Annotated in this window: 76 protein-coding genes and 1 tRNA gene (1 of these 77 running past the window's edge); 36 read left to right on the top strand and 41 right to left on the bottom strand. The window is 48.6% G+C overall.

The window, feature by feature from the left end; genetic code table 11:
- Nucleotides 1–58: 58 nt before the first annotated feature.
- From FHW36_RS16950 to FHW36_RS16935, 4 genes are all read right to left on the bottom strand, one after another.
- Nucleotides 59–2,128 (bottom strand): hypothetical protein, encoded by a 2,070-nt coding sequence (locus FHW36_RS16950; protein WP_145670752.1) that lies wholly within the window; start codon nt 2,126–2,128, stop codon nt 59–61.
- Between the two features lie 632 nt (nt 2,129–2,760).
- Nucleotides 2,761–2,833: transfer RNA gene (locus FHW36_RS16945), tRNA-Lys, on the bottom strand.
- A gap of 70 nt (nt 2,834–2,903) precedes the next feature.
- Nucleotides 2,904–5,366 (bottom strand): glutaminase family protein, encoded by a 2,463-nt coding sequence (locus FHW36_RS16940; RefSeq protein WP_145670751.1) that lies wholly within the window; start codon nt 5,364–5,366, stop codon nt 2,904–2,906.
- 291 nt (nt 5,367–5,657) lie between these two features.
- Nucleotides 5,658–6,968 (bottom strand): hypothetical protein, encoded by a 1,311-nt coding sequence (locus FHW36_RS16935; RefSeq protein ID WP_145670750.1) that lies wholly within the window; start codon nt 6,966–6,968, stop codon nt 5,658–5,660.
- A 208-nt stretch (nt 6,969–7,176) separates the two neighbouring features.
- Between FHW36_RS16935 and FHW36_RS16930 the strand changes: the two genes are divergently transcribed.
- Nucleotides 7,177–8,796, top strand: a complete 1,620-nt coding sequence (locus FHW36_RS16930) for a sulfatase family protein (protein ID WP_145670749.1) — start codon at nt 7,177–7,179, stop codon at nt 8,794–8,796.
- Nucleotides 8,797–8,859: 63 nt separating this feature from the next.
- Here FHW36_RS16930 and FHW36_RS16925 read toward each other — a convergent pair whose 3' ends face one another.
- The 3 genes from FHW36_RS16925 to FHW36_RS16915 all read right to left on the bottom strand — a co-directional run bounded on the left by FHW36_RS16925 (nt 8,860) and on the right by FHW36_RS16915 (nt 13,025).
- Nucleotides 8,860–11,160, bottom strand: a complete 2,301-nt coding sequence (locus tag FHW36_RS16925; RefSeq protein WP_145670748.1) for a family 20 glycosylhydrolase — start codon at nt 11,158–11,160, stop codon at nt 8,860–8,862.
- A gap of 109 nt (nt 11,161–11,269) precedes the next feature.
- The gene (locus tag FHW36_RS16920) at nt 11,270–11,869 is read right to left on the bottom strand and encodes a pseudouridine synthase (RefSeq protein ID WP_145670747.1); all 600 of its coding nucleotides are present in this window, start codon (nt 11,867–11,869) and stop codon (nt 11,270–11,272) included.
- Nucleotides 11,870–11,876: 7 nt separating this feature from the next.
- Nucleotides 11,877–13,025, bottom strand: a complete 1,149-nt coding sequence (locus FHW36_RS16915) for a putative sensor domain DACNV-containing protein (protein WP_145670746.1) — start codon at nt 13,023–13,025, stop codon at nt 11,877–11,879.
- A 162-nt stretch (nt 13,026–13,187) separates the two neighbouring features.
- On the opposite strand from FHW36_RS16915, the gene FHW36_RS16910 reads away from it, so the two are divergent.
- The 10 genes from FHW36_RS16910 (at nt 13,188) to FHW36_RS16865 (ending at nt 26,221) form a co-directional block, all read left to right on the top strand.
- The gene (locus tag FHW36_RS16910; protein ID WP_145670745.1) at nt 13,188–13,772 is read left to right on the top strand and encodes an RNA polymerase sigma factor; all 585 of its coding nucleotides are present in this window, start codon (nt 13,188–13,190) and stop codon (nt 13,770–13,772) included.
- Between the two features lie 81 nt (nt 13,773–13,853).
- The gene (locus FHW36_RS16905) at nt 13,854–15,014 is read left to right on the top strand and encodes a FecR family protein (protein WP_145670744.1); all 1,161 of its coding nucleotides are present in this window, start codon (nt 13,854–13,856) and stop codon (nt 15,012–15,014) included.
- A 238-nt stretch (nt 15,015–15,252) separates the two neighbouring features.
- Entirely contained in the window at nt 15,253–18,636 is a 3,384-nt protein-coding gene (locus FHW36_RS16900; protein WP_145670743.1) for a TonB-dependent receptor, read from the top strand.
- 23 nt (nt 18,637–18,659) lie between these two features.
- Complete coding sequence (locus FHW36_RS16895; protein WP_145670742.1) at nt 18,660–20,558, top strand: RagB/SusD family nutrient uptake outer membrane protein; 1,899 nt, start codon at nt 18,660–18,662, stop codon at nt 20,556–20,558.
- A gap of 31 nt (nt 20,559–20,589) precedes the next feature.
- The gene (locus tag FHW36_RS16890; protein WP_145670741.1) at nt 20,590–21,756 is read left to right on the top strand and encodes a DUF5000 domain-containing lipoprotein; all 1,167 of its coding nucleotides are present in this window, start codon (nt 20,590–20,592) and stop codon (nt 21,754–21,756) included.
- A gap of 25 nt (nt 21,757–21,781) precedes the next feature.
- Nucleotides 21,782–22,966 (top strand): DUF4998 domain-containing protein, encoded by a 1,185-nt coding sequence (locus FHW36_RS16885; RefSeq protein ID WP_145670740.1) that lies wholly within the window; start codon nt 21,782–21,784, stop codon nt 22,964–22,966.
- Between the two features lie 9 nt (nt 22,967–22,975).
- On the top strand, nt 22,976–24,331 hold the full coding sequence (locus tag FHW36_RS16880; protein WP_145670739.1) for an alpha-L-fucosidase: 1,356 nt from the start codon (nt 22,976–22,978) through the stop codon (nt 24,329–24,331).
- Nucleotides 24,332–24,449: 118 nt separating this feature from the next.
- Nucleotides 24,450–25,151 (top strand): CDGSH iron-sulfur domain-containing protein, encoded by a 702-nt coding sequence (locus FHW36_RS30855; protein ID WP_145670738.1) that lies wholly within the window; start codon nt 24,450–24,452, stop codon nt 25,149–25,151.
- 70 nt (nt 25,152–25,221) lie between these two features.
- Nucleotides 25,222–25,926 carry a 3-keto-disaccharide hydrolase gene (locus FHW36_RS16870; protein WP_145670737.1) on the top strand — a complete coding sequence of 235 codons (705 nt, stop codon included), beginning with the start codon at nt 25,222–25,224 and terminating at the stop codon, nt 25,924–25,926.
- A 1-nt stretch (nt 25,927) separates the two neighbouring features.
- Entirely contained in the window at nt 25,928–26,221 is a 294-nt protein-coding gene (locus FHW36_RS16865) for an isochorismate lyase (protein ID WP_145670736.1), read from the top strand.
- A gap of 10 nt (nt 26,222–26,231) precedes the next feature.
- On the opposite strand, the gene FHW36_RS16860 is transcribed toward FHW36_RS16865, so the two are convergent.
- From FHW36_RS16860 to FHW36_RS16845, 4 genes are all read right to left on the bottom strand, one after another.
- Complete coding sequence (locus tag FHW36_RS16860; RefSeq protein ID WP_145670735.1) at nt 26,232–27,251, bottom strand: MlaD family protein; 1,020 nt, start codon at nt 27,249–27,251, stop codon at nt 26,232–26,234.
- 3 nt (nt 27,252–27,254) lie between these two features.
- Nucleotides 27,255–28,028 carry an ABC transporter ATP-binding protein gene (locus FHW36_RS16855; protein ID WP_145670734.1) on the bottom strand — a complete coding sequence of 258 codons (774 nt, stop codon included), beginning with the start codon at nt 28,026–28,028 and terminating at the stop codon, nt 27,255–27,257.
- Nucleotides 28,029–28,031: 3 nt separating this feature from the next.
- Nucleotides 28,032–28,826: an MlaE family ABC transporter permease gene (locus tag FHW36_RS16850; protein WP_145670733.1), complete on the bottom strand. Its 795-nt coding sequence runs from the start codon at nt 28,824–28,826 to the stop codon at nt 28,032–28,034.
- 183 nt (nt 28,827–29,009) lie between these two features.
- Nucleotides 29,010–31,061, bottom strand: coding sequence for a TonB-dependent receptor (locus FHW36_RS16845; protein WP_145670732.1), 2,052 nt, complete (start codon nt 31,059–31,061; stop codon nt 29,010–29,012).
- A gap of 190 nt (nt 31,062–31,251) precedes the next feature.
- Between FHW36_RS16845 and bla the strand changes: the two genes are divergently transcribed.
- The 4 genes from bla to FHW36_RS16825 all read left to right on the top strand — a co-directional run bounded on the left by bla (nt 31,252) and on the right by FHW36_RS16825 (nt 37,547).
- Nucleotides 31,252–31,974 (top strand): BlaB/IND/MUS family subclass B1 metallo-beta-lactamase, encoded by a 723-nt coding sequence (bla, locus tag FHW36_RS16840; RefSeq protein ID WP_186452492.1) that lies wholly within the window; start codon nt 31,252–31,254, stop codon nt 31,972–31,974.
- Nucleotides 31,975–32,133: 159 nt separating this feature from the next.
- Nucleotides 32,134–34,620 carry a YfhO family protein gene (locus FHW36_RS16835; protein ID WP_145670730.1) on the top strand — a complete coding sequence of 829 codons (2,487 nt, stop codon included), beginning with the start codon at nt 32,134–32,136 and terminating at the stop codon, nt 34,618–34,620.
- Between the two features lie 151 nt (nt 34,621–34,771).
- Nucleotides 34,772–35,179: a hypothetical protein gene (locus tag FHW36_RS16830; protein WP_145670729.1), complete on the top strand. Its 408-nt coding sequence runs from the start codon at nt 34,772–34,774 to the stop codon at nt 35,177–35,179.
- A gap of 19 nt (nt 35,180–35,198) precedes the next feature.
- Entirely contained in the window at nt 35,199–37,547 is a 2,349-nt protein-coding gene (locus tag FHW36_RS16825) for an ABC transporter permease (RefSeq protein ID WP_145670728.1), read from the top strand.
- A 5-nt stretch (nt 37,548–37,552) separates the two neighbouring features.
- On the opposite strand, the gene FHW36_RS16820 is transcribed toward FHW36_RS16825, so the two are convergent.
- The 3 genes from FHW36_RS16820 to FHW36_RS16810 all read right to left on the bottom strand — a co-directional run bounded on the left by FHW36_RS16820 (nt 37,553) and on the right by FHW36_RS16810 (nt 41,708).
- Complete coding sequence (locus tag FHW36_RS16820) at nt 37,553–38,062, bottom strand: response regulator (RefSeq protein WP_145670727.1); 510 nt, start codon at nt 38,060–38,062, stop codon at nt 37,553–37,555.
- Nucleotides 38,063–38,243: 181 nt separating this feature from the next.
- Complete coding sequence (locus FHW36_RS16815) at nt 38,244–40,868, bottom strand: PAS domain S-box protein (RefSeq protein WP_186452491.1); 2,625 nt, start codon at nt 40,866–40,868, stop codon at nt 38,244–38,246.
- Nucleotides 40,869–41,228: 360 nt separating this feature from the next.
- Entirely contained in the window at nt 41,229–41,708 is a 480-nt protein-coding gene (locus FHW36_RS16810) for an inorganic diphosphatase (protein ID WP_145670725.1), read from the bottom strand.
- A gap of 130 nt (nt 41,709–41,838) precedes the next feature.
- Between FHW36_RS16810 and FHW36_RS16805 the strand changes: the two genes are divergently transcribed.
- Both FHW36_RS16805 and FHW36_RS16800 read left to right on the top strand, forming a co-directional pair.
- On the top strand, nt 41,839–42,066 hold the full coding sequence (locus FHW36_RS16805) for a hypothetical protein (protein WP_145670724.1): 228 nt from the start codon (nt 41,839–41,841) through the stop codon (nt 42,064–42,066).
- A 69-nt stretch (nt 42,067–42,135) separates the two neighbouring features.
- Complete coding sequence (locus FHW36_RS16800) at nt 42,136–43,428, top strand: OmpA family protein (protein WP_186452490.1); 1,293 nt, start codon at nt 42,136–42,138, stop codon at nt 43,426–43,428.
- Here FHW36_RS16800 and FHW36_RS16795 read toward each other — a convergent pair.
- The 3 genes from FHW36_RS16795 to FHW36_RS16785 form a co-directional block, all read right to left on the bottom strand.
- On the bottom strand, nt 43,415–44,524 hold the full coding sequence (locus FHW36_RS16795; RefSeq protein ID WP_145670722.1) for an FG-GAP repeat domain-containing protein: 1,110 nt from the start codon (nt 44,522–44,524) through the stop codon (nt 43,415–43,417). The two genes, FHW36_RS16800 and FHW36_RS16795, sit on opposite strands and share 14 nt — an antisense overlap.
- Nucleotides 44,525–44,634: 110 nt before the next feature.
- Nucleotides 44,635–45,345, bottom strand: coding sequence for an SDR family oxidoreductase (locus FHW36_RS16790; RefSeq protein WP_145670721.1), 711 nt, complete (start codon nt 45,343–45,345; stop codon nt 44,635–44,637).
- Between the two features lie 138 nt (nt 45,346–45,483).
- Nucleotides 45,484–46,701, bottom strand: a complete 1,218-nt coding sequence (locus FHW36_RS16785) for a sensor histidine kinase (protein ID WP_246121171.1) — start codon at nt 46,699–46,701, stop codon at nt 45,484–45,486.
- A 236-nt stretch (nt 46,702–46,937) separates the two neighbouring features.
- On the opposite strand from FHW36_RS16785, the gene FHW36_RS16780 reads away from it, so the two are divergent.
- Nucleotides 46,938–47,486 carry an AAA family ATPase gene (locus tag FHW36_RS16780; protein WP_145670719.1) on the top strand — a complete coding sequence of 183 codons (549 nt, stop codon included), beginning with the start codon at nt 46,938–46,940 and terminating at the stop codon, nt 47,484–47,486.
- Here the strand turns inward: FHW36_RS16780 and FHW36_RS16775 are convergent.
- Nucleotides 47,483–49,573 carry a beta-N-acetylhexosaminidase gene (locus FHW36_RS16775; protein ID WP_145670718.1) on the bottom strand — a complete coding sequence of 697 codons (2,091 nt, stop codon included), beginning with the start codon at nt 49,571–49,573 and terminating at the stop codon, nt 47,483–47,485. The genes FHW36_RS16780 and FHW36_RS16775 overlap by 4 nt on opposite strands.
- A 139-nt stretch (nt 49,574–49,712) precedes the next feature.
- On the opposite strand from FHW36_RS16775, the gene FHW36_RS16770 reads away from it, so the two are divergent.
- Nucleotides 49,713–51,263, top strand: coding sequence for a sulfatase family protein (locus tag FHW36_RS16770; RefSeq protein WP_145670717.1), 1,551 nt, complete (start codon nt 49,713–49,715; stop codon nt 51,261–51,263).
- A gap of 63 nt (nt 51,264–51,326) precedes the next feature.
- Here FHW36_RS16770 and FHW36_RS16765 read toward each other — a convergent pair whose 3' ends face one another.
- Nucleotides 51,327–52,343 (bottom strand): DUF3500 domain-containing protein, encoded by a 1,017-nt coding sequence (locus tag FHW36_RS16765; protein ID WP_186452489.1) that lies wholly within the window; start codon nt 52,341–52,343, stop codon nt 51,327–51,329.
- A 127-nt stretch (nt 52,344–52,470) separates the two neighbouring features.
- On the opposite strand from FHW36_RS16765, the gene FHW36_RS16760 reads away from it, so the two are divergent.
- Nucleotides 52,471–53,976, top strand: a complete 1,506-nt coding sequence (locus FHW36_RS16760; protein WP_145670715.1) for a patatin-like phospholipase family protein — start codon at nt 52,471–52,473, stop codon at nt 53,974–53,976.
- Nucleotides 53,957–54,619: a hypothetical protein gene (locus FHW36_RS16755; RefSeq protein ID WP_145670714.1), complete on the top strand. Its 663-nt coding sequence runs from the start codon at nt 53,957–53,959 to the stop codon at nt 54,617–54,619. The genes FHW36_RS16760 and FHW36_RS16755 overlap by 20 nt, the downstream gene beginning before the upstream one ends.
- Here FHW36_RS16755 and FHW36_RS16750 read toward each other — a convergent pair.
- Complete coding sequence (locus FHW36_RS16750) at nt 54,612–55,454, bottom strand: universal stress protein (RefSeq protein WP_145670713.1); 843 nt, start codon at nt 55,452–55,454, stop codon at nt 54,612–54,614. The two genes, FHW36_RS16755 and FHW36_RS16750, sit on opposite strands and share 8 nt — an antisense overlap.
- 239 nt (nt 55,455–55,693) lie before the next feature.
- Between FHW36_RS16750 and FHW36_RS16745 the strand changes: the two genes are divergently transcribed.
- The 3 genes from FHW36_RS16745 (at nt 55,694) to FHW36_RS16735 (ending at nt 57,775) form a co-directional block, all read left to right on the top strand.
- Complete coding sequence (locus FHW36_RS16745) at nt 55,694–56,509, top strand: helix-turn-helix transcriptional regulator (RefSeq protein WP_145670712.1); 816 nt, start codon at nt 55,694–55,696, stop codon at nt 56,507–56,509.
- 71 nt (nt 56,510–56,580) lie between these two features.
- Complete coding sequence (locus FHW36_RS16740) at nt 56,581–57,357, top strand: isocitrate lyase/PEP mutase family protein (protein WP_145670711.1); 777 nt, start codon at nt 56,581–56,583, stop codon at nt 57,355–57,357.
- 31 nt (nt 57,358–57,388) lie between these two features.
- Nucleotides 57,389–57,775, top strand: a complete 387-nt coding sequence (locus tag FHW36_RS16735) for a YybH family protein (RefSeq protein ID WP_145670710.1) — start codon at nt 57,389–57,391, stop codon at nt 57,773–57,775.
- A gap of 59 nt (nt 57,776–57,834) precedes the next feature.
- Here the strand turns inward: FHW36_RS16735 and FHW36_RS16730 are convergent, their stop codons facing one another.
- From FHW36_RS16730 to FHW36_RS16690, 9 genes are all read right to left on the bottom strand, one after another.
- Entirely contained in the window at nt 57,835–58,950 is a 1,116-nt protein-coding gene (locus FHW36_RS16730; RefSeq protein WP_186452488.1) for a TlpA disulfide reductase family protein, read from the bottom strand.
- Nucleotides 58,951–58,988: 38 nt separating this feature from the next.
- Entirely contained in the window at nt 58,989–61,550 is a 2,562-nt protein-coding gene (locus tag FHW36_RS16725) for a M1 family aminopeptidase (RefSeq protein ID WP_145670708.1), read from the bottom strand.
- A gap of 38 nt (nt 61,551–61,588) precedes the next feature.
- Nucleotides 61,589–63,016, bottom strand: a complete 1,428-nt coding sequence (locus FHW36_RS16720; protein ID WP_145670707.1) for a TlpA family protein disulfide reductase — start codon at nt 63,014–63,016, stop codon at nt 61,589–61,591.
- Nucleotides 63,017–63,246: 230 nt separating this feature from the next.
- Nucleotides 63,247–64,125, bottom strand: coding sequence for a hypothetical protein (locus FHW36_RS16715; RefSeq protein WP_145670706.1), 879 nt, complete (start codon nt 64,123–64,125; stop codon nt 63,247–63,249).
- Nucleotides 64,126–64,137: 12 nt separating this feature from the next.
- Nucleotides 64,138–65,646, bottom strand: a complete 1,509-nt coding sequence (locus FHW36_RS16710; protein ID WP_145670705.1) for a RagB/SusD family nutrient uptake outer membrane protein — start codon at nt 65,644–65,646, stop codon at nt 64,138–64,140.
- 9 nt (nt 65,647–65,655) lie between these two features.
- A complete protein-coding gene (locus FHW36_RS16705; protein ID WP_145670704.1) occupies nt 65,656–69,246 on the bottom strand; it encodes a SusC/RagA family TonB-linked outer membrane protein in 3,591 nt (1,196 codons plus the stop codon).
- 84 nt (nt 69,247–69,330) lie between these two features.
- Entirely contained in the window at nt 69,331–70,467 is a 1,137-nt protein-coding gene (locus FHW36_RS16700; RefSeq protein ID WP_145670703.1) for a FecR family protein, read from the bottom strand.
- A 49-nt stretch (nt 70,468–70,516) separates the two neighbouring features.
- Entirely contained in the window at nt 70,517–71,050 is a 534-nt protein-coding gene (locus FHW36_RS16695; RefSeq protein ID WP_186452487.1) for an RNA polymerase sigma-70 factor, read from the bottom strand.
- Nucleotides 71,051–71,133: 83 nt separating this feature from the next.
- Entirely contained in the window at nt 71,134–73,203 is a 2,070-nt protein-coding gene (locus FHW36_RS16690) for a carboxy terminal-processing peptidase (RefSeq protein ID WP_145670701.1), read from the bottom strand.
- A 195-nt stretch (nt 73,204–73,398) separates the two neighbouring features.
- Between FHW36_RS16690 and FHW36_RS16685 the strand changes: the two genes are divergently transcribed.
- Nucleotides 73,399–73,689, top strand: a complete 291-nt coding sequence (locus FHW36_RS16685) for a DUF1905 domain-containing protein (protein ID WP_145670700.1) — start codon at nt 73,399–73,401, stop codon at nt 73,687–73,689.
- Nucleotides 73,690–73,715: 26 nt separating this feature from the next.
- Here FHW36_RS16685 and FHW36_RS16680 read toward each other — a convergent pair whose 3' ends face one another.
- Nucleotides 73,716–74,126: a winged helix-turn-helix transcriptional regulator gene (locus FHW36_RS16680; RefSeq protein WP_145670699.1), complete on the bottom strand. Its 411-nt coding sequence runs from the start codon at nt 74,124–74,126 to the stop codon at nt 73,716–73,718.
- A 77-nt stretch (nt 74,127–74,203) separates the two neighbouring features.
- Here FHW36_RS16680 and FHW36_RS16675 point away from each other — a divergent pair, with 77 nt between their 5' ends.
- From FHW36_RS16675 to FHW36_RS16665, 3 genes are all read left to right on the top strand, one after another.
- Nucleotides 74,204–75,097, top strand: a complete 894-nt coding sequence (locus tag FHW36_RS16675; RefSeq protein WP_145670698.1) for an SDR family oxidoreductase — start codon at nt 74,204–74,206, stop codon at nt 75,095–75,097.
- 106 nt (nt 75,098–75,203) lie between these two features.
- The gene (locus tag FHW36_RS16670) at nt 75,204–75,545 is read left to right on the top strand and encodes a YciI family protein (RefSeq protein ID WP_145670697.1); all 342 of its coding nucleotides are present in this window, start codon (nt 75,204–75,206) and stop codon (nt 75,543–75,545) included.
- A gap of 121 nt (nt 75,546–75,666) precedes the next feature.
- On the top strand, nt 75,667–76,899 hold the full coding sequence (locus FHW36_RS16665; RefSeq protein WP_145670696.1) for an RNA polymerase sigma factor: 1,233 nt from the start codon (nt 75,667–75,669) through the stop codon (nt 76,897–76,899).
- A gap of 8 nt (nt 76,900–76,907) precedes the next feature.
- Here the strand turns inward: FHW36_RS16665 and FHW36_RS16660 are convergent, their stop codons facing one another.
- From FHW36_RS16660 to FHW36_RS16635, 6 genes are all read right to left on the bottom strand, one after another.
- Complete coding sequence (locus FHW36_RS16660) at nt 76,908–78,080, bottom strand: acyltransferase family protein (protein WP_145670695.1); 1,173 nt, start codon at nt 78,078–78,080, stop codon at nt 76,908–76,910.
- Between the two features lie 17 nt (nt 78,081–78,097).
- On the bottom strand, nt 78,098–78,973 hold the full coding sequence (locus tag FHW36_RS16655; RefSeq protein ID WP_145670694.1) for an ATP-grasp domain-containing protein: 876 nt from the start codon (nt 78,971–78,973) through the stop codon (nt 78,098–78,100).
- Nucleotides 78,974–79,058: 85 nt separating this feature from the next.
- Nucleotides 79,059–79,751, bottom strand: a complete 693-nt coding sequence (locus tag FHW36_RS16650; RefSeq protein ID WP_145670693.1) for a basic secretory protein-like protein — start codon at nt 79,749–79,751, stop codon at nt 79,059–79,061.
- A 123-nt stretch (nt 79,752–79,874) separates the two neighbouring features.
- Entirely contained in the window at nt 79,875–81,440 is a 1,566-nt protein-coding gene (locus tag FHW36_RS16645; RefSeq protein ID WP_145670692.1) for a DUF6770 family protein, read from the bottom strand.
- A 33-nt stretch (nt 81,441–81,473) separates the two neighbouring features.
- Nucleotides 81,474–82,925, bottom strand: a complete 1,452-nt coding sequence (locus tag FHW36_RS16640) for a M48 family metalloprotease (protein WP_145670691.1) — start codon at nt 82,923–82,925, stop codon at nt 81,474–81,476.
- Between the two features lie 221 nt (nt 82,926–83,146).
- On the bottom strand, nt 83,147–84,223 hold the full coding sequence (locus FHW36_RS16635) for an alkene reductase (protein ID WP_145670690.1): 1,077 nt from the start codon (nt 84,221–84,223) through the stop codon (nt 83,147–83,149).
- A gap of 91 nt (nt 84,224–84,314) precedes the next feature.
- Between FHW36_RS16635 and FHW36_RS16630 the strand changes: the two genes are divergently transcribed.
- From FHW36_RS16630 to FHW36_RS16620, 3 genes are all read left to right on the top strand, one after another.
- Nucleotides 84,315–84,863, top strand: a complete 549-nt coding sequence (locus FHW36_RS16630; RefSeq protein ID WP_145670689.1) for a GNAT family N-acetyltransferase — start codon at nt 84,315–84,317, stop codon at nt 84,861–84,863.
- Between the two features lie 11 nt (nt 84,864–84,874).
- On the top strand, nt 84,875–85,345 hold the full coding sequence (locus FHW36_RS16625; protein WP_145670688.1) for an SRPBCC family protein: 471 nt from the start codon (nt 84,875–84,877) through the stop codon (nt 85,343–85,345).
- A 141-nt stretch (nt 85,346–85,486) separates the two neighbouring features.
- Nucleotides 85,487–87,868, top strand: a complete 2,382-nt coding sequence (locus tag FHW36_RS16620) for an ABC transporter permease (RefSeq protein ID WP_145670687.1) — start codon at nt 85,487–85,489, stop codon at nt 87,866–87,868.
- Nucleotides 87,869–87,940: 72 nt separating this feature from the next.
- Here the strand turns inward: FHW36_RS16620 and FHW36_RS16615 are convergent, their stop codons facing one another.
- Nucleotides 87,941–88,738 carry a DUF4382 domain-containing protein gene (locus FHW36_RS16615; protein ID WP_145670686.1) on the bottom strand — a complete coding sequence of 266 codons (798 nt, stop codon included), beginning with the start codon at nt 88,736–88,738 and terminating at the stop codon, nt 87,941–87,943.
- Nucleotides 88,739–88,874: 136 nt separating this feature from the next.
- On the opposite strand from FHW36_RS16615, the gene FHW36_RS16610 reads away from it, so the two are divergent.
- Nucleotides 88,875–89,318 (top strand): SRPBCC family protein, encoded by a 444-nt coding sequence (locus FHW36_RS16610; protein ID WP_186452486.1) that lies wholly within the window; start codon nt 88,875–88,877, stop codon nt 89,316–89,318.
- A 54-nt stretch (nt 89,319–89,372) separates the two neighbouring features.
- Here FHW36_RS16610 and FHW36_RS16605 read toward each other — a convergent pair whose 3' ends face one another.
- The 4 genes from FHW36_RS16605 to uxuA all read right to left on the bottom strand — a co-directional run bounded on the left by FHW36_RS16605 (nt 89,373) and on the right by uxuA (nt 96,672).
- A complete protein-coding gene (locus FHW36_RS16605) occupies nt 89,373–91,061 on the bottom strand; it encodes a SusD/RagB family nutrient-binding outer membrane lipoprotein (protein ID WP_222429100.1) in 1,689 nt (562 codons plus the stop codon).
- 22 nt (nt 91,062–91,083) lie between these two features.
- A complete protein-coding gene (locus tag FHW36_RS16600) occupies nt 91,084–94,521 on the bottom strand; it encodes a SusC/RagA family TonB-linked outer membrane protein (RefSeq protein ID WP_145670684.1) in 3,438 nt (1,145 codons plus the stop codon).
- 421 nt (nt 94,522–94,942) lie between these two features.
- Nucleotides 94,943–95,350 carry an AlbA family DNA-binding domain-containing protein gene (locus FHW36_RS16595; protein ID WP_145670683.1) on the bottom strand — a complete coding sequence of 136 codons (408 nt, stop codon included), beginning with the start codon at nt 95,348–95,350 and terminating at the stop codon, nt 94,943–94,945.
- Nucleotides 95,351–95,484: 134 nt separating this feature from the next.
- Nucleotides 95,485–96,672 (bottom strand): mannonate dehydratase, encoded by a 1,188-nt coding sequence (gene uxuA / locus FHW36_RS16590; protein ID WP_317131889.1) that lies wholly within the window; start codon nt 96,670–96,672, stop codon nt 95,485–95,487.
- A gap of 227 nt (nt 96,673–96,899) precedes the next feature.
- Here uxuA and FHW36_RS16585 point away from each other — a divergent pair, with 227 nt between their 5' ends.
- The 4 genes from FHW36_RS16585 to FHW36_RS16570 all read left to right on the top strand — a co-directional run.
- Nucleotides 96,900–97,943 carry a LacI family DNA-binding transcriptional regulator gene (locus FHW36_RS16585; protein ID WP_145670682.1) on the top strand — a complete coding sequence of 348 codons (1,044 nt, stop codon included), beginning with the start codon at nt 96,900–96,902 and terminating at the stop codon, nt 97,941–97,943.
- 85 nt (nt 97,944–98,028) lie between these two features.
- Entirely contained in the window at nt 98,029–100,179 is a 2,151-nt protein-coding gene (locus FHW36_RS16580) for an alpha-glucuronidase family glycosyl hydrolase (protein WP_145670681.1), read from the top strand.
- 28 nt (nt 100,180–100,207) lie between these two features.
- On the top strand, nt 100,208–100,957 hold the full coding sequence (locus FHW36_RS16575; RefSeq protein WP_145670680.1) for an SDR family NAD(P)-dependent oxidoreductase: 750 nt from the start codon (nt 100,208–100,210) through the stop codon (nt 100,955–100,957).
- Between the two features lie 20 nt (nt 100,958–100,977).
- Nucleotides 100,978–102,334: the 5' portion of a sialate O-acetylesterase gene (locus tag FHW36_RS16570; protein ID WP_145670679.1), read on the top strand. 548 nt of this gene lie beyond the right edge of the window; the window shows 1,357 of its 1,905 coding nt (coding positions 1–1,357); it begins with the start codon at nt 100,978–100,980; its stop codon lies off the right edge, out of view.

Genomic DNA, 102,334 nt, shown 5'->3' with positions numbered 1-102,334 from the left:
TTTGTTTTTTTCATGAGCAATTTTTCATGTTTAAATTATGAATTATTGCCCGATTTCTCTACTTTTCAATGGCCCGATTTATTGGGGGGAGGTCATTATCTTGTTGACGAAATTCTAGGCGCCATTTTTCTTGTGCCAAGAATAGTTCTTTTTCTGCTTGGAACTTAAACCATAGAAACAAAGCGGCCCTACCTCTCTTTATTTTCTCTTTATCATGAATATATGACCTTCTAAATCCCTCAATCAAGCCCAACCACACTAAAAAAATTATGATTATTACGCCCCAACCACCAAGCTGATCTAGCTTTTCAGAAAAGGGTTTTACCTTAATAAGTCCTATAGGAAGAGCCGCTGCAAAAAGCAAACAAGCTGCTTTCAGGTAATAGAAAATATCGCTTTTCCTATCTTTCTGATAGTCAGTAGTTTTTGAGCTAATAAACTGTTCTAATTTCTTATGCTGTTCTTGCTCCAAAGCAATTTCGTCTCTTCTTCTCTTCTCTTGTTCGTATTCCTTAACCTGATTCTTTAAATCGGAATTTTCCTTTGCCAGAAGTTCTTGATTTTTATAGAATGTTTCAATGTATTCCTCATTCAAAATAAAGTCAATTGAATCATCAACTGTACTTTCATCAATCTCCTCGGGTAATTTAGAATGCTCTCTGAGATCATAGACAAGTAACTGGAAATCATGTGCATTATGTTTTCCTTCGTAAAGTTCTTGTTTGAGTTGATCATAACGTTTACTGACCGATGAATTTACCTGAGAGGCCAGAATTATTTGAGCCTTTGTAACAATTCCTAGTGACTTTGGCAAGGACACAAATTCACCGAATCCCTTACACAGTTTAAACCAAAATCTACAAGTAATAGACTCAATAGATACAGCGAAGGGAAGATCATTTTCATGAAACTTTATTTTCGGATGTGAAGATAGCCATAAGGCAAAACTATTTGCTGTAAGAAATATGAACCCAACTTTCTCAAATGTCGTATCGTTACGCCCTTTTCTAAAATAATTGATTTGTGAGAAAATTTTTCCAAAACGTTCGAAATCCCCTTCGCTAAATAACTTTCCTCGCTCCTTTGATTCTCTTTTAAATGTATCAATATCTTTCTTTCCTTCTACAACGTACTGATGGAAATTGTAAACTGAAGAGTCGGTCTCTCGAAAAAAAATGCCCTTTGAATTAATTTCCGTAATAAAGTTTTTATACTTCTGTCTTATATCAAATGGAGTTCTGCAATCCTTTATAATTGCCCTCATTGCGGGACGGGAAGGATCTAACTTTCGCTCACCTCGTTTTATCTGCTCCGCTTTCTCAAAATATTCATTTATCTCATTATTGGTTTCAGGAAGATACGCCAGTTCTATCAACCGTTTGTTGTTCTTATTCCTGCTTTTCTGATTAATTTTGGTAACTAGATCATAGAAATCATTAAAAATCTGTCTATAAACTTCTCCATTAAAACCAACTGCATTAAATAGGTGTTCCGTATTGAGAAAGATTGTTAACTCTGAATTCCAGTTTCCTAAATCATTGACATCTGAAGTATAGCGGATTCCTTGATATAATATAAGCCCTTCTCTAATGGTATTTAAGGACTTTACAAAGTCATCATTAAGTTGATTTTTGACAATGTAGGTGCTTATTTGCTCAGTATATGTCTCGGAATAGCCGTTATCCAATAAATATTTTACAAAATCATCAAAAATCGTCGCCTTTACCTCTTCATCTAAAAGCACTCCCGCATCAGTTTCAATGTAGTTGTATAATCCATCTAATATTTTACTTTGAAACGCATTTATTTTATTGTACTCATCGTCAAAATGGCTAAAATTCTTCTTCAAAAAAGCGGAATCGAAATTATACACCCCATCTTTGTAAATGCAATATTTCTTTAGCTTAGTTTTCAACGTGTTTTTAAGGACAGCTTCAGGAATTGTAAATTCAAAAATATTTATTAGCGAATTGCGCAATTCCGTTGAGTTTACTGACCACTTCTGCTCTTCTAATATAGCACCCTTTATAAACTCTGCAATAATATCTGAAACACTTTTGTATTTATTGTTATTATACAATTCGCCAAAAAGTGCGACTGAAGCAATTAAGCTATGCTCTTTTATCATATTCTAGTAACCAAAAGGATTGTAAAGGGAAATCAACTTAAACAGAATTTGTGCACTCTCGCCAATAACGTGTTCGTAAATACTTGTTATGACCAAAGCTAATCTAAATAAATACTACAGGTCTAGTAAATCTTACAAAATCTTTATCAAAAGACGTATAACGATATTCTATAAACGAAAATGGGAATCAAATATATATAAAAAAAATTTACGAAATAAGCATTAACTGGTGAATAACATTCGCAGCTGCAATTTATTTCACAATAATAGAGGGATTTAATGGTAGATTCTCAAATAACAAAGTATGATTTTTCGTATCTTAGTAAAAGCCGATTAACCTGTATAAAGTACGGGAAAGAAATCGGGGTTATACAAAAGGAACTCGACTAAACGCTCAACTAAAAAACAAAACCCCGCGACTTAGCGCGAGGTTTAAAACTTGTTTGTGATCCCGCTGGAATTGCGACTAGAAACTAATATATACTTAAAATCAAAATATCGTAAACTAGTATAGACAAGTCAACCCAAATAAAACTAAGTAAGCCGAAACAGCGCAATCACACTTTGATAGACTAACAAATAGACCAAAAACAAAAAACCCGCGCTACGCGCAGGTTTTAAAGTTTCTCCAGTGATCCCCTTGGGACTCGAACCCAAGACCCATACATTAAAAGTGTATTGCTCTACCAACTGAGCTAGGGAATCATACACCCCGTTTTTGTTTAACGGAGTGCAAAGATAGTAATTTCTACTTTACTTCCAAATTCATTTTGAATTATTTATCTGCATCCGGGTTAAATTTTGCTTGAAGCATTTTCATGAAGTACCCTCCTACTACACTCCTCGCCTGGAAGCCCACCATTTTACCGTTGGTGGTTTCGTGCCAGTCGCACAGCGGTACGCGTGTAGTCGTTTCCGTAGCGTATTTATAAACGGGTGCTACGAGGGCGCGGAAATCGTCGGCGTTGTCGGTGAGCACGGCGGTCCAGAGTATCCAGTCTGATTTGGTGTAGGTTTTACGGCTGTCGAGTGGAAGGCCGTAGGGCTGCTGGTGTGCGAGGTAGAAGGCCGTTTCTTTTTTGTATACGCTGGCGGGGAACAGGTGGAAGTTGAGCACTTTGTCCCACACCATGTTGTATTTCTGGCTCCAGGTGTTTTTGCTTTCGAAAGCGAGACTGAAATGATCGCCATCGTCGGCGAGTTGTATCCAGTGGGCGGCCATGTCGTGGGCGGCGCTTTCGTATTTGTCGGCGGTGGCGGCATCGCCGAGCATGCGGGCCAGCATGGCGTAAGAGCGGATGCCGGCGATGGCTTTCAGGGAAAGGTTGGTGTTGCGGGCCAGGTGACCGGCAAAATCGTCGGTGCACAGCTGGTTAGCGGGGTCGAAGCCTTCTTTCATGAGGTATTCTGCCCAGGTGGTGAGGGTGGCCCAATGTTTTTTGGCGTAGTTGGCATTGCCTTCTGCGCGGGCGATGGCGCCGGCTAATACGAGCATGTTGCCGGATTCTTCTACGGGCATGCCTTCACCATATACCTGTCCGTTGGCGATGGGATAGGTGCCCAGGTCGTGGGCGGCGTAGGGCTTGGTGTATTTACCGCTTTCTGAGAAGTAGAAGATGCCGTTCATCATGCCTTTCAGCAGGTCAGGGTTGTAGAGCAGGAACAGCGGCGCCGATGGATAGGTAACATCCACGGTGTTGATGCAGCCGTTGCTGAAGTTTTCTTTAGAGAGAAAAAGAATGTCGCCTTGCGGGCTTTTAGCAAGTTTGTGTGCGGCAATGGACTGGCGGTAGGCCAGTTCGCAGAGGGCGGCATATGCTTCGCCACCGGCTTTTACGGCGTCGTTGTGCAGTTGTTCGTTGAACTGTTTACACTTTGCCAGTATGGTGGCGTAGTCGCTGTAGGCGGCGTTGAGTTGTTTGTCGATGGTTTGCGTAGCGTCGTTTTTCCACCAGGCTTTGAGGTTGGTATGGAAGTATTGCAGGGCGTACAGGTCGTCGTAGCCGAGCAGGAACAGTTGTTCTTTAGGTGTGCTGGTGACGGCGCCCAGGTCAACGGCGGTACTAAGCAGGAGCGATTTATCGGAAGTGGTGCTGGCCGTGCTACCGTTGGCAAAGGCGGCAGCCGCATCGGCGGCGGTGCTGATATACTGCTGCGGGCGGGCGGCGCTGGGGGCGGCTACGTACATATAGCCCCAGTCGATGCGCAGGTCGTCGCCTTGCTTTTTCAGGATGGGCTGTTCTTTGGTGCCGGCTTTTAAGATCGACAAGCCGCCGTTGGTGTATTTTGAAGCGGTAACGGGCTGTGAGGGCACGTTTACGCAGATATCGGAAGAAGCGCCAAAGTACACCTGTACGGGGTGGGCGGCGTTGTCATTGGCGGCTACCTGGTACGCAATATACGATACCGGACAGGATAGCAGCTGCAGGTCATCCATCAGCAATGGCGACGTGAAGGTAAGCGTTACATCTGTTTTGCCGCAGGTGAAGGTATATATGGTTTGCGTGGCGTTAATGTTAACGCTGGTCTGTACGGCCTTTTCAATATTTTGCCCGGCAGGTGGCGGCATGAGGCGGGCAATACCGGCATCCAGGAAAGCGCCACCGGCGGTATTTTCTATATGAATGGCCAGCACGTTGCCTTTGGCTTTCAGCTTTTGTTTGGCGGCTTCGGGAATAGGAATGTATACATATTTATTCAGCCAGCCTTTTAAGTTATAGATCTGTTCACCGTTGAGGTATACGGTAATATTATCATCGTGGGAGATTTTCAGGAACAGGTCTGCGTTGGCCACATTCCCTGCATCGAAGGTTCTGCGGGTCCACAGATCATGGCTCTTCCAGGGTGTACCTCCTTTGGCCGGCTCATCGCCAAAGGGTGCTGCGGCGGTTTTCCAACCTTTATCGTCATAGGCTGCCTGCATCCAGTCGCCGGTGGGCGCCTGTTCAGTGTACTTTACGGAGTAAGGCCGTTCGTCGCTGGTGGGTACGAGCGACTGGTAACTGGGTTCATCTTTACCGAGAATGCGGTAGGTAACGCCGTCTACCTTTACCAGGCCGGTAAGCGCCTGGGTAGTACCGGTCCAATGCCTGGTGGCGCTGCCGTTCAGCTCATCGGTGGCCGACCAGATACTGAAATAAGGATCATGTGTAATTAACGGGTAGGCCGGCGCCTTTTGCTGCGCGGCCACACTGCTGCCTAAGCCCAGCAATGTCAGGAGTGCGAGTGCTTTCACCATAACGTGATTTAAAATCGATTAAGCGTACAAAATACAATTAATGAATTTATTACATTTTTCCGGCGATTCATAACCGCTCATAAAAAATGTAGTTAGTCGCCTGTATATCTGGTGTAAAGGGGTTTGGTACTAGTCTGGCAGGAAAAAAATAAAAAAGCGCAGACCCTGCAAACGCCTTGGAGGCCCTGAGAAGCCTTGTCAGTACGTTATTCAGATCTACGCGTATCTTAAAATAAGTTAAATACGATGCAGAAAGGTGCGCAAAAATACGCTTTTACATCAAATTTTGCATTAAATTTTTGCCGGGAATATCGCAAACCATTCCGGCCGCGAACGTATCAGCAACGCGATTCCCCATATCAGCACCGCCATGCCCAACGCGCCCCAGGCCTTCTTATTCTTCCAGCTCCAACCCAGTACCATGGGCAGTTCCCAGTACTTGATCAGCACATACAGCAATAAGCCTCCCAGGCCTGCCCACGTGAGTAACAACGCCTCCAGCTGCGCACCTGCCAGCACTACGGCGCACAAAAATACCAGCGTTACCAGCTGTAACCATATATAGTTGGGAATACCGCAATTCGTTACCTCTTCGATCGACAAGCCCAGCAACGCACATCCCAGGAAGATAGTGAGCACCAACAGCGATTCTTTGTATACCACCGGCAACAATAACATTCCAGCCCACACGACTAACGATACCACGATATAGGTAGCCATACGCTCATCTTTGGCCCTCCATCGCCGGCTGTTGCCAAAGGGAAACAATACACGGCTCAGCCACCCTTCCATCATCCGCACCGGCGGCAAGGTAAATGCGGCAATCATGAGCGGCACTATCAGCTCGTAAGCATACCAGCTGTCGGCACAACGCTGCATCACCCACCATACCGCCACCGTGGTGATCAGCGCCGGCACGCCCACATAGCGGAAAGCCTGGAAGGGGGTATATTGGTCGTCATCAAAAATATTTTTAATCACCTTACTGTAGTGCTTCACAAACGGGATTCGTATACAGATGGCCGTTAGTTGCGACCATAGCAGCACCAACCCTGTATGGATAACAACGGTTCGAATCTCCAGGTTCCCCAGCAGCGAGCCTCCGTAGATGGCGGCTACTCCCAGGATCAATAGTTCCCAGGTAAGCATCTTCGGAGAAAATAACCAGCGGAATAAGGGAGAGAGATACCGCAGCAAGGTTCGCCATACATCCGGCAAATACCGTCCCAGTAGCTGTATAACGGCAAAAGCGCCCACCAGCGCCGCCAGCCCGATTAACAGCCGGGAAGCGGTAAATACACCCCTCAACGCCTGTAAACGCGAAGGATGCTTGATGGCATACACCAGCTCCGTATTATTCAATAACTCAGTGGCCAGCAGGCCAGCTTCTTCCCGCGTTACCTTGCCCAGCTCCGGCTGGTGCACCCGCCAGAAACTATCCGTCTGCACAGGCGAAGCCCAGGCACTCAATGTACCATATTGATAAAGGATCGTCTTTTGACGGGAAGTAAGTGATTCCAATGTTCGGGCCAGCGCCGCATCCGTAGCAAACGCACTGACGCCCATGGTTAACAGCAACAACAAAATGGTGATAATACGCATACGGTACCAAAAATAAGGAAATATCTGCCGCCGGTAAAAAACGACCCCACAAAAAGATCCCCACAAAAGTTGCGAATACTGGATTTCTATGTTACTTTTAGCCCACTTTCCAATCCTCTCCCATTCCGCCCGAACAACGGAACGGCATTCATGCTCCACCAACATGAATGGAAAAAGGATCCATCAACAACGACCAAACCGACGATATATGAAAAGGATTCTCCTGGCATTAGCATTCCTGTTGCCTGGCATGGCGATAGCACAGTCAAAACCCAACATCATTTTTATTCTTTCCGATGATCATGCCTACCAGGCTATCAGCGCCTACGGCAACCGCCTCGTGCAAACACCCAACATCGACCGGATCGCCCACGGTGGCGCCCTGCTCACCAACAACCTGGTGGCTAACTCTATCTGCGGCCCCAGCAGGGCTACCCTGCTCACGGGTAAATATAGCCACAAGAACGGCTATACGCTAAATGAAAAAACCTTCGATGTACACCAGGAAACATTCCCGGTACTGCTGCAGCAAAACGGCTACCAAACCGCCTGGATAGGGAAACTGCACCTGGGCAGCCTCCCTATCGGGTTTAACTATTTCAATATCCTCCCCGGCCAGGGACATTATTACAACCCCGATTTCATCAATAATAACAACGATACCATTCGCTACAAAGGCTATGTCACCAACCTGATCTCCGACTTCTTCTTCAACTGGCTCCAGGGCAGGGATACGTCTAAGCCTTTCTTTGCCGTGATCGGCGAAAAAGCAACGCACCGGGAGTGGCTGCCGGATATACAAGACCTCGGCGCCTACGACGGGATCAACTTCCCCCTCCCGTCCACTTTCTTCGATACCTACGATACCCGCGAAGCTGCCAAAGACCAGGACATGACCATCGACAAAACCATGCGCCTGGCGGAAGACCTGAAAGTACACCAGCCCTTCGGCCTGCAGCACTATGAGCAGGATAAACCCCGCCTGCAACAATGGCTGCAGAAAAATTACCCCGGCAGGAACTTCAGCGAAACCGAACTGAAAGAATTTTATGTTCGCCAGGGCGAATACCACCGCCTGGATGAAACACAACAACAAGCCTTCAACCATTATTACAGAGATAAGGTCTCGAAAGATTTTGATGAGAAAAAGCTCAGCGGGAAAGAGCTGGTGAAATGGAAATTCCAGCGCTACCTGAAAGACTACTATGCTACCGCCAAATCGCTCGACAGGAACATCGGTAAAATACTGGATTACCTCGACAGTACCGGGTTGAGCAAAAATACCATCGTCATCTATGCATCCGACCAGGGTTTCTACCTGGGCGAACATGGCTGGTTCGATAAACGCTTTATCTATAACGAATCGCTGAAAACGGCCTTCGCCATACGCTATCCAGGCGTGATAAAACCCGGCACTAAACTCGATGCCCTGGTATCCAATACTGACTGGGCCCCCACCATCCTGGATATTGCCGGCGCAAAAATACCATCCGAAATACAGGGACGCTCGTTTCTTCCCCTGCTAAAACACCAACCCATAAAGGATTGGCGCAAAGCGGCGTACTATCACTATTACGAATACCCGGAACCACATCATGTGTCGCCACACTTCGGGCTGCGCACCAAAGATTACATGCTGGTCCGCTTCTATAAAGGCGTCAATAGCTGGGAACTATTCGACCTGAAGAAAGACCCGAACCAGCTGAAAAATGTATATAACAACCCATCGTATGTAGCGGTCAAACAGCAGCTTTTACAGCAACTAAAAGCGTTAATCCTTGAGTATGATGACCAGGAGGCGCTGGAAATTTATAACCACCATCTCTAAAATATAAAAGCAGAAAGGAGCAAGATACTTGCTCCTTTCTGCTTTTATCGAAAATAACTACACTTATCTCCCTGCTCCAAACCAGCTGTCTGGCACCGGTTGCGGCTTACCACCATCTACACTGTATTCCAGCTTCAGCGTGTATCCGCCACCACCTTCTACAAAGGCAATTTTAAATGGATGCCAGCCTTTCTCCAGCGCTACCTGTCCGCTCTTCTGGAAAGGCGCATGCCAGCCATCGTTGTTCACCACTTCCTGGTCATCGATATAAAGGATACCGCCATCATCCACGGTGAGATAAAAGCTGTAAATACCAGTGGTGGGTACGTTGATGTACCCGTTGATCCGCGCACCAAATGGACCGCCGCCTTTACCCATTCCTTCGGGGATAACGGCATTGGCTACACGCAATGAGCTATCGGCCGTCTCTTTTATTTTGGCGGCACGCTTAAACGTACCGTTATAATAGGTGAGCTTTAATCCAGGTCTGGCATCTTTCACCACGGTAGCCGGGCGGTAGGCTTCTTTGCGGTAACGCAGGGTGTAAATGTCGCCGCGGTTGCCACTCGGGCTAAAGGCTGCCAGGCGGATCTGCTGTGGCTCACTGATCACGTAGTTATCCGGCAATATGGTAGCATGTTCATCCGGAATGCTACCGTCGGTGGTGTAGCGGATAGTCATATCCGTTAATGGCTTTTTGATATGCAGGTTTACCTTATCTACAAACACGTTGTCTTCCGTAAAACCATCCAGGTCAGGCAGGCGGTAATGAACACCGAGCAGATCCAGTCGTTTATACTGTTCGTTTAGCCGTCGGAGATAGCCTTCATAGTCGGCACGCTGTGTCCACAATACTTCTGCCAGGGCGGTCATGCGGGGCATGAACATATAATCGGCCCGTTTTTCTGAAGGAATATATTCTGTCCAGATGTTGGCCTGCGCACCCATGATATGGGTGGCTTCCTGCGCGGTTAACCCTTTGGGCACCGGCTGAAAATGATATACATTGTAAATAGCGTTGCGGTCTGGCGTACCATCGAAATACAGCGGATTGCCCGGCGTCATGATCACCTGGTTGCCGTGACGGGCCGCTTTTATGGGTGCATCGGGCACCCAGGCGCGCCAGTACATCAGCACAGCGGTAGGACTGATTCCTCCTTCCAAAATTTCGTCCCAGCCAATGAGGGTTTTACCTTTGGAATGAAAGAATTGCTCCATGCGCTTTACGAAGTAGCTTTGCAGCTCTTCTACTGTCTTCAGGTTATTGGCCTTCATCACTTCTGCGCAGAGAGGCGAATTAGCCCAGCTGGTTTTCTCTACCTCATCTGCCCCCAGGTGTATGTATTTGGAGGGAAACAGGTCGGCTATTTCACTGAAGATATCTTCGGCAAAGCCGAAGGTCGATTCCTTACACGGACAAATAGGCGTGGAAAAGGTTTTGCCCCAGCCGGTTTCACTGCTACAGGCCAGGAAAGGATAAGACCGGATGGCCGCCATCATATGTCCGGGCATGTCTATTTCAGGAATGATTTCAATATGACGGGCCGCTGCATAGCGGATCAGGTCTTTCAGCTGCTCCTGCGTATAAAAGCCACCGTAAAGGGTTTTACCATCCTGATGAATGATATGGGAAGTATCTATGGCCATGTCGGGATTGTTGACCGCCTTCTCCATACAAACAGAGTCCTGGTTATTAAACTCCCTCCAGGCTCCCTGGGAAGTGAGCAAAGGATACTTTTTAATTTCAATCCGCCAGCCCTGGTCATCCGTCAGATGCAGATGCAGCTTATTCATCTTATATAAGGCCAGCAGGTCGATGAATTTCTTCAGGTAATCTATAGAGAAGAAATGACGGGCCACATCCAGGTGCATGCCACGCCAACCATAGGCAGGATGGTCTTTCAACGACATTGCGGGGATGGCAACACGCTCCAGATCAGGCGCTTTGGGATCTTCTATTTCCGCGGGCATCAGCTGCCGCAAGGTTTGGATGGCCCGGAAAAATCCGGCTGGCGCTTTGGCGGTGATCAGCAGCTCCTGGCTACTTACCTCCAGCGTATAGTCCTCCTCTCCTGCCAGTGCTGGGTTCTGGCGCATTACAATGGCGCCCTTCACGGCTTTCTTCACCGTGGGCAATGGTTTTCCCAATGCCTGGGTCAACAACAATTCCAGCTGCGCGGTTTCTATCATATAGGGAGATGGGTTAGCCGGCAACACCAGGCTGGTAGCCGGTGTAATTACAAATTCGCCCGCCCTGGCCTCCAGCTGTTGTGGATAGGGAATAATCGGGTAGCGTGGCGACTGCGCCAAAGTAACCTGCAGCCCGATACACCAGGCGCCGGCAAACCATAAAAATTTCTTCATAATAATCTTCGTTAAAGCATGATTCCAAAGGCAAACGTAATAAGAATCGATCCGTTAACCTAATGTGATCTTCACTAATGCTGTAGCTAAATTGACCCTGTGCCAGTTATTAATCTCTGTAATTATCAATTTTTAACAGGCGGAAAAATTCTTCCTCCGGCAGCTCCTTTACTTCTCCCGGCTGTAAATTTCCCAGCTCCAGGTCTTCTATCGATACCCGGATCAGGCGCTGGCAACGGTGCTTCACCGCAAGCACCATTTTCCTCACCTGGTGGAACTTGCCTTCTGTGAGTGTGATCAACAGCCAGGTATGAGGCACGGTGTGCGGTAACTCTCCGGGATGATCAAACAAACCGTCCGGACGGTTTACGATATCGATCCGGCAGGGAGTAGATACATGTACGGCGTCACGCCCTATTGGGATGGCTACCCCGGTTTTGAGGCGCTGCAAGGTGGCCTCGGTCATTACGCCTTTTACCTTTACCAGGTACGTGCGCTCATGCGGCTTGTCCTGGAACAGCAGCCGGGTTACTTTTTTATTGGTGGTTAAAATTAATAGTCCTTCTGAATCGCTGTCCAGTCGCCCGATAGCATGGATGCCTTCGGGAAAATCGAAATCCAGCTCGCCCAGCAGTCGCACCTCATGCGAGCTGATAAACTGGGACACCATATTGCTGGGTTTATTGATAATAAAATACCGTTCCTTCATCACGTTGTTATAACAATAATATGTCTATGCGGTGGCCCTGTACCAGCTGCTGGTGCTCCGACCAGGAAAATACGGTGAAATAGCCATCCTGGGAGGCCACGAGGGCATGCGCATCGCGCTGGTCATGCACAAACTGGGCAGCCGACAAATGCCGGGTACCGCCAATGGCCGATGGATGCAGCAAAGTAGGCACGCCGCCTTCTATCGGTTCTACCATCAATACCTGTTCAATGGGCTTCGCATCCTTTGCACGGGTGATCTTGGCCCCGAAAGCCAGCAATTCCTGCTGGTCATTGACGATGGTGGCGCCATCTACGGCGGTAAGCCCGGTGATGTTTTCTACTTCCCGGCGTAAGGCATTCTGCCAAAAAATTTCTGTGACACTCTTACCATCGTACCGCAACAGGTCGGCCACGCCCGAAAAAGCCGGCGAAATAGGATATTGCAGCGGATGGATAATAGACTCGCGCCAGGCCTCACTATTGGAAGGCGTTACCAGCAAAATGCCTCCGCGCCTATGTGCCCGCATTGATACGGCAATCTGTATCAGTACATTCACCCCGTTATTCCAAAAACAGGAAGCGGTAACACCCAGCAGCGACTTTAAGATCATGGGACTGTCGGGCAGCAGGCCACTGTCTTCGTTCACCACTTTTACCTGGTCGCCCCGGAGCACGGCTACGTTGGTAAATTTTCCCAAGCCGGCGGCGCGGCGGTGTTTCACCACCAGCAGTCCCGGTTCTGATACATCTAATACAAAACAAAGGTTGGGCAACTTAATCGTGGTGCCCCATACATATAACTCTTCTCCTTCAAACCAAACGCCTATATGTATACCGGGGCGCTCTACGCCCGGCGCCAGCTTGGTGAGCAGCTGGGGCGTGAGTAATATTGGTTTCTCAAATAACAGCGGCTTGCCGGCCTGCGATGGCGGCAAAAAAGCCAATGATATGCGGATGGGATTTCCTTCTTCTTTACGAAGACTAGCCCAGAAAGCTACATCGATAATTTTTTCTACCTGGCGGGCGGCCGGTACAATGGCCAGGTCTTCCTCTCCATCCGCTTTTGCGGCAGAAAGGTGTTTCCTGAAATGGGCTTCTATAGTGCCGGCAACCTTTACGGCAGCCTGGTACGTGGCTTCATTAACTACTTCCATAAATCCAGGTTCAGCATGTTTGAAAGCGCAAATTAAAACATTTCAGCATAGCGGATTACAGGCTTGCAGGAGTCAACAGGAGAAAATACTATTATTAGCAGCGAATTTAACGCAAATATCCTATCTATATAAACAGTAATTTGCCTGCACTTGTAACCACGTATGGAAGTGAATACCTACAATGAAAAGGAACTATTGCTGAGCCTTGCTCAGGGCGAGGATCGTGCCTTTGCCAGTGTATTCCATCACTACCGCCACCGTATATACGCCATCGCTTTCCGTTTGCTGGGATCTGCCTCACAGGCAGAAGATGTGGTACAGGATATTTTCCTAAAAATGTGGCTTAAGCGTGGCGAGTTACATGAAATCAGTCATTTCAAAGCTTACCTCTTTACCGTTACCCGGAATCATATTTTTACTTCGTTGAAATTAATGGCCCGGCAACAGCTGGCCGCCTCTGAACTTTCGGCTACGGCTGTTAACGAAATAAAAGACGCCGCTATTATTCATAAGGAATATGAACAAATCCTGCAGCGGGCCATTGCGCAGCTGTCGCCCCAACAGGAGCTGATCTATAAACTCAGCAAGGAAGAGGGGCTGAAAAGAAATGAAATTGCCGACCGGCTGCAACTTTCTCCTGAAACCATCAAAGTACACCTGGCCAATGCCATGCGCTCTATCCGCGCCTTCTGCATGGCGCGTATGGACCTCAATACTTTCCTTATCATTATGTGGCTGTTTTACTAAAGAGTTTTTTTTCAAAACCCCTAACCCATCGGGTTCATTTTATAGTCCCCTTATACAGCAACCTAAATCAAATCGCTATTCATGACAGCAACCCGATTCAGATACCTGTTTGAACGGTATTACGCACAACAGTCTACACCGGAAGAACAACACGAGCTGATGGTGCTGCTGGCACAGTCGGCGCACGACGAAGCGCTTAAACAATTATTGGACGAACTGCTGCTCCAGGCTGCCGATAACGACCAAACCATGTCGGACGATACCGCCAACAATATGTTGCAGGAAATCATGCAAACAAATGCGGCGCCCACACCAGCACGCATACCCACCTTTCCTGTATGGAAACGGCTCACCGTAGCTGCCTGCACCCTCGCCGCGGCTGCCACCGCCGGTTATATAATATATACCAGGAGTCATACCACCACTAACGCGCCGATGGCCAGTGTGCACGCTCCCAAGCCTAAAAACGAACACGCCCGCCTGGTAATGGGTAACGGCCAGGAAATTGACCTGGACCACACCACCGCCACAGACGTTGACGTTCAATCAGGCGTTTCCGTTAGTAAAAAGGGAAATGTGTTGGCGTATAACAGCGCTCCATCCACAGTACCCACTATCAATACCGTATACACCAACAAAGGGGGCATCTACCAACTCATTTTGCCCGATGGCACCAAAGCCTGGCTCAACGCTGCTTCATCTATTAGTTTTCCTACCGCTTTTAAAGACACTACCCGCGAAGTAACCATACGTGGGGAAGTATATTTTGAAATCGCCCGGCAGTCCAACCAACCCTTTATTGTAAAAACCAACAATATGAAGGTAGCGGTACTCGGCACCGCCTTTAATATCAAAGCCTACGAAGAAGAAAATAGCTGTACCACGTTACTGGAAGGAGCCGTTAATGTCATCAGCGGCAACATCACCCGGAAAATGCAACCCGGTCAACAGGCACTGATCAACCGCGAACACACCGGGATCAGCATTAGCCGCGTAGATACCGACATCGCCGTTGCCTGGAAATCAGGCCGTTTCGAATTCAACGACAATATCAAAACCATTATGCGGGAACTGGCCCGCTGGTATGACCTTACTGTTGTTTACGAAGGCGCCATCACCGAAAAATCCTTTGCAGGCTCATTCTCCAGGCAAGACAGCCTGAAAGATATCCTCCGTCAACTGGAGTTAACAGGAAGCATTCATTTTAATATCGCCGATAAAACAATTACCGTCAGACCTTAAAACTACCATAATAGAAAGTATGTATCAACCAAACTAAACGACAACCAAACAAACGACAGCTATTCCGGCAGTGAAAAACCAGTTGCGGCCAATACCGCTCCTGGCGTAGCTATGCACTCATGTGCCGGACCCTGTTTTACCTAAACTTACAATTCCGCCAGAAAAAATGAAGCAGACATTCCACAAAAAACGCCGCCCCGACCGGCCCCTTTTATCGAACCAAAAACTATTGCGCTTTATGAAACTCACCTTATTACTACTCTTGTCTGCTGTGTTGCAAACACACGCGAATGAGCCTGTACAACAGGTAACCTTGCATGCCAAGGCTGCGCCCCTGGTTGATGTACTGAAATCGATCAGGAAACAAACAGGATATGTTTTTGTATTTGACCTCCAGATGGTCAACAATGCTAAACCAGTTAACTACTCACAGGAAAATGTACCCCTGGAGCGGGCCCTGGAAGAAGTTTTCAGAGATCAGCCACTCACCTATTCTATTCTCAAAAAAACAATTATTCTTAAAAGGAAACCCGTTATCCCGTCCTCCGTACCCGACAACGTACGCATCAAAATTAAAGGACAGGTAACGGAACCGAATGGCACTCCCATGGTGGGCGTTACGGTGGTGAACAAAACCTCCCGTACCAACGCCCTCACCGATGAAACCGGCGTGTTTAATATTGAAGCCAATATCGGCGACAGCCTCATGTTTACCATGGTAGGGATGCAGCCGCAAACCATACAGGTAAAAAATGATAGACTCCTGAAAATTGTGATGCAACAAAAAGTATCCGATGTGGGGGAAGTAGTGGTGGTAGCATATGGCACCCAGAAAAAAACCAGTATGGTGAGCGCTGTTACCAGCATCAATCCTAAAGAGCTGAAAGGCCCTACGAGCAACCTCACCACCATGCTCGCCGGCCGCCTGTCGGGCGTTATCTCCTTCCAGCGTAGCGGGGAACCCGGGAAAGACAATGCCAGCTTCTTCATCCGTGGTATCACTACCTTTGGTACCGGTAAAGTGGATCCCCTCATCCTGATAGATGGTATGGAATCCAGCACCACCGACCTGGCCCGCCTGCAGCCCGACGACATCGCCGGTTTTTCTATCCTGAAAGATGCTACCGCTTCCTCCCTCTATGGCGCCAGGGGCGCTAACGGCGTGGTGCTCGTAACCACCAAGTCCGGCGTGGAAGCAAAAACATCACTCAACGTACGCTTCGAAAATTCATTATCTACCAATACACGCAATTTCAAATTTGCCGATAACATTACTTACATGAACCTCGCCAATGAAGCCGTACTTACCCGGAACCCATTGCGCGATGTACAATACTCTCAATCTAAAATTGACCATACCGCCGCAGGCGACGATCCGCTGCTGTATCCCAACAACAACTGGATTAAGCTGCTGATTAAAGATTATACCAACAACCAGCGCACCAACTTCAACCTGAAAGGCGGTGGAAAAGTAGCACAGTTCTATGTATCCGGTACTTACAACGTAGACAACGGCGTGCTGAACGTAGATCAGCGCAATAACTTCAACAGTAACATCAAACTAAAAAACTACGCGCTCCGTTCCAACGTCGATATCAATCTCACGCCCACCACCAAAGCCATTGTACGTACTTACGGACAATTCGACGATTACAACGGCCCTATTGGCGGCGGCGCAGGATTGTTCTCCCAAACCATCTGGGCCAACCCCGTGATGTTTCCGGCCATATATCCTTCCAGCTTTGCGCCGGAGTTAAAACATCCCCTCTTTGGTAATGCCGTAAAACCAGGATTCGGAAGCCTTCCCGGCGATGGCAGCAACCTGTATAATAACCCCTACGCTAATTCCGTATCAGGGTATCAGCAGTACAACACCTCCACCCTCCTGGTGCAGGCGGAAGTTAAACAGGACTTCAAATTCCTGTTGCCCGGCTTAACAGGCAGGATCATGGGCTATACCGAGCGTTACTCTTATTTTGATGTAACCCGCGGTTATACACCTTATTTTTATACGTTGAAATATGATGTTGATAAAACACCGCAGCTCTCCTCCCTCAACACCAATGGAACAGAATACCTCAACTACTATCCCGGCCAGAAAACGCTCAACACCACTTCCTATTTCGAAGCGGCGTTGAACTACAACCAGCAGTTTAATAAAGTACATAACGTATCCGGCATGCTGATTGGCCTGGTGCGTAACTACCTCACCGCCAACGCCGGCACGCTGCAAACATCGCTGCCACACCGCAACCAGGGTGTTTCTGGTCGCGCTACCTACGACTACGACACCCGCTACCTGGCAGAATTCAACTTCGGCTACAACGGGTCTGAACGTTTTGCCAGCAATCACCGCTTCGGTTTCTTTCCCTCTGCCGGCGTTGCCTGGAATATGCACAATGAGGCATTCTTCGAACCTCTAACCAATACCATCAACGTGTTGAAACTGAGAGCCACCTACGGCATCGTGGGAAATGACCAGATCGGTAACGAAAATGACCGCTTCTTTTATCTCTCAGATGTAAATATGAATGACGGTGGCAAAGGCGCCTATTTCGGAGAGAAAAAAAGCTTCTATTCTCCCGGCGTTTCTGTGAACCGCTATGAGAACAGGGAAATCACCTGGGAGAAATCCTATAAAACAAACCTCGGCCTGGAAATCAATATGTTCAAGGCATTGAACCTCCAGGTAGACGTATACAAAGAGCATCGTACCAATATCCTGATGACGCGGAGCACCCTTCCCAGCACCATGGGCCTGAATGCCAATACGCAGGCCAATGTGGGTGAAGCATCCGGCAGAGGCGTGGATGTTGCCGCCACCTATACGAAAGAGTTTATGAATAACTCTTTTGTACAATTCAGGGGCAACTTCACCTACGCTTCCAGCAAACTGCTGGTAAATGAAGAGCCTAAATATCCCGAAGCATACCGCTCCCGCGTGGGCCAGTCCCTCTCCCAAAACTTCGGCTACATCGCAGAAAGACTATTTGTAGATGACCAGGAAGTAGCCAATTCTGCCTACCAGAACTGGGGACAACAGGTAATGGGGGGAGATATCAAATACCATGACGTAAATGGCGATGGCAAAATCACCGATGCAGATATGGTACCTATCGGCTTACCCACTGTGCCTGAAATTACCTATGGCTTCGGATGGTCCTTTGGTTACAAGCAGATCGACTTCAGCTTCTTCTTCCAGGGCTCTGCCAGGTCTTCCTTCTGGATTGATTCTTACTCCATATCTCCCTTTGTGTTAAACGGTGGCGGACAACATGGGCTCTTGCAGGCCATTGCAGATGACCACTGGAGCGAAGGTAACCGGAACCTGTATGCGATGTGGCCACGATTGAGCGACTATTTCGTGAATAACAACAATCAAAGTTCTACCTGGTGGATGCGCAGCGGTAACTTCCTGCGGTTAAAATCAGTGGAGGCAGGTTATACGTTCTCCAAACATTTCCTGGATAGGATCCGCATGACCAATGCCCGCATTTATGTGAACGCGTCTAACCTGTTTGTGATCAGCAAATTCAAAACATGGGATCCCGAAATGGGAGGTAACGGGCTTGGATACCCGGTACAGCGGGTTGTCAACTTCGGTATCAACGTAGGACTTTAATTCATCGTTTTAACTGTGCAAACATGAAACAATCATTGACTAAATTATATACCCTCTTCTTCCGTCAACACATTGAGAGGGCGCTATTATGCCTCCTGCTGCTGCAGTTGGCCGGCTGTAAAAAATTCCTGGACGTAGTACCCGACAACGTGGCTACCATCGACAACGCCTTTACCATGCGTGCAGAGGCGCAAAAATACCTGTTTACCTGTTACTCTTACCTGCCGTACTCTTCTGATATCGGCGCCAATCCCGCCTTGGCGGCCGGTGATGAGTTCTGGATGGTACGTCCTTATAGTACCAGTGAAACACCCTGGCAGATTGCACAAGGCTTTCTGAGCGCCAACAATATTTACATGTCGCAATGGGGAGTCAATTTCCGTGCGTTGCGCGACTGCAACATCTTCCTCGACAACATCAACAAGGTAGTAGATATGCGCCAGGCGGAAAAAGACCGCTGGATTGCAGAAGTGAAATTCCTTAAAGCCTATTACCATTGGCTGCTGGTAAGAATGTACGGCCCTGTTCCCATCATTGACCACAACCTGCCCATCGCTACTTCCGCAGAAGCAGCCAAGGTGCCGCGCGTGCATGTGGACGCTGTATTCAATTACATCAGCAGCCTGCTGGATACGGCTGCTGCCGGCTTACCGGAAATCATCGCAGACAGGTCTACTGAGCTGGGACGTATTACCCGTCCGATAGCGCTGGCCATCAAGGCCAGGGTGCTGGTAACGGCTGCCAGTCCCCTGTACAACGGCAATCCCGATTACAATGGTTTTAAAAACTATGACGGAACACCGCTCTTCAACGCTTCCTACGACGCCGGCAAGTGGAAGAAGGCTGCCGAGGCGTGTAAAGCAGCCATCGACGCCTGTGAAAAAAACGGCATGGTGCTTTATACCTTCGCACAACTGGGCGTAACATTATCGGATACCCTCACCCGGCAAATGTCAATTCGCAACAGTACCTGCGAAGAATGGAACCCGGAAATTATCTGGAATAATCCCAACTCCACTACTTACGACCTTCAGCGCCAGGCCCTGCCCCGCCTCGATCCTGCGCGGATAGGCAACGAATCGCCCGTAGGCGCCTTTGCTCCTACCATGAAAATTGCCGAGCAATTTTATAGCGATAAAGGTGTGCCTATCAATGAAGATATTACCTGGGACTACAACAATCGTTATAAGCTAAGAACCGCTACCAAAGCAGAAGGAGAACTGATCCTGGAAGGCTATACCACTGCAGCCGCACACTTTAACCGGGAACCGCGCTTCTACGCCGACCTGGCCTTCGATGGTGCTATGTGGATGATGCAAAAGAAAACGTTCCACATAGAATGTAAAGCCGGGCAGATTCAAACCCGGAAAAATATCTACGACAATAACGTAACGGGCTACTTCGCCAAGAAACTGATCAACTGGAAAGATGAAATCCAGGAAGGACAAGGCTTGTATATAGAATCGTATTCCTGGCCGGAAATACGCCTGGCAGATCTGTACCTGTTATATACAGAGGCCCTCAATGAACTGGGCGGCCCTCAGCCGGAAGCGTTTAAATATATTGACCGGGTAAGAGCCAGGGCCGGTATCCCCGGTGTACAGACTGCCTGGAGCAACTATTCCCGCAATCCGGCGAAGTTTACCACAAAAGAAGGCTTCAGACAGATTATCCAACAGGAAAGACTCATTGAACTGGCTATGGAAGGCGCCCGCTTCTGGGACCTGCGCCGCTGGAAAAGAAGTATGGAAGAACTCAACAAATCTGTTACCGGATGGGATGTGGATCAGTCAGACCCTGTATTCTACTACCGCATACGCACCCTCTTCCGCCAAACTTTCCAGGTCCGTAATTACCTATGGCCACTCGATAGCTGGGATCTGCTGAACAATCCTAAACTGGTGCAGAACTACGGATGGTAACTTCTTTCATTTACTTAAACTGCCAATAACAATGAAGCCATATACATTCCTCTCACGGTACATTGCAGCCCTCTCCCTGCTCGCCATGTCCTGTACTAAAGAATCACATACGCCGGTAAATACCTCCGGCGAAAAACCTGCGGTGATCACCAATCTGAGCGTTACCAATTTACCTGGAGGCGCAAAAATTACGTATAGCCTGCCGGAAAATAAAGACATCCTGTATGTAAAGGCCGTATATACGATCCGCGATGGCAAGCCACGCGAGATCAGGTCTTCCTACTACAACAACTTCCTGGTAGTAGATGGATTTGGAGATACGGCCACGCACAAAATTTCCTTATATGTGGTTAGCCGCAACGAGCTTTCTTCCGATGAAGTGCCTGCTACCGTGAAACCCCTGCTGCCGCCCATGCTGGATGTACGCAAGTCGCTCGTGGTAAAGCCGGACTTTGGCGGCGTGAATATCTCATTCAAAAATGAAACCCAGGCCGACCTGGCCATTGTTACGCTGGCCAACGACTCCACCGGTATTTTCGGCGCTGCAGATGTTCACTATACCAAACTGGTGAGCGGCAATTACTCTGTGAGAGGCTATGATGCTACCACCCGGAAATTCGGGTTCTGCGTACGCGACCACTGGGGCAACCTGTCGGATACCCTGCTGGTAGACATCACACCGTTTTATGAGAAACTGCTGGATAAAGCCAATTTCAGGGAAGTAAAATTACCGGGAGATGTGGACTACGGCTGGGGACTACCGATTCCCAATTTATGGAACGGGACCCTCTGGCACTCGGCCGACAAACTCGATGGCATGCCCATGTGGATCACCTTCGATTTGGGCGTAACAGCGCGCTTGAGCCGCATTGGCCTATGGCAGCGCCCCAACGAATGGATTTATCTTCAAAATAATGTACGCAAATTCGAAATCTGGGGTGCTACCAATCCCGCCAGCGATGGTAGCTGGGATAGCTGGACCAAAATCGTGGAACATACCGTGATCAAGCCTTCCGGCCTGCCCGTAGGACAAACCACCCAAGACGATAAAGATGCGGCCGTAGCAGGAGAACAGATGACCGTTCCCCTCGATGCGCCCCCTGTGAGGTACATCCGGGTGAAAATTCTCCGTACCTGGACCGACGGCGGATATGCCGCCAATATCCAGCTCATGAAGTTCTGGGGTAACGACAAATGATGATCATCTACCTAAAAAAAATCTTATGCGCATACTTAGCTATATCATAGGCGCCCTGCTGCTGCTAACCGCCTGCCGGAAACAGGACGACTATAAAAAATTCATCAAAGACGGGGAAATTTTATATACCGGTAAAGCCGATTCATTACTGGTACGCGCCGGCCGCAACCGGGTACAGCTGTCATGGCTGCTGATCTCCGATCCTAAAATCAGCCAGTCGAAAATTTATTGGAACAACCGCCAGGATTCCATGCTCATTGCCATTAAACGTACCAGCGGGGTAGATACCATCCGGGTATTTATTGATAAGCTGGAAGAAAGAGCCTACACTTTCGAGGTATATAATTTCGATAAAGATGGTAACACCTCCGTAAGAACGGAAGGCAACGGGTTCGTATACGGTAAAATGTATGAAGACGCCCTGCTCACCAGGGCCTTCAGCGGCGCAGAAATGAAAGACGGTAATGCAAAAATTTCCTGGATGAACATCGACACCACCGGCGGTATCATTGGTATGCAGATCCAATATACTTCTGCTGATATGGTGGCGCATGATACCATCATCAAAGCAGAGCCGGAAGACCAGGTAACCCTGCTCAACAACTATCTTTCCATGAGCACCTTCCGCTACCGTACCCTCTATAAACCCGATCCACTCGCCGTGGACACCTTCTATACTTCTTTTGAAGAAAAAGCCGTGAAAGAAGATATCACGCTGAAGTATATACGTAATCCGGGAGCTCCTTTTGACAAAGACCCGAATCAACCCTTCGGCGGCCGTTTCGGACAGCTGAAAGACTGGAGCTATAACAGTGAAGCTGGCAGGAATGGTACCTACGATGAAATTGGCGGGCCGGGTAAATTTACCCTATGGATATGGGACAATGGTACCATCACCAATGGCAAAATTTACCAAACCTTTACCCTCCCCGCCGGTGATTACCGCTTTGAAGCCGACATCCAGAACATCGACAACTCCCTCGAAAATACGTACCTGGCTGTTGCATCAGGCAATGCACTACCTGATGTAGAACAGATCGGTGCCGCATTGGGGTCTGCCAGAATCGTGAACAACAATAATAAATATGCTTCTGCAGGATTCCACCTCTCCGCCACTACTACCGTAACAGTAGGCATGGTAGGGACTTTTACCTCTCCTGCCGAACAAACCATCCGGGTGAACAAAGTGCTGCTATTCAGAGACAAATAATTAATACTTATGATAAAAAGAAGATGTAAACAACTACTCATCGCCGCACTGCTTTGCAGTCCGGCGATGAAGCTGCAGGCGCAGGAGAAAAAAAGAATCGGTAACGAAACGGCTGCACAAAAAGAGCAGCGCATGGCCTGGTGGACGCACGACCGCTTCGGCATGTTCATTCACTGGGGCTTGTACGCACTCCCAGCCCGCCACGAATGGGTGAAGCACAACGAACAACTCACCAACGAACAATACCAACAATATTTCGACTTATTCAACCCCAATCAGTTCGATCCAAAATCCTGGGCCAAACAGGCAAAGGCAGCCGGTATGAAGTACGCCGTACTCACTACCAAACACCACGAAGGCTTTTGTCTGTTTGATTCCAGGTATACCGACTACAAAGCTACTAATACCGCCGCCAAACGCGACCTGGTAAAGGAATTTGTAGACGCGTTCCGCGCTGAAGGGATCAAAGTGGGCTTCTACTATTCACTGATCGACTGGCATCACCCCGACTTTACTGTAGATGGCGTACATCCGCAGCGCCCTGGTAACGGCGTTAACGCCGACAGCGCCTATGCCGCTATGAACAAGGGCCGCGACATGAACAAATACCGCCAGTACATGCGCAACCAGATCACAGAGCTGCTTACCAAATACGGTAAGATAGATATCCTCTGGCTCGACTTCTCCTATCCCGGCAAAAACGGCAAGGATAAAAATGACTGGGATGCCGTGAACCTGCTGAAGATGATCCGGAAGCTGCAACCCAATATCATCGTAGACAACCGCCTCAACCTGGATGAATACGAAGATGGCGCCGACTTCCTCACCCCTGAGCAAGTACGGGTAGATGAACTGGCACAATACAGGGGTAAAACATGGGAAACCTGTCAAACCTTTTCCGGCTCCTGGGGATACTATCGCGACGAAAATTCCTGGAAAAGCACGCACCAGCTGCTGGAACTGCTCATCGGTTCCGTAAGCCGCGGCGGTAACCTGATCCTCAACGTAGGTCCCACCGCCCGCGGTGTATTCGACTACCGCGCCCAAAATGCGTTGGGAAATATTGGCGATTGGATGAAGGCCAACAGCGAATCTATTTACGGATGTACCTATGCACCCGAATCGTTTAAGACACCGGAAAACACTATGCTCACCTACAATCCCACCACTAAAAGATTGTATGTGCATCTGCTGGAGTACAACGGACATCTTACCCTGCCCGGCTATAACAACAAAATCAAATATGCCCAGTTCCTGCACGATAATTCTGAGCTGAAGTATACCACTTCCGGAGAGGATATCGTGATCAGCCTCCCTGAGAAAAAACCCAACGTGGAAGTGCCCGTGGTAGAATTGGTACTGTAAGGTTGATTCATCAAACAGAAAAACGGGAATCAGTTTCTACTAAATAGAGACTGATTCCCGTTTTTATAAAACTTTTTTCCGTTTCCGTTGTTCCTAACAGGTACTTAATATCGCTACCATGAAACCAGCACCGGGCATACAGGTAAAAGTAACTCCCAATGGCCCTTATGAAGTAAGGGGTGAAGTGCCGTTACGCATAGAAATTATCGGTACCAATGAGGAGGGTGAATCTGAGAAATGGATCACGGGCAGATCATTCCCCCTTAACACCCAGCGCTTCTTGCTTTGCCGGTGCGGGCACTCCCAGCGCAAACCCTTCTGTGATGGCAGCCATAAAACAGTCGGTTTCGATGGCACCGAAACGGCCGGTCATGCTAATTATGTAGAGGAGGCTGAATTGCTGGAAGGCCCTACCATGTTGCTGACAGACGTACAGCAACTCTGCGCGTTTGCCCGTTTCTGCGATCCTAACGGACAGGTATGGAGTACCGTAAACAACACCAACGATCCCGCAGCCCGGGAGCAGTTCCTCCAACAGGTACATGCCTGCCCCTCCGGCCGCCTCGTGGCCTGGGACCGGGCCACGCAAACGCCGGTAGAACCGGAACTCCCTCCCGCCATCGGCATCATCGAAGATCCGGCTAAAAATATCAGTGGCCCCCTCTGGCTGATGGGAGGCATTGAAGTAAAAGATGCAGAAGGCACCCCTTACGAAGTACGCAACCGCGTAACCCTTTGCCGGTGCGGCGCCTCCGCTAATAAGCCCTTCTGCGACGGCTCCCATGCCGCCATCGGGTTCAAAGATGAAATCGCCCCCTGAAAATTCATCAAGGAGCCGGAAATGTTATTATATTGCCCCCGATTCAATCACTATCCGGACAAATTCCTTTATGAAAAAATACCTTTTATCCTCCTGTGTGGCCATAGCAACACTTTGCGGAGCTGCCAACGTACACGCACAAACGCGTAGCCTGTTTAATTTTAAAGACCTTAAAGGCTGGCATATAGATGTACCGGCCATGGACAAGGATAGCAGCGTTAAAACCCCGTTCATATTACGCAACGGTGTTTTTGTAAGTCTCGCCAGCCCGCAGGGACATATCATCACCGACAAGAGCTATGAAAACTATCGCCTCGAGGTACAATACCGTTTCCCGGCCAAACCCGGCAACTGCGGTGTACTGGTATTTGTTTCCAAGCCCCGCGTACTCTATGATATGTTCCCGAAATCCATCGAAGTGCAGATGCAGCACAAAGATGCGGGCGACTTCTGGTGTATAGGAGAAGATATTACCGTACCCGATATGGAAAAACGCCGCGGTCCTAAAAATGAATGGGGCTCGGTGGACGGTAAACGCCGCAGGATCATGAACCTCACCGATAATTCAGAGAAGCCTTTGGGCGAATGGAATACCATGATCATTGAATGCGTAGGAAATGCTATCAAGGTATGGGTAAATGGCGACCTGGTTAACTATGGTACGCAGGCAACCGCTCGTAAAGGACAAATTGCCCTGCAGGCAGAAGGTTCCGAAGTAGAATTCCGTAAAGTAGATCTTACACCGATTGTTGCATTCTCCGAAAAAGGACATTAAAATGAAAACACCCGAAGCCTGCGAAAATATGGCCGACATACGCATGGCCATTGATACCATAGACCAGGAAGTAGTGCAGTTGCTGGGCAGGCGTTTCAATTACGTGAAAGCCGCTGCCAAATTCAAAACCAGCGAAGCCGCCGTTCAGGCGCCGGAGCGGTTTAAGGCCATGCTGGCGCAACGAAGGGAATGGGCTATGGCCGCAGGCCTCAATGCCGATGCCATTGAAAAAATGTACAGCGACCTCGTAAAACATTTTATTGAAGAAGAAATGAAACATTGGCAGGCCCGGTAACGGGCCTGTTTTATTGCGCCTTCTTTTCCTGCTTTTCTTTTTCCTTTTGTGCCTTACGCTCTTGTTTGGCCTGCTTCCTGAAAAAGCCCCGGAGGAAGAAGTTATGCCGCACGGCGATCATATTGGTATCCAGCTTCCCGGTACTGGCTTCCAGGTTAAAAATAGTGGCGCGTAACGCATCGGCTGCCATGGTATCTTGCAACAGTAAACCCGCCGGCGTGTTCGTGTTTCCCAGGTTGGCCCTCAGCCCGGCACTGGCCTGTTGTAGCTCCAGTACTGTTTTATTGGCATTATCGGCTACCACATTCATTTCGGTAACGGCTGCACGAAGTCGCCCGAATAAAACGGTATCTGTTATAAGATCATTGGATAACACTCCTTTGGTTTGCAACTTGGCGGTATAGGCCGACAAGGCCCCCGTAAGCCGCCGGGTGTTGGCCACTGCTACATTCAGTCCGGCCATCGTGGCATTGAGATTATTATACACGGTATCTTCTGCCAGCAACTTTCCCAGGGTACCTTTTCCGTCTACCAGCCCTTTGGTGATCACTTTCAGGTTGCTGGTAATTTCCACCAGGCTTTTATTATTCACCTGCAAGGTGGCCATGATGTCGTCGGTACTCAGGCCGGTAGATACATGCAGCTGGTCGCCGTCTTCCAGGTAGGGGACATCCGGGCTACCGCCGGTGAGCAACACTATTTTGTTCCCCATTAATCCATCGGAGCTGATCTTCGCATCTACGTTCTTATGCAAAAACTGTTGCGCATCCTGGTCAATATTCATGCTTACCAATATTTCATTGGCCCGGATAAAGCTGATCTTCCGCACGGTACCTATTTTCACGCCGGAATACAGGATATTGCGCCCTACAGCAAGACCATTTACATCATTAAATACAGCGCTTACCTGGATAGATTTGCTGAATAATTTTTGCTGCTTACCCAGCATCATGACCGCCGTTACAGCTATCACCAGTCCCAGGACTATAAAAATGCCTACAACTACTGCGCGTTTTTTCCCTGTTTCCATAGCTTATTGTGTAAAGTTATAATCGTAAAAACTCTTTATCAGCCCGTCCTTTTCCCTGAATACCTCTTCAAAAGTGCCTTCCCTGATAAACCGGCCTTCATCCATCACGGCTACCCGGTCGCCTACTTCCTTGGCGCAGGTTAAATCGTGGGTGATGATGATGGAGCTGGTATTAAACCGTTCTTTTACCGCATTGATCAGCTTATTCAACTCCATGCAGGTGATGGGATCCAGTCCTGCGGTGGGCTCATCGTACAACATGATTTCCGGCCGCAGTATCAGCGTTCGTCCAATACCGATCCGCTTTTTTTGTCCACCCGATAGTTCTGAAGGCAGCTGATTAATAGCATCAGGCAGCCCAATCGCTTCCAGCACAATGTCTACCGTTTTCCGGATCTGTTCTTTGCTCATCTGCCGGTTATTGCGCTTCAGGGGGAAGGCCAGGTTTTCGCCTACCGTCATACTATCATACAGTGCGCTGCTCTGGAATGAAAAACCTACTTTCAGGCGCAGGGCGCGCAGGGCAACATCTTTCAGCTGATCTACCTCCTCTCCCAATACATTTACCGTGCCTGCATCCGGTTTCAATAAGCCGATGATAATTTTGATGAGTACAGATTTACCCGTACCCGAGCGTCCCAGTACCACTACATTTTCTCCTTTGTGTAAATCCAGGTTAATGCCTTGCAGTACTTGTTTGTCGCCAAACGATTTGTATAAATCCCTGATGCGGATCACCGTTTCCGGGCTGTTACTATGCTGTTCCTGCTCTTCCATATGCTAGCGGATAGAATTAAATATGTGAACAATGATCACCTCCTCTATAAAAATGAGGAACATGGACACAATCACGGACACATTGGCCGCCTTACCCACGCCCATAGTTCCCTGGCTGGCATTCCAGCCCTGGTAGCAGCTCACAATGCCAATGGTAAATCCATATACAATAGACTTGGTAAGTGCGGTGGTATAATCGAGGAAGGTGATTTGTGCCAGGGCGTTGTCAAAAAAGGAAACAAGACTGGTTTGCTCATGCGCATGTACATCAAAATAAGAACCCATGCAGCCAATTAAGGCATTGTAGAACATGAGGATGGGTAAACAAATGGTCATGGCGGTTACCCGGGTTACAATCAGGTAGCGGAACGGGTTTATGGCGGAAACCTCCATAGCGTCTATTTGTTCAGTGACTTTCATAGAGCCCAGTTCTGCGCCGATGCTGGAGCCTACCTTTCCAGCACATATCAGGGCGGCAATCAGCGGCGCCAGCGCCCTTACCACCGCAATGGCCACCAGCGAGGGCAGCCAGGCAGTAACTCCAAATTCAGACAGCGTAGGACGGGATTGTTCGGTGAACACCACGCCGGTAATAAATCCTGTTACCGTTACCAGTGCCAGTGATTTATATCCCACCTGGTAACATTGCCGCACAAACTCCGACCATTCTACCGGGGGCCGGAAAGCCTCCCGGAAGAAACGGGCTATAAAAACGGCTATACGATAGAATACGAGGAAAAATCCATCAATAGCGGCGGTGATCACAGGTTTATCCTGGTTGTCGTTGGTAGAATTCATCTTTGATGTAAATACTTACACCACTAATTACAATTCTATGCCGCTTTTGTTAAAAGGTAACCGGAGAAATGCCAGTCCCCGCCATACAACAAATCCGGCTGCTTCGCATTCGGGCAACGCGGCAGCAGCTGAGGACAGCCGTTCCCACTACGGTTATTTCATTCCCCACTCTACCACGCCGCCTTATAATACCAGGCGTAGGCCGCCAAAATAATTTCTGCCGGGAGCAGGGTTGTAATAGCGTCCGCCCGCGGCGTTCAGGTCATTACCCAGGCTGTATTTTACATCCAGGAGATTGTCGGCGCCAGCCCGTAATAATAAACTGTAGCGGGTATGCAGTGGTAGCTTCCAGCTGACATTGGCCTGTAGCAGGTGAAAATCGCTGGCAAAGGTGCTGTTGGCATCATCCAGCGGAATGCGGCTGGTATAGGTATGCTGCGTATATAAGCTCACGTTAGCCGGCAGCAGCCATAATATACTGCTGACCACCACATGCTGCGGTACGCCGGTGAGGCGGTTGCCGGAATAATCTTTCCCGGCGCTGGTATAGTCGGTAAAATGGAAATCACTGAAGGTATATCCTTCCTGCCATTTAATGCCACGCAGTACCCCTTGCCGCCGTGGCTTCATCACCCACCAGGTGCCCTGCCATTCTATTCCTTTCTGACGCACCCCTCCGGCATTCACGAAGTATTCGTTGCCATTGGCGTGGCGGCGCAGCACAATGGCGTTTTGCATGCGGTAATAAAAGCCGGTGGCATCCATTGAGGCACGGCCATTACGGGTAGCCATGCGCAGGCCGGCTTCATAGTTCCAGCCGGTTTCCGGTTGCAGGTTGTTATTAATAACGTCGTCGGATGCACGTATTTCGGCAGTAGCCGGTGGTGAATATCCCCGGCTGACGGTAACCCTTCCGGTAATACCCGGGGTAAATAAATACGACAGGGAAACACGGGGCATCAATTGTGGCGATAAATGTACGCTCGTATGCCCGTCGCTGTTATAGCGATAACCATAATAGTTCAGGCTGGCCGCTGCCTCGAGGGTCAGTGCGCCCGTAGTAGCCAGGAAGCGGGAAAAGAAGAAATGTTGCCCGGTATACAGCTTATCTGCTGTTTGCACGGTATCTCGGCGCCCGCCCCGGTTGCCGTAATTAATATCATCGGTGCTGGTTTGCTGCCATTCTATGCCGTTCAGCCATTTCCAGTTCACCGCCGTGGCGTGTGCGGGGTTGCTGATCCATTGCAGGTAGGTACGAAAGCCAATCGTATTTTCTACCCGCACTTCATACTTGGTCAAAAAAGGATTCTGGAAATAGGTGGTGGCGCCAAACACCGATACCACATGCTGTAGCCGGGGGTGGAACTGCGCTTCATGTACCAGCCCTCCCTGGAAAGTACGGTTGTAGATACCTGCCTGCTGCGCAACAGCGCCCGGTATGGCCGCCGTTGACGGGCGCGCCGCCCTGGGATTGGCTTTGCTCTCAGCCAGGGTAAGTCCCCCGGGGGTACGATACGACAGGTCTGAATAAAACGCCAGCATTTTCAGGGCATATCCTGGCTTATATTCCCAGCGCTGGGCTACCTGCGTATACCATCTTTTCATGGCAGTATTCTGCCGGTAACCATCTGCCCGTTGAAATCCCTGGAATACCTGCAACTGGTAATTTTTCCATTGCTGCTGCCAGTCAATGCTACCATGGAACAGCCCATAGCTGCCTCCCTGCAGGTTAAGCTGCAGCCGAGTGGTGTCGCTGGCTTCCGGTGCAAGCCCCAACCTTACCACGCCGCCGGAGTTGGCGCCAAACATACTGCCATCGGGTCCTTTCAGTACTTCTACCCGGCGGATGGCATCCGGGTCCAGCAGGTTCAGGTAGGTGTTGCCACCCGCATCGGTGAGTGGAATATCATCTATATATATCTTAATGTTACGGATACCAAAGGGAGACCGCAGCAAACTACCGCGAATGGATAAACGATAACTGCCGGGCGATCTTTCCTCCATACGCAGCCCCGGCACGGTATTCAGGGCCGGTAACAGCGAAGCGCCCTGCTGCAACTGCAAATCGGCTGGCAACAGTATACTCACGGCGGTGGGTACACGTTGCAATGATGCATGAGCGTAATAGGATTGCACCGTTACCTCCGGCAATTGTTGCAATGTATCTTGTTGTGCCTGCAACTTCGTAGTCGACAACAGCAGGCTGCATAAAACGCCTGCCGGTATAATTTTCATTCGCATGTCTGGTATAAATTCTCTGGTATCTGTGCTCCCATTCCCGCTTTCAACAACGGCTGAATATATAAATATTTCTGCGGATTGCCCGGGTATTTGTGCGAAAGGAAGCCTTTCGCCAGTAAAATTTAAATTTTGCAGGCGCCATCAATACCCTAATTTTGACTTTTCATACTTAGCTTATCATATCATGAAAACAATCATATCTTTTATCGTTTGCCTGTGCACCGCTTTTTCTGCCATGGCCTTTACCGCGGATACTACCCTGCGGATAAAAACGAAGCACCTGACTGGTAATTTCTATGTACACATCTCCTACGGAAAATACCAGGGCGGCGTAGTAGCTGCCAATGGCCTGTATGTAATAACACCAGATGGTATTGTGCTGATAGACACGCCCTGGAGCGAAGACCAAACCAAACAGCTGGTAGATACGCTTGAAAAGCGTCATCATAAAAAAATCATTCTTTGTATCGCCTCACACTTTCACGCCGACCGCACCGCTGGTCTCGACTACCTGAAAAAGCTGGGCGTTAAAACCTATACCTCCCAACTTACGCAGGAACTCTGTAAACTCAACCAGGAACCACAAGCCCAATATGTTTTTGATAAAGACACCACCTTCCGTGTGAAGGGACTCGAGCTGCAAACCTATTATCCAGGCGAAGGACATACAAGAGATAACATCGTGGTATGGTTTCCCAAAGCGAAAGTACTGTATGGCGGATGCCTGGTAAAAAGTATGGATGCTACCAACATAGGATTTACGGGAGATGGTAACCTGCAGGCGTATCCTGCCACCCTTCGCAAACTTCGCGACAAGTTTCCTCATCCTGCTTACCTGATTCCCGGCCACGAAGGTTGGCAGGGAGGAATTAACCAGGTGCAGCACACTTTGGAGTTGTTGAAATAGAAACGCCTATATTTCCGTTGGAATGGATTCGTTACTATAACGGCAACGAGCAAACGAAATATGCCCGGCCCACAGGGATGAAGTCATCTCGTGAAAAAAGGAACAGGCATAAAGCAACGCTTCAATAAGCCCGTAAAACAATTTCACAATCAAGCAAATATGAAATCAGCCTTATTTAAAACTTTAACTGCTCACCTGGCCGCTTTAGTGATATTTGTTGCCCTGGCTTTTGCATTTTGCAGCCCCGTGCTGGAAGGAAAACAGCTCTTTCAGTCAGACATGATGCATTACAAAGGCATGCAAAAAGAGGCGTCGGATTACTATCAAGCTACCGGCGATTTGCCGTTATGGACCAACAGCATGTTTGGCGGTATGCCCACCTATGTTATTTATACCGGCCCTTCTACCAACAAGATAGCCTACCTCAACAAGGTATTTACCCTCGGCCTGCCTAACCCGGTAGATATGTTTTTTGTATTGATGATGGGTATGTATGTATTCCTTTGTGTGATAGATGTGAAATACTGGATAAGGATCGCAGGCGCCATCGCCTATGGCTTCGCCACCTTTACCGTGGTGAGTATGGACGCCGGCCACATTACCAAAGTAATGAGCATGGCGTACATGGCGCCTGTACTGGGCGGTATGATACTGGCTTACCGGGGAAAATATGTGGCGGGCGCAGTACTCACTGCCGTCACCGCCGCTGTACAGATCTATAATAATCACCCGCAGATTACCTATTATACCCTGATTATGGCCATATGCCTGGCCGTTGCGGCGGGGGTGCAAGCCTGGCGCCAGCAGCAGATAGCAGCCTACGTCAAAGCCAGCGCCGTATTGGTGATAGCCGGTATCCTGGCGGTATTGCCTGCCATGGACAACCTGCTGATCATGAACGAATATACCCATTATACTATTCGTGGTAGCCAGTCGGAGTTAACGCTGGGCCAGAAAGATAAGGACAACAAGAAATCCGGCGGACTGGACATCGACTATGCTTTCCAGTGGAGTTACGGCAAGGGTGAAACGTTTACCTTACTACTGCCTCACCTGGTAGGCGGTTCTACCGGTGAAAAGCTGTCTACTGCTTCCTACACCTATAAAGCACTAACCGATATAGGCGTGCCGGCAGTGAAGGCGGAGGAAGCGGTGAACAGCGCCAGCTGGCAGCTATATTGGGGTGCGCAGCCTTTTACTTCTGGTCCCGCTTATGTAGGCGCTATTATCTGTTTCCTGTTTGTGCTTTCGCTGTTCATCGTTAACAGCTGGCATAAATGGTGGCTGGTGGCCACTACTGTTATCGGCGTTGTGCTGAGCTGGGGGGCCAATTTCCCGGAACTGAACAACTTCCTGTTTTACCACTTGCCCCTGTACAGTAAGTTCCGCGCTCCTACCATGGCGCTGGCCATCCCACAGGTAAGCATGGTGATACTGGCTTGCATGGCGTTACAGGAGCTGGTATACGGTAATGCCACTAAAGCATTTTTGCAGCAACACCTGAAGATGGCGCTGTTTGTAACCGGGGGCCTGGTCATTATCCTGGCTATTGGCGGCAGTGTACTCTATCCTTTCAGCGGCCCCGGCGACGCTTCCTTCCTGACCAGGTACTCCCGCATGCTGGGTAGCGATTCCGCCGCCGCACAGCTCCTGGGAGCCCTGAAGCGCGACCGTAGCGCCATCCTGCGTACCGACGGTTTCCGGGCGCTGGCACTGATACTGGTAGCATTTGCCGCCCTGTGGTATTTCTTGAAAGGTAAACTGAAAGCCACTTATGCGGTCATCCTCGTAGCCGCGGTAACGTTGTTCGACCTGTTCCAGCTCGACAAAACCTATATGAATGAAGATAATTTTTCTGAGCCCACCCAACTGGCTAATTATATAGCTCCCTCAGCGGCAGACGAACAAATCCTGCAGGATAAAGACCCGTATTACCGGGTGCTCAACGCTACCGTGAATCCCTTCCTGGATGCCAACACCTCCTATTTTCATAAATCTATAGGCGGACAAAGTCCCGCCAAACTCTGGATCTATGAAGACCTGATTGAGCACCAGCTATCTAAAAATAATATGGCGGTGCTCAATATGCTCAATACCCGGTACTTTATTGTAGCCGATCCGCAATCAGGTCAGCCGGTAACACAGCGGAATCCGGGAGCACTGGGCAATGCCTGGTTTGTAAAAGCCATCCAATGGGCGCCCGATGCCAATAGTGAAATGAAAGCACTGGATCATTTCAACCCGAAAGATACCGCTGTCATCGACCAACGCTTCAAAGCCACTACCGGCGTTTTTACACCGGCAGCCGACAGCAGCGCGCATATTGTACTCACCAAATACAGCCTGAACCAACTGCAGTATACCGCACAAAATGCCGCCGAAGGCCTGGGCGTATTTTCCGACATCTACTATCCTGCCGGATGGAAGGCATATATCGATGGTAAGGAAACCTCTATCATCCGGGTAAACTATGCCCTGCGTGGCTTGAAGATACCTGCCGGCAAACATGATATCCGGTTTAAGTTTGAACCGGCGACTTTCTTCCTGGGAAGAAAAATATCGGGCATCTCTTCTATCCTGTTACTGACACTGGTTGCGGGAGGCATTGTATGGAGCCTGCGGCCTTCCCGCAGCCACAACGCATAGGCATCGTTTTTAAATTGATGGGGGACTTAGTTCCCCCATCAATATTGTTACTTTCGTCACAACTTCTTCTCATTCCGTCACATTTCCGCTTTATCTTCCCTTACCTGACGTTATTTTGGAACAGTTTCCATTGCTTCCTAAATAACGCCACATGAAAAAAATAGCTACCCTCCTCCTCGCCTCCTTCGGACTGTTACTTCTCAGCCGGTGCAGACCGGACGGAGGTGCTTTGAGGGGCTATTTCTGGACCAGTCGGCAAAATGGCGGTCCTTATTATCTCTATATCAATGATACCCTGAAAGGTACACTCCCCGCGTTCTCCCGGCCGCCCGAATGCGGGGAGGCCGGCCTGGAAAAGAAAACTCTTTTCATCCTGCTCCGTTCGGGCGTACACGTTATTACCGTAAAAGACCGGCAGGGTAACCTGCTGCTCTCCGAACGCTATAAGCTCTATAAAGGCAAAGGCAGTTTATCGTTGTCGGTGTCGATGGATACACCACAGGGCAGTAACCGGCATGTGATATACGGCGATTGCAGCGTAGAAGAAATCAGTTTTTAACCATCTCACCCTATTGTATATGTTCAAAAATTACTACCGGCATGGATGGAGGAATCTCCTGAAAAACAAATTATCTACCCTGGTCAATATTGGCGGGCTGAGTATCGGCCTGGCTACCGGGATTATCATCCTCTTATGGATCAATGATGAATACAGTTTTGATACCTTCCATAAAAACCGGGATCATATTTACCTGATGATGCAGCGCGTACAACGGGGCGATGGCATTTCTGTAGGCGACGTAACCCCGGGGCCACTGGCAGCCCGGCTGCAGGCGCAGCTCCCGGAAATAAAATATACCGCGCGCTGCGGCTTCGGTGGGCAGGAACTGATCGGTACCGGTACCAAAAGCATATACCAGGAAAGCATATACGTTGATGCCCATTACCTGGATATGTTTACCTTTCCCGCCGTAAGCGGTAACCCCGTGGCTGCCCTGCAGGAACCTGGTAATATTGTTCTTACAGAGAGCGCCGCCAGCAGGCTGTTTGGCCAGGAAAATCCCATGGGCAAAATAGTGCATCACAACGGGCAGCACGATCTGAAGGTGGCTGCCGTCATCCGCGATGTGCCCCCCAACAGCACCGTGCATTTTGATATATTACTCCCCTTCCGCCTTTTTAGTTTGTCGAATGCCGACTGGATTGACCGGTGGGACAATAACCGCCTGCAAACCTGGGTAATGCTGCAACCTGGAAGCAGCCTGGCCGTATTTAATCAAAAGGCAAAGCCCGTGATACAGCAGTCCTCTGATGAGAAAACCGCCGAACTGTTTGGTTTCCCGTTGACCGACCGGTACCTGCACAGCGGGTTCAAAAACGGGAAGCCCAGTGGCGGCCGCATTGAGCTGATCTGGCTCCTCGGCCTCATCGGCTTCTTTATTTTACTGATTGCTTGCATCAACTTCATGAACCTCTCAACCGCCCGCTCTGAGCAGCGGGCCCGGGAAGTAGGCGTACGTAAAGCCCTGGGCGCCGGCAAACGCAGCCTGGTATTACAGTTCCTGGTAGAAGCGCTGATCATTACCTTCCTGGCCCTGGTGGTGGCGATACTCCTGGCCAAACTGGCCCTCCCGGGATTAAATCGTATATCCGGCAGAAGCATCGCCTTTAATTTTCTCCAGTGGAAAATATGGGCAGGGCTGGTATCACTCTTACTGTTGACCGGCTTAATAGCGGGCAGTTACCCTGCCTTTTTCCTGAGTAGTTTTCAGCCGGTAAAAGTGCTGAAAGGCAATGTTACCCAACAAAAAGGCAGTGGCCTTTTTCGCAAAGGCCTGGTCACCTTTCAGTTTATCATCTCCACCTTTCTTATTATTACTACCATCGTTATCTACAAACAATTACAGTATGGGCAGAACAGGCCGGTAGGCTACAACCAGGACAACCTGCTGGAAATACCCGTCCGGGGCGACATGGGCAGCAAGCAAGCACTACTGAAAACCGACCTGCTTACCATCCCGGAAATAGCAAGCGTATCAGCGGGTACCGACGACCTGCTGGGATTTGGCGGCGGCACTAATGGTATACAATGGCCGGGGAAAACGCCGGACCAGGATTTCGAGTTTACCATTACCTGGGTACAATATGACTGGGTAAAAACCGCCGGGCTCCAGCTGGCAGCCGGCCGCGACTTCAGCGCTGACTATGGCGCCGACTCACTGGGATGTATGGTAAATGAAGCCGCTGTAAAGAAGATGGGACTTAAACCACCGGTGGTAGGTACCCTCCTGGGCAGTAACCCGATTATTGGTGTGGTAAAGGATTTTGTGGCCAACGATCCTTTCCGCTCCCCCCCTCCCATGGTGATTTACCTGGGCAAAGGCGGCATGGGACATACCTTTGTGCGCCTGCACAAAACCACCGATCCACAACAGGCGCTTGCTAAAATTGAGGCGGCAGTGAAGAAAAATAGTCCCGGCTTCCCATTCGAATTTCATTTTACCAAAGAAGCTTACCAGCAGAAATTCAATGGCCTGCGTTCTTCCGGGTTTATGTTCAACTGGACGGGTAGCCTCGCTATCCTGATTTCCTGCCTGGGATTATTTGGGTTATCGGCCTTCCTGGCAGAAAGGCGTACCAAGGAAATAGGCATCCGCAAGGTAATGGGTGCCAGTGCTGGCACAATCTGGTTTATGCTGGCGAAAGAATTTCTGAAACCTGTGGGTATTGCCTTCCTGGTGACCGTACCGCTGGCCATTTTGGCGATGCACGCAGCACTTCGTTCCATCGACTACCGGGTGGAGTTGCAATGGTGGATGTTTGGGGGCGCCGGGCTACTGATGCTGGTCATTGCCATAGGCACTATCAGCTACCAGGGGATCCGGGCAGCCAGGGCCAATCCAGTAAAGGCTTTGCAGGCAGAGTAAAGTACTCAGGAAACAGGGACCAATTCGGACGCCTCCAGCAGGGATTGCGTTTGCTGGAATACCTCCCTCATTTTCTGCCGGAACCTTGCCGTAGCAGATACTTCTTCCGGGATAGCCACCTCCGTTAATTCGCTTTGGAAAAGCACCTGGAGATTGGCTTTGAGGTCGAGGAGATTGGCCTGCCGGACGATTCCCGCCGCGAAACCAGCTTCCTGGATGGCTTGCCGCTGCCCATTGTTGAGGGAGGCCGCGTACCAGATCAGGGGTACCTGTTTCAGTCGCTTTATTTTCCGGAGTTCCCGTAAAAAGGCTACACCTTCATCCGATGGCTGTAAACTGTCCAGGAAAATGTAGTTCGGGGTAAAATCATGCTTTTTGAGGTAATCCAATGCCTTGCTGGTATTGTCCTGGGCAATGCATGCCTTGCTGATCATCAGGAGATCGAGTGCAAGGTAAAACTGGTTACGCCGGTCGCGGTCCGGATCAATTAATAAACAACTGATTTTCTCTCTCATCACAGGGTAGTTTAATGGCAGGAAAATATAAGTTACTATCCGTGTTATATAACCTATAAAAACACACGATTTCCTTTTTTTGTTGTAACAATTGCAATATTACGCCGGGAAATGCTCCCGGAAAAATCCCGGGGAGTGTTTCCTGCTCAAAACGTTCACAATTAACAATATCGCAACACTCTTACGCCGGTAAGATCACCCGGAAACAAGCCCCCTGGTCAGGCACGCCGGTAGCATAAATAAAACCTTTATGATTAATAGCAATTTTACTGCACAGGGCCAGGCCGATACCGGTTCCTTCAAAGGCGGCCCGGTCGTTCAGGCGCTGGAATATCTGGAATATTTTATCGGAATAAATCTGGTCAAAACCAATACCATTATCCTTTACAACAATGGCTTTATATTCCCTCCCGGCATCCAGCTCAGGCATAGAGGCAATATCGGCCATGCCTAAACGCTCTGCATAGATTTCAATTACCGGTTTCCGTTTCGGCGATGAAAATTTGATCGCATTCCCCAGGAGGTTATGAAACAACTGGTTCATTTGCAGGGGGCTGGCCATTAAACTGGGCAGGTCGCCGATACTGATCTGTACATCCCGCTGACTGATCAGTACTTCAAAATCGTTGAGTACCTTTACCAGTATATCGTTGAGGTCCGTTTCCACGAAAGGATCTTTCACGTGGATGAGCCTTGAATAGTCTAGCAATTCGCTGATCAGCTGCGACATCCTTTTGGCGCTGAGCATCACCTTATCTATATAAATGCGGGAGGTTTCCGATAAAACATCTTTACTGTTATTGTGCAGCATGCCGGCAAAAGTCTGGATCTTACGCAGGGGCTCCTGTAGGTCGTGGCTGGTAATGTAGGCAAACTGCTCCAGCTCCTGGTTGGATTTCCGGAGATAGAAATTGGCTTCCACCAGTTCATTGGTACGTTGTTCTACCATGGCCTCCAGCTCGAAAGCCAGTTGCATATATTTGGATTCACTTTCTTTCAGGGCGGAAAACAGTTCCCGTTGACGGGTAACATCCCGGGCTATTTTGGAGGCGCCTATAATATTTCCCTCTAAATCTTTTACCGGGGAAATAGTCAAGGAAATATCGAGCAAAGTGCCGTTCTTCGTCATGCGCTTGGTTTCAAAATGGTCGATACGTTGACCGGCCCTTAGTTGCTGCAGGATGGCCGGTTCTTCCATCAGCTTATCGGGCGGGATGATCCGGGTAATAGAGGTACCAATCATTTCTTCCGCAGTGTATCCGAACAATCGCTCTGCTGCAGGATTCCAGCTGGTAACGATCCCGTCCAGTGTTTTCCCGATAATGGCATCATCGGAATACTCCACGATGGCAGCCATGCGGGAAATATATTCTTCATTGGCCCGTTGGTCGGTAATATCCACCAGCATATTTACAGCGCCCACGAGTTCACCGTTGGCATCAAACAACGGATCCGGGTATGGTTGCACAATACGGCGGCGGCCATCGGGACGTTCCACTATAATCTGCTGGCCTCTTACTGGCCGTCCGCTTTTAATAGTCTGGGCCACGGGAATAGCGTCGAAGGGGATTGGCGTAACACCATCCAGCTGATAAATTTTCCAGGCGCCGCACCATTTATCGATACCTGTTTGAGGTGTTCTACCCCAAAGTTGCACGGCTGCCTCATTGAAAAACAATAGCCGGCCTTCTTTATCGCAGGTATAAATAGCTGCCGGCAGGTATTCCAGCAGCTGCCGGTAACTTTGATCATCCACTTCCTGCTTCGGCTTCCTGGTAGCGGAAATCTTATTTTGCATGAAATCGGGATATAACTTATAGACAACGGCGGCTTCTCCATTGGTCACTTTATCTGCGGGCAAGTGTTCCTTCCCAACGGGAAGGGTGATACGAAAAACGCTGCCTTCTCCCACGGTACTATTTATTTCAAATGCGCCGCCATCCCGCTTCACCAGTTCATCCACCAGGGCAAGGCCTGTTTTGGGTGCATCTCCGCGAAGGAAACGTTCCCCGATAGCAGTTTGCATGGCGTGGCTGATACCAATACCAGAATCAGACACTGTTAGTTGCAGGGTACTACCGTCCTGGGAAAGCCTTACGGCTACGCCGCCCTGCAACGTATGCCGGAGCGCGTTAGTAAGCAGGATAAACAGCACTTTCTCCCACATATCCCGGTCAATATATATTTCCGGGGTAACATGATCAAAATTAATGACCAGGGTTAGGCCGGTTTGCACAATGATATCATCGAAATGGTGTAGCAGGCCACGGGTAAAGCCGCTGACGTCCGTTTTGGTGTAAGTGAGTGGCGGGTGACTGTTGTGTGCAACAGCGCCGATGGCCATTACGCCCGCGATATGGCCGGCTTCATCCGGGATAGGGCTGCCACTGAAATGGTAGTATATCCCTTCCTGTTGTACTATTTGCAGCAGTGGTGTACCCGCAGTAACAGCTTCATCATTCATCAGGCTGCTGAACCGTGGCTGCAGCTGCTCCCATAATTGGCCCCAGGTTGTTGCTGCCGGCTGCCCCATTGCAGCCGGATGTTTGCCACCCAGCAAGGCTTTACAGGCATCGTTATAAAGCTGGATACCTTCCTGTCCCCACCATAAAAACATGGGTTGGGGGGAAGTAAGCAAAATACGTATACAGGTCTTTAAACAAGACGGCCATTGGTTAACCGGCCCCAGGGCGGATGTATCCCAGTTGAAAGAACGGATCAGTTCACCTGTTTCACCTCCGCCAGAGAGAAATCCATACGCTGCTGTTTCATCTCTTAAAGTTGCCGTAAGAGGGGCGTTCATCATCGCACAAAGAATATAAATAGTAAATACGTTGGTGGATTTCCTGTGACCGCCTGCCATTAAAATTCCACAATCCAACACAAAAATTGTGTAAAAAAATGCACAGAAAATGAAGCACAGTACTCTTTTTTCTCTTGATAAATGGTAGAAATTCTATTGTTGCTCCCGGCCTGTTTTACACTGATGGCGGCTGTCCGGGCCCGGCGCTACAAGGGCCTTTTTACCCGGGAAGCAGCGTTTGCACTGCTTCCCTTCTTATAAGGATAACAATAATCGTGTCGAAACATGCAATGAAGAATATACGGACTGGCAGCATCATCCATATCGCGCACTGATTGGGGGTTACTATTAAGTGAACTGGTTTTATTTATCTGCGAACTTTATCTGTTCATATGCCGGCGCCGCTTCAATATAGCCTAACGGGCTAAACTGTTTACCATCCTGCGCGTGATAGGCTACAAAGAAAGCCTCTATTTCCCGGATGGTTTGCGTAGAAACAACATCCACTCCTTTAAATGCTTTGGAAACCACGGGCACCGCAATGTAGCGGTCGTTACGCACAGCAGTGCCATCCCTTTCCCTTTGCTCTGCTTTAATAGCACCCAGCAAGCGGCATTTAATCAGGCAGCCAGGAAAACTTTTAAATTCAGAAATCACCAGCACATCCAGCGGATCTCCATCTTCCCCCCTGCTACCGTAGATAAAACCTACATCATAGGGAAATACCATTCCAGCAGGTAATATTTTGCTAAGTACAAAGAAACGCGTAACCGGGTCAAAATCATATTTTTCACTACTCCCTTTCGGGGTTTCAATGACAACAGGTAACTCTTTAATAATCATACGCACCTTTTGATATTCTTAAATAGGATAAAGAGGACTCGACTGCGAAGAAACAAAAAAACCTTCAACCATATTGCATATAATATATAGAGGGCATAATGATTGTACCGGTAAAATAAACTTTATAGCTATGAGTACTTTTAATGTTGAAATCGACAACCACGAAATATCCGTGCGGCAGGAAAATGAAAATGGGTTTATTGTCCGGATACCAGAGAAAACCATTCACCTGCAAAGACGCCAGGACAACGAAGGAGCCAATCACTGGTTTGAAGACGGCAAGGATAACGAAACCGTGTTAACGGCCAATATAGGCGCCGCCATCGAAAACTGGCTGGCCCAGCACCGGTCGGAATAACGTAAAAATGATTTTACTGCGAAAGGCAACATGCTTATCTTGCACCGTCTTTATAGAAAAAAGAACCTCATGAAAAAGCTAGTCATCGCAGTAATTGTTTGTAGCCTGGGACATAGTGCACATGCACAGTTCCTGGATCGTCTGAAAAACAAAGTGCAACAGAAAGTCAATGACAAAATAGATCAGACCATTGACAAAGCCACCGAAGGCAAAAAAAAGGACAGCGCTCCGGCCGATAAACCCGCTGCCACTACTACCACGTCTGCTGGTACCAGCAACAGTGCCGATGTATCTAACGGGGAAGCCAGTACGAATGGCGCATCCGGAATTACCGCGTACTCGCGTTTTGATTTTGTTCCGGGAGAGAAGATCCTCGTAGAGGAAAACTTTGCCCAGGATCCCATCGGCGAATTTCCCGGCCAATGGAATACCCATTCCGGCGCAGAGATCGTGACGGTAAGCAATCGCCCGGGAAAATGGCTGAGCATTTCCCAGGATGGCATATTCTTCCCCGAGTACGTTACCGGCAACCTCCCGGATAACTTCACCTTACAGGCGGACGTAATGGCCAGCAACGGCATTGCCGGCATCGGCGCATTTACCATCTCCCTGCTGAAAGCCGCTACGGCAGAAGAAAAATTCCAGAACGGCAACTACCGCCCGCTGAGCGATGTACCCTCTTTCAAGGTATCGTTATACCCTAAATATTCTGGCGATGGGCAGCTGCAATACTCCTCTAATTTAATTGGTAATAACACCCTGACTACCATGCCGGTATTCAATGTGCCTAAGAAAAATGCGGTAAGGGTATCCATCTGGCGTCAGAAACAACGGGTACGGGTATATCTCGACAGTACCAAAATCCTGGATTTACCCCGCGCATTAGATGCCGGTGCGGTGCTCAATGCCCTCACCTTCGCAGCATACGCCCCCGATTACGACAAGCAGGGTGGCACCTTTTACCTGGGCAATATCCGCCTGGCGGTAGGCGCCCCCGATACCCGCAATAAACTGATGACGGAAGGGAAATTCACCACCCATGGTATCTTATTCGCGTCCAACAGCGATGCAATCCAGCCGGAGTCGTATGGCGCGCTGAAAGACATTGCCGCCGTACTGGCTGAAAACCCCGCTGTACGGGTAAATATTGTAGGTCATACTGATGCTGATGGCAGCGACCAGGCCAACCTGGATCTGTCTAAACGCCGCGCTGCGGCTGTAAAAACGGCCCTGGTAAGCAACTTTAGCATCGATGCCGCCCGGATGGAAACAAATGGTAAAGGCGAATCTCAACCGGTCGACAGCAACAGCACCGAAGTAGGAAAAGCCAATAATAGGCGAGTAGAGTTTATAAAGATCTGAAAATAAATAACCCGTCCTTGCCGGCTACGATCACATCTTTTTTGCCGGAGCCGGCAAGGTCGTATATATCAAAATACAGCCCCGCCCCTTTCTCTCCGTAAGTAACCACCTGCTTGGTAAAAGAACTGCCGTTCCATTTAAAATAATAGATACCGCAAGGATCAGCTGATCCGGGATCATGATCATTATGCGCCCGGTAGCGCTTACCCGTTACCAGTTCCGGCGCACCGTCGCCATCTATGTCTACCCAGTCCATGGTATGGTACTGGGAGTTGTACGGATCAATGGCATGCTTGATCCAGCTGCGTTTACCGGCTTTGGTATCTTTCTGCTGCTCATACCAATCCAGGCCATATCCATGTCCTTGTCCTGCTACCAGGTCGGCCAGGCCATCGCCGTTTACATCTGCTACAATAACGGGCACGCTGGCTGTGCCCAGGTTAAATTCCGGATGGAATGTCCAGCGACCGGTAAAGGGTGCTGCCGGCGCCTCCAGCCAGCCACCGGGTACCACCAGGTCTTTTCTTCCATCGCCATTGATATCGCCACAACCCAATCCATGGCCGGAAGGCTGATCCAGTATTTTATGCGCAGAAAATTGATCACTGCCCTTTATATGCCGGTAAATAATCAGCGGCTCATTCGGTGTATTAGGTATTATTTCCGGTATCCCATCGCCATCAATATCCCAGGCACGGGTGGTTTCGATATTGCCCGGCTGGGCAATGATATGTTCTTTCCATTCCTGCTCATTGCCCGGATTCTCCTTCCACACCAACGTTTTCCCAAACCATCCACCGGTAATATAATCCATACGGCCATCGCCGTTTACATCAAACGGGATGGTGGAAAAATCATCCCAGTATTCGCCATACTGTTTTACCGGCCCGATGTAGTGCCGCTTAAAATATGCCGGTCCCTCGTACCAGTAGGCGCCTGATACCAGGTCGGGAATATGGTCGTTGTTGACGTCAAATACGGCCACCGATTCATAGCTTTCTGCTGATACTACCTGTTTGGTAAACTTTACAGGCCCCGATTGCGCTGACGCAGCCGTATCAATAAGCAACAGGAATGAAATAAGGTAATTTTTCATATACAGTAATTAAAACGTGGTATTCATCCTTCCAACAATATAATCGATGCACTGCAGAAAACTATCCTGTAGCGTCCTGTAAAGAAGGAGACGGTTTTAATCCATGCACATTAAATCTGGTGGTCTTTCGGCAATACCATCAATCTAGGAATTCTTACATGTGCCGGCTGCGCCATGATAAACCTTACCGTAGCCACAATATCCGCCGGGAGCAAAGGTTCGCGGATACCCATACTTTTGCTGGGATGTACTTCCCAGTCCTTATGCAATTCCGTCATTACCAGTCCGGGCTCGATACAGGTGACCTGTATATCGCTCCCGGCCAACTCCATGCGCAATGCTTCCGACAGGGCTTCCATAGCATATTTGGTAGCGGCATAAGCGCCGGCTGTTGGTCTTACTTTTGTACCGAGTATACTCGAAAGGTTGATCACATGTCCGTATCCCTGCTTCCGGAAACGCTTCAGGAATTTATAGGTTAACCGGAAAGTAGCGGTGATATTCAGTTCAATCATATCCGTTACTTTATCGATATCTATTTCCTCGATGGTGCCGTTGGCAATGGAGCCTGCGCAGTTAAACAGGTAATCGCACCGGCCATATTTTTCAAAGACCTGCGCTTCCAGCTGGTCCAGGAAAGCGGGATCGCTCAGGTTGCCGGCGAGTAACAGCGTGTCGCCGGCAGGCAATTCACGCAGCCTTTCTTCCCGGCGGGCGGTGACTACTACCGTATAGCCGTCTGCTATCAATGCGCTGGCAATGGCGTAGCCAATACCGCTGCTGGCGCCTGTTACCAGGCATACTTTTTTGGGTGGTTCCATATTTCCAAGATAGTGATTTTGTGTTTATGGCATATCCCAGATACCGCCTGCACGTTCCAGCTTATCCCGGGCAGCGATGCTGCTCAACCAGCAGTCGATCGCCAGCAACAACAGGACCAATATAAGGATGGCAAAGCGCTAGTTGGCTACGGCTGGCTCGTTCATGTCGATGTCGCCTTTGCTGAGTTGTATCGTAAAAGTAGTGCCACTCTCGGGATCACTTTCCACATCAATAATTCCCCGGTTATGTTCTACAAACTCGCGGCACAGCATCAGGCCAAGACCGGTGCCTCTTTCGCCCCCGGTACCATAGGTGGGAAATGGCTGGGAAGTAAAGAGCGCCTTCAGTTGCTGGACATTCATCCCTACCCCGTGATCAGTAACGGCAATGGTTACACGTTCCTGCCCCTGGGTAGCTGTTATGGCTACCTTTCCGCCTGGATAGCTGAATTTAAGGGCGTTGCTGAACAGGTTTCGCAGGATCACCGATACCTGGTCCCGATCGGCATACAGCGTGGTATTGACCGGCACCTGTACTTCTACCGTGATCTGCTTTTGCTGAATAATTAGTTCAAAAAAATTGAGTACTTCGGTCAGCACAGGCACCAGCAGGAAATCCTGCGGGCGGGTCTGGATACCCTTCATACTCCGGGTGCTCCAACGCAGCACATTATCGAGCGTGCCGCCCAGCTGTGCTACTTTTTCGTGCAGTACGGCGGCGGCTTCGCCCATGTCTTCCCGGGAGTATTGTCCTTTCAGGTACATATCCAGTAAGCTCTCCAGCGTAGCCAGCGGGCTACGGATATCATGCGCTACAATGGAAAAGAGCTTTTCCTTGTCTTTATTCATGGATTGCAGCACCTGGCGCTGCTTTTCAATTTCCAGCTGGTAGTCCGTTTGGATATGTTTAAAAAAATAAAGGGCTGAGATCAGGAATGTAAGGGATACAGCTACATTGGCCCTTACTCTTTCCGGCGGCACCGGTGGGGCCAGGTACCAGGATTGTGGTATGAAGATAATCAGCAGAAATGCGGTGGTCACTACTACACTCAGGATCCCAATTATCCATTTATTATCATATACCAGGATGCTCACGACGAGGATATTCAGCAGAAAATATTCCGCCCCATTGTGAAAATACAAGCCTGAAAATGTATATATGAAGACGCTAACAACGAGCAATACCAGCCGGGCGCCCAGGTACATCCGGTATTTATGCATGAACAACACCCCTATCGCGGTGCTGGTATTAAAGAAATTTAGCATAGCCAGAAGATAGCGTCCCTGGCAGGCATTGAGTATACAGAAAAATAGCGTGAAAGGGATGGTGGGTAGTGCCAGGAGATTCATCAACATCGTGCGCCTCGCCTCAATAAAGGGCAATGCAGGATGCACCCCTAACTTGACAACCTGATCCCAGCAATTTTCCAGGCCCTGATAAACGAAACGCTTTACTCCATGCAACATAGGTCTGGCAAAGATACTTTGAAAACCGCGCACTTTTTCCGGGTCTTTTTCCCGTTGCGGATTTTTTTCACGAGATTGCAGTTACTTATTTCCTCTCTCCCACACACTTTTTTTCCCTTTTCATCATGACAAAAGACAATTTTTTTGTGCTCACGGGCGGTCCCGGTATGGGAAAAACGTCTGTGATAGCAGCTTTACAAGAGCAAGGCTACCTAACCGTTTCAGAAAGCGGCCGGGAAATTATCCGGCAACAGGTAGCTACCGGGGGCACGGCGCTCCCCTGGCAGGACCAGCAGGCCTTTGCCCGGCTGATGTTTGACCAGGCCATCGAGGACTTTGAGCAATTGTCGGCGCAGACTACACCCGTATTTTTTGACCGGGGTATTGCCGATACCATCGGCTACCTGGAGCTGTGCGGACTACCCGTACCGGATTTCATGCGCCAGGCCGCGCGCCGGTATCGATGCAACAATCGTATATTCATCACACCGCCCTGGAAGCAAATTTATACCGGCGATACAGAACGGAAGCAATCGTTCGAAGAAGCCACAGCCACTTATGAGGTGATGGTAAAGGTATACCAGCAACTGGATTACACGCTGGTGCACCTGCCTTTAGATACGGTAGCAGCACGGGTAGCCTTTCTCCTGTTGGAGGCAACCCCTAAAGATTAACGGAAGCGAAGCGCCCCATCCTCGATCCAGCGGCCATTGGGACCGGCCTTCACCGGCACAAAAGCGCATTGCCAGTTTTGTTCGGCATAACTACGGGGCACCCGGATCAAGATCTTATTCCAGCCCTTTTGCAACGCTATGGCGGTTGGTGGCCTCGACCAGAAGAACTCTTCATCCGTAAAGGGAATTTCATTTCCCGGTCTTTCCCAGGTATGGGTCAGGTAACGATTGGCGCCTGGCTGCTGCCATTGCGGTGCCGGCAGCGGTTTTCCGTTTACCCATACATTTCCCCCGTTGGCATCCCATTGACCGGCAGCGGGGATACCAGCACTGAGGCGGGTGGAGCGGGCTGCCGTTTCAAAACCAACCCAGGCATGGATTTGCCGGGCAGTTTCACTGTATATTTCAGTCGACAGATACACAGTTTCCAACGTGCTATCCGGCAGATGATAATATTTAATTACTTCTGGCAACATTTGCATGCCGCCGGTAAGTGGGTAGATAGCGCCCATGCTACCCGTTTCAGGGGCAAAGCTGGCATCCGCCGGCTGCCCCGCCGTGGTAAAAGGCCCCGACAAGGACAACGTTACTTCGCTAAAGGCGGCAAAAGGGAAAGGCGCGTTAGCGAAATAGTGATCACGGTGGAAAGCCAGCCGCTCTTCGAATTCATGAAAATGTTGCCAGGCGAGGGTATTTTTACCCGGCATTACCTGCATGTAGCTACTGTTGTAAGTGGGTCGGCCACACCATACGGCCTCACTATACGTGAGCGCCCCCGGCCATACCGGGTTATGCAACGGAATTTTTTCTTTATCGACCACCCTGGTATCCGGCCAGCAGCAAAGGATACCGCCTAAAGCCAGGCTATCGCCCTGGGAACGGTTACATACCTGCTGAAAGAAATAACGTTGTATTAAGTTGAGCGCATTGCCTGAATTAAGATAACCCGCATAGGAGTCTACGTAAGGATGGTTGGCGGAGGCGTGCAGTTCCGATGGATCCATGTCATACCACAACTGTTCGATACTACCCGGAGGTCCCTGCAGTCCGGGATTCCAGACCATTACCCGCCGGCCATGGGATTTTACCCGGTCGGCCATCCGCTGCATAAACACTTTTGGATCCGGAATATGTACCTCATCGGAACCCAGGTGGATAATAGGGCAATCGCCCGCCGGGATTTCTGCACAAAACTCATCGATCAATTTTTCCAGTACGGCCATCCCCTGCGGCGTTCCCATTTTAAAGCCGAAAGTGGGCTCAAAGTAAGCGCTATGGCCGGGCATATCCAACTCGGGGATAATGGTAATGCAACGTTCACGTGCATAAGCCACCAGGTCACGTATTTCGTCAAAGCTGTAGCCCTTTTCCGGATCCCGGCCAGGTTTCCTGTTTTTGGGATCATTCAGTTGGGGGAATACCTTGCTTTCCGGGCGCCAGGCAGGATTATCCGTCAGATGCCAGTGGAAAGTGTTGAACTTATAGGCGGCCAGCAGGTCGAGCGTTCTTTTAAGCGTAGCTATTTCCCGGAAATTGCGACCCGTATCGTGCATAAATCCGCGCAGGGAAAATGCCGGTGCATCAGTAATACGGCAGCCCGGTACACTGATCTGTTTGCCCACCTGCGGCAAAAGCTGTTTCAATGTTTGTATTGCGTAAAATGCGCCTGCGGCGTCTTTTCCGGTAATGCGCACACCCGATGCGCCCACTTCCAGTTGATATCCCTCTGCCTTCAGCGGTAACGTAGTATCTATTTTCAGGCAAACCGCCAGGCGTGGCACTTTTGCGCCGGCAGGAATACTGCGGGCGGTAGTTTTAATGCCTGCAGCCGTCATCACCGCCTGCACGGCGGTTAAGGCATTTTTGATTTTCGCCTTGTCGGCTTCCTCATATAGTAATAATTGCGGTGTATTGGGATGCCAGTGATCCCCGCTCCAGGTTATCTGCTGTGGAAACGGGATCAGCGCTACCGGCGCCGCCTGTAGTTCTTCGAGGGTGTGGGGCGGTGTCCAGGTGGCGGCGGGTTGTTGGGCACGGGCTGTCAGTGCCAGCCCGAGGAATAGTATTGATAAACGCAAGGTTTTCATTGTGGTCACTGTTTAGTATTTCATTAGCGTGGATTGTTAAAATACTCAATCTGGTTTATTAATACCAGAAAAACTATCTTTATCCGCATCATGGTATTCTCCGAACAGATAATACCCGCAGCAAACAGTGAAAAAAACAATGAAAAAACACCCGATGACACGTACTTCTTTTATCAGGAAAGTAACGACCAGTCTATTTTTCGGACTATTGAGCCTGACAGTCGCCGCACAACAAAAGCCCAATATCATTATCATCTACGCCGATGACCTGGGCTACGGAGACGTTAGCTGCTACGGCATGAAAAAAATCAAAACACCCAACATCGACCGCCTCGCCAAACAGGGCGTCCGCTTCACCAATGCATATGCCACCTCGGCTACCTGCACACCTTCGCGCTTTGGACTGCTGACCGGCAAATACCCCTGGCGCCAGCGTAATACTGGTATTGCCCCCGGAGATGCATCCCTGATTATTCCTACTGATCACCGTACCCTGCCCGGGATGCTGAAAGACGCGGGGTACCATACTGCCGTTATCGGCAAATGGCACCTTGGACTGGGCACCAAAGCAGGCATTGACTGGAACACCCATATATCGCCGGGACCACTGGAAGTGGGTTTTACCTACGCTTTCATTATGCCTGCCACGCTGGACCGGGTGCCCTGCGTATTTGTAGAGAACCACGACGTAGTAAATCTCGATCCGAAAGATCCCATCACGGTAAACTACCAGCATAAAATAGGGAATGATCCTACCGGCCTGGAAAACCCGGAAAAACTGCGCATGCACCCCGATCCACACCAGGGACATAACCAAACCATCGTAGATAGTATCAGCCGCATTGGCTGGATGAGCGGTGGCAACAGCGCCCGCTGGAAAGATGCGGACATTGCCGGTACCATTACTGAAAAGGCCATTCACTTTATTGCCGACAATAAACAACAGCCCTTCTTCCTATATTTCGCCAGCGGCGATATTCATGTACCCCGCTATCCACATAGTCAGTTCAGAGGAAAAAGCGGTATGGGCCTGCGCGGCGATGCCATCCTGCAACTCGACTGGACCGTAGGGCAAATTGTGAAAGCGGTAGACAGCCTGGGACTCACCAACAATACCATGATCATTTTTTCCAGCGACAATGGCCCCGTGCTGAACGATGGTTACCTCGATCAGGCAGCAGCACTGGTAGGCAATCATCATCCCGGTGGACCTTTGCGCGGCGGTAAATACAGCGCCTTTGAAGCCGGCGCCCGCGTACCTTTCATCGTAAAATGGCCCGCAGGCATGAAAGCCGGCGGTAACTCCGCGGCATTGATCGGCCAGATCGACCTGTTTGCATCGCTGGCGCATTTAACCGGGCAAACCCTTACCAATGCAGAAGAAGCACCCGATAGTTTCGATATGCTGGCACAACTGCTGGGTAAGTCGCATAATGGCCGCCCATCGCTGGTGACACATGCCGGCACGCTGTCGCTCATTGAAGGCGATTGGAAATACATCACCCCTTCCAAAGGTGCGAAAATCGACAAGGCGGTGAATATAGAACTGGGTAACGACCAGTCGCCTCAACTGTACCGGTTGAGCAAAGATGCCCATGAACAACAGAATGTAGCCGCACAGCACCCCGATAAGGTGACCGAAATGGCCGCCAAACTGGAAGCCATTAAAAGCAAGGCAGCAAGCCGCTGATCATACGTCAACATAGAAGAGGGGGCCCGCCATGGTGGCGGGCCCCCTCTTCTATGTTGACAACTAATGATGCGCATCGCGATAATGCTCCAGCAACACATCCCCACCAAAATCGCGCTTCAGATCCCGTACCACCGTGTGCACGTGGTTGGCATTATTCTGTGTATTATCGTATTCAATAATCAAGGTGGGTCCCTGAATCCGGTAGTAATAAGGCTTTCCGGGAATGCGTTCCGTACTCCCCGCCCAGGCAAAGCTGAGTTGGTCCAGTCCAGCCTGTTGAATTTCTTTCAGCATGTCGTCGGCAAACAATTTCGTATAGCGGTGTACGTATACACTGATCAGCGCCAGCAATAACTGCTGATTGGCAGCACTCATATCGCTGTAGTGAATACCGGCAGGATGCGCTATCATGGCTTGCCTGCTGGCGCCGGTAATAATTTCAGCAGGCGCTGCAGTGGCTATCAACGCTTTCTCTCTTTCCGCGGTGGTCAATGCCTGGATTAAAGTAAACCCACGCACCGTTTCTTCCCGTAGTATTTCCTGTCCTTTGTCGGCGCCGTCCGGCACAACGGCGGGATTGGAGCCAAGGAATGCCGGTGTTGCCGCCACCAGTTCGTTTTTATCTGCCGAAAAATTAAATGCCACATGATGCCCTTCAAATCGCCAACCCCAGGTAGTATTAGCGCCGGGAATACCGAAAATGGTAACATAATATTTTCCCGGATCACGGTAGGTATCGTTGGCGGCTCTGTGTTCCAGTTCCTTTAATATCAATTCCAGTTGCATGATATCGTTTACCTTCTTTACCGTTGCCGCACTCAGCGCCGTGCCCAGCAATGCCATCAACGCTTCCCGCTGTGCGGTATTCAGGGCTTTTACCGCAATACCTTTCCGGTCATCGCGGGGAATGTAGGAGAAATGATACCGCTCACTGGTATCAAAGGGGAACAGCGCCTGGGATTGTTGTTCCGGGCTTAACAGGCGGATAAAATGCGTGGCTCTTTCTGCCATATTTTGTGCAGGTACAACAGCTGGTAAAAGAATGGCCATGACCAACAACAGGAAACACCGGTGCATAAGTGCAGGTTTATAACGTGGAAGAATAATTGCCATAAATATAATCGGAAAAAGCAGATCCCGCAAGGGCATAAAAAGATAAAAAAAATGATTACTTTAGGGATACACATCCCTTATAACCATCTATATGCCCCGAAACAACAGCCAGGTTACCGCCAAGGCAACGATTGCCATATCTGACTTTACCAACGACGCCAGGGTAACAAAAGCACTGGATACGCTGAAACATACCTTCAATCCTGACAAGGGCGGTCGTCCATTTATTGTATCCGATGTGCTCGACGACGCGGGACATCAATATGTCAACCTCGTACAGAAGGGCGGTGGCGTACTAGGCATTGCACTGATAGGCTACACCTATGTGCTGGAACAAATGAATATCCGTTTCCTGCGCCTGGCCGGCACCAGCGCCGGCGCCATCAATACCGCGCTCGTTACCGTGATTGACAACAAACAGGATCCAAAGTCTGAAAAAGTGCTGGATGCCGTTTGTAAGCTGAACTTCTTTTCCTTCGTAGATGGCCACCCGGCCACACGATGGCTGATCAAAAAATTTATTACGAAAGATGATTTTGCGGGCAAAGCCAAAAGGTCGCTACTATGGCTGCTCGGTACCCTCGCCCTGCTCATCACCGCAGATGTGGTATTGGTGGGGCTCAGCAGCCACTACACCGGCGTGGCCGTATGGGCAGGACTTAGCTTCCTGCTCACCGGTTGCTGTACCCTGCTCATCGCTTTAGGCGTTTCCTATGTAGCTAATTTATTAAAGCGGTTAAAGAATTCCGGCTTTGGTATAAACCCCGGAGATACCTTCTATGACTGGATCAAGCAACGGCTGCACGAAAATGGCGTAGATACCGTGCAACAGCTAAAAGATAAGGCAGGCGCCTGCCCTAAATTAACGTTGCGGGTAGAAAATGATGCCCAATACAAGGCCCTGTTCGGTGACGTGACGTTCATTACCTCCGAGCTGGTGACACAAAATAAAATACAGTTCCCGGCCATGTGTAACTTGTTCCGCACCGATATCAATACCATGCAGCCGGCAGGCTTTATACGGGCATCCATGTCTATCCCGGTATTTTTCGAGTCCTATATGATAAAGGATATTCCGGCCACCGACCCCCGCATCATCGCGGCGTGGAAAGATACCTTTGAAATCAGCCAACCACCGGAAACAGCCCGGTTTGTAGATGGCGGTATCCTTTCCAACTTCCCCCTCAGCATTTTCTATAACAACGATATTGCGGTTCCCCGTCTCCCTACTTTCGGTATAGACCTGGACGACAGCAAGCCGGAAGATAAAAGCCAAAACCCCTTCAACTGGTCGGCATTGGGATATTTCGGCCGCATATTCAATACGATCCGTAATTACTACGACAAAGATTTTTTACAGAAGAATAAAGTATACCAGCTGGGTGTGGGTAAAGTTGATTTATCGTCCGACCAGTTCAACTGGCTCAACTTCTTCCTGTCCGACAAAGACAAGATAGACATGTTTGCGCTGGGGGCGGAAGCCGCCTGCGAGTTCCTGACCAATTTCAGCTGGGATGATTATAAAAATCAACGCCGGGACTTACAACAACAATTGACCACGGTTAAAACGCCTTCCCATGACAATATTACTCACTGATGCCTGGTGCTGGCTCTGCATCAGCATGGCCATCTTCCTCCTGACCGCCTTTATCATGGGCCGGCAAAGCAAGTATTTTTATACCATGGATGTAGTGCCGCGCCAGTTCAGTATCACGGACCTACAACTTCCCTCCTGCCAGAAGGAATTGGTTAACCTGATCAAAGGCATTTATACCATGCCTGCTGCCAACCGGCAACAAACATTACGGGCATTGAGAGGTCAGTTATGGGTGGATTTCCTGTTTATGCCAGCAGCCTATGGGAGCATTTTCCTGGTATGTATAAAGGTAGCGTCAAAGATGAATCCCGCCGGCACACTCCTGTTTAACATCCTGGCCTGGTTGCAGCTGCTTTGCTGGCTATGCGATATCATTGAAAATATCTACCTGCTGCAAAAGATTGGTCCTAACGTTAGCGAATCAACGAAGACGGTACACCGCACCTACCAGTTCCTGGAAATCATCAAATGGGGATTTTCACTACTGGCTATCGTTTGCGGGCTATCCGCGCTTTTATTCTTTTGGGTAACGGGCAACTTTGCCATTTCCTCCCTCCATTACCTGTTGATAATCGTTGGGGAGATAGTGATATTTATGGCCCTGCAAAAGCTCCCGGCCAGGGAACCGTCTCCGGCTACTTGAGTACCACTACCGGTACCCTGGCAGAACGGCAAAGCGCTTCAGAAATACTTTTATGGGTAAGATAGTACAGGAAACTATGTTTGCCGGGCAGTGCCACAATCAGCTGGGCTTCATGAGCAGCGGTGAAATTGATGATACTTCCCAGGATATCTCTATCGTTGCGGTAATGCAGCTCGTGATGAAAATCTTTCAGGTATTCGTGCAGGTTACGCTCATCTTCCCGGAATTGTTCATCGGGATGTAGGTAATGTTCTTCCGGGTCCACATTCAATACCATAAAATGCGTGCGTTCCCATAAATGTGGAGACGCTTTCAGTTTATTGAGTTTATCCAGCGAGTGCAGGGCATTAAAGTCGCAGGGAACCAGGGCATTTTTTACGGGTTGGTAACGATACCCCGATGGCACCACCATCACCCGCACCGGGCTGGCTTTTGCTATAGCAATGATGTTACGGGAAATAAGGCTGTCATCGGCCCCGTGCTCGCTGCCCAGCATCACCATCTCAGGACTTTCTTCCCGGATAAGCGCTATCACTGCTCTTAAAATGGGGACTTTACTGGTAACAATGTCCACTTGCATATCGCTTGCAATGCCTACAATCTCGTTCGATAAACCTTCCAGGTGCGCCATAGCCTCCTGGCGATGATCTTCCATGAAATCATGGTTCACCGCGCCATATTCTGCCGATACTACAATATCACTGAATACATTCTGGTAAAACGTTTTCAGCAAAATAATGCGCTTATATTCATAATCTTTGGCCCATGCAGCGGCAAAGCGAATAGTGGCCGCGGAGGTGTCGCTAAAATCTACCGGAACGAGTAATGTCTTCATAACTGTCTCTTTAATTCACCGGCGCCAGTGCTGTTATCAACGCCCTTTTATAGTATTTCACCTGCTTACTAAAGTTAAGTAATAGTTTGAATCCAAACTATTTGAATCAGTTAAAAAACACCTAATTCCTTTGCTAAAAAAGTGCCCCTAATTGTTCCGTTTTGTACAATTCCCCATTCTCCCCGCGGGTTAACTTTAGAGGTTCCATTTATTCACTGAATTTGATTAAATTACGTAACATGAGATACCAGGAAATCAAACCTGACACGCGGTTAATGCCTTATATAAAGTGCTATTACCTGTACGAATCAGATACGGAGGCTACCTTCGATGATACCGTATTTCCCAGCGGGAACCTGGAAATTATCTTTAACCTGGGAAACGGCACCTGGCAAACGGCCGAAGGTGCACAGTATATTACCACTCCATCTATTGAACTCTGGGGGCAAATCACCCGTCCCTTACCAATCAGGTCTATCGGGAAAAACACTATGCTGGGCATCCGTTTTTTCCCGCATGCAGCCGCCTATTTCCTGGACGATAACATCAGTGTATTCAATAACCAGGTTAGTGATTTTGGAGATATCAGCGGGCCGGCCATTCGTACGTTGCATGCACAGCTACAGGGGTGCGGATCCTGGCAACAGCGCATTGCTCTTGTGGAGGCTTACCTGTGCCGGCGCTTCTCCTTATCCGGCAAAAGAACCAACAACGTTACCATCGTTCACCATATCATGCAGGAATTGCGGAAAGAAGACTTCTTCGACAATATCAGCAATGTAGCCTTGCGTTATGGTATCAGTTCCCGCTATCTACAGAAATTGTTCCTGCAATACACCGGGTTGACGCCCAAATTATACAGCAAGATTCACCGCTTCCAGAACAGCTTACAACTCTTATCCAAAAAAGATAGTTCCTTAACAGCCATTGCCTATGATTGCGGCTATTTCGACCAGTCGCATTTCATCAGGGAATTCAGGGCCTTTACGGGCGCTACGCCCTCCGGCTATGCTCCCGAAAGCTCTCCTATTACGCTGGCGGCTACACTGAGTTAAATTGTTCTGATTTATACAATTCCACGGTTACCCGCTGCCCTAATTTTGCTATTAATAAAAATAGCAATGTTATGTCTTCCAATTTTTCTTCTTTTCATGCACTGCATCATACAGGCCACCTGTTCTTATTACCCAACGCCTGGGATGCCAGGAGTGCCGCTCTTTTTGAGCAACAACAGTTTCCGGCAGTAGCCACCTCCAGTGCGGCAGTAGCCACCAGTCTCGGTTATGCCGATGGCGAAGGCATGCCCTTCGATGATTATTTCTTCGTCATCCGGCGGATACTATCTACGGTAAAAATTCCGCTGTCGGTTGACCTGGAAATGGGATATGGCAATACCCCACAGGCAATCAGCGACCACATATTACAGCTTTGGGAGGCCGGTGTGGCAGGTATCAATATAGAAGATTCCCTGATCGAAAATGGTACCCGGGTATTAGGAGATGCCGCTGCCTTTGCCGACACCCTGGCATTTATCAGGAGCAGCCTGGCGGCAAAGCAGGCCCGTCTTTTCATCAACGTCCGCTGCGACACCTACCTGTTGAACGTAGCCGGCAAGCAGGCAGCCACGCAACAACGGCTGGCCCTATACGAAGCTGCCGGTGCGGATGGCGTCTTCCTGCCCTGTATCACAGATCCTGCGGATATTGCTGCTGCCGTGGCCAATACGCGCCTGCCTGTAAACGTAATGTGCGTACCTGGCCTACCCGATTTTTCCCGGTTACAGGAATTAGGGGTAAAACGGGTGAGCATGGGACCATTTCTCTTCAACAACGTTTATGACCGTATCGGGGCGCTGGCTACCAACATTCAGACCTCGCAGAGCTTCGCACCTGTTTTCCCTTAAATCTTTTATTCACGCTTAAAACACCCATCATATGAATTTACCTAAACGGGCAGAAGATGCCCATGCAGCCCTGGCTGCCGCATTCAATACCGGCGATGTAGCCACGGTATTAAATATGTATGATTTCAACGGCATCATTGTTCCGGCGCCCGATCAGCCGGTATCCGGCAGAGAAAAATTTGAAGAAGCCATCCGGTCTATCCTCGCCATCGAAGGAACGATGGAAATTAATACCGTATACTGCCTGCAAACAGGCAATATTGCAGTAGGCAGATCAGAATGGAACATTAAAAATGGAGAAGAAGTAAAAATCAGTTCCAAAGGAGTGGAAGTGATGCAGCAACAGGCCGACGGCACCTGGAAGATATTGATCGACCATGCCTTTGGCGCCCTGGAAGACATGAAACCCCAAGGTTGACAAAAAAAACAGGTTGTCTCTTTCCAGAGACAACCTTCATATCAGGGTTTTACAAAAGATTATTTCAGTACTTCTGATAATTTCTTTTCTAATCTTTCGCCCACTGCGCCTATCTCAATAATGTTGCCATCCGGGCTAATCAGGAAGGCAGCAGGAATAGCAGCTACACCATATTTAGCAGCAACAGGACTTCCTCCTCCTTTCAAATCAGATCCCTGTGCCCAGGGCATTTTTTCTTCTGCAATCGCCTGCATCCACTTGTCTTTTTTGTCATCCAGGGAAACGGATAAGATAGTGAATCCTTTGTCTTTATACTTATTGTAGGTAGCGCTCAATGCCGGGATCGCTTCGCGACATGGTTTGCACCAGCTTGCCCAGAAATCAAGCAACACATATTTTCCTTTAAAATCGGCCAGGGATACTGGTTTACCATCCGTGTCATTCACGGTGATTGCAGGCGCCGGTTTGTTTATTAAATTTGCCATGGCGCTGCCACCGAAAAATTGCGTCATCATTTTTTTGATAGTAAACGTATTCTTCGCATCCGGTCCCAGGCTGGTCAACAGATCTTTTATATCATTTTTACTCAATGTTTGCGATAGCATAGCATTGATAAGGAAGGACGATGCTCCTGCATTGGGATGTTTTTTCACCCAATCCAGTGCAGCTTCGGACGCGGGTTGCATCAATTTGTTCATTTCCGTCCTGATCTGTACCTGTGCATCTTCATCTCCCAGTCTTGCTGCGTTTTCCAGCTTCGCCTGCAGCGCTTCTATCTCCGCGGCTCCGGTTTCTTTCGACAATACATTCTTCTTAATATCTACCCAATCCGCCACAAATGGACTTCCTGTATAGGTAGCATTTTCGAAGAAAGGTCCATTACCGGTGATATTCACTTTTCCAGCTTCCAGGTAAAGGAAAGTACCCTGTTCCTGTTTACCATTGGTGCCTACCTGCAAAATATAGGTGGATCCACCCTCACTCATATCCGCGTTAATGCTGAAATGATCGTTCTTCACATAACCAGTATCAATAGTACTAGTTAACGGTCCCCATAAAAACACCGTATCTCCCTGGGGCAATCCTTTAATATTTACATCCAGTTGCAGCCTTTTCTGCGCGTTGGCTGTATATGCCGTACACAGGGCGAGTCCTAAAAGCAGACCTTTATTCATACGCATCGTTTTAGATATTTTAGAATGATTGATAAATATTATTGTACAGTAACTTTTTTCAGTTGTAATAAGCTTTCTCCTTCTCCGGGAGCGTTATAAAGTAAAGTGACGGGCCATTGTATCCCGTACTGCGGCTGGTAGCCGGCAAATTCGAGCCGGTCGTACAACAAGCCACCCACGGTACTTACGGGGGCGCATTCCTTTATCTTGTAGCCGGTTGTAACATCATAGTAGTAATCCCAGCAACTACCTCCCGGGGCTATTACATGCACCACATACGCATTCATGCCATTCACATTCACCAGGGCATCATCCAGCGTAGCCTGGTAGCCTTTATCAAAAAAATGCAGTTCGGGGAATAAGGTGGCATTGCTATTCAGCTGCGCCTGTTGTGCTGCCGACAATGGCACTGCCTGACCGAGCCGCGTGAACTGTACGCTGGTATCGGTGGTACTGATATTAGCCAGCTGCATGTGGATCATGTTTAATGAAATAGTCGTTTGCGTAGTACCCGGCTGCCATTGCTTTTTAAAGTCCAGTTGTGCATTTTCATTGCTGGCATAGTTGATCGTAGCCTGTTGCAGCTGTTGCAAAGCCGCCTTTCCTCCTATCGCCGACAAGTAGCGATTTACCACTTGCGCTGCCGTTACGCCTGTGGTTACCGGCGTTTTAAGACCGGTGCCTTTCCAGGTATTATTGCTGCGGTCCAGGTCGGGAATGGCATTGGCCGGGTCCAGGATCACCGTGGTTACCGGCGATACCGACGCATAGTGAAAGGTATAGGTGCCTTTCTGCTGCCAGATGTCTACGGGCAAATGCTGTTGGTTCACGGCTCCATTGAATTCCCGTATTTCCACTGTTAGCGGCATGGGCATGTTGCGTTTAATTTCGATGGTGACATCGATACCCAATGCCGGATCACCCTTCACATATTCCACCTGCCGGATAGCCGGATTTGATTTCCAGTCGGTCAGGAACCAACTGCGCCAGAACCAGCTCAGATCCGTTCCGGTACCGTTTTCGATCGACCGGAAAAAGTCGTCAGGAGTGGGATGTTTAAACGCCCAGTCTTTCACAAAAGACCGGAAAGCTTTGTCGAATCTTTGCTTCCCGATCACTTCGTTTCGCAGCACCCAGAGGGCTACTGCGGGTTTCACGTACATCACCATGGCCATGTCTTCCAACTTTACCGAGGAAGCAAGGGTGTTCAGGGGGGTGAGTGCTTTGGGTGTCGACAACCAGCTAATGGCTGAATTCACGTCAAAAGCAGGTTCTCCTTTCAGCGAATCGCAATTGACCAGGTTAATGAAGGTATTGAGGCCCTCACACATCCAGCCATGTTTGCTGTCGGCTGCAATCATCATATTAAACCAGGTATGCCCGATTTCATGGTTGGTTTTTGTCCAGACGGTATTACCGAAGCTGGAATTCGAATAATGTAATACAGATACAGCGGGACCGGCTACACCGGTAATAGAACCGGCAATATTAACCGCCGTTGTATAAGGATAAGGTACCCAGTTATGAGAATACAGGCGGATGATATCTTTCATCTGCCCGGTAATCTTCCGCCAGTCGGGGTGACTTTCCGGTGGATAGAGGGCCATGGCCAGCGTAGTGCGTCCATCAGGCAGGTTGACCCGTACGGCATCCCACAAGAATGCTGCTGAAATTCCCCATAGTCCGTCGCCCGCATTGGGTGTATAAAAATGCCAGGTCTGTTGTTTGTTAGCAGCTACCGTACTACGTAGATCCGTTTCCGTTCTCACATGTATCACGGAGTCGCTTTTCCAGGCTTTTTTGTATCGTTCCAGTACCCCGGGAGATAATACCGCTTCCGGGTTCATCAGTTGCCCGGTGCCCTGCACAATGAGCCCTGCGGGCACCGTAATGCTGGCGTCGAGATTGCCGGGTTCCACGAGGTAGCCGCTGCCGGCTACATTCCAACCCTGTACTGCATCGTATACGCATACACGGGGAAACATCCCGGAGAACTGGTACACTTTTCCATGAGGCGTAGATAGTACGCCCATAAAGTCAGAACCGACTACCGGCAATACAAAGTCGTACGCCACGGCTATAATGGCGGTATGACCGGGCAATAAGGGAGCGGGCAATTGTACTTTAATGTAGTTACCTGCTTCCTCATAAACGGCTTTTTGCAGGGGTTGTTTATCGTTGGCCGCCTGCATGGAATGGATACGGCATCCATCCGTGTATTCTTCCACATCAAAACGGGCCACGCCTGCCTTCGTGATCATCGACATACGGGCATCCTTCCGGAAGCGGTTCTGCGAGGCCTGGAGCCATACGTAATCCAATACCACCGGGCTATTGTTGACGTACGTAATGTTTACCGTACCCTGTATGGTACGGGTAGCGGTATCGAAAGTAACCGCCAGCCGATAGTCTGCTTTATTCTGCCAGTAGTGGCCACCTGGCTTGCCATCGGCCGTGCGGATGTCATTGCCAGGTGGATAATTCAGCGGGGCAAACGCCTCCGCCGGGTTGTAAGTGGTATCCTTACCGGATTGCGCGGCGCCAGCTGGTTGAAACAGCTGAAAAACACCCACCAGTAATATGGAAAATTTAAAATACAAGTGTGACAGTTTAGGTTTGAATGGCGGAAGACGATTGGTTAGTTTCTGGCTTTATAGCAATTGGCAATTCTTCTTGCAAATTCACTTTCTAATCCGGGAACAGGATATCCCAGGTTACCTTCCAGGATGTTGCCTTTATCATCGATGGCAATCCAGCGGGTGATAGCGTTCAGGGCATATCGTTGAATAAATTGTTTGGCCTGTGGATCAGATCTGTCGGAGCTCAGGAATAAATTATTCTCACCATCGATATGATGATCTATTGAAAATTTCTTCAGAACCGCCGCATTGGCTGTTCCAGGCTCTTCCCAGGCAATAGTGAGGAATACGATATCTTTTTTGTCTTTATAGCTGTCTCCAATTTGTTTGAAGATGGGTAAAGCGGCCACACAACCGTGACACCACATCGCCCAAACATCGATGATGACAATTTTACCTTTGAAGTCTGACAGGCGAACCAGGTCACCTTTATCATTTTTCAGGGAAAAATCAAACGCCGGTTGTCCGGGTTCCAGCTGTTTATAAGCGTTATACACGGAATCTATAGCACGTTTGCCGGGTGTCATTGTCTTTAGTACTCCCTGGGTGACTTCATACACAAATTTCAAATCCGGTGTATAGGCTTTCTGCATGCCTTCTCTCACCATCCAGGCAAGCGCAGCTTTTTCCTTTATCCTGTCTGTTTTGCAGGTCATCAGTACATCCACCAGCAACTGTTGATCAGTCAGCATGGAATCCTGCATTTTCCTCCCCATACACCAAAGATTTTGCACTTGCAGGCCGAGATTTTCATCTCCTATGGCTGTTAGCCCTGAAGCAGACAAATCGTATCCTTTTAAACACCAGTCGCCCCATATTTTCATATCCGGTATTTTATTAGCATTCGCTACATCAATCTTTACCAACAATTGGCGGTATTGTTCAAAAGCTTTGAGCGCCTCCAGGTTGTCCGTCCTGGTTACTTTGGCGGCGGCGATCAACTGAGCCACCTGAACTGAGGTAGTACTGATAAATTCATCCGCTTCCTTAATCGTCGTAAAATGTTCAGCAGCGGCGCGGCCATACAAACTGTCTATTTTATACGGCAATACCTGCCTGTTACCATCTTTTCCGTTACAAGCCAGACGGAATTTGCCTGGCACCAGGTTGCCATTTCTGTATAGGGGGAAAATTTCCAGCTTAACCTGGTCGCCTGCGTTCGTGAGCAAGGCGCAACCGTTCACATTAATGATTTGGGTAGTGGCAGCTAACTTCCGTGAAAAAGTGGCGGTTGGCTGATCGGTTTTTACAAAAAAAATTTCATGCTGATAGCTGTAGTTATCACTTAATGCATTCAGGTTAATAATCCCATTAAATGATGGCGCTATGCCAACTTTCGCAACGAGCGTTGTATTCTCCACCGGAGTAGCTGCAGAGGCGCCCAGGCCGCACAGCATCATTATAGAAAAAAAACGTACAGTTTTCATGATGTAGACTTTTGGTTTAAGTAAAGGCAAGGGATTAACAAAAAAGGGTGAAGCAAAAGCCGGATTTATTTCAGACCGGTGCAACGAAACCGGTTCGCCACCTATTGCTCAGGTAGGGCAATAGTCTGTCAGTGTCCTTCTTTGTAAGTCAGACAACAATAGCGTTGGGCATAATGAGGGCAAAATCAGGAACCTGGTATCACCGGCAACACACGATGGCTGGTTGAATATCAGGGGAGATTACCTATAGCCTGCAGGTCGATACCTTGTTCTTTATAATACCTGATAACGGCGTTGTATTTAGCCAATATCAATCCCCTGGTATCATAGGAAGGCTTTAAAAAAGTAGCGTCCAACTCAGTTTTTGAATGCCTTGTAATCATACCAACAAAAGCAGCAAAATCCCATGCTACATTCCGGCTTCCATCATCGATCTGGTTTATCTGTTCCACAAGGCCCACCGTTCTTACATCCCAGGGAACGCTGAGGTAGCTGTCCGGAATATACTTAATAAAATCGGCAGGTATTTTCAGAGACCCCGCTTGTGCCGCTTGCCAGGCATAAGCCCGGTGCGCGAATCCCCTTGTTTCCTTAAACCGTGCTGGCGACAAATGCATCAACGTACTATCCGTCCATCCGATACAGAGCATCCTGCTGGTGGCTGCAAAACCGCCATAAGATCTGGCAGTATCGGGGAGTAAGCGGGTAAATGTATCAAGAGAAGCTGCCAACATGATGCGGACCGGCATTGTTTTCTGTAAAAAACTCTCCGGATAGAAATCAAGGCACTGCGATTTAAAGAACTGCAGTGTGTTAGCTATATAAGCAGGATTTCCGGGGGGCGCAATGATTCTGATAATCGAGGTGTAATCGTATCTTAAGTCCTGCTGTGTATATTTATAGAGGATATAAGAGCCATACTTTTTGTGAAACGCTACGATAGAATCATCGTAAGGCTGATTACCCTGTGGTAACGCATAGAAGTCAGGTACTGTATCAGCCGTCACCTTTTCCTTTTTGCAGGATGATATTGTCCACCACAATAATGGTAATAATACGATAATGATATTACGAAGAGAGAAACGATGCATAAAAATTCGTTTTTGCATGATCAGCTATAATTATTGTGGTTGCCTTAAGTTGCCCAGTTGGGGGTTTTGAATCAGAGACAAATTCCGGAGCAATACATCATTTGGAATAGGTAATACATACTGCGGATCACGCCTGGGCAAAGTAAAAACCTGGTTTCCGCCTCCCAGTGTCGGAACATAATAATGTGTAATTGCCGGCATTCCATATCTCCTCAGATCCATCCAGCGATGGGCGCCTTCAGCAAATAACTCCCTTCTGCGCTCGTCGCGGCACATTTGCAGTAATACCTCTGCCGGATGTATCGTCCACGGAATAAAACTGTTTGTACTAAAGCGTTTGGCACGAAGCGTATTCAAACTATTTAAGGCTTGTTGTGCCGCACCGGCATCGCCTTTGGTTTTATATAACTGTACATATGCTTCTGCCCTGTTGAGATATGCTTCGGAACTACGCCAGCTGCTTCCCATATTTATCTGGCCCTGGCTATTCGGAATGTTGCTATCTAAGTTCTTCTGCTGTAAGAAGTCAGGAGTTACATATTCTTTCAACACATCTGGCGTAACAAAGAAATAAATACCATTCCGGAGATCGTTCGGTTCGAACTTGCTTATCAGGTCGGCTGACACGTCATAGGCACCGGATGTGCCGGTTACGGTATGCTCCGATACGGAGCCATAATACCAGATCGTTTCTACATTCCCTATACCTACAATTGGCTTTTCGGTTATATCCGGATCACCCCAGGTACTAAGATCCATCAACTGCGGATGATAATCGATCACATAGTTGGCATGCTCAATTGCTTTATCCCATTGTTCCATGTATAAATAAACCCGGCTGGCCAGCAAATGTGCCGCCACATGCGAAATACGGAATAACTTCCGCTCCGATTTATCCTGGCTGAGAAAATAAATGGCGCTGTCCAGGTCCTTCGTAATCTGCGTGTATACCTCTTTTACTGTATTCTGTTTAGGCAATACCTCAGAGAGATTTGCATCTAATTTAAGCGGAATGCCGATGCTTTTATCAGGCGTAGTTGCGGAATCGTTGTACGGCCTGGCATATAAATTTACCAGCATAAAATTATAGAATGCCCGCAATGTATAAGCTTCTCCTTTATACTGGGCTTTTTCAGCGGCACTGCCAACAGAATTATCAAGATACTGCAGGGCAACATTCGCGCCCAGGATCATCTGATAATAAACACCCCATGAATTGAAGTTTTTTGCATCACTGCTACCAGCCCGGTTGCATACATCAATAAAATTTGGTTGCCACTGAAATGCACCGGCATTGGCAGTGATCGTTGCCTGCTGGTCTGCAATGGCAGGGCCATTATAACATTGGATATCATCATCCATCATCACCAGGTAAGGCTGCATCAGCGTACCGGTAGTTGGATAACCATTGGTGTACAAAATTTCTCCAAAATCTTTAGTCGTTTTTGGGATAACATCTGACTGTGACCGTTCTTCCAGGAATTTCTTGCAGGACGTCATGCTTAATCCTGCTAAGGCGATGATTATTATCTTTTTCATACGCTCGTTTTAAAAGTTCACATTCATATTGAAGCCATACTGCCGGGTAATAGGCAACGCAGTGGTACCAACGCCATCAATTTCCGGATCTTGTCCATGCAGCTTGCTGCTTGCCACGGTAAACAGGTTATTAATAAAGAACCCGGTAGTGATACTTTTCACCCTTATTCTTCTTACCATTTGTTGTGGCCAGAAATAGTCAAGCCTGAAGCTCCGGCAACGCATAAAGCTGCTATTCACTACGCGAAGATCTGATTGATTGTAGGCTGCATATACATCGTCGGGAAAATTGCCATAGAAAGTATTGGTAGTCATATCAACAATAGCTGGCACATTGGTTACCTTTTCATCACCTGGCTTACGCCAACGGTCAATCAATTCCTTACTCACATTGGTAAAAGGCGTAGGCACGCCATTGTTTGACTGCACCTGTGTACTTAATGGATTCAGGCGTTTATGCCCGCCCAGTGCGTAGTAAAATTCTGCTGTCGTGGCGAAACTTTTATACCTGAATGATGTTGAGAAACTACCATTAAATACAGGTTGAAGCTGGCCCGAATATACCAGGAAGGTGGTGGGGTCATCTAAGTTTGCTTTGTCGCCCGGAATGTGAAAAGTAGGAAGACCATTAGTTCCGTTCAGCCCTGTATATATATAAGAATAAAACCCGCTGATCGGCCGGCCAGGAACGAATGCCCGGCCAGTCAGATAGTCTGCATAATTGTTATGGAAATCATTAGCGCCAATCTGGTTAAAATTCTTACTATTAATAAAATTCAATGTTAAATTAACGTTCTTGCTGCGTATCGCTTCTACACCGAGATGAATTTCCAGCCCCTGGTTGGTAAGTGTCCCTGCGTTTTTATACATATCAGCAATTCCATATTCGAATGGCAGTATCCGGCTAACAATCAGGTCTTTACTATGCTTGATATAATAGTCTGCATTTACATTTACACGGCGGTCGAATAAAGACAGGTCTACGCCAAAGTTCCACTGATACGTTTTCTCCCAACGTAAATCGGGATAAGGTAAACTTTTGATATTCAGGAACGGTACTCCTGTAACCGGGTTGTAATTATCCTTTGTAGCAGGGAGATAGCTGGCAATCAGCTCTGGGCCTACAGCCGACACAACATTCCCCTGGGTACCAAAGGTGGCCCTTAAATCGAGGCCGCTAAAAATCCGGCTGGTTTGTAACCACGATTCACTGGTAACATTCCATTTTCCTGCCAGACCGAAGTTGGGTAAAAACTTAGCATTGGAATACTGACCAAACCTGTTAGAACCATCTGTTCGCACTGTAGCACTGAAAATATACCGGCTGTTAAGGCTATAGGTGGCAGTACCGAACATGGACAGGGTGTTGGTCAGCACCCTGGTAAGGGTAGTTCTGCCAATGGCAAACATGCTCGCAGGGCTTGGGAAAAAGGCCATGCCACGGTCAGGGAAATACCCCGGTTGCGTAGAAGATACTCCTTTTATCTGGCTGGAGTTAATTTCCACCCCCGCTGAGGCAATAAACTGGTCGCGGTCTTTAAACAGACCTGTGTTATATTCCAGCATATTACGGGTATTTAGTGTCAGCACATTCTGATTGGCCATCGTTGCAATGCCACCGTATGGGATAGGCGATTGTGCCAACTGCTTATCATTTGGTTCAAATCCCAGGTTCCAGCCCCGCTTATCCGATATCGCTTTGCTGCCTTCATAAGCCGCCTGCATAGATTCGGCGGCATCTGTAATTGCACTCGACGTATTCCGGAACACCAGGCCTTTAGCGATTTTATAACTTATCCCCAAGCCTACGGTCATGGATCTTATACTATTGTTGTTTTCCGTTTGCGCCAATTCATTCAGCATGTTAAATGTAATTGGAGGCGGCTTTGGCAAAATACCGTTGCCCGAGGTATTTACGGGATAGATAGCACTGGGGTCCAATATCCTGGAAGTCTGTAACGCATAATTCAATGGATTTACGCCTGCATAATATCCCTTCGACTCACTATAGTTGCCCATTAACTTAAAATCCAGCGTCAATCTTTTAGTAGCTTCTGAATGAATGGCCAGATCGGCGGTATATCGTTTTAGGCCATCTAACTGTGCTGCGCCCTTACCATCCGTATAACTAAGCGAACCATAGTAGGTAGTTTTACCCGCGCCTCCACCCATGCTCACCGAATGAGTCATGTTAAATGCATTCCGGAATAACAGCTTGAACCAGTCGGTATTATTGGTTTGCAGTTTACCTACTGCTGTTTTAAACTGAGGCTCTGTAATCTGCCTGGAGTTGAGCGCCTGCAACAGTCCTTCATATGAAATATTCTCTGCCAGGCCATTGCTGGTATTCTGCAATAATCCGCCAGCATACAATTCCCGGGATAACTGCACCCGCTGTTGAGAATTCATCAGGTTGAGATTACTATAGGAAGGACGTTGCTGAAATGAAAGGCTGGTATTGTAAGACACCTGCATGGGGCCTGCTTTCCCCCTTTTGGTGGTTACTACGATCACCCCGTTGGCAGCACGTACACCGTAAATAGCGGTAGCAGCAGCATCTTTCAGGAAAGTAATTTTTTCAATATCATAGGGATTCAGGCCGCTGATAGCTCCTCCTATCAAGGAAAAATCACCTGTTTGGGCATCGGATATCACATTATTTAACTGGGTAGCAGAAATATCAACCGGATCAGGCCTTACCACATCATCAATTACCCAGAGCGGACTGGCATTCCCTACAAAAGTAGAGGTTCCACGCATACGAACGGTAGGACGGGCATTTACACTACCGGAAGAATTCAGGATCATCAGGCCCGGTACTTTGCCCTGCAACATCTTATCGATAGAAGTTTCGCCAGGCTGTAAAGCTTCCGCAGCGGTCAGGGTATACACAGCGGCAGTAGACATACGGGCATCGATTTTCTGATACCCGTTTACTACTACTTCGCTGATCGCTTGTGCCGCTGTGTCCAGCTTGATTTTCATAAATACTTTCTCCGCGTCTGCTCTCGTTACAGCACGTACCACCGTTTTCATCCCCAGCATGGACACCCGGAACTGTTGATGATCCTTCATCCACAGGGAAAATACGCCATCACTGGCGGTAGTAGTCCCGTCTTTAGAGCCCAGGATCTGCACCGTGGCTCCTGCCAGCGGCTCTCCATCGGCGGTATATACCTGCCCCAGTACGCGGAAGGCCACATCTTTTTCGGTAATTTTTTCACTACCCGATGTTGGCTTTTCGGCATAAATAACCACGCCGCCCAGGTCCTCCATAAACTCAAGACCACTGTTGGCCAGCACCCGTTTCAACAGCTCCCGCAGCGTACCGTTCTTCTGATCTACGGTTACTGCAGGCCCTTTGCGCACCAGGTCATTATTATAGGTAAACCGGAGCTTCGTGATGGTACGAATCTCTTTTAACACCGTGGGCAAAGGCAAGCCGTTGGCATGATACGTGATCCGGCTGTCCAACACGGAATAATTATCCTGTGCCCGTACAATACCGGTAACCAGCAATAAAAAGCATAGCAGCAGTAGCGGCACGGCATAGCCCTGCATGACCCTCCTGAATGAAGGTAAGCCCAACATTTTTTTCATTTTGGTTTGATATTAAAGATTAAACTCCCTGCGTAGCCTTACACATGACAATAGCCTGTTGTAGTGTTTCTACCCGATTTTTTTTCATTTTCCTGTTTGCCCGGAACGTCTTACATAAATGGTTCTGCCCTGTACCCGGAATTTAACATCGCCGTTGGTGAGACTGATACGATCCAGCACCTGCTGCAGATCTTCCGGCGTACGCATGTCCAGTGTAAAACTTAATTTTTCCAATGATGCATCTTCAAACTTAAATTCGTAATCGAAGCTACGCCCAAGGCTGTTCAAAATGGTTGATAAACTTGTTTCTTCGAAATAAATATCGCCGTCTTTCCAGGCTGTAAAGATTCTGGTATCTACTGTCTGTTGTTGTAATGTCTTCGTTTGACTGTTATAGATAGACTGTTGCCCGGGTGATAACACCACATTTTGTCCATCCGCTACGGTACTTACCTTACCGGATGTAAGGGTGGTTTGTATACTCACTGTATAGGTGTTTACATTGAAAGCGGTACCCAATACATTGATGGCCACCCCCTTTGCATGTACGATGAAAGGTTGCTGCGGATTAGCAGCCACTTCAAAGAACGCCTCTCCTTTCACCTGTACTTCCCGCTTAAGTCCATTGAAGCCAGAAGGATATACTAATTCTGATTCGGCATTTACACAAACTTTAGTACCATCGCTCAATACTACCCGGATGGTATTTCCCCGGGGTACTACCAGGGTATCCTGTTGTGGCGTGGCGGCTCCATTACTACCCTCATATATCACTTCGCTGTTATTAGCCCTGATAGCGGTACCATTCACATTTTGTACAGCGGTACCGGCACTATCCAGCGTCATTATCTTTCCGTTAGATAAGTGGATCTGTGGCCGTACAGACGGTTTCAAATCCGCTTTGGCCATCAGGCCGGAGGATTTGCCTGTAGAACGGTGATGTTGCCACCACCATCCTGTTCCTGCTACCAGTGCTGTTACGGCAGCCGCTACAGCTACTCTTTTTCTCCAGCTTACTTTCAGTGGCCGGTTGTCGCGTGCTGCTACAAACCGTTGCCACCCTTCTTCTGTCGGGAACTTGTCTGCCGATTGCACCCGGCTCTTCATCTCACTGGCTGCCCGTAACATGGCCTGCTCCTCTTCATTCAGAGAGGCAGTATCCGCATTTTCCAATGCATCCAGTAGTTTGTCCCAATTTATGTCCTTGCCTGGTGTATCCATAACGATCTGTATTAAAGGCAACCGCGTTTTAAAAAAGGGTGAAGGGAAATCAGTATTTATCTAAAAAAAATAAAAATGAGATATAAATGATCATCCACTCGCACTCCTTTCTCAGGTATTGGTAAGCTAGTTTAATTTGTGTTTTAACAGTATTAACAGAGATATTCAGCTGGTCGGCAATGTCTTTATACTTAAGGTCATCGCGGTTGCTGAGTAAAAAAATGCGTTGGCGCTGTACGGGTAAACGGCCGATAGCCGCCCATAGGGCGGCATTTCGTGTTTCTTCAAGTTCTTTGTCATCTTCCGGAGGCGGTAGCCCATCATCCACAAAACTGGATGGATCATTGAAAATGACTTTACCCTTTTTTTTCAGGTAGTTCAGGCAAGCATTACGTACGGCGCGGGCGGCATAACTTTTAAAATTTTGCGTAATCTGGATCATAAAGCGCTTGTCCCAAAAATAGAGGAAAAAGTCCTGGACAATATCCTTGGCCGCGTCTTCATCTCCTACTACATAGTAAGCGGTAGCGCATAAAAAAGAATAATGACTGCGGAATAACTCCTCAAACGCAGCCGGCTCCATCGAATTTGGTTGATACATATCCCCTTGGCACCCTCCGTATATTTATCAACGCAAAATAGGCTAAAATCCCGAAAAATTCCGGGCTATTTCCCTATCATATCCGTCAGGATGTCTACTGTTCCGGCCAGGTACCTGTCCTTCGTATAGCTATTCATCCATTCCTGGTATTTGGCCAGGTTGTCCGGTGTTGCTTCTTTTATAGAGGTGCCTTTTATAGTTAGTTGTTTATCGGCAGGCAATTTTACGGCCTTGTCAATAGCGTCGTTATACAACTGGATTTCGCTCAATTGCTGCTTAAACGTATTTTTCTCCAGGCTGTATACCGGCGCATCATGCGCCCGCAGCCACTCTACATCGCGTTTTACCACGTTGAATGCGCTGTCGCGGTTAATGCGATCCTGCGCAGCAACCGCCACTTTCTTCAACGCCGCTTCATCGGGATACGGTATATAGTAGGCCTTTTCAATGGTATCGGCTACCAGCGCACTTTCATTGTCACGCTCCTTTATCTTCGCATAAGCCCTGCGGCTGGGGAAAATAACATCGGGCGTTACGCCATTCAGCTGGGTTGTATGCCCATTAATACGGTAAAATTTCCTGATGGTCAACGCCAGGCTACCATAACTGACATCGGGAATTCCTTTGGCAGCATCACCCAGCTTACCCATTGGATAAGTAGCCTGCATGGTACCCTTTCCGTAGGAAGATGGGCTCCCTACTATAATGCCCCGGCGATAATCCTGTATGGCGGCAGAAAAAATTTCAGAGGCAGAAGCGCTGCCTTCATCTACCATTACTGCCAGTGGTCCTTCATACAGCGGCTTATCGCCGTTCTGAATAGGATAGCTCCCTATCCGTGTACGGTCTTTTTCCAGTACCACCGGCCCTGTTTTCACAAACAAACCAGTCATCGCTACTACCTGGTCCAGCGAACCACCTGGATTTCCCCGCAGGTCTACGATGATGCCGTTTACCTCCTGCTGTTTTAGTTTCTCCACTTCGGCGGCCACATCTATGGCACAACGCGCGCCATCGGTCCGGGTCTGATCCAGGTAAAATTCCGACAACTGGATGTAACCGATCTTCCTGGCGCCGGCTATAATCACGGCACTTTTCGCAGCATTACCATCTTCCTTGATCTCTCCCCGCTTTACGGTTACCTCTTTCTCTACTCCCGTGCTTTTACGTACCAACAATTTCAGCGCAGAATTATTCTCCCCCCGGATCATCTTCGATACCTCTACAATACTCATCCCGGTAATGTCTATCATGGCGCCCGTTTCATCGCTCAAGCTGAGGATATGGTCTTCCGCCTGCAGTAATCCGCTCTGAGCGGCGGTGCCTCCGGGCATCACCCGCTTGATCACCACATCGCCCTCTTTAGAGGTAAGCTCCAGCCCTAACCCGTAATAACGGTGCGTCATCATCGACTCCCGTAAGCTTGCATCTACCGGCGCCATATAGTTGGTATGCGGATCCATCTCCAGGGTAATCGTATTCATATAAGCACTGAAACGATCATCTGAAGCAGTGTTGCTGAGGAGACTCTTAAACAGCCCATCAGTAGACATCAACACGGATTTCCGGGCTTCTTTTTCAGCGACTGCGTCAGATTTACTTTTATCCTTCTGTTGTATCTCCAGCATTTTCTTCAACACCTGATACTTCAGGCTTTTACGCCATACTTCCCGGCGGGCGGCTTCATCCGCAGGATAGACGGCATTGCTGCGATCGGGCTGTATGGTTTCCTTCACCTTAAAATTCATCGGTTGCGCCAGGATGGTACGGTATATCTCCTGCAATTCCCGCAAACGCTGCATAGACAAGGAATAGATGGCATTGAAATATTCCAGGGAAGGATTTGCCAGCTCATCATCTATCAACGTTTCATATTTGCGCAACGCATCTACATCGGATTGCAACAGGGTGTTTTTATTGGCATCCAGTGCCTGTAAGTACTTCTTCCAGATGATACGGGAAAACTGGTCGTCTAACGCTTTGGGAGCATAGTGCTCATTATTGATACGCTTCATCACCAGGCGTATCACATTTTTCCTGTTCACTTCCTTGTCGTCATCCGGAGTGTTGTTTGCATAAGCAGTCAACCCCACCGCCAGCAGCGGTAGAAAGCGCCAGTATTTAGCCATTGTCATATTACAATAATTACATTTTTTGTAAATATTACCAGTACTGCTGGTAACGATGCTGCTATTAAGGCAATACAACCGCAAAAAAGGGTGAAGGAAATAAAAATGGATTGTCGCAATTACCCCGGTTAAAGTCAGTTTCAGCCATCCTCCAATCCGGCAAATGGAAATACCTTTATAGTATGATAAATGCTATCAGCTATGACAATCATTGCAACAAAGGGACCGCTGCATCAGCAATTTAAAGCGGTATTACAAAAAAGTCCCGCCAAAGGGGGCTGGACTTACCTGGTATGGCCCGAATCGGTATCTTTCTTCGGTACCCGGGGATTGGTAAAAGTAAAGGGCACTATTAACCAGCAACCCTTTCAGAGCGCTTTTATGGCGCTGGGAAATGGTACGCATAAACTACCAGTTAAAGCTGATATCTGTAAAGAGATAAAAAAGAAAGCAGGCGACACGGTTATCGTGGTCCTGGAAGAGCGGCTATAAGCAGACAACGCCGCTCGCATCAACGTTTAGGCATTATCGTTAGCACCGGGGAAATTTTTCAAATTCCGGCGAAACACGGCGCCATGTTCTTTGCTATCATCTACCGCCCAAACCGCCATGGCATACAGCACCGGTTTTAATCGCATGCCTGTTTTGGTTAAACTGTAGGTTACATGCGGTGGCACCACCGGCATGGCTTTGCGCTGTACCAGCCCATCGGCCTCCAGCTGCTTCAACTGCTGTATCAGCACCTTTTCTGTAATAGCAGGAATAGCCCTTCTTACATCACTATATCGTTTGCTGCCCGATAGCAGCTGGAACAAAATAATAGGCTTCCAGTAACCACCAATTTTCTCCATCACATAGGTAACCGGGCATTCTTCAAAGGCGGATCGCTTATTTTCCTGGATGGTGGATTGTTCTTTTATACGTGCCATTTTTATACATACTTTAGGGTAAGTACTTGTACAAAAGTAAGTACTCTTTTACTTTTGTGCAAGTAAAATTTATAACCATGAACATCACTATTACAGGCTCGCTGGGCAACATCAGTAAACCACTGACAGAACAATTGATCGCTAAAGGACACCGGGTAACCGTAGTAAGTCACAGTCCCGAAAGAGCAACTGCTATTGAAGCATTGCAGGCACTTCCCGCTATTGGCGCTATAGAAGATGCCACCTTTTTACGCCGCGCCTTTGAAGGGGCCGATGCCGTATATCTCATGATACCTCCGGGTTACGCCGCAACTGATATCCACGCCTATATGAAGGCAGCCGGCGACCGCTATGCCACTGCTATCGCCCAGGCCGGCGTTAAATACGTAGTAAACCTCAGCAGCATTGGCGCCCATACGCCCGATGGCGCAGGTCCCGCTGGTGCTAACTATCATATCGAACAACAGTTAAATGCGCTGACCGGCATACAAGTATTGCATCTTCGCCCCGGTATGTTCTATAGCAATTTCCTGGGCAGTATCCCCATGATCAGGCACCAACGGATCATTGGCAATAACTTCGATGCAACTACACCGGTTGTACTATCTCATCCGGCAGATATTGCAGCGGTAGCTGCCACCGCATTGGATACGCTCAACTTCAGCGGTAAAGAAATCCGCTATGTAGCCAGTGACGAAAAAACCGGCGCCGAAATAGCTGCGCTGCTGGGCGCCGCAGCCGGACAACCCGACCTCACCTGGGTACACTTCCCCGACGAAGCCCTGCTGGCAGGATTAATAGCATCCGGGTTATCAGAACAAATGGCGAAAGTATACGTGGTAGAAATCGGCGTTGCGCTGAGAGATGGCTCCCTGCTCACGGACTACCGTCAACAGGAAAAAATCACTTTCGGACCTACCAGCTTTGCAGATTTTGCCCGGGAATTTGGAGAGATTTACAAAAACAACTAAATTAATTTCAGCACGCTATACTTATTATTAAATAAAATGCGTTTATCCTGTCCATACCAGGTCCATTGAGTTGTTATTAGGCAAATAACAATTAAAACTTAGCATCATGAAAGACTTCTTATTTGTGTACCGTTCAGACTTCAGCAACCGGCCCCAAACATCACCGGAAGAAATGCAGGCCAATACCAAACGTTGGATGGACTGGATCGGCACCATTGCTGCACAGAACAAACTGACCGACCGCGGCAACCGCCTCGATCTCAATGGTAAAGTACTCCGTCCCAATAATATGGTGACCGATGGTCCCTATACGGAAATCAAAGAATCGCTGGCCGGCTATTCCATTGTGAAAGCGAGTTCACTGGAAGAAGCGCTGGAACTGGCTAAAGGCTGCCCTATCCTCGCCGCAGGAGGTAATGTAGAAGTGAGGGAAATCAGCGTCATGTAAGATACATAAAAGCGCGAAGCAGCAAAGCAGCAAGGAAAATCTTCTTTGCGGCTTTGCTGCGTTGCTACGTTTTGTACCACATTGATTTGAAAAACCTACTTTTGAGCAAGCCCCTTATGTCATGGATGAAAGAGAGCTCATACCGCACCTGTTCAGAACGGAATACAGCAAGATAACCGCTGTATTGTGCAGGCTGTTTGGCTTTGAACAGATAGAGACCGCCGAAGATATTGCCAGCGATACTTTTTTATCAGCCTCTGAATTATGGGGACTGAAAGGATTACCGGAACACCCTGTGGCGTGGTTATATACCGTGGCAAAAAACAAAGCTAAAAATTACCTGAAGCACCAGGCTGTCTTCCAACAGAAAATTACCCCACAACTTAAGCACCAGCCAACGGGAACGGATATACCGGAAATTGACCTGTCGCCCCAAAACATCCACGACAGCCAGTTACAGATGATCTTTGCCATCTGCCATCCGGCAATTACGGCGGAAGCACAGATAGGCCTCGCCTTGCGCATCCTCTGCGGATTTGGCATCAACGAAATTGCAGATGCTTTTTTAACCAACCGGGAAACCATTGCCAAACGGCTGCAACGGGCCAAAGACAAACTCAGAACGGCAGATGTAGCCCTTATCTTTCCCCCGCCCTCCGAAATAGACAAGCGGCTGGAAACAGTACTCAAAACATTATATCTCCTTTTCAATGAAGGTTATTATTCCAGCAGTCACGATAATACGCTGCGGAAAGAACTGTGTTTTGAAGCGATGCGCCTCACAAAGCTGCTGCTGGATAACCCCGCCACCAACCAGCCCGCAGTCAATGCCTTACTGGCCCTGATGAGCTTTCATGCCTCCAGATTTGATGCCCGCATCGATAACGCCGGGGAAATTGTATTGTATGCCGACCAGGATCCCAATCTATGGAACCATGCCCTGATCCAACAGGGGGAACACTTTCTGAATATCGCGTCTGAAGGAGATAAATTATCCAGGTACCACCTGGAGGCCGGCATTGCCTGGTGGCATACCATCAAAGCCGACACAAAAGAAAAATGGGAATGTATCCTGCAATTATATAATCACCTGCTGCAACTGGAGTATTCTCCTATGGCGGCGTTGAATCGGACCTATGCCCTTTCGAAAGCCAATGGAAAAGAAGAAGCCATTGCCGCAGCAGAAAAACTGGCGCTGGACCATCTTCACCTGTACCAGCTATTAATGGGAGAATTGTACCAGGAATTGTCGCCTGCCAAAGCCAGGGCACATTTTGAAAAGGCGCTGCAACTGGCTGCTTCCGCGGCCGATAAAAAAATTATTGAAGCCCGCCTGCGCGGCTGCACCGACTGATCATAGGATTATTTATCCTGCCATTCCATCTGGGGGACCACTGCCGGCTGCCTGTGCGCCTTCCTGTTTGCCAGCACTTTTTTCCGGAGCCGTAACATAGGCTGCTCTACTGCCAGGTGTATCATCCAGGCCACTCCTATCGCTATCACCACACATAATAGCATCATCAGCGTACCCTCCCGCGCCATCCCGGTTTTAGCCAGCCATGGTTGCACCAGGTGTATCACGCCCTTATGCGATAGATACAACACAAAAGATACCTTGGCTATCACGGCGGTAATGCGGTTATTACGGTACAGGATACACGAAGGACTTACCGCAGCTATTACCAGTAACCCATACCCCAGCGCTACTACCGGGAACCCGAAGATAGACGCGCCAAAACTACTTTGTGTATCGCATAGGTACCAGGCCCCAGTCAGCACCAACAGCCCTGCCAGCAACCACGCATTGCCATATTGGGTAATACGCACCTGGATGGCCGGACGAAAAGTAAACAAAGCAGCAATAGCCACCCCTGCCAACAAGCCATCCAGGCGGGTATAGGTGGGGTAATACATATTCATATACCAATACATCCAGGCGTCATCCTGCCCCGCATGCGGCGCAATCAACTGGTACCAGCAAAACAGGCGGATCACAAATCCCGCCATGAACATGGCGAATAATAACCATCCTCCCGCCTGCACCCTTTTTGTACGAATCAATAAAAACAGGGCAAACGGAAACAGCAAATAAAAATGCTCTTCCACACAAAGCGACCACACATGCGAGAAGGTACCAAACACCTTCAGATTGAGCCCAAAGTTTTGGGTAAAGGTCAGGTACCGCCATAATGGCAACAAGGTTTCCCGCTCCCAGAATGCCGGTACCAGGAAGTAAATGCTTAGTATCAGCAGGTACGGAGGAATGATCCTGAAAAAACGTTTGATAAAAAACTCAGGGAAAGAAACCGGCTTCCCTTGCGCCATGGTGACAAACAGCTGCGAGGAAATCAGGTAACCGCTCAATACAAAAAACAGGTCCACGCCCGACCAGCCGAAATGTATCACGTCATCTAACCAGGCGGGATGTCCAAACATCCGGTAATGATACAGCAACACCATTAAAATGGCCAGCGCCCGTAAGTGATCCAGCCCATGCAGTTGCTTCGATGCCGGGATAGCAGTTTCCGTGCTCATATCTATCCGATAAATACTTAGTTGAGTAATTGTATTCTTTGCAATAGCGCCTGGTAATAGTTTTCCAGGCCATCGGGATGTGTTTCGAGGAACAAGTAAGGCTCTATCAGCTCCAGTTCCATCAGTACCAGTTCGCCTTTCGACATCACGCCATCAACCCTGGCGTAGAGTGTTTGCGGCGCGAATTGCGTTACAAACTTAGCGGCAGCAGTTACCTGCGCATCCGTGGCAGCGGCAATATGTGTGCTGCCGCCATGGTATTGCTGTACGCGGAAGTCGCCGGCCTTGGGCACTTTGAGCAGGCTATGACTATATTTTCCATTGAAGAAAAGGAACGACCACTCTCCTTCTTTAATCTCCTCCATGAAAGGCTGAATGATATAACTTTCATCCCGGAGCCATTCATGCACCTGCGCTTCCTGTTGCCCGATACTGCCTGGCTGCAATACCAGTGTATTTTTAGCGCCGGCGCTGACACAGGGCTTCAGGATCAGTTTATCTGCCTGTAGCTGCGCAAAGAAGCCAGCCAGTGCAGGTGTGGTGCCTCTTTCCAGGAACAGGGAAGGAATTACCGGCAGCCCCGCTGCCGAAATCTCTTCCAGGTAATGTTTATCACTGTTCCAGCGGATGATGTCATAAGGATTCAACAAAGCTACTCCGGCGGCTTGCAGCTCATGAAGCCATTGTTGGAACCCCGCAAATTTTTCATGATAATCCCAGGGCGATTTGATAATGGCCAGGTCAAAAGCTGTCCAATTCACCTGCGGATCATTCCAGACCACCGGGGTAATATCCAGTCCGCGCGCTTTCAGGAAAGCCAGTAATGTTGCGTCTTCGTCGTGTGCAGTGGCATATTTTTCCTGCACAAGGTATCCTACATAAGCAATCTTCATACTCTACAAAATGATTAGCGAAGATTAAATGTATATAATTACCTGTCAAGCAACGAAATCTTTTTATGAATGATCGCCGCCCTGGTTACAAGGCAGGATTCGCGCTATACGCCGCCCATAATTCATCGAGCGATTTACCGGTTTGTTCTTTCCAGATGCCCCCGGTATAAGTATGGTCCCTTAAGCTTTTATCCAGGACTTTCACTATTCCCGGTTGTACGCTTTTCTCCAGCCAGGCGAGGAAACGTGCGGTAATACGATAGCTGTTGCTGTAGTGCTGCTTTTCGTTATAAGCAGGTAAAGCCCAGTGTGCGCCGGTATTGTCAACACCAAACTTGTACCGTACGTAGTCGGCAATACCTTCTGTTAACCATCCGGGTCCACGGCTGTTGCCATAGTTCTGTACAATGTGCATCACCTCATGGGTCACCACATCAATATCGGTAGGCTGTTTCAGCATCCAGGCAGGGTTATAGGTCACCACGCCGTTGGCGGTAGCGGCTACGCCATCGTAACGCGGGTCTATCTTAAACACCACTTTCTTCAATGTTTCCGGGTTGTAGGCAGCGGCCAGCTTAGGATATACCTCGAAAAAAGTATTGATCATCCTTTCCTGTACATCCTTACCGGTGTTGACAAAGGCAGGATCTTCATTGATAAAGATGAGGGTATATCCTCCCCGGGTAAGGGAGTCGCGACGGATAATGTCTGACGCAGCAGCCGTGTGGCTGGTATATAAACCAGCAGCTAATAAGGCGGTCGTAAGTAAAGCTTTCATGGGTATTTGTTATTTGCAAAATCGTTATAGCAAAATACAGTTTAAATTGGATATATGCTATAGGGAGCACAAAAAAGCCTTCAAACCGTTGGTCTGAAGGCTTTAAAAACAGGCAGGGAACCGTTAAATAGCCTCTATAGAATATTTAGTAGAACGTTCTTTCTTATCATACTCGGCCACCATAATATGTCCTTCTTTGGCGGGGTATATCATGGTAGAAATATGATCCTTCACCCGTGGAATAGTACGGGTCACTTTTTTCTGGTCTACACAGTAGAAGGTAATGTTTTTATTTTCGGTAATGATCAGGTGTGTTAATTTGGTTTCGGGAGAAGTAACTGTATAATATGTCTTATTATCAGTCAGCAACAGGTTGAAACGTCCGGGATAGGAGTTGCTGTGCGCGGAAGGAATGCTGTTTTCGAAGGTCAGCTTTCCATCGGCCGATTGCTTCAGCAGCAGGGCATCATAGGCCCTCATTCTCCGTGTACCGAAATTGGTCAGCAGGAAAGTGGGCACAAAAATAGTAGGCGCAGTCAACACCTCTGCGATGACCATACCCGGGTTGATGCCACGTTTAATCGCGGAACCGGTAAAATAGGTATTCCCGTAATAGTCCTTGAAGGAAGGACCATTCAGCATATAGGATTTATTGGCCAGCAGCCGGCCTTTGGAATTGGCGATACGTGTGGTATCGTTCGATTTCCAGTAATTGTAAATGGGCTGCGTGGTTTGCTTATCGTGATCAATATTGATGGTAAATACACCAAGATAAGCGCCTTTGCTGATCAGTCTCGCCGATCCATACTCCTTGCCTCTCCGGGGATTGATAATTTTACCGGCGATAAAAGGCTTACCGGTATTGGGATCATTCATGAAAGACAATACGCTCAATTGGTTTCCTTTTTTATCTTTCAGGAAGTATTTATTAAAAGATGTACTGTCGTCCAGGTTAAAGCCAAAAGCCATATACCCCCCTTCTACCATCTCGTGTTTTTTCTTAACGAGAAAATAGGCTGCATGACCGGAAATAAGCATATCATAATCGCCATCATCCATTCCTACTCTTTTCTGCCAGGTTTGGCGACCGGTGGTATCGTATACCAGGAGATATTTTCCGCGGTTATCCCCGTAAAAACAGGCAAAGCCTTTACCGGGAATATTCTGCACGCGGAAAGGCTCTTTCAATCCCCCATTGCCGATTACCAGCTGCCCTGTCCGGAACTCATGGTCCAGGTCTACACTTACCTTGATGGTATTAGACCGGAGAATCTTTCCATTCAGGTTAATAAACTGGGTGAAAATAGCCATGTATCCTTTGGCTATGGCCGCTTTAATTTCTTTCCGCTTTTTTATTTCATGTCCCAGCAGGTTACTCTTCATATAAGAAAGGCAGAGCACATCCTGTTCGAATGCCACAGAACGCAGGTCTAGCTTCAATTCCCTGAAATTCACCAACCCGATATCGTTCAGGTTTTCATCCATGATAGTGATCCGGTAGTTGAAGGAGTCCTTATCAGCTTTTTCCAGCTCTGTAAAAAGGAGATAACCTACCAGGGTACCATCCTGGAAGATAGTGCGCATGCGGGAAGAGATACCCTCTCCCACTTCTTTAAATACTTTGGTTTGGGCCTTGCTGCTTCCGGCTACCAGGAGGAGCAGCAACCATGCTACGAGTGTACGCTTCATACGGAATGTATTAGGGATATTGCAGGTTAATAATTATTTTTTGGCGAACGGCATCGCATACTCGCAGTACAGGCTGTTGGCATGCGCCGTGGTAAATGCTTTTGCGGCCTTTTGTTCTTCACTGTTTTCCCCCGCGGTAATCAGGTTACCGATGAAAGATTTAAACGCCTGTTCCGGCGCCGGCATACCGCTCCAGAATGCGGCCAGTTGCATGCTCTTGTAATACGCTTCCAGCTTCTCTCTCGGCATCTGTTCAAACATGGTTTGCAGCTCGTAGTAGTTTTTAGAGATATATTCTTTGGGCGTTACCCGGATAGCATTGAACCGGCTGAGTTTTTTGTCGGCGAAAAAAAGTCCTGAAACCACGTTGTTAAACATAAAGTCGTACCACGGGTCTTTGTTGCCTTTATCTTTCTGCAATAAAATGCGGTACATACACGCGGTGAGGTTACCGTTGCAATAGATATTCCATACCATCATTTTCATGGCCTTGTCCTGTATACTTACTGGCACTGGGGTAAACCGGGCGCTCGCGTCCTGGTAAGCCTTGTTCTTATTGTATCGTTCTTCGCAATCAGGATGCGTTTTCAAAGAGTCCTCCAGGCCTGTGGTAGTCACAAAGTTGTAGTTCTTGGCAGATAATCCTTTGCTACGCTTTACCATCCAGGCATCTTCCAGCTGGAGGCGATACGGCGCAAAATAGTCTTTCAGCGGCTGTTTCAGCGGTTGGCGGTATTGCAGGTCGGCGCTATCGAGACGCATGAAGAAAGACGCGTCCACGGGGATATGGCTGTTCTTCAACAATACGATGGCCAGCGAATCGGCGTCGCCCTCATGATAACGCTGGTGCTTGCTCCGGTCAAACGAGTAACCCTGGAAAACCTTTTTCAGGCGGGTAAGCCGTTCGTATTTGGAATCCAATACGGCGTCGAGCGATTTCTTATACTCATCGGATGTGAGCCACTCTGCGCGTTTCTTCATGCCGTTTTCCGGGTGCAGCAGGATGTTATGCGCCAGCTCGTGTGCCAGTACCAGGGCCAATTCCTCCCTGGTTTTGATAAATGCCAGCAGGCCTACATTCACAGCCAACGTGCGGCTTCCTATTGCATACGCATTCACGGAGGAACTACGGTCTATCATCAGCAATAACGGCTGCTGGATCAACTGGCTATTCGATTTCACCAGCTGGTCCACTACGCCAGATACATAGCCGTATAACTCCGGCTCATATACGTAACCGTCTTCCTCGATCGCATTGACGACAAAATCTGTCCGCCCATTCCAGATCTCCTTATATTGTTTTTGCGTTTCTTTCTCTTTATAAACTGCAGGGCATACCCAGGCTTTTTTCAAAGAGTCTTTCTGCCGCTCATAGCGGATATGCGACAGATCCTGGTAACTATACAAACTATTGTTTTGGGCAGATATAACGGTGTGAGTCAACAGCCACGCTGTTGTAGCTAACAGTAATTTACTAGGTGACATATAAACGTAGGTACGGGATTTTACGGGCTAAAGATAGATATTTTTATTATTTATAATTAAAATTAAACAACAGACTTATCTTGTTAACCACACCTGGCTACCTATTTTCACCATTAGTAAAGCCCTTCCTGGGTAACATATGCCGGCGAAGGCGTGAAGCCTGGTTATGCTTCACGCCTTCGTTTAAAACAACTATTTCCCCGACAACAGCGTCCTGGCAATTACTTCTTCCAGAATGGATAATCCGTATAGCCATGCTCGTTACCTCCATAAAACGTGCTGGCATCTGGCGTATTAAGCGGCGCGCCGGCGGCAAAACGCGCCGGCAGATCAGGATTGGCCAGCGCTAATGCACCAAAGGAAACCAGTTGGGCGCGGCCACTTTCCACTTCCTGCTCTGCGCGCTGTTGGTTGTATCCCCCATTGGCAATTACAGTATGTACCGTTAAGCCTCCAAACGCACTGATCACATCTTTGGGCCAATAGGCGGCATCTACGGTCGACAGTGGCTGCATAAAATGCAGGTACGCCAGTGGCAAAGGATTCAAAGCCCCGACCAGGTAGCCATACAAGGCTAACGGATTGCTTTCCGTGATATCGTACCGGTCGGTAGAAGGAGATAATTTAATTCCTACCCTTCCCGGACCACACACCTGTACCATGGCGTCCATAGCTTCCAGAATAAAGCGGCAACGGTTTTCAACCCCTCCTCCATATTCGTCATCACGGGTGTTAACACCATCTGCCAGGAACTGGTTAGGCAGGTAACCATTGGCCGCATTGAGTTCTATGCCATCAAATCCTGCGTCCATGGCTCTTTCTGCGGCATCCTGGTAATCGCGGATAATGGCGCCTATTTCTGCAGTGGTGAGTGCACGGGGAACTTCAAAATCTTTCAACCCGGTTTTTGTAAATATCTGCTGCCCCCGGATAGCGATCGCTGAAGGCGCTACCATAACGCCGCCATCTTTGGCGGATGAATGCCCTGCCCTGCCCGAATGCCAAAGCTGCGCAAATATCAATCCGCCTGCGTCATGTACCCGGTCTGTAATCCCGCGCCACGACTCCACCTGCGCCTCGTTATAAATGCCAGGTATCATCGGGTAGCCTATTGCATCCGCAGAAATAGCAATGGCTTCGGAAATCAGTAAGCCCATAGTGGCCCGCTGATGATAATACTCAGCTGCCAATGCGCCTGCCAATCCTTCCGCAGTAAGCCGGTTGCGCGTCATAGGCGCCATCACTACCCGGTTGCGTAACGTAAACGGTCCGAGTTGATAGGTCTCCAATAGTTTCATCTCTTAAAAATTTAAAATGGTAAATACACTAACACCATGACGAACGACTTTACCACATGGGGACAAAACATGTACTTTTGTTTTAAAAAAAATGGAGACAACGAGTATAGAAACGTCACGGTTGCTGCTTCGGAAATTTACCGTACCCGTTTACCAGTATCTCTTCCAAAACTCATCAGATACAGCAGCGATGGAACAACTGGGTCTGCATAACCAGGAGGAATTGCAGGCAGAGAAAAGAAAAGTGGAGGGAGGACTTACCGGTTTCAACAGATCATTTTTGGTATTCCAATTGTACCTGAAAGCGGAACAGCGGGTCATTGGCAGGTGCGGCTTTCACACCTGGTACCTGGAGCATCGCAGGGCTGAAATCGGGTATGCGCTGACGGATTTATCGCTGCAATCCAAGGGACTGATGACAGAAGCCCTGCTCCCCATTATAAAGTTCGGATTCGAAGACATGGGCCTCAACCGGATCGAGGCATTTGTAGGACCTGAAAATACGCCCTCGCTGTTATTATTGCAAAAACTGGGATTTACGAGAGAAGGATTACTGAGAGAGCATTATATGAAAAACGGTCAGCTGGAAGATTCGGTTGTTTTTTCATTGCTGCGCAAGGAATATAAAAGCCCAATATAAAAACACCACGTATGTCACTATCCACCCATTCTTCGGAAACAAGCAGGATCATAAAAGCCCCGCGGGAAGCGGTTTACAACGCGTTTATTGACCCTATAGCGGTAGCCGCCTGGCTGGCGCCCGATAATATGCGCGCTGAGATACATCATTTTGATGCCAGGGAAAATGGCATCTTTCGTATGTCGCTCACCTACCTGGATCCGGCACAGTCGCTCCCAGGCAAAACTACCGCTGATAAAGATATGTTCCAGGGGCGGTTTGCCACATTAACCCCCTTTGAAAAGATTGTAGAGATCATTGTATTCGACTCCGCCGATGAAAAATATGCCGGCGAAATGACGATGACCGTCACCCTTGCTGATGTAGCAGACGGCACGTTGGTTAACCTGCACTTCGATAATATCCCACCGGGTATCCGGCCGGAAGATAACGATGAAGGCAGCCGGCAATCGCTGCGAAAGCTGGCCACCCTGTTGGAGTAGCTCCTGTTCATCATCGAACGGATGCTGTACTGAAAACGAACAAAATATAAATAATACATATATATAACTTTCTCACCTGCTATAGTTATATAATGGCACATTATTGTGTGTCCGTTGGCGTCATCAACAAATTATTCCCTTATGTATAGCAACTATCTCCAGGTAGCATGGCGGAACCTGACCAGGAACAAAGGTTTTGCTTTCATCAATATTCTTGGCCTTGCCATCGGCATGGCGATAGTCATGTTAATTGGTTTGTGGATCCGGGATGAACTTACCTGGAATAAATCTCTCAAAAACTATAACCACATTACGCAGGTTATACACAACTGGGACAACACCGCGTTTCATACCATTACCACTACCTACTCTATGCCTATCCCGCTGGTAGAAGAGCTGCGGTCGAAGTATGGCGGTGATTTCAGTCATATTGCCTTATACAAGCCAAGCGTTGCCCGCATACTTGCCTATGGCGATAAAAAATTAAGCCAGAATGGGTGGTTTGCAGAGCCGGAGATGACAGACATACTGGCCCCAACGATGATAGCAGGTCCTTTACACGGGCTTACGGAAACCAATAGCATCATGCTCAGTAAAACCCTGGCCAGGTCATTTTTTGGGGACACGGACCCGATCAATAAAATGATCAACGTAGATAATAAAAAGAACCTGAAGGTAACCGGCGTGTTTGAAGACTTCCCCGCCAACAGTCATCTGCAGGATGTACATTACCTTATTTCCTGGGCCTACCTCGTAGCCGACCAGGGCTGGGTGAAAGAAGCTTATGATCAGTGGAATAACAACTCCTTTTTTATACTGGCGCAGCTGAGCGATAAAGCAGATCTCAACAAAGTATCCGCTACTGTAAAAGGTGCCCTGAAGGGAAAACCCGACAGGAACGATAACCCCGAAGTACTGTTGCACCCTATGAGTAAATGGCACCTGTATGATACCTTCACCAATGGTAAGAATACCGGTGGCAATATCCGTTACGTATGGATCTTTGGCGCCATCGGCATTTTTGTGCTGATATTAGCCTGCATTAATTTTATGAACCTGAATACCGCCCGTTCCCAGAAAAGGGCCAGGGAAATAGGCGTGCGCAAGGCGATCGGCTCCGGAAGACATCAGCTGATGCGGCAGTTCCTGGGAGAAGCCTTATTGGTAGCTTTCCTATCCTTACTGCTGGCCGTATTGTTGGTACAACTGGCGCTTCCCTTTTTTAACACCCTTGCCAGCAAAGTTATTGGTATACCCTGGCAAACGCCCAGTTTTTGGGGCAGTATCGCGGGTTTAACATTGCTCACCGGTTTGCTGGCAGGCAGTTATCCGGCCTTTTATCTTTCTTCCCTCAATACGCTCCGGGTACTCAAAGGCACCTTCAAGGCCGGCCGGGCGGCTGCACTTCCCCGCAAAGTATTAGTGGTAGTGCAGTTTGCCGTATCCGTTGCATTGATCATTGGTACTACCATTATCTACCTGCAAATACAACATGCTAAAAACCGGCCCCCGGGCTTCGACCGCAATGGCCTGATTAATGTTAGCATGGTTACACCGGATCTCTACGGAAAGTATAATACGCTGCGCCAGGACCTCCTCGCTTCCGGCGCAGTGATAAATATGGCTGCCGCGTCTAATCCATCTACCGACATTTTCGCTCACTTCATTGGCTTTAAGTGGCCGGGGAAAGACCCGGGCATCAGCCCCATTTTTTCCGTATCCTGGATCAGCCATGACTTCGGAAAAACAGTCAACTGGCAATTTGCCGCCGGGCGCGACTTTTCCAGGGAATATGCTACCGACACAACAGGCATGATACTCAATGAAAGCGCAGTAGCTTTCATGGGATTGAAAGACCCGGTAGGCACCCACATTAAATTCAATGACGCCGACTTTCATGTTGTTGGCGTGATAAAAAATCCAGTGATGGAATCTCCTTTCGCCACGCCGGCGCCAACCATTTTCATGATGGACTACGGCAATGTGACTGAAATTACCATCCGGCTCAATCCCACCATGGGTACACCTGCGGCATTGGATAAGATAGCCGGCATTTTCCGGAAGTACAGTCCCGCGGTGCCTTTTAACTACACCTTTGCCGACGATGATTACGCCCGGAAATTTTCCGCTGAAGACCGCATCAGTAAGCTGTCCGCTTTCTTTGCGGTATTTGCGATATTCATCAGCTGCCTCGGTATTTTCGGACTGGCATCCTTTATGGCGGAACAACGCACCAAAGAAATCGGTATCCGGAAAGTACTGGGCGCTTCTGTGGTGAGTTTATGGGGACTGTTATCGAGAGAGTTCCTCTTGCTGCCATTATTGTCTTTCTGCGTAGCGATGCCTATCGCCGGTTACGTGATGCACAACTGGCTGAAAGGGTACGAATATCGTATAGACCTTTCCGTGTGGATCTTTACAGGAACAGCCTTTGCCACCTTGTTTATTACATTAAGTACCGTTAGCTTCCAGGCAATCAGGGCAGCGCTGTCTAACCCGGTTAACAGTTTACGGGCAGATTGATACCAGGCATAGATAAAAAAACCGTGATCCCTGTTTACAAGGATCACGGTGCATAACATCATTTCTTAAAACTTAGTGCAACTGCACGGTGCCCACATTGGCCACCTGTCCTACGGTTACATTTACGCCTAACAGCGTCGTATCTTTTACGATCGTGTTGCCGCTAAAGGCTACATTGTAAGCGCCTGCATTTAAGCCAGACAGCAGGAAAGCGCCGGTAGCTGCATCCGGAATGGCAGATGCGACCGTGTCTGTATTCTGGATCGCAAATACACCTTTTACGCCCAACAGCGGTAATGCAACTCCCTTAATAGCACCACTGGTAGCCTGTGTATAACTTCTGATCACAGGTTTCAGGATGTACTTGTTGTTGCCGGTAACTACCACGGAACGATTTGCATCGAAGTCGAGCCACAACCGGTATTCTACTCCTGCTACCAGGGTAGCATTGATGTTCAGCTTCAGACCAGATTGCTGAGCAGATGGTGTTTCCAGCGGATGTGAAGTACCACCGATTACCACGCTGTTGTTGGAACCCAGCACCAGCCTGATTTGATTAATCGTTCCTGCAGGCAGGTCCTGTGACGCCAGCAAAGTATCTACTCCATTTCTAAATTGCAGCAGGTTATAAACTCCTGGTCTTAAGATGTGAATAGATTGCCAACCGGTGGAAGCAGAAGCATCAGTAGATGCATTTACCTGTACATCCTGGATATCCACCCATACTGCATCGTAAGGAGAAGGTGCATCCGTCAGGTATACGCTCATTTTACTATTACCGGAAGAACTATCACTGCTTTTGCTGCAGGAAGTTAATGAAAATGCGGTGACAGCCATCAGCGCTAAAGCCCCTAAGATTTGGTTTTTCATGACAATTGTAGGTTTGTTTACAAACTCATCTTATCAAGATTGGTGCCATATTATAAAAAATGTAATATTTACTCTTTTTTTCATCTTTAAAATCAGATTAAAAGCTAAATTACCTGACTTTAAACGCGCTATTGAAATGAACTACTTATTCTCCGACCAGGTGACCGTTGCTGCCACTCCTGCTAATGTATGGGGGGTTTTAACCGATACCGCAAATATGAAGAACTGGATGGGAGAACCGGATATGCAACTGGAAATAACGACTACCTGGGAGGTAAATACTCCTTTTATCATCCGTGGTTTTCATCACGTCCGTTTTGAAAATAAGGGCATCATCGTTGCTTATGAAACGCAGAAAAGACTGAGTTACAGCCATTTCAGCTCCGTATCCAGGTTACCTGACCTGCCCGAAAACTATTCCGTCCTCGATTTCCGGCTTACGCCTGCCGCTGATCAAACCATCCTTCAGCTGCGCATTGATAACTTTCCGACGGAAACTATTTTCAAACATTTACAGTTTTATTGGAGAACGACATTGGTCAAAATAAAACAGGCCACGGAGGGCAGCCTTCATTCATAAAACAAAAGCACCGGTACAAGTACCAGTGCTTTTACGGGGAGAAAATATAATTGTTTACTGTCCTTTACCAAAGTTGGGGGCTGGTTTGTCGTACCATACCCGCTGGGTGCTCAGGGTATTGATATCCTGTGCGTTAGGCGTAAATCCCTGGTCGGTCATGGCGTTGTTCCAGTTGGTGCGATTTACTTCTCCCGGATCCAATAACCAGAAACGCCTTGGGATGGTTTCATTAGACACCTCCCTTGAATAATACGCGGAGCCCAGTTTGGGATAGCCGGTACGGCGGCAAAAAACAAAGGCTTCATTAGGCGTACGCAGATAATTCAGGTAGGCCTGGATATAAATTCTTTCCAGGTCGTTGGTGCCATTGAGTTTTACCAGGCTATTGTTGAGATAAGCCTGTATCAGTGCACTTCCATCACCGGTAAAGGCGGTAGTAGAACCTGCATTCCCGGCTATTTCATTCATCGTAACAATACTGGCAGTAATCCCTTTGATGTACCAGGCGTTGGCATTACCTTTTGTATCTACACCGCCGGCATATCCTTTCTGGATAAACTCGGCCACGAGCAAACAAGACTCTGCACAGGTTACCGGTACATCTTCAAAATTACCGGTAGCGCCATTGAGCTTAGGCGAAAAGAACCTCCTGTTCAATGGCGAAATCAGGAAATATTTATTGGGCCCTACCGGGAGGCTGTTACTCAAAAAAGTAGCTTTTACCGGATCGGTGGTCCAGTCGGCCGGACCTCCCTGGAAATTGATCAAGGGATCATTCAGGTCGATAAAAGCTGGCGCCGTAACGCCATATTTGGTCAGGGAATCCTTGAAACCAACAGGGATATCATTTTTATCAAAATAGATGGGTAACCGCGGATCGCTGCTATTCTTCAGGAACATCATAATAGAATTGGTCGCGTACCTGCGGCTGCGATAATCAATATCACCACCAGTTCCAAAAGGAGTATATATTGGATTCATATACCTGGGCTGTGCCCCCACTACATCGATTGGCCCGGTGCCATCTTGCATTACCTGTTGAAATACCTGTTTGGTTTTAGCATTGTCTACATTTTCTAACCTTGCGGCTATACGGAGTTTTAAGGTATTGGCCAGCTTTACCCAGTTAGTCCAGTTACTCTGGTAGAAGATATCAGAATTCCCGTAGTCTGCCTGGTTAGCCAGGCTATTGTCAGATAGCACCTTGATCGCATTATCCAGCTCTGACAACCAGGTATTGAATAATGTTTGCTGGTTATCATATACCGGGTTATACTTGGTCTGGTATCGTCCTTCTATGGCTTCGGTATAAGGGACGGAGCCATTGACATCCGTTACCTTAATACCATGCAGTGCCTGTAGCACATAGGTCACCGCCTTTATTTTCTGGTACCTGTCTTTATCCTGTTTGAGATCTGCCTGGCGCCGGATTTCAAACAGGTTGGGCAGTATCTGCAAATAGTAATTATTGTATCGCGTATTTACGTTATTGGTGATTTCGTATGGGCTGGCCGTTACATGCTGTGTGTATCGCAACAGCTGCTCCATGCTTTCCCATACCCATTCCGTTCCCTGGTAGGTAATCATCTTATCTTCCGAATAGCTGAGCAGGTACTTTACGTCCGGGTTGGTGACTACACTTGGATTGGTATTAATATCTCCGAAGTTCTTGGTACAGGAATGCACCCCTCCTAACAAAAGCATGCCCGCAGCGGCTATATATATATTTGTTATCTTTTTCATAGCTAATCAGTTTATATTTTATTTAGAAGCCCACTCTGATGGTTCCTGCAATAGACCGTACCATTGGCAGGAAACCCTCTTCACCGGAAAATGCCGTGTTGTTAGAGTTGTTGGAGGCCGGGTTGTAGTTAAATGGCAAGCTGTTATAGAGATAAAGCAAATCACGTCCTACCACTGCCAGGCTGAGGTTATTGAGGTGTAGCTTTTCGCAGATCTTCGGTGAGAAGCGATAAGACAGTGACACCTGCCGCAGGGAGATCCATGAATTCTTTTTAATCCAGTAATCAGCTACGCCGGTAGAAGAAGAGCCATAGCGATAATAGAATTGCGGTGCATGTGTAGGTTCTACATATCCCTTGTTATAAGCTTCCTGGTAAGACATACCACCTACGTCTACCTGGCTGCCGTTGGGCTGCGTTACCATTTGTCCTTTGGCAAAAACGCCGTCGGGGATAAGGCCGTCATCATAGGTCTGGTTATCATATTTGCTGGTCCAGGTAATACCACCATGGCTGGCGTCGCGGCCTGCCAGGGTATTGGGGAATACGCCGGTATGGGTGCCATAGCGGTAAGTCAGCAGCACAAAGTCGCCTCCGAATTTAGCATCCAGCAGTACGCCCAGGCTGAAGTTCTTATAGCGGAATGTGTTTTCCCAACCGCCGCGGAATTTGGCGTTGATGTCGCCCACATCCTGCAAGGTGTTGCTACGGGCCGGGAAAGCTGCCCGCGCGTCTGAACGCCAGGCCAGTATTGGCTTGCCGTTATTGGGGCTCGCAATGGGATTACCATTGGCATCTGTAGCCTGGTAAGGCGAGGAGTGAATGGTAGTGCGCAGGGTACCGTAGGATTTTCCTACAATAGCCCAGGTACTTATTTCACCTATGTTAGCGCCCAGGTCATATTCATTACGTCCGGCATACAGGTCTACGATGAGATTACGGTTACGGGAGTAGTTGAAACTGGTATTCCACTCAAAATTCTTGGTTTGCACGGGCGTGCCGGTTATCATCAGTTCTATACCCTTGTTCTGGATATTTCCTGCGTTGATGATAATCCCTTCCAGGCCTGTTTCCGGCGGCGTGCCGATACTGATAATCTGGTTTTTCGTGTTGTCCTGGTACAGGGAGATATCAAACCCGATTCGGTTTTTCAGGAAACGCATTTCCGCGCCTATTTCCTTGGCAATCTTCCTTTCAGGTTTCAGGTTGGGTACGAGCGCAATGAACTTACCGGTAAGCGGATCCGGGTACCGGGTATAGGTAGAAATCGGGTAGTCGGTGGTATTGCTGTTGGTATAACCGTTAAACGCAAAACCCGGGTTGATACCAAACGGATCCGTATCCTTTCCGAGTGCGGCTATGTTGGCTCTTAGCTTACCATAGCTAATCCAGTCCGGCAACTTGAAGGTTTCTGAAAATAGCCAGGACAAACTGACAGCCGGATAGTTGTAAAAATTATTACCGGTTCCATTTGTATAAGTCAATGCAGAGGACCAGTCGCCGCGCCAGGTAGCCAGGAGGAACAGCTGGTTTTTAAATGCGAGATCGGCGCTGGCATATAATGAGTTGAATGCTTTCCGGCTTTTCACACCTCCTTCTGTAAAGGGTGTTTGTACGGAGTTGGCGATGAAGTAATTCCCCGGATAGCTCAATCCTCCACGGGTTTCGCTATAGTTATAGGTAGTATTATAACGTTGTGTTTCACCGCCGATATATCCATTTAACTCCAGGTCTTTAGTAAGGTTCTTGTTGACCATCAGCATCCATTTCAGGAAATAACTTTCCTTGGAAGTATGTCCCAGTCCATACAAGCCACCGGTAAAGTCATGTCCCTGCCCCAGTTCTTTATTTTCATTGCGGAGATACAGGTTATTGACGTTTCCTTCCAGCTGCAATTTGGCCCATGGATTCAGGGTAGCGGTTAAGGCAATACGTCCCCTTATATTCTGTTCATCCTGGATATAGCTGTTTTCAAATAAATTAAACCAAAAGCGTGATTCAGGCGCCTTGTTTGGTTCCGCAGGATCTCCGGGATTGGGGGTACCTCCGAATACGCTCACGTATTTATCGCGCTGCATCCAGTACTTTGTATCATAGTTACGTGGCAGCACCCAGGAAAACAGTTTACCGAAGTTATAGGAAGCAAAGGCATCCAGGCCACCCAGGCGGGGAGGATTTTTACCGTTAAAAACGGTGTAGTTGGCGCTTACATCTGCGGTGATCCATTTATTGATATTATGTGTGACGCGAAGGTCAAAAGCATTTTTAACCATGGAGTTCATGCGTACAATACCGTCGCTTTGATCGCGGGTATACGACAGGCGGAAGGTAGATTTATCATTTCCTCCGTCCATAGCGATATTGGTGGCATAGCCACGACCGGTCTGGAAGGCATCCAGGAAATTATGCGGTTGGGCCACATAGCGGGTAGTGGTTCCGTCGTAGTTGGTTACCTCCTGTCCTGTAAATTTAGGGCCCCAGTTTTCGAGTTCCCGGCCTACCTGCCGGTCGATATAAGGCTTCCCGGTGGCCGGGTCTATCGGAAATACCTTGGTTCTCCAGGCATCTTCTGGTTTATAGTTCTGATCGCGGTTATCGGTAAAGAAGGCACCGACAGTACCTCCGCCATATTCATTCTGAAAATCGGGGCCAGAATAAGGTTTAAATACGTTGTATGATTGGGTCACGTTAACGCCTATCCCTTTCTGTGCCTTTCCTTTTTTGGTGGTAATCAATATTACCCCGTTGATAGCACGGGAGCCATAAAGTGCGGCGGCAGCAGAGCCTTTCAGGACAGACACGCTCTCAAAATCCTCCATATTGAGGTTTTTAAGATCGTTCCCGAAATCGCGGCCGGTACCGCTGAAGGTATTGTTATCCATGATCACGCCATCAATCACGAAAATGGGCTGGTTGTTGTTACCCAATGTAGAGTTACCCCGGATCAGGATTTTGGTGCTGCCGAACAATCCACCGGCGCCCTGGTCGATCTGCACCCCGGCCACCTTGCCTTGTAATGCATTGACAGGGTTAATTTCATTGGTAACAGCCAGCTCCTCCCCTTTGAGTTCTGTTACCGAGTACCCGAGTTTTTTCTTTTCCTTCCTAACACCTAAAGCCGTTACCACCAACTCACCCAATTGTTTGTTGTCTTCTACCAGGGTGATGTTGATAATGCTTCTTCCGCCTACCGGTGTTTCCTGTTTTATATAACCAACGGCGCTAAACGTGAGGGTGGCGTCTGCAGCCGCCTGTATGGTATAATTACCATTGAGATCTGTAGCAGTCCCCCTGGTAGTATTGCCTTTGATAAGGACCGTAACACCCGGGACAGGCACGTTACCAGGACCGGTAACCTTACCTATAATCTTCGTTTGTTGTGCATTTACTGTAATAGACAGACTAAGTAGCAGGCATGATAGTATCATGTAGCCTATACAGGTAGGGAGCTGTTTCCACATACATCTGGTGTTTAATTAATGTTAGAGAATTACTGGTTGATAATTGCTAAAAATGGTGCATCCTACAATAACGAATGAATGTTACCGACAAGTGATCAAATTGAACAAAAAGAATCACGTATCGTCTATACTACAATCATAAGCTCATAATACATGAACTGTTCCGGCCACATCCTGATGGTAGGTTAACCGTTGCTGATATTGTTTTACCAGCTTCCTTAACAACGGAAGAAGAAGAATGATTACCTTATTAAAACAGTGAAAGACATAAAAGAGTTTAGCAACTGGCTTATTTTTTAATCGCCGGAGTACTTATGGTATCATATGAAGCAAGTAGGTCAATACCGGGTCCTTTTCACCCAGGATATTGCTTTAAATCATTATATCCGGGAGTACAGGGCCGTTTTTCTCCTGGTGGCAGTTAGCACCATGGCCTAATGAGGTAATCATCGGCACTCTCCCAAATACTGCCATCAGGATGCTGAAGATAGGGATCAGCGGTGTCTCCGTTAGCTCTCAGGAAGTCTTTATACACCTCACTGATCCGCCAGCTTTTAATGCCTATACTGCTAACCGGGACATTGATTTCTATATATCGCTTGTTTTCACTTTGCAGCAAATTGACATCGACCACCAGGCCCAGGTGATTAACGACCTTATTAGGAATATCATCCATTAGCTTCTTATACTCATCTAATCCTACCACCATCTCCCTATCATCAACACCTATAAATAACTTGCCACCCTGGGCATTCGCTAATCCGCATACCCATTTCGGGTGTTCATCTCTCCATGATTGCTTGTATGCTATATTTTGTTGTTCCTGCATAAACAATTGTCAGCTTAGTATAAACGCGCTCGCGTTTGGTAAATTGACAAAGCTAGCAGCGGCATAGCCGAAATATGGCCGGCAAATGCAATTAAAAATGTATTAACAATTAGTACTTCTGAAATAAAAACCTATTATACCTCCTTAGATGTTTTCTCCAACAATTTACCCGCCAATCCTACCTGCAATCCCCGCAACTCCGCCAGTCCCTTCAACCTCCCAATACATGAATACCCCGGGTAAGTTGTTTTATGCAAATCATCCAGCATCTGGTGGCCATGATCCGGCCTTACCGGCAACGAGATATTCCGCTGCTTCATCAGCAGTAACAATTCGCGTACAATGCCTACCATATCTGCATCTCCATCCAAGTGAGCGGCTTCAAAAAAATTACCCGCATCATCGTGACGGGTATTGCGCAGGTGCAGGAAATGAATATGCGTGCCCAATCGTTGAATGATTCCTGTGAGGTCATTGCCTGACCTTACGCCGAGCGACCCGGTACAATAGCAGAGGCCATTTGCCGGCGAGGGTACGGCCTGGATAATACGATGCAAATCTGCCTCTGTGCTTACAATACGAGGCAGCCCCAGTACCGGGTACGGAGGATCATCGGGATGGATCGCCATCTTCAATCCCAGGGCTTCCGCGGCCGGGATCACTTCTCCCAAAAAATAAAATAGATTTTCTCTCAATTGGTCGGCATCCACCTGCTGATAGGCAGTTAAAGCGGTCAATATTTCAGCAGGTTCAAAACGACCGGTACTCCCGGGCAAACCCAACAGCGCATTCCGGAACACGGTATCTTTTTGTTCGTCGGTATGGCTTTGCCACCAGGCGTGTGCCAGCGCTATTTCTATGGAACTATAGTCGCTTGTAGCGGCTGGTCTTTTCAACATAAAAAGATCGAACGCAACAAAAGCTGCCCGCTCGAAATAAAGTGCTTTGCTGCCATCAGGGAGCGGATAGCTGATGTCAGTTCTTACCCAATCCAGCACGGGCATAAAGTTATAGGTGACGACTTTAATTCCGCAGGCAGCCAGGTGATGCAGGCTTTCCCGGTAGTTGGCAATATGGGTGAGATAATGACCGCTACGCCGTTTTATATCTTCGCTTACCGGTAAACTTTCTACTACCGTCCAGCTCATGCCTGCCTGTTCAATAAGGTACTGCCGCTCACGGATTGCGGCTAAAGACCACATCTCACCTACCGGCACCTGGTGCAGGGCAGTGACAACTCCGGCACAACCGGCCTGCCGGATATCGCTTAAACTAACCGGATCATGTGGCCCAAACCACCGCATGGTTTCATGCATTAACATAATAATGTTGTTTAACTATCCAATCAATTACTGCGCAGGATAACTATCTGCGCGGCTACGATGGCTTGCTGACGGGCAAAGGCTGTGAAAGCCCAACTCACAGGCAGGCGATGGCCAATGGCAGGCTCCTGTGATGACGAATATAGGAAAAACTAAAACCAATGTAACCGATTGCGTTTTTTTATTCAAAAAAAGTTCACTTCCTTTGAAGAACAAGTTGAACCAACATGTTAGAAGAACGGGAAATCACGATATACGACATAGCCAAATACCTGAACATATCGGCAGCCACGGTAAGCCGGGGGTTGAAAAACAACCCGATGATCAGTAAAGCCACGCGGAAAAAGATCATGGATGCCGCGCAAGTACTGGGATACCAGTCCAACGCCTTCGCGAGCAACCTGAGAAGCCGGCAGACGCATACCCTGGGAGTCATTGTACCGCGGCTCAACAGCTACTTCATGTCGTCTGCCCTGGCGGGCATGGAAAACGCCGCCAACCGCTATGGTTATAACCTGATCATTGCGCAATCACTTGAAGATGCAGAGAAAGAAAAGCGCAACGCTGCCACGATGTTTAACAAACGGGTGGATGGACTGCTTATCTCACTATCTTCCAACACACAAAATATCAATCACCTGGAGCCGTTCTTTAAACGAAAAATTCCGGTTATTTTCTTCGACCGGGTGTACCCGCACAACGAGAGCACCTCGGTGGGGATCAACAACTTCGAGGCGGCCTACCAGGTCACCAAACACCTGATAGACCAGGGTTGTAAACGAATCTTGCACCTGGGAGGTAATGTATTGAGAAATGTGTACCAGGAAAGGCTCAATGGGTACCGGAAAGCGCTGCAGGACCATCACCTATCTTTTTCAGATAAATTGCACCTTACAGGTCCGCTCTCTGAACAGGCCGGCACAGATGCGGCCAGGCATATACTGGAACTGGCGCCCAACAAACGCCCGGATGCCGTTTTTTCGGCCAACGACACTGCTGCGGTTTATTGTATGCTGGCCTTGCAGGCGGCTGGTCTCCGGATCCCGGAAGACATTGCCTTCGCCGGCTTCAACAATGATCCGATCAGCAAGGTGATCGCGCCAAATCTCACTACCGTCGAATACCACGGCGATAGCATTGGTCACACCGCTGCTACCTACCTGATTAACCACCTGAAAGGTATCAGCGATCTGTATGCTACGAATGCCATCACCCTGAGGGCTGATCTCGTAATACGTGCTTCCTCCCTGAAAAATAAGAACCCGGAATAGCCTTTTTTCGAGGTTATTACACGCAACCGATTGCGAAAATAATTAAAAAGATGATGCTAAATCCGTCAAACCGGTAGTTATCGATATGAAAAATTCCACGTTATTGTTCTTCTGTCTCTGCTGCTTCCTGCTCACCAAAGGAGAAAATGGTGATGACCTCTGGCTGCGGTATCCGCCGGTAGCTGATAAAATGCTGCAGGCTTCTTATCGTTATCATGTCAGTGCCCTCATGGTTCCCTCCTCCGACGCCACGCTGAATATTGCCAGGCAGGAACTGCTCAACGGCCTCTCCCGCCTGCTGCAAACCCAGGTGCCGGCCACCGCTACCCTCCGCCAGGATGAAACGGTGATAGCCGGTACGGCACAACAGTGTCCGCTCATCGCACAAGCGAATATCGCCGGTCTGCTGAAAGCGGCCGGTAACGAGGGTTTCATGATCGTCCCCAAAATACTACAAGGAAAGCGCTGCCTCCTCATCAGCGGCAATACCTCCATAGGCGTGCTTTATGGTGTGTTTCATTTTCTGCGCCTGCTGCAAACCGCCCAGCCTATTCCTGTTCAGCCTATTATATCTGCGCCTAAAATCCAGTTACGCATGCTGGATCACTGGGATAACCTTAACCGCACCGTGGAAAGAGGCTATGCAGGTTTTTCGATCTGGAACTGGCATACGCTGCCTACGTATATCGATCAGCGTTATATCGACTATGCCCGGGCCAATGCTTCTATCGGTATCAATGGTACCGTACTAACCAACGTTAACGCCAATGCCACGGTATTGACGCCGGCCTACCTGGAAAAAGTGAAAGCCCTGGCCGATGTGTTCCGTCCCTACGGCATCCGGGTATACCTTACCGCCCGATTCAGCGCCCCGATGGAAATTGGCGGGCTGGCCACCGCCGATCCGCTGAATGACAGTGTACGCGGATGGTGGAAAGAAAAGATAAAAGAGATCTATTCCTATATTCCCGACTTCGGTGGTTTTCTTGTAAAAGCGAACAGCGAAGGGCAGCCAGGGCCACAGGACTATCACCGTACCCATGCCGACGGCGCCAATATGCTGGCAGATGCCATTGCTCCGTATAAAGGCATCGTAATATGGCGCGCATTCGTGTATAGTCACGATAACCCGATAGACCGCCATAAACAGGCTTACGACGACTTTGTTCCACTCGACGGACAGTTCAGGCCAAATGTATTGTTGCAGGTAAAAAACGGGGCTATCGACTTCATGCCGCGTGAACCTTTTCATCCGCTGTTTGGCGCCATGCCTAAAACGCCATTGATGATGGAGTTCCAGCTTACACAGGAATACCTGGGGCAAGGAACCAGCCTGGTTTTCCTGGCTCCCCTGTTCAAAGAAACACTGGAAAGCGATACCTATAGCAAAGGCGCAGGCAGCACTGTAGCTAAAGTCATTGATGGCAGTGTTGATCAACATATGCTCAGCGGCATGGCCGGCGTAGCCAATATCGGTAATGATATCAACTGGTGCGGCCATCCCTTTGCGCAGGCCAACTGGTATGCGCTGGGGCGGCTGGCATGGGATCATACCCTTTCCAGTGAACAGATAGCAGAAGAATGGTTGCGTATGACCTTCTCCAACGAGCTTACTTTTCTAAAAAGTGCCACCCGGTTGATGCTGGAAAGCCGTGATATTATCGTACAATATTCCAACCCCATAGGATTACATCATATCATGGGTACAGGGCACCACTATGGGCCGGCCCCCTGGGTCAACAACCAGCACCGCCCCGAATGGAATCCTGTTTATTATCACAAAGCAGATAGCACCGGTATTGGCTTTGATCGTACGGCCACCGGCAGTAATGCATTGGCACAATACCAGCCGGCCGTACGCCGGCAATGGGAAGATATCCACACCTGTGATGAAAAATACCTGCTCTGGTTTCATCATGTGCAGTGGCGTTTCCGTATGAAAAGTGGCAGGAACCTTTGGGAGGAACTGTGTTACCAATACTACACCGGCGCAGACCGGGTAACCGGCATGCAGCATACCTGGGAAAGCCTGCGTCCTTTTGTAGATCCGCAGCGGTTTGCACAGGTAACCATGTTGTTAAAAATACAGCAACAGGAAGCCACCTGGTGGAGAAATGCCTGCCTGCTGTATTTCCGGACATTCAGCCATATGCCGCTACCAGCGGACTATACGCCGCCAGACAAAACACTGGAGTACTATAAACAGTTACAGTTCCCCTTTGCGCCGGGTAACTGATAAATATATTTTTAACAGCCGAAGAAAGATGACAGCACTAAAAAGAAAATTAGCCATTGTAACAGGCGGCGGTTCAGGTATAGGTTTCGCGATCGCCGAAAAATTAATACAGCAGGGTATGAAAGTAATCATCCTGGGAAGAAATGCGGAGAGACTGGAAGAAGCGCAACAACAGCTGGGCAATGCCTGTCACGCTATCGCCGCGGATATTACTCAGCTGGCAGCCATTCCCACGCTGGTAAACCGTATTGTGGAGCAGCATGGTCCCATCGACATCCTGGTAAACAATGCGGGTATCAATCATAAAAAAGATTTTACAGAAGTCACTGACGAAGCATTCCAACAGGTACTGCTTACCAATGTGACTGCCGTATTTACCATGAGCCGTGAAGTGGTAAAATCCATGTTGCCACAGGGAGCTGGTTGTATCGTTAATATCAGCTCTATGGCAGCGCAATACGGCATTCCGAAGGTGATCGCCTATTCTGCCAGCAAAACGGCCATAGAGGGCATGACCCGGGCCATGGCGGTAGAATTATCGCCCAAAGGAATACGGGTAAATGCGATTGCCCCGGGGTTTATTTATTCCGATATGACCGCTAAAGCCCTGGACAGCGACCCGGAAAGAAAAGCCAGGGTATTGGGCCGTACGCCGATGGGCGCTATGGGACAAGCCACTGATATAGGCGATGCCGTTGTTTTTCTTAGCAGCGATGCCGCCCGCTTTATTACCGGTGTAGTATTACCGGTAGACGGCGGTAACAGCATCGGTTTTTAGTGCATTGTAAATCTACTTATATGAAACAACTGATGATTATTTTGCTCTGCTGTTGCAGCGGTTATATGACAACAGCGCAGGTGAAACTTCCGCGACTGATACGTGACAGCATGGTCCTGCAGCGGGACGAAAAGGTAAAACTATGGGGCTGGGCAGCCCCGTCGGAAAAAGTAAAGGTACATTTCCGGGATACCGACTATAAAACAACAGCCGGGGCAGATGGCCGCTGGGCGGTATATTTACCACCCACGCGCGCCGGTGGACCTTATAGTATGACGATTTCCGGAAGCAACAAAATTGTTTTACAGGATATCCTGTTTGGCGATGTGTGGTTTTGTAGTGGCCAGTCGAATATGGTTCACGAGATGAATATTCACGATGTTACCTACCGCCAGGATATCCTGGCTGCCAATGACCCGGATATCCGACAATTCCTTGTACCGCCCATCAACGAAATGGCTGGTCCGCAGGCTGATCTGCCAGGTGGTTACTGGCAACCGGCGGTTGGAGAGCAGGTAAGACCTTTTTCCGCAGTAGCCTATTTCTTTGCCAAAAGCATCCACGACACTTATCATATCCCCGTAGGTATTATCAACGCCAGCATAGGAGGCACGCCTATAGAGGCCTGGATGAGTGAGGATGGTTTTAAGGAGTTCCCGGCGCAGACAGCACTTATCCGGCAAAATAAAGATACCGCAGGATTTCGTCGCCAGCATTTTCCTGTGAAGACCGTGTTCCCCGCAGATGCCGGCCTTACCCAGCTGCCACGATGGTACGACACTGCTTATATACCCAAAGGCTGGCGCCAGATCAACATTCCCGGTTACTGGGAAGACCAGGGAGCAAAAGATTTAAATGGCGTGGTATGGTATCGCCGTGAGATCACGTTACCGCCTGCTATGGAAGGAAAGCCAGCCAGCGTTTTCCTCGGGCGCATTGTGGACGCAGATGAATTATATATCAACGGTAAATTGGCGGGCCGCACGTTCTATCAATATCCGCAACGCCGCTACCAGGTGCCAGCCGGGTTATTAAAAACAGGCAGGAACCTTTTCGTAGTACGCGTTACTAATACTGCCGGCAAAGGAGGATTTGTACCCGATAAACCTTATTGCATTTTCTCTGGTACAGACACCATCGATCTGAAAGGATACTGGCAATATAAAGCCGGCGCAGTATATCCCCCTGTAGCCCCTCATTACACTCCGCTCTCACAAAATCAGCCAACAGCCCTTTACAACGCTATGGTAGCGCCATTTACGGGCTATGCCATCAAAGGCATCTGCTGGTACCAGGGGGAAGCTAATACCGATCGCGCCGACCAGTATAAACAATTGTTACCGGCACTGATCCGTGACTGGCGCCAACAATGGTCGC

The sequence above is a fragment of the Chitinophaga polysaccharea genome, from assembly GCF_007829335.1.
GTDB classification, from domain to species: Bacteria; Bacteroidota; Bacteroidia; order Chitinophagales; family Chitinophagaceae; genus Chitinophaga; species Chitinophaga polysaccharea_B.
This window is presented reverse-complemented; position numbering and strand designations above follow the sequence as displayed.

Coding starts and splice junctions, on each gene's coding strand:
- FHW36_RS16665 (WP_145670696.1), top strand. CDS start 75,667: ATGGATGAAAGAGAGCTCATACCGCACCTGTTCAGAACGGAATACAGC.
- FHW36_RS16905 (WP_145670744.1), top strand. CDS start 13,854: ATGACAGCAACCCGATTCAGATACCTGTTTGAACGGTATTACGCACAA.
- FHW36_RS16785 (WP_246121171.1), bottom strand. CDS start 46,701: ATGTTGATGAATCTCCTGGCACTACCCACCATCCCTTTCACGCTATTT.
- FHW36_RS16815 (WP_186452491.1), bottom strand. CDS start 40,868: ATGATGAACGCCCCTCTTACGGCAACTTTAAGAGATGAAACAGCAGCG.
- FHW36_RS16770 (WP_145670717.1), top strand. CDS start 49,713: ATGAAAAAACACCCGATGACACGTACTTCTTTTATCAGGAAAGTAACG.
- FHW36_RS16745 (WP_145670712.1), top strand. CDS start 55,694: ATGAGATACCAGGAAATCAAACCTGACACGCGGTTAATGCCTTATATA.
- FHW36_RS16690 (WP_145670701.1), bottom strand. CDS start 73,203: ATGACAATGGCTAAATACTGGCGCTTTCTACCGCTGCTGGCGGTGGGG.
- FHW36_RS16860 (WP_145670735.1), bottom strand. CDS start 27,251: ATGGAAACAGGGAAAAAACGCGCAGTAGTTGTAGGCATTTTTATAGTC.
- FHW36_RS16635 (WP_145670690.1), bottom strand. CDS start 84,223: ATGAAACTATTGGAGACCTATCAACTCGGACCGTTTACGTTACGCAAC.
- FHW36_RS16880 (WP_145670739.1), top strand. CDS start 22,976: ATGATAAAAAGAAGATGTAAACAACTACTCATCGCCGCACTGCTTTGC.
- FHW36_RS16920 (WP_145670747.1), bottom strand. CDS start 11,869: ATGAAGGAACGGTATTTTATTATCAATAAACCCAGCAATATGGTGTCC.
- FHW36_RS16870 (WP_145670737.1), top strand. CDS start 25,222: ATGAAAAAATACCTTTTATCCTCCTGTGTGGCCATAGCAACACTTTGC.
- FHW36_RS16930 (WP_145670749.1), top strand. CDS start 7,177: ATGAAAAGGATTCTCCTGGCATTAGCATTCCTGTTGCCTGGCATGGCG.
- FHW36_RS16800 (WP_186452490.1), top strand. CDS start 42,136: ATGAAAAAGCTAGTCATCGCAGTAATTGTTTGTAGCCTGGGACATAGT.
- FHW36_RS16820 (WP_145670727.1), bottom strand. CDS start 38,062: ATGAGAGAGAAAATCAGTTGTTTATTAATTGATCCGGACCGCGACCGG.
- FHW36_RS16630 (WP_145670689.1), top strand. CDS start 84,315: ATGGAGACAACGAGTATAGAAACGTCACGGTTGCTGCTTCGGAAATTT.
- FHW36_RS16950 (WP_145670752.1), bottom strand. CDS start 2,128: ATGATAAAAGAGCATAGCTTAATTGCTTCAGTCGCACTTTTTGGCGAA.
- FHW36_RS16620 (WP_145670687.1), top strand. CDS start 85,487: ATGTATAGCAACTATCTCCAGGTAGCATGGCGGAACCTGACCAGGAAC.
- FHW36_RS16705 (WP_145670704.1), bottom strand. CDS start 69,246: ATGAAAAAAATGTTGGGCTTACCTTCATTCAGGAGGGTCATGCAGGGC.
- FHW36_RS16760 (WP_145670715.1), top strand. CDS start 52,471: ATGCCCCGAAACAACAGCCAGGTTACCGCCAAGGCAACGATTGCCATA.
- FHW36_RS16845 (WP_145670732.1), bottom strand. CDS start 31,061: ATGAAAATTATACCGGCAGGCGTTTTATGCAGCCTGCTGTTGTCGACT.
- FHW36_RS16640 (WP_145670691.1), bottom strand. CDS start 82,925: ATGTCACCTAGTAAATTACTGTTAGCTACAACAGCGTGGCTGTTGACT.
- FHW36_RS16795 (WP_145670722.1), bottom strand. CDS start 44,524: ATGAAAAATTACCTTATTTCATTCCTGTTGCTTATTGATACGGCTGCG.
- FHW36_RS16595 (WP_145670683.1), bottom strand. CDS start 95,350: ATGCAGGAACAACAAAATATAGCATACAAGCAATCATGGAGAGATGAA.
- FHW36_RS16625 (WP_145670688.1), top strand. CDS start 84,875: ATGTCACTATCCACCCATTCTTCGGAAACAAGCAGGATCATAAAAGCC.
- FHW36_RS16695 (WP_186452487.1), bottom strand. CDS start 71,050: ATGGAGCCGGCTGCGTTTGAGGAGTTATTCCGCAGTCATTATTCTTTT.
- FHW36_RS16615 (WP_145670686.1), bottom strand. CDS start 88,738: ATGAAAAACCAAATCTTAGGGGCTTTAGCGCTGATGGCTGTCACCGCA.
- FHW36_RS16675 (WP_145670698.1), top strand. CDS start 74,204: ATGAACATCACTATTACAGGCTCGCTGGGCAACATCAGTAAACCACTG.
- FHW36_RS16925 (WP_145670748.1), bottom strand. CDS start 11,160: ATGAAGAAATTTTTATGGTTTGCCGGCGCCTGGTGTATCGGGCTGCAG.
- FHW36_RS16715 (WP_145670706.1), bottom strand. CDS start 64,125: ATGCAAAAACGAATTTTTATGCATCGTTTCTCTCTTCGTAATATCATT.
- FHW36_RS16610 (WP_186452486.1), top strand. CDS start 88,875: ATGAACTACTTATTCTCCGACCAGGTGACCGTTGCTGCCACTCCTGCT.
- FHW36_RS16580 (WP_145670681.1), top strand. CDS start 98,029: ATGAAAAATTCCACGTTATTGTTCTTCTGTCTCTGCTGCTTCCTGCTC.
- FHW36_RS16720 (WP_145670707.1), bottom strand. CDS start 63,016: ATGAAAACTGTACGTTTTTTTTCTATAATGATGCTGTGCGGCCTGGGC.
- FHW36_RS16600 (WP_145670684.1), bottom strand. CDS start 94,521: ATGTGGAAACAGCTCCCTACCTGTATAGGCTACATGATACTATCATGC.
- FHW36_RS16910 (WP_145670745.1), top strand. CDS start 13,188: ATGGAAGTGAATACCTACAATGAAAAGGAACTATTGCTGAGCCTTGCT.
- FHW36_RS16575 (WP_145670680.1), top strand. CDS start 100,208: ATGACAGCACTAAAAAGAAAATTAGCCATTGTAACAGGCGGCGGTTCA.
- FHW36_RS16685 (WP_145670700.1), top strand. CDS start 73,399: ATGACAATCATTGCAACAAAGGGACCGCTGCATCAGCAATTTAAAGCG.
- FHW36_RS16750 (WP_145670713.1), bottom strand. CDS start 55,454: ATGAAGACATTACTCGTTCCGGTAGATTTTAGCGACACCTCCGCGGCC.
- FHW36_RS16935 (WP_145670750.1), bottom strand. CDS start 6,968: ATGCGTATTATCACCATTTTGTTGTTGCTGTTAACCATGGGCGTCAGT.
- FHW36_RS16865 (WP_145670736.1), top strand. CDS start 25,928: ATGAAAACACCCGAAGCCTGCGAAAATATGGCCGACATACGCATGGCC.
- FHW36_RS16730 (WP_186452488.1), bottom strand. CDS start 58,950: ATGAATAAAGGTCTGCTTTTAGGACTCGCCCTGTGTACGGCATATACA.
- FHW36_RS16660 (WP_145670695.1), bottom strand. CDS start 78,080: ATGAGCACGGAAACTGCTATCCCGGCATCGAAGCAACTGCATGGGCTG.
- FHW36_RS16740 (WP_145670711.1), top strand. CDS start 56,581: ATGTCTTCCAATTTTTCTTCTTTTCATGCACTGCATCATACAGGCCAC.
- FHW36_RS16700 (WP_145670703.1), bottom strand. CDS start 70,467: ATGGATACACCAGGCAAGGACATAAATTGGGACAAACTACTGGATGCA.
- FHW36_RS16710 (WP_145670705.1), bottom strand. CDS start 65,646: ATGAAAAAGATAATAATCATCGCCTTAGCAGGATTAAGCATGACGTCC.
- FHW36_RS16810 (WP_145670725.1), bottom strand. CDS start 41,708: ATGATTATTAAAGAGTTACCTGTTGTCATTGAAACCCCGAAAGGGAGT.
- FHW36_RS16885 (WP_145670740.1), top strand. CDS start 21,782: ATGCGCATACTTAGCTATATCATAGGCGCCCTGCTGCTGCTAACCGCC.
- FHW36_RS16775 (WP_145670718.1), bottom strand. CDS start 49,573: ATGAAAACCTTGCGTTTATCAATACTATTCCTCGGGCTGGCACTGACA.
- FHW36_RS16755 (WP_145670714.1), top strand. CDS start 53,957: ATGACAATATTACTCACTGATGCCTGGTGCTGGCTCTGCATCAGCATG.
- FHW36_RS16585 (WP_145670682.1), top strand. CDS start 96,900: ATGTTAGAAGAACGGGAAATCACGATATACGACATAGCCAAATACCTG.
- FHW36_RS16890 (WP_145670741.1), top strand. CDS start 20,590: ATGAAGCCATATACATTCCTCTCACGGTACATTGCAGCCCTCTCCCTG.
- FHW36_RS16900 (WP_145670743.1), top strand. CDS start 15,253: ATGAAACTCACCTTATTACTACTCTTGTCTGCTGTGTTGCAAACACAC.
- FHW36_RS16825 (WP_145670728.1), top strand. CDS start 35,199: ATGTTCAAAAATTACTACCGGCATGGATGGAGGAATCTCCTGAAAAAC.
- FHW36_RS16805 (WP_145670724.1), top strand. CDS start 41,839: ATGAGTACTTTTAATGTTGAAATCGACAACCACGAAATATCCGTGCGG.
- FHW36_RS16650 (WP_145670693.1), bottom strand. CDS start 79,751: ATGAAAGCTTTACTTACGACCGCCTTATTAGCTGCTGGTTTATATACC.
- FHW36_RS16670 (WP_145670697.1), top strand. CDS start 75,204: ATGAAAGACTTCTTATTTGTGTACCGTTCAGACTTCAGCAACCGGCCC.
- FHW36_RS16655 (WP_145670694.1), bottom strand. CDS start 78,973: ATGAAGATTGCTTATGTAGGATACCTTGTGCAGGAAAAATATGCCACT.
- bla (WP_186452492.1), top strand. CDS start 31,252: ATGAAAACAATCATATCTTTTATCGTTTGCCTGTGCACCGCTTTTTCT.
- FHW36_RS16680 (WP_145670699.1), bottom strand. CDS start 74,126: ATGGCACGTATAAAAGAACAATCCACCATCCAGGAAAATAAGCGATCC.
- FHW36_RS30855 (WP_145670738.1), top strand. CDS start 24,450: ATGAAACCAGCACCGGGCATACAGGTAAAAGTAACTCCCAATGGCCCT.
- FHW36_RS16915 (WP_145670746.1), bottom strand. CDS start 13,025: ATGGAAGTAGTTAATGAAGCCACGTACCAGGCTGCCGTAAAGGTTGCC.
- FHW36_RS16850 (WP_145670733.1), bottom strand. CDS start 28,826: ATGAATTCTACCAACGACAACCAGGATAAACCTGTGATCACCGCCGCT.
- FHW36_RS16765 (WP_186452489.1), bottom strand. CDS start 52,343: ATGCACCGGTGTTTCCTGTTGTTGGTCATGGCCATTCTTTTACCAGCT.
- FHW36_RS16855 (WP_145670734.1), bottom strand. CDS start 28,028: ATGGAAGAGCAGGAACAGCATAGTAACAGCCCGGAAACGGTGATCCGC.
- FHW36_RS16735 (WP_145670710.1), top strand. CDS start 57,389: ATGAATTTACCTAAACGGGCAGAAGATGCCCATGCAGCCCTGGCTGCC.
- FHW36_RS16790 (WP_145670721.1), bottom strand. CDS start 45,345: ATGGAACCACCCAAAAAAGTATGCCTGGTAACAGGCGCCAGCAGCGGT.
- FHW36_RS16645 (WP_145670692.1), bottom strand. CDS start 81,440: ATGAAGCGTACACTCGTAGCATGGTTGCTGCTCCTCCTGGTAGCCGGA.
- uxuA (WP_317131889.1), bottom strand. CDS start 96,672: ATGTTAATGCATGAAACCATGCGGTGGTTTGGGCCACATGATCCGGTT.
- FHW36_RS16605 (WP_222429100.1), bottom strand. CDS start 91,061: ATGAAAAAGATAACAAATATATATATAGCCGCTGCGGGCATGCTTTTG.
- FHW36_RS16780 (WP_145670719.1), top strand. CDS start 46,938: ATGACAAAAGACAATTTTTTTGTGCTCACGGGCGGTCCCGGTATGGGA.
- FHW36_RS16895 (WP_145670742.1), top strand. CDS start 18,660: ATGAAACAATCATTGACTAAATTATATACCCTCTTCTTCCGTCAACAC.
- FHW36_RS16940 (WP_145670751.1), bottom strand. CDS start 5,366: ATGGTGAAAGCACTCGCACTCCTGACATTGCTGGGCTTAGGCAGCAGT.
- FHW36_RS16830 (WP_145670729.1), top strand. CDS start 34,772: ATGAAAAAAATAGCTACCCTCCTCCTCGCCTCCTTCGGACTGTTACTT.
- FHW36_RS16835 (WP_145670730.1), top strand. CDS start 32,134: ATGAAATCAGCCTTATTTAAAACTTTAACTGCTCACCTGGCCGCTTTA.